This window comes from Paenibacillus sp. FSL R7-269 (assembly GCF_000517865.1).
Classification (GTDB): domain Bacteria; phylum Bacillota; class Bacilli; order Paenibacillales; family Paenibacillaceae; genus Paenibacillus_AQ.
Map to the genome: position 1 here is coordinate 1 of NZ_ASPS01000047.1, position 115,343 is coordinate 115,343.

The following is a 115,343-nucleotide window of genomic DNA, read 5'->3' on the forward strand; positions in this document are numbered from 1 at the left end:
TTTCCGCTTGATACTTGATGTTCGTTTCAGCAAGCATGCGGTGGAGCTTATCCCATGCCTGTTGTGACATTCCTGGGTTATGCGGTCCTTTTGAATGCTCCATCGTTTCCTTTCCAGTTATTTTTGGAAGCCGTTTCTCCTTCATTTAGATCACCTCCTCTTCTGCATCCCCATTAATACACTGAACTTGTACTTTCAATTCAAAAAAAAGAAAATTGATATCTTCTTCAAGAATTTCAGATACCTTGAACGCATCCGAAAGTGATGGATTAGAATAGCCATTCTCCCAGTTACTCACACTTGCCTTTGAGTACCCGAGCAATTCTGCAAGGCTTTCCTGAGTGAAACCCTTCTTCTTTCGAGCTTGTGTCAAGGATTCATTTTTCATATCGTCCACCTCTTTTGTACACCAATCTTGTACTTGATGATCCGATTATAAGGTACAAGTTTGGTGTATGTCAACGTTTTTATACAAGAATCATGTACTTTATTTATTTTAGTAGATACAGATTGTACAATATACTTGTACTTTCAATTGTAGGAGGGCTTATATTGTTCCGAGGAGATCGTCTTACCAAATGGAGGAAGATAAGAAAACTAACTCAAGAGGAACTTGCCTTAAAAATTAAAATGACAAAATCCGCAATAAGTAACTATGAAAATGGACATAGCTCGCCATCGGATGAAACACTTGTTGCATTAGCCGATTGTCTTGATGTTGACACTGATTATTTATTAGGAAGAAGAGATACACCGAAAGTGGAGACAAACATGTCTTTTTTCGGTGGTCCTGATAATTATACTGCAGACGAGATTGATGAAATGGAAGCTGCCCTATTACGATACAGAGAAATGAAGAAGAGAGCTGCTGAACAAACAAACAAACAGAATTAATAAGCAAATCCTCCATCCGATGGGGAAAGACATTGGAGTATAAAAAATGGGTTACATTTTATTACTGATTGGAGCTTTCGGTGTTCCGTATGCACTCCTTTCTTTCCGAAATAAGAAAAATGAAACAAAAAAGAATATCGCTCTTGCTTTATTATGCACAGTAGTATTACTCATAGGGGTCTATGAAGTGTTCTACTCTAAGCAAGATAATGATAATGCGGTCGAAGAATCAACTTTGGAGGTTAGTAATAATGGTCAGGTATCAACAGAGTTTAGTGAAGCTGATATAAAGACAGCATTAGAAATTGATTCTACAATAACAGAACATATCAAACATTTGGAAAAATTAGAGTTAGAAACTAATGATATTATCAGTAGCTATGCAGATGGAAAAATTAATGGTTATACTGCCTACGAGAGTGTTAGAGAAGCTAAAAACCAATACTCGGCAGCCTCAATATCTGTAAATAGGATTTTAATTCCCGAAAACATATCATATGAATTAAGAAGCGATCTTGAAAAGATAAAATCCGGTGTAGCCACCAACTATTACACAAGATCAAAAGCAATGGAGCATTTCATGAATTATATTGATAATCAGAAAATCAGTGATCTTGATAAGATGAAACAAGAATTAGAAATTTCTAGAGATGTCGTCAGAGAATTGAATTTGAACACTGGCTTGTTTTATTCAAAAGTCGGTATCCCTGAAGATCCTCAACAGTAAGCCAGCAATGGCTTTTCTTTTCACACAAAAATAGAACATATGTACGTGAATCGGAGGTAATCACATGAATTTTCCCAACTACTTCAAAACTCCTCTGGAACAATGGATTGAGGAACAGTACCTGTTAGGTGGCATCTTGACTCCACACGATCTTGATATAGACAAAATCGCGATGATCTTTGGAGTAGACATCATTTATCACGATAATAGCCCTTTCAGCGAAAATGAGGATAAGGTTATCTTTCTCGACAGGCGGGATGATTACATTGAGCAGCGAAAGATATTTTTTCACGAGCTTTGTCATGTAATTCGTCACTCCGGCGATCAGCGGTGGATGCCGGAACTGTTCCGTGAAGCCCAGGAATATGATGCGAATCAGTTCGCTCTATATGCAATGATCCCATTCTATATGCTTGAACAGATGCAGTTGCCCGTGAACCGAAGTCAAGTGATTAGCTTGCTGGTCAGCGAATTCCACGTATATCTGGATTTTGTTAAATTACGCCTCAATCAAATTGAAGATCGAATAACCGAGTCAAAATTAATGTCGACCTTTACATACGCCGGGAAGTCTTCGGACAATCATGCTACAACCATTAACGAATCCTCTATGACTGGCCTCGATTACCTCCAGCAGCCTCGTATTCGTTCCTTGTATGGATTAGAAGATCTCTCCCGCCCAGAGGCCTTGGTCATCGAGCAACGTCACGGGTTCAACTGGGATGAGCCTTTGCTTCTCAATGTGGAGCGATCCTACAAGCTTCATGATTCGTCATTCTATCGTTCCAGACAAGATGCTACCGTTCTCCCTGGCGATCTATCCCTCCCCCCAAACCAAAGAGGATACGTAACGATCAACTTGTCACGTGTAGCCTGGCGACATGGCCAGAACGTAACACGCCTCATTCTACCGATAGAAGCCGTCGATGACGCCCTCAATTTTTAACACAAGGAGTGTTGGTTTTGAAAACAGCCATTTATATACGTGTCTCTACAGATATGCAAGTCGAAGATGGCTTCTCCATTGAAGGCCAGCGTACTCGTTTGAATAGCTTTGCTGAGTCGCAGGACTGGGAGATCTATGACTTTTACATTGATGACGGGTATTCTGCTAAGGATCTCAAGCGGCCTGAAATGCAACGAATGCTGCAGGACATGGAGGATAAAAAGTTCGAAGTGGTTCTTGTCTATAAACTTGACCGACTTACCCGATCCGTTGCTGACCTTCACGCTCTTCTAAAGACATTTGACTTATACAGCGTCAAATTTAAGAGTGCTACAGAGATTTTTGAGACCACTACAGCCATGGGGCGGTTCTTCATTACACTCGTCGGTGCAATGGCTGAGTGGGAGCGTGGAACGATCTCAGAGCGCGTGCGCTTTGGTATAGAGCAGATGGTGCGCGAAGGACGTAGACCAGGAGGTGTATTGCCCTACGGGTATACTCAAGAAGGCAAATTAATCCCCGAGGAAAGTGTGCTCATTCGTGAAGCCAGAGATTTATATATGACGGGGCTGGGATATAAATCCGTCGCTATGCGGCTAAATCGTGCGGGTAAACTACGAAGAGGCCAAGAGTGGACTTCTGCAACAGTTGCTTATACGATTGAGAATCCATTTTATGCTGGAATCATCCGATTAGGCTCTAAAACTGCAGAAGGTAAATATGTGAATTCTAAGCGGGACGAGAGAGTAAAGAATCTGTACGGTGATTCTCCATACCCGGCGATATTTACTCGGGCTGAATATGAGGAGACTAAAAAATTCATGGATCGTAAAACGCACGGTGGGTACAGTCAGATCAAAACGTATTGGTTCAGCGGAGTACTACGTTGTGGTCGCTGCGGAGGAGCCATGTTTGGGCGGCTCACGACAAAGCGTTCAACGACAAAAGGAATAGTCCGGACACAATACTACATTTGCTCGAACAAGCACCATGGCAACACCTGTGATATGCCTATTTTTCGTCAGGTGCATGTGGAGCACCTGGTCATGGAATACATCAATAAAGTTCAAGAAGATATGGACAAGCTTAAGATGGAATCCTTGGAGATGGCCGCTGAAGAAAGTAAGAAGACGACTGAGATCGATAAAGCCAAACGGGAGCTGGCAAAGATTGCAGAGCGGCGAGAGAAGTGGCAGTACATGTTTGTGGAGGGCTTGATAACTAAAGAAGCTGTCCGGCAAAAGATGACTGAAGAGGATGCAGCAGAAAAAGAAGTGCGGCAGAGAATTGCCAGTAATCAAAAATCATTATCTGGTATTCCTAAACTTGTAGAACTCGCAGGTTTGGCAGAGGCTTGGCACTATTTGGATGATGATGAGAAAAAGGATTATGTCTACACAATTTTCAATCGCATTGAAGTGAATACGGATCTAACGCGCCCGAAAGGTGTTAAAAACAAGTTCTTTGATGCTTATATTCAAGAGGTGTTGTTTAATTAATGCCATTTTATAATCGACGGGGAACCGTCATGGCCGGTGTTCATCGCCTGCAGCATATCCAGACATTCAGCTCCACGCACCTCGCCGACGACAATCCGGTTCGGCCGCATCCGCAGCGAGGTGCGGATCAGGTCACGAATGGTGATCTCCCCCCGCCCCTCCGTGTTAGCATTCCGGGTCTCCAGGGAGACCAGATTCGGAACCGTAACGATCTGCAGCTCTGCCGAATCCTCCACCGTAATGACACGCTCCTGCGGCGGGATGTATTGCGATAGAGCATTCAGAAAGGTTGTTTTCCCTGAGCCAGTCCCCCCGCTGATGAAAATATTGTATTTGGCAGTAACCAGAATCTGCAGTAGCTCAGCCGCTTCCTCCGAGAGCGCTTCACGTCTCACCAGCTCTGCCATCGACATCGGTGTCTCCGGGAATTTGCGGATGGTCATGGCTGGACCCTTCAGCGCTGCAGGCGGCAGTACGATATTGACACGCGAGCCATCCTGCAGCCGCGCATCTACAATCGGCGAGGATTCATTGACCACACGGTTGACGCCGGAGACGATAATCTGAATGATATCCTCCAGTCTGCTCCCCGATTCAAAAGCCAGCGGCAGCCTGCGGATCATGCCCTCTTCCTCAATAAAGATCTCCTCATGGCTGTTGATCATAATCTCGGTGATCGCCGGATTATCCACCAGCGGCTGAAGAATATCCAGCCCCCGGAAGGAATCGAACAGCTTCTTCACCAGCCCGTGCTTCTCCTGGGCAGTCAGGAGGCGTAATTGCTCCCGCTCCAGAATGATCCGTTCGATATAAGCTGCCAGCTCATCATTCCCGATGACCGAGGTAACATCCAGCCCTGCCCGGATATCGCTGCGCAAGGCACGGAACATCTCTTCATTCATACAGGAATCCCGGTGAACACCACAGGCAATTCTGGCTCTACGATAGCTCTGGAGAGCTGCTGAATACCGTCGATGAATTGGGGAGAGCTTAGGCAGAGTTCTCCATAATGCTGTAAACCCCAGGATGGAATATACGGAAGTACAGCATCCAACCGGAGGGCAGCGGATAGCGGACTTTCACTATCTGCTCCGGTACAGCCGTTCATAACGAATCGGCTCCTGTTCACCAGCTCCGGCTGCATGCCGGAGTGCGGACTGGCAATATAATCGAGCCAGCGTTCCGTCTTACGGATACTGGCCTGGTCATTCTTCAGCACCCACAGCAGAATGCCGCATCTGTTCAGAACAGCCTGGGCCCGCTCCTCCTCAATAGCGCCGGTGTCTACAATAACCACATCATAGCTTCCAGCTCCGGCCAACCCCTCCAGGAGATCCATTGTATCCTGCCGCGACATCTGGAGCATCTCCTTGAAATTCTCCACCGGCCGGAAAGCATCACACCGCAGACTGTCATGTCTGAACGCATAATCGGTCCATTTCGGCTGCCCTCTTCCTCCCTTATTCTCTGGCCCTCCGGCCTTAAGCTCATATAAAAGCCGCTCCAGACCGGGAATATGGCTCCCCGGCATACGCAGGATGAATCCACTGCTGTCCACACTCTCCAGATTAAGATAGAACACGGACAGGCCAACTGCTCCAAGCTGCTTCGCCATGTTCAGTGCTACCGTGGTTTTGCCGCTGCCGCCGCTGGCCGAGACGATCCCGAGCAGCAGCGTTGCTTCCTTAGGCAGAGCAGCCGTCCGGACACGCTTCTGATCGCTCAACTGGAGAATCGCTTCCATTAGCGCCGGCAGAGCCTGATACTTGGCAATATGCCTTCCCCCCGCCAGATCCCGGCCATTCGGCAATTCTCCGCCTTCACTTAAGACAGCCCAGGGAACGGTACTTCTCCCTTCCACCAGCCAGGCTTCAATGAAAGACGGGTCAGCGGCAACCGCATCCGGCAGCTCGTCACCTGTCATAAATTCCATAAAAGCGTCCAGTCTGCTGAAAGCCGTAATCCGCAGCATCTCTCCATATTCGCTGTGGTGAAGATAATGAAGCAGCGGTTCAATATACTGGCTCTCCCGGACTGCAAGCACGATTCTTGCCGTCATGAAATCCTCCTCCTCTCTTGGATACATAAGAAAAAGAACAGCAAAAAAGCACCGCCAATAACCGTGAATACGGTCATTGAACGGTGCTTCCGTTACTGTTCCTGTAATTTACTGCTATAGTAGCATATATATAAGAAGTCAGCAATAGCTTTTTCACCACTATTTGAGAGAATCCCTCAGAATCCCCCTTACCAGCTACAGAAATCTGCGCTTCATATCCGGTGTCGGCAGCAGACACTGCTCATCCCGTCCGAACCAGCGGTAGCGGTTTCTGGCCACAATCTTGTACATAGCGTTACGCAGCGGCCCCGGAATCAGGATGAACACATAGGCGGCGGGCCACGGGAACCGGAGTCTGCGGGCAATCCGCAGCACAGCAGCCGATTTCGTATAATACTTGCCGTTCTCTATCAGTACCACAGTGTCTAATTGCTGCTCGGGCAGACCGCCTGCCTTAAGCAGTTCCCGGGCCGCATCACTCTGCAAGGAGGTGAATTTGAAGTGCGCATTGGGATCACGCGGAATAATGAACCGGACGATTCCCTGACACAGATGACAGACCCCATCAATCAGCACAATAGATTCACCCTGTATTCCCTTCCGCTCCTCAGCCACATCACCGCCCCCTTCCTCTTAAGCATAGTCTAACATTCATATCCCCTTTTGAAAAAAACAAAAACGCGGGATAGCTCCCGCGCCTACAACGTCCGTTCGTCTAATTATTCAGCAATTGCTTTGTTAATCCATTCGTCCCCGGTCATTTGCCCTTCGAAATCAGCAGTGAAGGAATCCATGCATTTGCAAATGAAATCTTTGCGGCATACCGGACAAGGAGTCTTGAGCAGGCGGCTGATGTTCGTCATTTTCCATTCCGGAAACCGGTTGTAGAACGCGCGGCACTCCGTTCCGTCAGCAAGCTTGATAATGAACTCGTACAATCCTTCCTTATCATTGCTGCTGGCTTTGGTCACATTCGTAATACTCGGTTTGTAAGACATCTTCATCACCCATTATTTAAATTTTTGGTAGTTAATAGCACGCGCGACATTAACAGATACTTAGACATATTAAAGAATTTCCGGGGTGATGTCAACCAAAGTACAAGCTCCTGCACGCTATTTACCACACTTCCGGCCTTCTCAGACTCTATTTAGCCATTATTCCCAGCTTTGTCCATTCTTACCCGTGGTTCTGCGCTCAACATAATGAAAGACCAGACATTGAATGTCTGGTCTTTCAGATAACCATGCTATTCAATTTCACATTGCTATCTATCGCTACAAAACGTTCAACTCAACCTCAATGTTTCCGCGGGTCGCCTTGGAGTACGGGCAGAAATCATGGGCTTTCTTAGCCAGATCCTCTGCCACAGAGCGCTCAATACCTGGCAGCTTCACATCCAGCTTCACGGCCAGCTTGAAGCCTCCATCGCTCTCGTCCTTGCCGATCAGCACATTCGAGGTAATCTCGACATCCTGCAGCTTTACGCCTTCTTTACGGGCAATATTAGCAAGGGCACTCTCATAACACGCACCATAGCCCGCCGCGAACAGCTGCTCCGGATTTGTGCCGGCACCACCAGGACCGCCAAGCTCCTTCGGGATTTTGAGATCATGCTTCAGCGCTCCGTCGGACGATTCCACCGAACCTTCACGGCCTCCGCGAACCTTGGCTGAAGCTGTATATAGGGGTTTTAGTTTCAATGTACTCATCTTTAACTCTCTCCTTTTAACACAAATTTTGTAAGAACACTTATCCTTAACTTAAACAACCTCACATTTTTGAAACGATTGGGGCAGATTGTTACCTTTTAAAACTTGCTTCCGGCGGTGAATAGTGTACAATTAAATTGTGATAAATCAATGTTCGGGAGGAATCATTCATGAATGTCCATGATTTTGAAGCCAACACCCTGCGGGGCCAGGAAGAATCACTCTCCAAGTACAAAGGCAAGGTTCTGCTCGTCGTGAATACAGCCAGCAAGTGCGGACTTACCCCGCAATATAAGGGTCTCCAGGAAGTGTACGATAAATTCAAAGACCGTGGTTTTGAGATTCTGGGCTTCCCAAGTAACCAGTTTGCCGGACAGGAGCCGGGTGAGAGCGAGGATATTGCCGAGTTCTGCGAGATCAATTACGGTGTATCCTTCCCGATGTACGAGAAAATCAATGTCAAAGGCGCCGACGCCCATCCCCTGTTCAAGTATCTGACTAAAGAGGCACCTGGTGTACTCGGCTCGAAGAGTATCAAATGGAACTTCACCAAATTCCTGGTGGACCAGGAAGGCCGTGTGCTGAAGCGGTTCGCCCCGCAGACAACACCTGATCAGATCGAAGAGGATATAGAGAAGCTGCTGCGCTAGAGCGGGTTCAACAAAAAAAGCTGATATCCTTGAATCATCAAGGATATCAGCTTTTTTGAAATATATGCGGTAGAGAGGACTCGAACCTCCACGGGTATACACCCACTACCCCCTCAAGATAGCATGTCTGCCATTCCACCACTACCGCGCGGTGTGTCTAACGTTGATGCATTGTTTGAGGCCAACATTCAATATTATAAATCGGTAAAATAATCCTCGCCGCTTTCCTGAATCGTTTGGGGCTGCTTACCCAGGATTAGCCAATCCAAGCTCACATGAAAAAATGCAGCAATCTCAATCAGCTTATGTGTACCGGGCGTAGATTTGCCGCGTTTCCAGTCTCCCATATTGCCGGTGCTGATTCCGAGCTGTGCACAGAAGGATTTCTTCGTAATTCCTTGCCGTTTAATCAATAATACAATACGTTCATAGATGGATTGCATCAGCCAACTGCCTCCCCCAACAGCAAACGCCCTATTACTGCCTACGGCTGGGCCATCAAGCAACGTCTGGCAGAACTGCACTTGGATCAGAAGAAATTCTGTGAATTACACGATATCCCACCCTATCGGCTGTCCAACCTGATTCACGGCACCCGCAAGGCAGACAGATACCGCCGTCAAGTCGCAGAGTTGTTGAACCTGCCGCCATCTTAGTACCAACTGGAACAGCAGCTCCCCAGGTATGAACCGACCGGCATTATTCTTCTTGTAGCTACTCTTATTCCATCTAATCCTGGAAAAATCCTTCTTTTCGCGCTTACACCACTCCATCTACAAAAAAACTCACCGGCTGGCATTATCCAAGACTGCCGTCCGGTGAGTCGTTAACATCGTAATTTTTATGAAAATACGTTTTAGAGCACCACCGGATCAGGTCATCCCGCTCTTTCTCATGAATCTTGATTAGCTGGTTCAGGACAAAAACCCGCTGCACAATATCCCCCGCAAAACGCAGCTGATTCGTGTAGTAATCGATTTCCCTTTGATAGGCCGAGTACTCTCCGTTGTTATGGGCAGAGTAAGCTTTTAACAATTGAAGGTGAAGGTCATAGATCTCAGAGTAATTCATTACCGTAGACTACCTCCCAGGTAAGGCGTTTACTAGTATTGTCTCCAAGATTGATAGGATTATACGATAGAGCTCCACTCTTCCTTTAGAATCGCATACTGATACGCATCATGCCATACAGGCTGCCCGTCATCTGTTCTTCTGAAAAAGGCTTTTTTCTTGAAATGACCCTCACGGCGCATATTCAATCGCTCCAGCAGTCTCCAGGAAGGTGCATTCTCAGGATTACACATAGCCGCCACCCGGTGAACACCCAATGCTTCAAATCCATATTGTAAAATTCTTTGACAAGCCTCAGTGGCATAACCATGTCCATAAAATGCAGGGTTAAAGATGTAGCCTAGCATCCATGTTTTAAATTCAGCAGGTTCTTTTTGCTCAAAATAAATATGACCGATCATTTTATTGGTATCCTTCAAGCTAACGGCCCAGAAACTATCTCCACCCGCACGTTCCCTGGCTATATTCTTGCATTCCTCTTCACTGCTTACACCGCCCGGCTCGTATTCCAGCACCTGCTCTAATGACAAATACTCGTGTAAATCGCTCCAATCGTTTTCTGCAAATTCACGAACAATTAGCCTTTCCGTTTCCAGTAACATAGGATCGCCCTTTCATCCATCTTCGTTTCTTCCATTCTAAAGGTTTCAGGTAATTATCACCAGCTATAGCTTGATCAAGTTAGAATTCTTTGTAAATCACGTATTTCTTTCCATGAGACTAAATTAATATTCTCTTTTCTAAGCACTTTATTAATATCAGGATCTATTAGTAATAGATACTCAATCCCACGCTCAAAATAACAATTCGTTACAGACTTCAATTCTTCAGTTATTTTCGATGGATGTATAGTTAATTGTGTTATACCGGGCTTAATATTTTTGAGTAGCGTGAGCAACTGTCTCTTCATTTCTTCATATTCCACGGGCTTACAGCAGTAGGGCAAAGAAATTACATCATCAATAAACAAGATCCCACGTTTTCTTCCTGAATTAATTCTAATGCGAAAAGTTTCTTTTTGCTTGTTATTAAAAAATGGTTGTTCAATTATTCTTGTTGGTAAGTTAAAGGGGAGACGATATTTCTCGCATAGATCAAAGGTTATTTCTAAAAAATCATTGCCCGCATATAAACCCATAAGACTACCGCTATGACTATCAAGATGAGTTGGGTCAATTCCTAACATAGTGGCACTTTGTATCTGAGCCTCTAATTCAATTCTAACTTCTTCATCATCGGCATTTTCCTCTATGTATGAAATGTCAGTATGGAAGTTACCATCCTTATTGATTAAACTTTTCAATGATCTTTCTTGAAATACTGGACGATATGAATGATACTCACCGCTTGTTAAGGTAAGATGAATCCCGATATTATCTAGAATGTTTTGATTACTTAATTCAAGGGCTTCCCGCGCTGCTGGACAGGGAAACATTATAGATGTTGAGGTTATAGCTTGTTGTTCAAATAAACTAACAATTGCTTCATTAGTTCCCTTAGTTATTCCGAAATCATCAGCATTAATTATTAACAAACGGTCATCTGAAGAAAAACCTAATTTGCTTATCATAAAGATCTCCACCTTAATAAGTTTTTTGCAATCAAAAAAGAAAAACAGCAGGAATACAAAACACATTGTCGTGTGCGTATCCCTACTGTTTCAGAAAAATAAAATTAAAATAGTTAAACAATATTTATCGAAAAAAAAGCAAAAACCCTTGAACTACCAAGGATTTTTGCTCATTTGAAATATATGCGGTAGAGAGGACTCGAACCTCCACGGGTATACACCCACTACCCCCTCAAGATAGCGTGTCTGCCATTCCACCACTACCGCGCGGTGTGTCTAACGTTAATGCATTGTTTGAGGCCAACATTCAATATTATAAATCGGTTGCGCTCAAAAGTAAAGGTACCTGCTTAAGATTTTTCGCCGTCCGTATCCTGATCCTTGCGGTATTTGGTAAAGGCCAGATATTCCTTAATAAAGTTCTTCTCCTCCGGCAGCAGCTCTTCGGTTTGGCAATTCAATTGCCGCATTTGGCCAAAAAAATAATCCTCGCCGCTTTCCTGAATCGTTTGGGGCTGTTTGCCCAGGATCAGCCAATCTAAGCTCACATGAAAAAATGCAGCAATCTCAATCAGCTTATGCGTGCCAGGTGTAGATTTGCCGCGTTTCCAGTCTCCCATATTGCCGGTGCTGATTCCGAGCTGTGCACAGAAGGATTTCTTCGTAATCCCTTGCCGTTTAATCAATAATTCAATACGTTCATAGATGGATTGCATCAGCCAACTGCCTCCCCCAAAATATAATACGTAAAAACGTTATTTTTTATTGAAAAATGACGTAAAAAAGTATATAATTAACTATTATTATATCTTTACCTATTTTATATCATAGCGGCTGGATAGTCGATACGAGGTGAGCAATCTGAACAGCAAACGCCCTATTACTGCCTACGGCTGGGCCATCAAGCAACGTCTGGCAGAACTGCACTTGGATCAGAAGAAATTCTGTGAATTACACGATATCCCACCCTATCGGCTGTCCAACCTGATTCACGGCACCCGCAAGGCAGACAGATACCGCCGTCAAGTCGCAGAGTTGTTGAACCTGCCGCCATCTTAGTTCCAGTTGGAAGTAGCAGTTCTCCATATGTGGGCCAACCGACATTCTTCTTGTAGCTAATGTTATTCCATCTGATCCTGGCAAAATCCTGCTTTTCCCGCCCACTCTATTCATACACAAAGAAACCTCTCCTGTGAAATGGCTGAGCCGACTCCATTTCACTATAAGAGAGGTTTCTTTCCTGTTCTTTGCGGTCACTTACCCAATTTTAGTGAGTTAGCCTTTGACCGCTCCGCCGGTAAGTCCTCTGACCAGGGTCTTCGAGCCGAACAGGAAGAGAATAATCAGCGGCAGTGTACCCAGCGTAAGCCCCAGAATACTGGCTGAATAATCCGTGCGGAAGACCGTTGACAGATTAGCAATTCCCAGCGGCAGCGTGTACAGCTCAGGCTTGTTGATCGTCACCAGCGGCAGCAGATAACCATTCCAGGACCCAAGGAAGGAGATTAGCCCCAGGGTACTGATCGCAGGCATTAGAAAAGGAATAACAATTCGGGTGAGAATACCCGGTTCCGAAGAGCCGTCGATTCTTGCGCTCTCAATGACCTCTGTCGGGACAGAGGAGCGGATGAACTGGGTCATGAAGAATACGCCGAAGGCATTATTCAGACCGGCCAGAATCAGCGGCGCATGAGTGTTGTTAAGGTGGAACCACTTCATCTCCATCACATATGCAATCAGACCCAGATGACCGGGGATCATCATCGTCAGAAGAATGAAGCCATACAGTGCATTTTTACCCTTAAATTCATATTTGGCAAAAGCAAATCCGGTAATCGAGGCCACCCCGACCGTCACCAGAGTGAACAGTACAGCAACATAGAAGCTGTTCCAGTAATTCCGCAGGAAGCTGGCAGACATGATCGTCTTCAGGTTCTCCACCAAATAACCGCTGGGCAGGATCGGAAGCTGCTTGAACAGGTCTTCGGAATAATAGGTGCCCATCACAATCATCATATAGAACGGGAAGAGGAACGCGATAGCGATCAGAATAAGCAACAATACGGTAAAGAACTTCTTCGCTCTCATTTGTCGTCACCGTCCCTGTTGATCCATTTCATGCCAACCACCGAGAACAGGGCGATGAACAGGAAGGTGCCGTAAGCTATAGCCGCCCCTTTGCCGTACTTGAACGCACTGCCGTTGAAGGAAGCATCGAACATGTACCAGATCGGTGTGAAGGTGGAGCCGTCAGGCCCTCCTACCATACTGGAGCCGGAAGCCCAGCCGCTGAACAGCAGCATTGGTTCTTCCACCAGTTGCAGGCCGCTGATAATGGAAGTAATAATCAGGAACAGATTGATCGGCTTCAGCAGCGGAATCGTAATACGCGTGAACACATCTTTGGAGGAGGCTCCGTCGATTACAGCGGCTTCATAGATGGAGGTGTCAATACTGGCCATCCCCGCCGTGTAGAACATCACGAAATATCCAAGATTTTTCCAAAATACCATCAGGATAACTACCCAGCGGGAGGAGCTGGCGGAGCCCAGCCAATTGATCTTCTCCTGAATGATGCCCAGCTCCATCAGCATATTATTGAAGAAACCGCCCTGCCAGTCGAACAACAGAGAGAAGATAATCCCGACCGCGACCGGCGTTGTCATATAGGCACTGAATACACTTAGCCGGAAAAAGGTTTTGCGGCGGATCAGCTTGCTCTCGATAAGGCTGGCTACCAGCATGCCCATTAGGACAAGAGCCGGAAGATATACCGCCATGAAAATAATGACATTCAGCAGCGATTTCCAGAAGAAGGCGTCATGAAAAAATAGCTGTATATAATTACCAAGTCCGATGAAATTCCGGTTACCGTACAAATCCCAGTCTGTAAGACTGATGTACAACGTAAACAGGATTGGGAACAAGCTCAGTACGGCATAGGACAAGAAATAAGGGGTAATGAACAGGTACGGCCATTTGTTTTTACTGCTGATTCCATTTGATTTCTGCATCATTATTCAAATGTCAGCTCAGGGTGATTTTTCTTCAACTGTTCTTCCCACTTATCCAGGGCCTGCGCGGCATCGAAGCTGTTATCCTGTGCCATGACCTGCAACACCAGCTCCGACGAGCTGTAAATATCCTGATCGTATTTAGTCACCGCTTTGGACTTCATGTTCGGGAATACCTTCTCCACCCAGAACTTTCCTAGATCCTGTCCGCCGAAATATTCATCCGCCCCGGATGACAGCTTGGAGGTATCCTTGAAGAACGATTTCAACGGTAAAATGTAATCGGAGGTAGCGAAGTTGGCTTCAGCGCCTTCGTCTGTACCTAACAGCCAGTTGAGATACGCCCAGGCAGCATCTTTATTCTTGCTGTCCTTCCAAATACCGATAGTAGTACCGCCGTATGGATATCCGCCTTCCGGAGGCACCATCAGACCCCATCGGCCGTTGCTGGCCTTGTCGTTAGGCTTAATTACGAATTCTGGAGACCAGTTCGCTGCAGGATAAAAAATCACGTTGTCTTGCGAGTACGAAGCATTCCAAGTCGGAGACCACATCGCCAGCTTGCCCTCAGTGTTATTGTCGCGGATGGACTGCAGCTGAGTGAAGATCCTAAGCAGCTCTTGGGTATTCACCTTGGTTCCGTCAACAACTGCCGTTGTACCCTGGTTGGAGAGGATGGTATACGCATCCATGAGGCTTCCAAGCATGAATGTCTTGCCGCCGCTTTTCTCATAGACTTCCTTGCCCTTGGCAATAAAGACATCCCAGTCAGTGAACATTGCCGTTAATACATCAGGATCATCTGTCCCGAAGTATTCTTTAGCCAAATCACGCTTGTAAGCCAGCGCTCCAGGCGAGCCGGATTGCTCTAGACCCACAAGCTCTCCCTTACTGTTCGTCAGCAGCGGAAGCTCGAAGTCGAGCAGATTGGAGGTGTCGAATTTGTAGGGCTCTTCGGACAAGCTTTGCAGTACGTTAAGCTCATACAGAGCGCCGCGGAAGGCCGCTTCTCCCCAGATAATATCCGGCAGCCCGGAGCCGGCAGCGATGGAGGTCTGGATTTTTTTCAAATAATCCCCCGCCGAGACTTCGACGAACTCCAACTTGACGTTCGGGAACTTCTCGTTGAACTTCCCTCCGGTGCCTTCGAACCAGGCCTTGTCCCAGCCCCATACGGTCAATTTACCGGAAGCATTCGCAGGATCACTTGAGTGATCCGCACTGTTTGTACTGCCGGAGTCTCCCGAAGTGTTGTTGCTTCCGTTGCCGCAGCCGGCCAGCACCAAGGTGAAGCATAACGTTAGAACAAGCGCTATAACCGATGCTTTTTTACTGAATAGATTGTGCAATTTAAGATCCCCCTTGCATCTGTTGTGACAGCGGGCGGTTCCTGTTAATGTCTTCCGTCCGTCTGTATAGTAGAACTATAAGCTTGAAGGGATCACCTAACAATTAGACGATCTGATGGTTTTGTATAAATAATGATAGTGCTTTTCACTCGGACGGTTGCTGCAGGACGGGCAGGAGAACAGACACTTTGGTGCCTCCCTGCTCACTTGACCGGATGACCAGGCGGCCTTCCCGTCCGTACAAATACTCGATTCGCTCCCGGATATTCCATAATCCAATCTGCTTCATAGCCCCTGAAGGGAGACGCGCAGGCGGCAGGGTTCCATTCATAATAGACCGGGCCTTCTCCTGGCTCATGCCGCAGCCGTCATCTCTGACCGAAACCAGCAGCCTTCCGCTGCGCTTACGGATAATGATCTCTATACGGCCTACAGTCTCTTTCTCTGAAAATCCATGAAAAATAGCATTTTCCACCAGCGGCTGAATCAGGCTTTTCGGAATATAGTCACCCTTCGCTTCGTCTTCTACGCTCCAGACTACCTCGAACCGGTCTGCATACCGGTACTTCTGAATCGTTACGAAGTGATTAATAATGTTCATCTCCTGCTCCACCGTGATATACAGACTGGTATCACCAATATTGACAGCATCATGCAGAATGCCAATGAAGGATTCAACCATTTCCTCAATAGCCGGGTAATTCTTTTTGCGGGCCAGATACACAACCGTATTTAGAGTGTTGTAGATGAAATGGGGATTGATCTGGGCGAATAACAGCTCTGCCGTCATTTTACGTTTCCAGCGCTCCTGCTCCACCCTTTCGCTCATCTGCCGCTCAATATCACCAAGCATCGTCTCAAAACCATTCTTCAGCACAGACAGCTCATCATTGCTGCGGAACGAGAGCTGAACATTATAGTTGCCCATAGATACCTGCTTCATCGCTTTGGTCATCTGCAGGATCGGACGGATAATATTCGAGATGATGGGGAGGAACAACAGGAAGCAGAGCGCCAGACACAAGGTGAGGAAGATGGCCCAGTAGCGGACAATATAACCCACCCATTCATAGAACCGTTCATTGGAGGTGAACGTGGAGACGGACCAGTCCGATTTCTCAAAAGCGCTGGCCAGATAATAACCCTTGTCATGCTTAACGACTTGAATGTCCGGGCTGTCTGCGCTCAGCGTAGGGGCAGGCAGCTCTGTAGCGGTGCCTTGCTGGTAGAGCAATGATTGACCCGGGCCGATCCAGGCTACCTGGTCGAAGGACTGGCCCAAGTACTGGAATAGACTCTCAAAAGCAGTGTAATCAATATTTAATAGCAGCACTCCACCATACTGGGGATCGAAACGGATAAAGAAGCTGACGATTTTTTTGCTGTCAGGGTCGAGAATAATATGGGGAGCTGTGAACCCGCTTTTGGCATTGCTCTTCAGCGCTTCCTGATACCAATCCTCTTGCAGCAGCCGTTCAAAATAAGGGTCGATATACAGCGAGGACCAGAAAATCTTGCCGTCCGAGCGGACGATGGCCGAGCTCTCAAGGTAGTCACGCAGTACATTGAATTTAGTCAACTGGACGACGACATCTCTGTATGCGCTTAGCTCATCATACGTAGAGGAGTAGTTCAATCTTGCAGCGAACCGCTGAAGCAACTCATCGTTGACCATATTTGCGGCATATTTCTGTACATCATCAATCAGGTGATTCATCTGATTCGTGGTCTGCTCCAGATGGATCGTATCTTCACGCAGGGCTTGCGCTTCGAGAATCGAAGAGAACTGCTCATACGCCAGTGCACTGATGGCCGTTACCGACAGCGTAACGATCAGAATAACGCTGCCGAGAATTTTATTCTTAATTTTTCGCATAGCTATTCGCTGCCCCTCTGCTGCAGGAAATCCTTGGGCTGTATACCCGTGGTTTTTTTGAAGACCTGACTGAAGTATTGGCTGGTTTTGTACCCTACTTTCTCCGATACCTCGTAGATTTTGTATTCACCGGTCTGCAGAAGCTTCTTCGCCAGCCCGATCCGATACTCCGTTGTGTAGTCGAGCAGAGACTTGCCCGTCTCCCGCTTGAAGGTTGTCCGAAGATGGATGCTGCTGATCTGCAGATGACCTGCGACCGTCTCCAGGGACAGATCGGGATCGGCGTAATTCCCGGCAACATACTCCATCGCCTTGTTGACCCAGCGGGAATACTGCTTCTGGCTCTGCCGCTGCTGCAAACATTCTTCAAGCATCCGGTACAAGCTGTTAACTACTTGCCGCGTGTCTGTACCCAGCACTTGATCAGGGCTGTTGCTTCCGTCCTTGCTTCTTGCTCCCCTGATCTCACCCATGACGGCGCGCAAATCTCCCAAATACGCCTGAGCGGCGATCTGGTCCAGACCCGTCTTCAGCCGTTCCAGCAGACTCCGTTCGGGGGATAACAGATATTGTCTGACCTCTTGGGCCATACGGGTAGCTTCCCGGGTTGAAGCTGCTTGCTCCAGCAGAAACACAGCACCGGGCGGCAAAAACACAGAATAATCATAAGCCTGCCTCATCGCCGCATATCTGAGGTCCGGCGGTTCTGCGCCATTACCTGCGGATATTATCACTCTGGGAAGGTTCCCCCGATAGAAAGACTCCAGGCAGAGCAGAACTTGGGCCGCGAGCTGCCGCAAGTTATAATGCTGGAGCAGCAGACTGCTGGAAGAGGATAACTTAAGCAGCAGGATGTATCCGCCTTCATCCATCTCCAGAAGTTGAAGCTCCTCCAAGTCCGTTGTCTGACGGCGGATCTCTTCTTCGACATTCTTCCATACGAGGGCCGTGCCACTACGTGCATTACTCCGGCTGCCGTCCAGCTTCAATGCAGCCTCCAGCTCGAAATACAGCAGCCCGGGCTGACCCTGCTGATAATCTGCCACGAGGCGGTGCAGCCGGGATTCCTTATTCTCTGCAGGAGCCTGATACTTGCCGGCCAGCATATCCTTAAGCAGGATATGGAGCGCATGTCCGTGCCCTTCTTCCTCGGCAGCTTCCGCTGCCAGACCTTCCTTCAGCAGCTTCAGCTGTTCCAGCAGGCGGCCCCGGCTAATCTCATGCTTAAGCAGATAATGGGCCGCGCGCAGCTCCAGGGCCTGACGGGCATAGTCGAAATCCCGGTAAGCAGTCAGAAAGATCAGCCGCGTTCTTGGGGCAAGCTGGACCACATGCCGTCCCAGCTCCAAGCCATCCATAGGTGACATGGAGATGTCGGTGATGATAATCTGCGGCCGTAATTCCTCGAACATCCGTAGCGCCATACGCCCGCTGGTCGCCTGAGCGACCACCCGGAAGCCATTCTCCTCCCACGGAACCGATTGGTAGACATGATCAAGTGCAAGCGGCTCATCATCCACAAGCATGACCGAAATCAATGAATTCACTGTAGAAATCCCCCGTTCCTGTCGAATCCTGATATATATGCAGGTATAACGGAACATGGAAGGGCTGTCAATGGAAATAGATTCCCTTTTCCGATAAGTTGGTCTACTTCGGATACGGCACTTTAAAGGGTGAAGTTGCCGGGTAGATTTGAACCACCTAGAAGATGCAACTGTGAGGCGCACGCAAAAAAGGCGCTTCTATCAGCGCCTGAAATGGATTCTTATTCAGCTCCTTACTAAGCGTCGCGATGAATTATCACTTCACTTTTTCAACATGGAATTCACTTCTGCTTCGCTATGTAACAAATCAGAAACAGTAGGTTGACCTCCTATTGCCCCATGTTTATGTGCTTTGAAGAAAGAATGTATAAGCGAACCTATATCAATGATTGCAACTTGTTCACTGAAACAGTTTATATCTGAACATATGGTTAATGAATACCCAACTTCTAGAAGATATGACTTAAAGTACCACTTTTTCCCGAATATCCATTTTTCACTTGCCATTTCGTCTCCTTCGACGGTAGAGAAACTTTCAAGTGGGATGGTCATCCCCTTGCCAATGGCTTTAATATAACTTTCTTTCGCTGTCCAAATCCGAAAGAACTGTAATAATCTATGCTCACCCATTTCAACTTTCAATATAGACCGGTATTCATCTTCCCTGAAAAATCGTAGCGCCAAATCGAGATGAACCTCATCTATTCGCTCTACATCTACTCCAATTTGGCTGGAAGGACCTGTAGCCAGAACGACCCAATCCCCAGAATGGGAAATGTTGAATCCAAGTCCCTGCTTGTTACCAAGCAGAACTGGCTTGCCAAAGCAATTAACAGCGATACTTATATCCTCTATAGGTCTATCCATCATTGAGGATAACACCATTCTCATTAACATATCTCCGGTTACACCCCGTAATTTATCTTGTAAAAATCGGAATTCCAGGTGCTTTTGACGTCTACCCTCCGGAAGATATGACAATATAGAATCCAGATATTTATAAGGGAATTGGGTTATCTGAACAGCGAATACTCTAACCAAAATTATCTCTCCCTGATTGATGAGTCGATATGTCTTCCCATCCTTACAAATTGAAACAGTAATTCTGATAAACTCTTGTTATACATCATCATTATAGATAGCTCTATGGTTAAAAATGCTTATAGTTCACCACAAACATTTTAGTCCCCTGGTAATCGTCATAGACTGTTCAGACCCGACTACCTGTGCCCACCAGCAGGACGGCTGGCTGAAGAACGCCATGATCCAGATGTGTAAATCCGATATGGATACGCGGGATGTAGCCTATCTTAATAAAAGTACGTTTAACAGCCACTACTACTGTAGTTGAGGAGGACATACATCATTAGCATCAGTGGCTGTTAAATAAGTGTTACTCTCTTATAACGTCTATTTCCTTGGATACACAAGCATAGGTCCTCTGCTTTACATTGGATGTATATTTCCAGTACTCATTCAGACACCAAATTACGCGGATTGATTTTGAGAACGCCTCCCGAAGCGACCCATGTACTAAGCATGGTAACCGCCATACACAGTGGTGCTATCATAATAATTTGGAACCAGTCCATTACGATATCAATTCTTACAGCTCCTCCTTGGGATAAGGCTGGACCAATGAAGGATGGAGTTAAGAGCACGGCTGTAACGATTCCTAATCCACATCCAATAATCGTTACAAATTGAATTCTATAGATCAAAGCTTTTCTTATTTCAAAGGAAGACATTCCAAAGGATTTGTAAATCCCGTAATTCTTCTTCATATTAAGGATATTGATTAAGATTGCATTGAACACTGTAATAAAACAAACACTAACTACAACTATACTGATAATATAGGTTACCAGCTTAATTACAGACTTAATAGAGGAAAGGAAGGTATCTCTGAATCTCGAATTGTTTACAATTTCTAATGAATCTTCGTATTTCCCCTTTAATTCTTGCTCAAATTTCGCTACATCCACATTCTCCTTTAACTTCACTTGATGAACCCTCTGCATGCCAATTTTCGAGGTCTTAATGTCAGCATTTAGGATTCTAAACATATATCCGCCACTGCTCATCGTTGAAAAAACACCCGAAATCTTTAATTCTTTATTTTCCCCTTCAATATTGGCTAAAAGGGTATCTCCTATCCCCATGTTAAGCCTCTGGGATAATTTATAACTAATTGAAACTTCATTCTGATCAGAAGGATTTCGGCCTTCCGAATTCGTAATGCCCAAAAGCTCCATATCTCCGGCATATGCTGTTCCTACAATGTTCTTAGAGGCACTATCATCACTGATAAAGATGGAGGAGTTGATCAAATAATTCATAGGAACTACAAACTCCACGTTCTCTTCCTTGGATAATAGCTGATATATATCATCATTAGTCATTTCCGTCCTGTTCGAATTCCCAACGGTCAGATCACTGTAATCCATCCCCATGTAATTCGGATCCTCCAAGGCATTTTCCATACTGGAGATACTTACGAAAGAAAACACCAATATAACACTTGTTACAAAAAGAACGATTACGAAAAAGATCATTTGTCTCACTTGAGAGAATGTATCCTTTATTCCAATCATCATGGATACCGGCAATCGTCTAAGTGCCGATAAAGAAATGCCTGTTCTCTTTAAGTTTTTACTTGCCGGAGCCCCATAACGGATCGCTTGGGATGGTTTAACTTTCGATGTTTTTGAAGCCGCAACAAAAGAAACACCAACCGTAAACAACATTAAAACAATGAACGTCACTATGCCTGTATCCAAGGAGGTCCCCGAGCTCTGCGTCATTCCTAACGCCTTCATCAAGCTGTCCGACAGCACCCCAACAATAGGTATGCTTAACATTGAACCTAGAGGAATAGCAATACACCCAATAATTAAGTATTGCAGCACATATGTAAAAATAATATTGACCGAAGAGAAGCCCTGGGCTTTAAATATCCCAATGGTTGTATAATCAGACATTATTGAATTTGATATTGCAAAGAAAATTAGAATAAAACATACTGCAATAACTATTAAAGCAAGCACTAACATAATAGCACCAATGCTTTCTTGCGTACTAGTATACTTGAAAACAATATCATTATAATCCAGTTTATATCCGGTAAAACTTTGTCCAAGATACGTTTCAAAGTCATTCCAGATTCTAACTTCATCCTTCTCGGAGTATTCCAGATAACGAATTCCAATGACATAGGATGTAGATTCACCGGTGAATATTCGGTTTAGTTCTCCTGATTTAACCCATACTCTGACTGGATTATGCTGAGGAGAGCTGTACTGGGGATCAATTATAATTGCAGACACTTTATATTTTTTTGAGCCTTCAAAGGTTGGCAAATCAATGCTGTCCCCTACGTTAATCTTATTCTCGTATGCAAATGTAGTCGGTAGCCAAATCTCATTAACTCCTGGTTTTGACCCCTCGGTGCCTTCAACAATTTTTAATATATCCTGTGTAACAGTCCCGTCAGGAACTTCAGCTATAAATAAACTAATATCAATTTTTTTATTAAAATAAGCATTCCCCTGCATGAATTGTGCAGGCACGAGGTAAGTGCTTTCTACTTCCTTTTGTGATTTCCAAAAAGCCTCAACGTCCTTATTCCTGTTAAGAACACTATCGTAAAAAAGTAAAGTATGAGAAGCATTTAGGTCTTTATACATTTTGTCAAAGGGTTTATCAATTATAGAAAGAATAGAGATCCCTAACGAAAAGACTAAAGAGGCCAATAAAACTGTAATGGCAATCAAAACCTTTTGCGTTTTATTCCTCTTGAAGTTTGCAAGACATACCTTAAATATTGATCGCATAATTACCACCCCTTATCCATTAAGAAAGAATATATTTGTTCTTCCCTCTCTATACCATTATCCTTTGAATATTTTTCGAGATTTAACTCACTATTAATCTCACCATCACGTAAAAACAGAATTCGATTCGCCCGGCAGGCTGCCTTGACATCATGCGTAACCATTACAATAGATTGCCCTTTGCTGTTGATATCTGTGAATACATCCAAGATTCTTTGACCTTGTGTTGAGTTCAGTGCTCCTGTGGGCTCATCTGCAAAAAGCACCTTAGGTGAATTGATAAGCCCTCTTGCAATGGCTATTCTTTGTTGCTGTCCGCCTGATAACTGCGAAGGCATTCTTGATGCCTCCTGTTTGATATCCATATTGTCCAAAAGCTCCCTGGCTCTCTTCTCAACATCTTTTCTATTTTTTTGTGCAAGGTATCCAGGCACCGTCACATTTTCAAAGATGGATAGATTGGGTACAAGATTAATGGACTGGAAGACAAACCCGATTTTTTCACGTCTCAACTGAACCATCTTTTTTTCTTTTAACACATCAATTCTCATATCTTCAAACCAGACCTCACCCTTGGTTACATTATCAAGTCCGCTTAGAAGATATAACAGGGTAGATTTCCCGGAGCCTGAACTCCCCATGATTACAGTAAAATCCTTTTCATAGATATCAATGGTCAGATTATTAATAGCACTTACTTCTACATCAGCACTCAAATAGGATTTATATAGATTTCTGCATTTCAGAATAGCCTTGCTCATAGCAATTCCTCCTTTTGATAATTACCTTATAAACATTGAATATAATGGAATCCAAGGATCTGTTGCCTAATCAGGACTAGAAATCCTTGGATCTAATTACTACATACTCTTGCTGCAGGTATAATGGGATCTTCCCAGTACATTTATATTTAAGTTTTCTTTGACTTTCACAATTTTAATATTATTAAAACCAACTTTATTCAATAATGCAGAGAGCTCCTCCTCCAGATAACTTCTTTGGATAATGCAAAAATCATCTCGCTCCCAAACCTCACTTTCCTTAAAGTAAACACCCTTCATAATCCCCAATCGATCGTTAGCGTTGTAGATCGTCTTATAGGTGACTACCAGTTCTGGTTCTATTATGGAGTAACTCTGCTTATCCCAGATGTACTTATAGCCCTCCTCATTCCTCACATCAAAATACAATACTCCCCCGGGCTTCAAAGCTTGTGCAATATGGATAAAGACTTTCTCCAGATCTGCTATGTTAGTAATATGATTAAGACTATCCAACGTACATATAGCAGCATCAAAGGAAATGTCATAACTGAAATCCCTCGCATCTCCCACTTTAAAAGAGGCCTTAGGCGCATTAATCTTTGCATTTTCAATCATTTTTTCCGATATATCAAATCCTTCAACAACATAATTCTGCTCACTGAGTTTCGCTGCGATCAAACCTGCACCACAACAAACATCCAGTATGACACTATTGTCAGGTATAAATGGAAGAAGCGTTTTCTCAAGGATAGGATAATTAGACAACACTATATCATTCCAATATTTGATATATAAATCGGAAATGACATCATAAGGTGCACCCATAATAATAAAACCTCTCTCTCATATTCAATATTGTTAACGATTAGCCGTCAGCTCTTCATTGATAATCAAACATAAGTCACGCCACACTTCATTCAAGAAAAAGTGCCCTCCTTCAAAGTCAAAGACTTTGAAGGAGTGTTTCGTATAACGCTCCCATTCCAAAATTCCGGGCTTATCTACATGAAAGTCCTGAATGCTATAGAATAATACGATATCCGAATCAAAACATACTGCCGGTTCTTGGAATTGGTACTCTTCAATGAGGCGATAATCATTTCTCAGAATCGGAATGAAAATCTTGAGCAACTCTTTCGACTCAAAGAATGATGCTGGTGTGCCTTTAATCCCCTTCAAATACTCAATTAACAGCTCATCAGACTTTAGGTGAACCTTCTCAGCTTTGTAAAAATGATGAGGGGGCATACGTCCAGAAACAAACAGGATCGCCGGTTGCGGTAGACCTTCGGCACGTATAGCCGCTGCCAACTCGTATACAAGCACTGTGCCCATACTGTGTCCATACAAGGCATATGGCTTATCTGAAGTAATCAGCGGGCGAATCATCTCCAGCATATCTTCAACAGCTTCCTGTATACTGCTATGAAAAGGCTCGTTCATCCGTTGCCCGTGTCCAGCCAGTTCCAAATAATAAACGTTTGTTTTAGGATCGAGTATTCCTGTCCATTTACCATAAATAGTCCTGGCAGAGCCACCTGCATAAGGAATGCAGAATAAATTATAGCTGCCCATTAGACACTTCCTTCAATTTCCTTTTCTCATTATATTTCTCAACTAGCTGGGCAACTTCTTCATCAAACGCTTGACGAACACTTTCCATATCGGAATCAAACTTATACAACACTAAGAAATTTAGTTTATCCTTCACAACTCCGACCAGACCATAAAAACCAGCGTAATTTAATTTCTTTTGATCTTTGTCGTCTAACTGCTGCATGGTATAATCCCAAATCTGACTATACTCTTCCTCAGCATTTCCTCCATAGTTCAGCAAAATTGGAGAATAGAATGTAGCAGGAGCCTCTTTAAAGATTGTTTTATTTTTGGATAGACTAATAAAATTGACATTATGTTTGTTAATATTCTTCACTGTATTTCTGATTACATCGGCTACATGGGATGGATTCTCTCTATCCGCCGTTACGATGAATGGTACTGCATCTAATACTAAGCCCACTACATCGGAGAAGTTTTTACCTTCGTATCTACGGTTTTGGAAGAGCAAATCAAATGGCACAGCTTCCAGATCCAATATTCTCGCCACCACAAGAGCATATACCTGCAAAGCTAACTCAAACGGAGCATTAGCATCATCTTCATCGAAATTGAAGAGACTCAAATCTATGCTGTAGCGCATTTGCTGGATTCTATTTTCTTGAATATTATTGAATTTTTCTATTAGAATATCGGTATATTCAAGGTATCTGTCTAAGTCAAACATGCTGTGCAACTGCTCTATCTCCATACCAACCGGGCCTTTATTGATTTGCTGCAAATATTGCTCATACGTAGTCGCTGCTTCCATTGCATGTTTTACACCTTTTTGTAATTCCTTATAACGCTGAAGAATTTGACGCCGGATGGCCTGTCCAGAAGAAATATCAAATATAGAGTGATCAAATTGGAAGAACAGATTGTAATTTTTTTCATTCATTTTAATCAGCGTTACATGATACATTGGCTTATCCAATTGCTTAAAGTTCGCAGCCCACTCAAACTTTGCTATTTCCTCCATGACCCTGGATTGAGCGCCAGGTGTTAGTCCGGATAGATCCAACTTGGGAAGGGATAGTTTCAGAGGAGGAGAATACTCTTTCCACCGATACCCCTCGTTGTATTCATATAGACAACTACGCAGCAATTGGTGATTGCCCACAACATCACATAAGGCTTGCTCTAATAAATCTTGATCCACCATTTCATTAAATTGCATCATGTACAACTGTAAGCGTACTTCTCCGCGGAAATGAATTTCCTGGATATTACTTAGATCAAAGCGATTAATAATTGGCTGGCTGGTAACGGCTAGGTTAAAGAGATCTTGTCCTGCCTGTATATGTTCTTCAACGTTCTCGATAACCATCTTCTCTGAATTAAATAGAACACCATGCTTTATCAATTGACCTAGATCAATAGGTTCAGACAACTGTTCGTACAACGACAATTCATAAATATAATGCGGCAGAAGTTCCTCAGACATATGAAGCTTCTGAAGATACTGACGGGCAAAATCTACTCCGCCGGTTGCCGCTTCATCTACAAACAGAATATTAACGGGCTGCTCTCCGCCTAAGACGCGGAAGATCCACTTTGCTCCAAATGCTCCGGTAAGATGTGCCTCCAACTGTTCAACAGTTGTAATATCATTGCTTTTACCTTCAGATTGTCGATTCATATATGCGGCTAACAAATGAATGGTTGGATATTTATATACTTCATTCATCAATAATTTGTAGCCCTCACGTTCCAGATCCGTTGTCATTTCGATCAACTTGAAGGAATCTCCACCCATTGCAAAAAAGTCTTCTTCGCGTCCAATGTCTTCTCTGCCTAAAATCCCCTTCCATGACTTCTCCAAGAATTGCTCCAGAACCTCAAGCTCTGTAACCTTTACGATTTCTGTCTTTGTCTTACTGGAAGCCCCAACCGATCCCGGTTTATCTGAGAATAAAGGGAATTCGCAAGGATTCAGGATAACTTGGCGTATACCCGACTCTAGCATTGCTCCCAGCACAGCAGGTAGTTCCTCAATAATCCCTTCATTCTCTAAAGGTAAATAGAGGCGGTATACATCTGCAGCAATATCCAACTCATCATTTGCTACAACCCATTTCGTTAGCTCAGAAGACCAATGATTGGCTTGAGAAAGAGAAGATATCATGATTCGCGGCTTCTGATTATCCATTCTGGTTATAAGTTGGTTTACAGCAATGGATAAGTCTACTTCCTCCTGATGCGCGACTCTTACTGCATGCTGGCTGCATTTCTTATTCGCCAATGCATCCCATAACATTATTCCATCCACATTTGATAGCGTATTGAGCGTTGCTTCCAGCGCCCTCTGCAAGGAGTCCATATCGCTTCCGGCAATGACCGGCAGGCAGGTTACCCCCTCTTCCGTCAGAATCACATTCTCCAATCCTTCAGTCTCTTCCATGATCACCCGGCGGCCAACAAGCATACCTACATCAAGCAGCGCTCCATACTTGCTCTGATCGGGATATGCCGTTACCATCTCAAGACCTAACTGAACGAATTGTCTATGCCATTCCTCTACAGATATTAAAGGTGACAGTTCGCGTTCACTTTCATCAAAATGCCACCATCCATCGGCCAATCCCCAGATAAGATCAACAAAGCGTCTGGTGTGGACTCGTTCTATAACACATAGCAGTCCCCCCAGCTTCAACAATCTATGAAGATGATCTAGACTTTCCGAAATGCGATGTGTTGCATGAACAACGTTATACGCAACTACTATGTCGAAATGATTCGCTTCAAATCCTTGCTGCTGTGGATCTTTCGTAATATCAAAAAGTCCGGTTGTGAGGAATTCCAAGTTCTCCTCATGCGCGTATGCTCGAATATCCTCCAAGAATGAACTTGATACATCTGTAAATAAGTACTCGACTTCTACTCCCTTGAGAACCTCTGTTACTTGGCGCAGGATAGTACCAAATCCGCCTCCAACCTCCAGAATACGGATTCTGCGTTTTTCGCCTACCAGCTTAGACAGCATTTGTGCGAACATCTCAATCATAAGCTCTTCTTCTTTGGCCTGAAGAGTCCCTTCATAGGTGCGTTGAAGCAATTCATTGTTTCCTTCAGGATACAATACGCCAAGAGATGGGATCTCACCTCGAAGCGCAGGCTTAAATTTACTTACACAGTGAGCTAGTAGATCCAGTTGTCCTGAGAAAAGATCCGTCATACCTTCAATTTCCGCACGAATTTCTGTAGGCTGACGGAGTTGTTCTGTTCTCTCAGTAACCCTGAAGCTTCCTTTATCTTTTTCTGCTTCCAGAAGACCATCCTCACATAAGATATGGAGGAAATAATCTGCAAATCTAGCAAGCGGGTCAATGACTCCCAATCCTTCTTTGAAGGTATTGATGTCAAACCTCCGCCCTGTCTTCATCAGAAACACTTCATTAATATAGTCAAACACCAGACGAGCGGAGTATTCATCAACAAAACGGTGAGTACCGGATAAATCTTCAATTCCAAAGCGTTCCATATACTGCTGTTGCTGAGCTTGCACATCCTCCAATGCCTGAACAATCGTTTCATCATAAAAGGATCTGGAATCCAAGCGATAAGGCAGCAGACTTACCTTCGTATCCTTCTCGCGCTGGAGAGTTTGGGCTAATGCTATTGGCAGCCGGTTCTCAGGACTCAATACAACCAGATGGCTCCCGGAAATAGATGAACTTTGCCTCACCTCACACGTATCCAAATTACGAAGCCGAGGAACCATTCTTGATCCGTTGTTATAGGATACGGCCGGATAGTTACTACCATCTACAGCAAGTTCCTTTTCAATTACAGATGCCCATTGTTGAACATAATCAACATGGTTAGACGGTACACCTGCATCTACCAAACGAATAACTAAGCCAGGCTGCTCCGTCATTAATGCCCTGACCAAAGTAACGAGCCCAGGAGCATGATTGCCTATAGCTGCAGGACTAATGACTACAACTTCTGGTAGCGAATCATGAAGTTCCTCCTTTATTACATCAGCCAGCACGCGAAGCTCCTCTTCAGTGCTGCGGACATCAGACTGAATCACCATAATCGTGTTTGGCAGCATAGCATGATTCTTCAGGTCCTTGAATAGGCGGCGCAGATCGGTTTCGTTAGCAGGCCGTATGGCAGAATCGTAGAACCCATTGAACGAATACTCGCATCCAATGTTGACAAAAATCCCTCTCCACTTAGGCAAGCTCTTAAATAAATGAATGGCATGGCCAACATCTTGGGTCAAAATCAAACTGGTTCTCTGCTGCACAGAAGGATTAATCTGAGGCAAAAAGGATGGCTCCCAAAGAACCTGACTCACTTTCGCTGCCCCGTTGCCAGTATCCTTATGAATAATATCTTGTGAAGCGTTATTATGCTTGGCTCCGCTTGTTATTCCCTTTAGCAGACTATACGTATCTCTGCTTCCAATAGGGAATTTCTTAGCATCAAATGGATAATGAGGAAGCGGCTCGTGATTACGAACTTGTTCCTTATAATAAGCCTTCCAATCTGGAGCCACTCCACAACACCATAGTTCTCCTAAGCGTTCCGCGAGAAACGCATCATCACTCAAAGGCTCGTTGGGATGGCGTAAAATATTGACTACACCCGCAGTCTTCTCCGTTGCCGCCTGACGAACAAAGGTGGATAGAGTCCGTCCCGGCCCCACTTCAATGAATACAACTCCTGGATTCGTTAAGATGGTCTCAATTCCACGGGCAAATTGAACGCAGTTGCGCACGTGCTTCGTATAATAAGAGCTATCGGTAGCATCCTGAGGCGTGATCCAGTCCCCCGTCAGATTGGATACATAAGGAATTGCCGGCTCCTTAAAGGCAACCTTGGCGCACACCTCACCAAATTCAGCCAGCATACCATCCATCATTGACGAGTGGAAGGCATGGCTGGTCTTTAGCCTGCGGTACGTCAAGCCCATCGAAGCCAATTGAGATTGCACCAGCTCAATATCTTCATCCGAGCCAGCCACCGTACATTGGTTCGGACTATTGACAGCAGCCAAAGACACGCTGGCAGGCAGCAGATGCTCCAGAATGGCCGCCGAGGCACTGACACTAAGCATGGAGCCTCTAGCCATGGATTTCATAAGACGCCCTCTGGCCATAACAAGCTGGATTCCTTCTTCAATAGAGAACACTCCAGCCAGACAAGCGGCAGTGTACTCACCCAAACTGTGGCCAATCATTCCATAAGGCTTAATTCCCCAAGACATCAATAGACGCGCCAATGCATACTCAATAACGAACAAGGATAATTGGGCAAGATCCGTCTCTTTCATGATCTCTTCATCATTTGCCGCCGGATCTAGAATCAGTCGCCTAAGCGTGTACTCTCCACTTACTTCTGCAATTTTTAAGCATGCCTCTAATTCATTACAAAACACTTGCTCCGTCTGATACAGATCACGGGCCATACCCACATATTGAGATCCTTGTCCCGGGAAAAGGAAAATGACTTCCGCCTTACTATTAGACACTGTATTCTTGCTTCCCCGCTGAGAAGCTTCGCCTTTTATAGCTGCCTCCAATCCTTCTGACAGCTCTTGATAATTGCGATAAGGCAGCGAGAAACGTTCCTTTAGACTTCTGCTCCCTGTATGTAAGCTGTACGCCAAATCCGTAGGGTTAATCCCAGCGCCAGCATGATTAATAAATGTAAGGTAGTCCTCTTTCATCTGGTTCAGAGATGTTTCAGTGGCAGCCGATAGACTTAGCACATTCCATTCTCTGCCCGGTCCCGAAACCTCTCGTTCCGGGGCTTCTTCTAATATAATATGAACGTTCGTGCCACCGATACCAAAAGAGCTGACACCCGCCCGCAGAGGATAATACTCAGCATTCTCTGTGGACTCAAGCTGTCTGTTCCACTCTTGGGATTCAGTTATCATCCGAAAAGGCGTATTTGTGAAATCAATATTAGAGTTTAATTTCTCGAAGTGTATACTTGCTGGAATAATCTTATTTTTAAGAGCTAACGAGGTTTTGATAAAGGATGCAACACCGGCGCCGACATCAAGATGTCCAATGTTAGACTTTAGGGACCCTAAACCTATGCTGCCGGATTTAGAATCTACAGACTGGAATGCCTTTTGCAGGCCCGCTATCTCAATCGGATCTCCCAATATAGTTCCGGTTCCATGCGTTTCAATATAGGATATGCTCTGCGCAGGTACATCTGCCATATACAAAGCTCTGCGGATCACATCCGCTTGTCCCTCAACGCTAGGAGCCGTGAATCCTACCTTGCGGTTCCCATCATTATTGACAGCAGAACCTCGAATAACCGCATAGATATGATCCCTGTCCTTAACCGCATTCTCAAGCCTCTTGAGCACTACGATTCCGACGCCATTACCCTCCACGGTGCCTTTGGCATCTTGGTCGAACGGGCGGCAATGCCCATCAGGTGAATTAATCATGCCATCCGTATATAAATAACCATTACGGCTAGGTACAGTAAAACTGCTGCCTCCAGCAACAGCAACTGAACATGCTCCGGTAAGGAGCTGACGGCAAGCAAGATCAATAGCATACAAGGAAGTCGAGCATGCACTATGCACAGTAACGCATGGTCCTTGAAGGTTAAGGCTATAGGCAATTCGAGTCGCTGCAAAATCTTTATCATTCAACAAACCAGTGCCAAACATATGCTCATCGTTATCCATACTGAGTTTCATAGTTTCAAGTTCCCAAGCAAAGTTACTTGTAGAACCTAAAAATACACCTATATTATTGCGGGGTTGTTCCGTTACATACCCGGCATCTTCCAAAGCATGATAGACTTCTTGATGCAAAATACGAACTTGCGGATCTAATGTCGCAGCATCACGATGGGTGTAGTTGAAAAAATCAGCATCAAAGTACTCAATGTTAGGAAATACACCTTTAGCCCCAACAAAGTTAGGCATATCCAGCAATTCCGGATTCATCCCACTCGCTACAAGCTCATCTTTATCAAAAAAGGAAATTCCTTCTTTCCCATCAACCAAATTACTCCAGAACTCTTCGAGATCTCCCGCACTAGGAAACCTTCCTGACATCCCGATAACAGCAATTTCCATACCTGTATAATTATTTTTCATATCTTTATTTAGCCCTCCAAGAAACGAATTAGTCTATCAGTTTGTAATAGAGTTCTTCTGGATTCATTCAATTCAGCTTCCTTATCTTGTTCTTCTTGGTTGTCAATTACCTCTTTGGGCTGCAGGTATTTGGCCAGACGGGCTATACTGGTGTATTCAAACAGAACCGTTAAGGGTATATCTCTATTTAGCTTCGCTTTGAGCTTATTGTTAATCGTAATAATGTTTAGCGAATTTACTCCCAGTTCAAAAAAATTATAGTTTATCGGTACAGCTTCTGTTTCCAATACTAAGGCAAAAATATCTGTTATAATGTTCTCCATTTCACTTGCTGGCTGCATTCGCTCGGATCTGCCTGGAACTATTGATGAGGGCAGCGGTAGTGCCCCCTTGTCAATCTTGAAGTTTGGTGTCAAGGGTAACGCTTCCATCTGAATAAAGAAAACAGGAATCATATAGACCGGCAACTTGGAAGCCAATAGCTTCTGCCAATTATCTATATCAGGAACACCTCTGCTAGTATAGTAAGCACATAGTTGCTTTTCCTGTCCTACGTTCTGAATCTGAACGGTCACTTCTTTGAGGTCTAAGAAGTTCGCCATAGTACGTTCAATTTCACCGATCTCAATGCGATATCCCCTAAATTTCACCTGAGAATCAGCTCGGCCTAAGAAATCGACGGTTCCATCAGGAAGCCAGCGGGCTAAATCACCTGTCCGGTACATCCTCCCATCAGGCATAAACGTATCTTGAACAAATTTCTGATCGGTAAGCTCCCCGTTATTGTAATAACCCAGGCTTACCCCATCACCGCCCACGCATACTTCTCCTATAGCACCTACAGGGAGAAGATGAAGTCCCTGATCCATAACATATACCGATGAATTGTCCAGAGGACGTCCTATCGGGACACGATCTGCTTCCAAATCGGAATCGTTAATAATGTGAACGGTGGAAATTGTCGTATTTTCTGTAGGTCCATATCCGTTAATTAGAATCAAATCAGGATTCGACTCTCTTACTTTGCGAACGTACTTAGCTAATAGAACATCACCGCCCACCATCATACTTGTTAAAGAAGAGAACACTGCAGGGTCTTGATCGCATAACCGGTTAAACAATGCAGTAACCAACTGCGTACTGTTAACCTTTCGGCGGATTAATAATTCACCAATCCTTCCAGAATCAATACAATCCTCCTCGTCTGCCACAACCAGAGTGCCTCCTTGCAGCAAAGCCACCCAAATTTCGAAAGTGCAGGGATCAAAGGTAGGCGAGCAAGTCTGAAGCATAACCTGACCATGCTGGAACTTCATAAACCCAGCACTACTTACTAGATGAATAATATTCCTATGAGTAATCATCACGCCTTTGGGTTTCCCTGTTGAACCAGATGTATACATGATATAAGCCGGACTCTCAGCAGTATGACTTTGGCTTATATCTTCGACCGCTACGTCGTTGTCTGTATAATCTAGGAATAGAGTTGCTATACCATCTGGCAGTTGAGATTCTAGTTCTTTCTGGGTACATACCATCTGGATATCTGTATCCTTAATCATTGTTGTCAATCTCTCAGCAGAGCTATTAATATCCAGTGGTACATAGACTGCACCTGTCTTCATTATTCCCAGCATGCCAGCTATCATTTCTGGTGAACGCCCTACTAATAAGCCCACATTACCACCAGGGCTCACCCCTCTAGCCCGCAGTAGAGCGGCTAAGCGGTCAGACCAGGCATCCAGCTCCGCATAAGTGAATTCTTTATTTCTCCATACAAGAGCAGTGTCGTTCGGATAGCTTGAAGCAATACTCTTAAAATAAGCGTCAACGGTAGTATCGGACGGATAGGTGAATCTCTTTCCATTGAAGCCTTGTATAATCTGCGTTTGATCGAGAGCTGAGCATAAACTCAACTCATCTACAGAAACATCCGGACTGGCGCAAGCCTCCTCTAGCAGGTTTATCAGACTTCGCTCCAAGCCTTCTATTGTTTCTCGCGAGTACCGTTTCTCATTATAGATAAATGTAACCGAATACTCATTTCCCGGATTGACGATAATGCTGAAATCATAATTCGCACGTTCATACACCTGAATATCCTCGAACCATAAAGAGTGTTCCGCTTCCGTCTCCCTTTCTCTAAGTTGATCGATTAGGGGATAATTCTCAAACGCCACTACATGGTCCAGCAGCCTATTCTTCAGTTCACAGTGTGTTTGAATTTCATAGAGCGGATAATATTCATAGGCAGTCGATGTAAAACTTGCATCTTGCACTTTGGAACAAATCATGGCAAAACTGTCTCCATCAGCGGTTTGAACACGTTGTGGCCTTGTGTTTATGAATAAACCAACCATGGATTCCACACCGGGTAAATCAGGTGGTCGCCCAGATACAACCGTTCCAAACACAACATCCCGAACATAGTTATACTTTTGGAGCAGCAGACCCCATGCACTTTGAAACAACGTATTCACCGTAAACTGTCGTGCTTTTGCCAAATACTCCATTGCTTCCACCAAATCCGATTTCAATGGAAAGACATGCCTAGCATGACAATAAGAATCCGTATTCCCCAGTGTAGGGATCGATGCTGGTTTATCATATCCATCAAGATACTGTTTCCAGTAGGCACAGGCCTCATCCACACTCTGCTTTTGAAGCCAACTGATATATTCGCTATATTGGTAGCCCGCTTTAACAGCCGGTATCGTCTGATTATTAACCGCAGTTTCATAATATCCGAATAGCTCCTGAAAGAAGGGCGCAAGTGACCATCCATCCATCACGATATGATGAAAAGTCAATATTAACCTCCAGGCTTTGTCCCCGACTCTCAATAACGCTGACCGAAGCAGCACATCTCGACTTAAATCAAACCCTCTAGCTCTATCTTTTTCCTTGAAATTATCTACAGCAGCTTCTATTGAATGCATGTTCCTATAATCCTCAACTGTCATTTGAGGGTGCCAGGATTTCAATACGATCTGCCTGGGCAGATCCGTTTTCTTGTAGGAGAACACCGTACGTAGAATATCATGGCAGTCAGAAATCTGAATCAATGCGTATTCCATACATTGGGGATTCACATCACCCATAATATTAAAATCAAATTGCTCCAGATATGCTGAAGATAAAGGATCGAGAGCATGACTTATTAACATCCCGTTCTGCATTGGAGACAAACCGTAAATATCCTGTATATCATCCTTATGGATCATATTGCAGCTCCTTGTTTATCCTTTACCGCCAAATAAATAGTACCATATTTGGTTAATATAAACAAACATAATCACTATTTAGCGATTTATTTAAAATAAAGGATATTAATTGTAATATTTAGAATTCATATACACTCAATTCAATGTTATATCCTCTAAGATACTATCTAGTTCTTCTTTGCTTAATTTGGTTACCGTGTAATCTGAAGCAGTTTTCTCACTGCTTTCTCTCTTCAAACAGAACTCGGCAATCTGCTCAGCCATCGTATCAAGCAGCGCCAAGAGCTCTTCAATCTCTTCTTCACTGAACATTGCGCGGGGATATCGCATTTCTATGGATATTGCCGATTCCACTCGAACTGCGACGATATCCAGCACCCATTGGCTCTCCCATTCGTCATCAGTGGTGACTTCGCCTGGCAAATGGTTAATATTCATTTCTGAATCATTTGTATTTCCTTGCACACCAAGATAATTAAAGCAAACCGCAGGTACCAGACTTTCCAACAAGGCTCGATCCTGATCTTCCAGTCCTGAATCCAATTGACGAAGAACACCATATCCAAAGCCCCGTCTAGGTACTCCGCGCACTGCTTCCTTAGTGTTCTTAATTGTATCTCCAATTCCGCTGACCGCCTTTAGCAACAACGGATAGGTGCTCGTAAACCAGCCAATCGTCCGGCTGATATCTAAACCTGGAGCGAAGTCCTCTCGTCCATGGCCCTCAAGGTTGACTAATAGAGCCGTTGTCTTAAACCATTCACACAATGCACGAGCCAGAACACTTAGCAAGAGATGGACAGTCTCGGTGTGATATGCAGAGTTGGCATCGCCACATAGCGCTCGGCCAACGTCTCCCTTAATCCAGTATTCTGCTCGCGCAGTATCCTTGCGCAAGACATTTACCGGGGCAAGCGGTGACGGCAATTTCCTAACCTCATTGGCTAATTCCAGCCAATACGGCAGCTCATCTCTAGCGCCTCCGGATCGGGCCCATTCTGTTAGCTCCTTGGTCCATGCGGAGAATGATGAGGTCTTCTTGGGTAGCGAAATCTCTGCATGTTCTAAACAGGCCTGAAAATCCTCCAATAGCACCCCCCACGATACAACATCCATAGCCATATGATGCACTGCAATGAATAGTTGACCTGCCTCTTGGCCTGACCCAATAGCTGCAGCCACCAGCGGACCTCCGTCAAGATGGATATGTTTTTGCACTTCAATCATTGCTTCATGAAGCGCATCTTCATTTAAATGCGGTGGCAAGTCCGTTAAATAGTACATCGGACCTTCATCTGGACTCCGCAATCGCATCCTTCCATCCGATGATACTGTCAGCCTAAGGGCATCATGATGTCTGCATATACTGGTCAACGCCGCTTGAATTTTTGTACGATCCCAGCTTGTATTGCTTCTGATGAACATGGCCTGATTGAACCGTCTGCCGGCATTCAACTCATTACTTAAAAACCAACTCTGAATAGCGCCAGGAGCACAGACGCCTTGAATATCGTGCTGCTCAACCTGCATCTTGAGTTGCATATTTAGATGTGGAGCCAAGGATTCAATACTCTGATTTTTGAACAAATCCTCCATCTTCACGCTATAGCCTTTATCTTGAAGTCTTGCGATTACTTGGATGGCTTTGATCGAATCGCCGCCCACATTGAAGAATTTATCATCCATGCTTGGCGTACGAATGCCCAGAACTTGAGACCATACATCGGCCAGCAACAATTCATGTTCATTGCGGGGCGCGCGAACCGGTTTCTGTGCACCTGAGAAGGGTCCGGGAAGTTGACTCTCGGCAATCTTTCCATTCTTATTGAGCGGTAAGACGGAGATAGGAATCACAAACGATGGCACCATGTAGCTTGGAAGAGTCTCTTCTAGCGAACGGCGTACATTCTGGCACCCAACTTCACTTGAATCCCCATCAAGGACTACCCACAAGCAGAGGCTCCGCACTCCTGCTTGATCCACATGAATTCCAGCATACGCTCCTATTACAGAGTCCAGGCAATTGGCGGTCGTTTCAATTTCCCCCAGCTCAATGCGATATCCTCTAAACTTCACCTGCTGATCGCTGCGACCCAAATATTTTAGAAGTCCGTCAGCCCCGCGAACCACCAGATCGCCACTGCGGTACAACCTTTCATCCGGCTGGAAGGGATTCTTAACAAAGCGCTCTCTCGTAAGCTCCGGCTGGTTCAAATATCCTATTGCCACACCAGGCCCTCCAATGTACAATTCCCCTGGCATTCCAATAGGCTGGGGATGCATCCGGTTATCCAGCACATACAATGAAGTGTTGCCAATAGCATATCCGATGGGAATTCCTTCATCTCCCGGCAAACAGTCTATTGCATACGTCACAGCGAACACCGTTGTCTCCGTAGGTCCATAGCCATTAATTAGACGATTAGGACCTATGCGTTCGTAAGCTTTCCGCACATGATATAGCGATGCTGCTTCACCACCAAAAACGACTTTTCGAGTAGAATCAAAGCATTCTAAATTGACATCAACCATCGCATTGAACAGAGAAGTAGTAACGAAAAGCACAGATACCTTGTTTCTCAAAATGATTTGGCTCAGCACTTGGGGATTGGTGACCTCATGCTTATGAAGCAATACGAGCGCTGCGCCATTTAATAATGCATTGAAGATGTCGAATACTGAGCCGTCAAAGGAGTAATTAGACAACTGCAATAATACGTCATCAGGAAGGATGTCAAGATACCTTGAATTACGCACCAATCTTATAACTGATTTGTTGCTTACCAGAACACCCTTAGGCGTTCCAGTAGAACCTGATGTGTACATGGCATAGGCTGCAGTATTACCATCCACTTGTAAGGCAGGATTGGCGTCAGAAACATCAGGATTTAGCGCATTAAGATCCAGCACAGGATTTTCATAATCAAGGCATTCCCTATATTTATGGAATAATTCTCCATGAGAAAGCAAAAGCTTTGCCCCACCATCCACCAGCATCATTTGCAAACGAGCCGTGGATAGTTCAGAATCCATTGGGATATAATAGCATCCGGCTTTTAGAACACCTATTATTGCAGCAATCATATCGAAGGAACGGTTTAATAAAAGAGCTACACCGGATCCGGGTTCAACACCATGCGCAGCAATCTCTCGCGAAATACGGTTGGCCCAAGCATTCAGTTCCTCATAGCTCAGGCGCTGGCCATCCATGATTAATGCGTCTACCTTGCCTCGGCGATCGACCATCTCTTCGAAAAGGGCGGGAATTCCCCGTTCATCAGGATATGGCATCTCAGCACGGTTCCATTGATTTAGAATCAAATCCATCTCCCCCTCCTCCATCAGATTCAGTTCATCTAAGGGAGAAGACGGATTATCCACTATGGAGGCAAGCTGCCGTTCAAATCGCCTAGCCATTCGTTCTATAGTGGAATGCCTATAAAGAGCTTCTGCATATTCCCATTCCATAAGCAGACCTTCCGGGGTTTCTCTTGCACTTACCGTAATATCAAACTTTGCGGTTCTCGAATCAAACTCTATAAATTTCTCATCCGAGCCCGACAGTCCCATGTCAACGTTTTGTAGAGCAAAATAGACATCAAACAAAGGGTTACGGCCAGGAATACGCTCAGGCTGTAAATCCTCGATCAAAGCTTCGTAAGGATATTCCTGATTATCAAAAGCTGACATTACCGTCGTTTTAAGTTGACCCAGAAAATCATGAAAGCTCTCCATATCGGTGGATCTTGTCCGAATAGGCAGCGTGTTAACGAACATCCCTACAATCTCTTGAAACTCCAGATAAGGTCTTCCGGCTACCGGTGTTCCAATGACAATATCACGGCCGCCTCCCAGACGGGCCAAAAGATTGTGAAAGGCTCCCAGCAGGACTGTAAACAAAGTCGCTCCAGCGTTCTTGGCCAACTGCTTCACCTGGGCTGTCAGCGCACCGGGCACCATATGAATAACCCGTGAGCCGCGGTAATCCCGTAACGCCGGACGGGGCTTGTCCATATAAAGATCCAGCACAGGTATTCCATCAGCGAACTGCTCCATCCACCATTGACGCTGCTTCTGCAAGGCTGTCTCATCAAGACGCTTCCGAATCAGTGCGGAGGCTTCCCGATATCCCATCAACAAAGGTGATAATGTCCTGTTCTCGGCCAAAGCCATGTATTCGGCAAAGAGTATCCCCATTGAAGCTCCATCTGTAATGATATGGTGCAGATCAATAGCTAGATAGGCCTCATGACCATTGATCTCGAAATATCCAGCCCTTACCAGCGGTGCCGTTTCCAGATCAAACGGTCGGACAAATCGTTGAAGCTCTGCCTGTAGCATGTTCATCCGGATATCCGCATGATCTTCACACTCCAGTAACTTGCGCTCTACATTAAAATTCACGTTGGAACGAATGACTTGCACAGGCAATCCATCTTGCAGATGGAACGATGTACGCAAACTTTCATGACGTTCGATCAGACGGCGCATTATTTTTTCAACATCGTCGATATTTTCATGCTTCCGAATTCTCGAAACTCCCGTAACGTTATACGCTACCGAATCGGGCATCATACTCACCGACAGGAACGTTCTGCTCTGGGCAGGAGTAAGCGCCAAGGTATTCTCCTCACCTTGAGAGCGTTGAATAACCTGAGCTTGTACGGTAGACCCCTCCAGCAGAGAATCCAGTACTGCATCTGTGAAACCGAAATCCTTGAACACGGTTTGCACAAAATCGCTAAAGACCGGGAAACCCAAAAGCGACGACGGGGGTAATTCTAGGCTGTACGCTGTATTAAGCACTTGGATGATTCTGAGCGCATTGATAGAATCACCACCAAGCGCATAGAAATCATCCTGAGGATGAATGACTGGATACCCCAATACCTCAGACCATATCCAGGCCAATAAAACCTCTACGTTACCAGAAGCCTCATGCTCTGCAGGTAATCGGGAACCTGATGCTACTGCTTCCTTCCATATTGATACAGCATCGAACTTCATACTGTTCCCTGTTTCAGACGCCTCTGACTCGCTCTCCCCTAAGTTCCGGGGAGTTTCATCCCAGTAACGCTGATTGTTAAATACCTGGGGAGGTAGCGGAGTTCGTCTTACTGACTGATTCGCATAGATCCCCTCGAAGTTAACGTTAACCCCGGTGATATATAGTTCAGCCAGTGACATCCATGCATTTGGCATTTCCCGCATTTCCGGATTTGCCAGAGACGCTACAAGACTCTGCATGGCAGTCTCGCTATCCACAGTCTGCTCTTCCTTCTGAGCAAAGGTAGAGGATTCCGGTGTTAACCACAGGCTAACCCCTTCTCCCGACTGCTGATAGGTATATGTATCCCATCCTCCTTTGGAGATAGCTTTCGCCAAGACCTCAAGTCCAGCTATGAGACCTTGGGCATTCCGGCATAGTATAGCTGCGCGCACATGATGATGCTCGCGCCCTGTACTGGCAGTAAAGCACATATCATGCCAACGCATGTTTGGATGCTTCTTTACATACCTCAGATGGTGCAGAACCGTTTTTTCCAAAAGCTTAATGTTACGTCCCGATAAAGGATACAGGCTCAGCCCCTCATCTATACCAGAACGTTCATCAATCGGAGCTTCTTCTACCACCAGATGACAATTTGTACCCGACAGACTAAAGGAGCTGATTCCCGCACGCCTTGGGGCCATGCCAGCATCCCATGATGTTAAAGTGTCTTGGATGTAAACTGGGCTGTTGCAGAAATCAATATATGGATTTGGCATTTGAAAGTTAATTGTTGGAGGCAACGCGCGTGCGCGCAAGGATAAGAGCACCTTAATCAGAGAAGCCATTCCAGCCGATCCTACCGTGTGGCCTATATTGGACTTAACAGACCCAATGGCACAAAATTGCCGCTTGTTCGTAAACTTGGAAAAAGCGCCGGTCAGTCCTTTTATCTCGATAGGATCGCCTAAATGGGTCCCCGTACCATGTGTTTCAATATAAGAAATCGTTTCAGGAGGTATTCCCGCACGCTCCCAAGCCTTTAGCAAGACTTCCTGTTGTGCACGGGCACTTGGTGCAGTCAAGCCGTTGGATTTCCCATCATTATTAATCGCAATACCGCGAATGATTCCATATACATGATCCTGATCAGCCAGAGCTTTCGACAACGGTTTGATAAATACCGCTCCTACACCTTCACTCCAGACAGTACCACTTGCGCCGCTGTCGAAAGCTCTTACAATATACTCACTGGACTGGGTCTCATTATCAAAATTCACCGGGTCTAAAAAGAGGTTGGCACTCCCTATAAGAGCAGAATCACAATCGCCTTGCCGGATAGCCTTAATGGCATAATCCAATGCCACCAGAGCTGAGGAACAGCCGGTATCGAGTACAATCGCTGGCCCATGAAGGTTCAACAGATAGGATAAGCGGCTGGCCAAAACACCTGTCCATGATCCGGTCACAGTTGTAAAATCCTGATCCGACACAAAGGGCATATAGGACATGCTCAATCGGTGTGTATGGTCATTGCCCACAAAGATCCCTACGGAACGTCCTTGTAACTGGCCGCGATGATAGCCTGCATCTTCTATCGTTTCTATAAAGGTCTCAAGCAACAGACGATGATAGGGGTCTAGGTGTAAGGCCACTTGAGGTGGGATATTGAAGTATTCCGCATCAAAAGCATCAATTGACTCCAGGAATCCCCCTTGACGAAGGGGCCCCTTAATCTTGCGGATACGTTTAAAATCTTCGAGTCTCGCAGCCGGGAACGGCGTAATGGACTGGCGGCCAGCAGAAAGATTATCCCAGAGCTGGTCAGGATTGTCGGCATCAGGGAAATGGCAGGACATGCCCACTATTGCTATAGGTTCAACATCACTCTTAGCTGTACTCCCCAGTTCCTTCAAGTATTGCTTCACCAAATTTGGATCAAGCTCCCGTTCTTTCACTTTAGACAGAAGAAACTGAATCAATTCCTTTTTGACATTCATACTATCCTTCGCCACGCTGTCCCCCCCCAGTAGACTTATCTAAAAAGAACTCCAAAAATTCTGTTCCGCTCAATTCTCTCTCTAAGAGTTCCATGAGTTCATCCACCACATCATCCGATTGGCCTGCAGTTAATGATTCGTCAGGCACAGTATGTTGTCGTTGGCTGTCAATGAAGTCTGACATGTCATTAACCGAGGGATATGAAAAGATGTCCGAAATATCAACAAGTCCCGGGAACTGATCTTCAAGCAGCTTCAATAGCTGCGTAGACATCAGAGAGTTCCCCCCCATATCCTGAAAGCTTGCAAATACATCTATTTCACTTAGTCCCAGTACCGCAGCAAAAATATTACCTAATGTACGCTGCGTATCGGTTATCTCGACAACTCCCTTTAATTTGACCGATGCCTCACTCTGACTTTGGCCTGATCCCTTATCACTGGCAGCCAACGGTATAGAAATTTCTGGAGCCAGCCGGAAAGGCAGATCATCAGCAAGTTGAGCCGCCAGTCTCGTATTAAGAGCTGCCGGAACGATACGCTGCTTAGGATGAACAATCAAGTATTCAAGCCAGTTAAGCCCGTCCTCTACATCTAGATGGCTGAAGAGGTTATCAGCAGCATCTATACTGAAATCTACAGACATGCCTACCTCCTTCCAGCTCGGCCAATTCACTGAGATGACCTTAAGCCCCCGTTGTCTGCTTGCAGACTCAGCGAAAGAGTCAAGGAATGCATTCGCGGCAGAGTAGTCACCTTGCCCTTCTCCTCCGGTCAATGCTGTGATTGAAGAAAAGAGTGCCAAAAATCCCTTGCCCTCTTGCGGTAGAAGAAGATGCATCAAATTCATCGTGCCATCTAGTTTAGGATTCAGTACCTGCGAGAACTGCTCTTTATCCTTAGACATCAAAAAACCGTCTCCCGCTACACCAGCGGCATGAAAGATTCCTGCGATCTCTCCATAACGATCCTGCAGGGAATCTCCTAATACTCGGACACTATCACGATTTGAGACATCAAGGCTTATATATTCCAAACTTCCTAACCGGGATTTTAGATCAATCAGTTTGCAATATAATGCTGTCCTTTCGGAAGGTCCTGATTCCGATAAACTCTTCCATTCATCAGCCGGCGCTATAGGCGTTCGGCCCAGCAGTACGACGTTTGCCTTGCCTTTCTCAGCCAAACGTCCAGCCACAGCAAGACCCACACCGCCTAGACCACCGGATATTAAATAGACACCTGTACGCTCCATTGAAAGACTCGTGTTCAGCGGCACACGATGCGGCCGCAGTTCCTCAATGAAAACTCCCGAAGTACGTAATGCCCGTAGTCCGGCTCCTTTGAACCGGAACAACTCATCCACTACGGCAATTTCAGAGACCGGCCCCGATACGTCCACAATGTCTACATTTAAGTGCTTATACTCCTGACCGATTACTCTTCCAAGCGCTCCTGTAGCCGCCGAAAGGGGAACGATCCACTCCGAATGGTCTACAGCCCAGGCATCCCGTACCAATACTTTTAGACCGCCGGGCCATTTGGACTTTCCGTTCAGAATGCTCTTACATAGCTGGAACAAGGCATCCACGCCGAGACTGCGTCTTTCGGCAAACCCCAGATCAGATTCCCCAGCCTCTAAGGTGTAATCGCATGAAAACAGCAGTCCCTTGACTCCGTTCTTCTCGGCAATTGACAATATCGTATCCATACCTTTTGGATCTGGTGTATAAGCAGGAGCAGCTTCTTCCTTGTTATCCGCTGCCAGCAGAAAGGTCACCACCTCGACTCCAGCTACTTCCAAAGCGTTCCGCAAGCCCTGATAGCGACTTCCTTCGGTTGCAATGAGCGCCCACGGTCCGTCCTTCTCTTCATACAATGACTTCTTCGACTCTTCGCGGGCTACCCATGTCATCTGTAAGCAGGAACCTGCTGTATCATCACTGCCTATTAAATCGAGGTCATGCACCCGCTTAACAGAATAATCGCTGATTTGTGCCGCAATCCGTCCTTCAGCATCTACAATATCTATGTCATAGGTCATAGTCTCGCCTCTTCCATCCTTAGCAGTATGGAGGCGGATATGAGTATATAATTCCTGTGTAAACGAACGATAGAATCTTAGCCGCTTGTACATGAAGGGAAGGAATGTCTCCCCCGTACTTTGGCTGGTCAGATTAACTGCATTGTCCAGTAGCGAAGGATGTAAAGGATAGATATTAAGCTCCTGCTGTAAATTCTCTGCTAGCTGCAAACGAGCCAGTGTTTCAGAACCAATCCGCCAGACTGCACGTACCGTATCCCAGTGGGGACCGAATCTAAAAACTCCAGTGTCGTGGTCATCTATGAAAGGATCTTGCACCTCATCTGCCCGGGACTTGAGATCCGTTAGATCCATCCGATCCTGACCTAATTCAACATCCAAAGCATATACCTTACCCTCTAAGTGGGAAATCCACTCCCCAGCCTGATTACAGCTCGCCACAGAGAACGAGTACCCGGACTCCCTTGGCGTTAGCGTTAATTGGGCCAATACTTCAGCCTCTTCTTCAACGATCAGAGGAAACAGAAAGAATACATCACGAAACTCAATGCTCTCCTGGCCAAAAGCTCGAGCCGCAGCAAATCGCACCATTTCCAGGTAGCTTGTACCTGGCAGCACAGCTTTGTTGCTTATCCGGTGGTCCGACAGTACCCAATGCTTATCAATTCTGAACGTTGTTTGATAGCTGTGTTTTCCTTCATGGGCTGGAAGCTTCTCTTCTACCAGAGGATGCAGATTATCTGCGGGCTTTGTGCGGATTTTGCTGACCTTGGGATCAGCCCACACACGTATTCGCTGTAATGGATATACTGGAATAGGTATCCTTCTGCGAGATTCTTTATGATAGAGAAGCTCCCAGTTAATATCGGCTCCTTCGACATAGTGCCGGCACACTCTCTCAAGTATCGATGCGTCCGATGAATCCCCGTTCAGATAATCCTTCATCTTAAATGAGGCTAATTCACTAAGGTTATTACGTGTGTACACGCTAAGCTCACCAGATTCAAGCAGTTGCTTCTTCTCACTTACAATCATGTGATAGCCCGTGTATACTCCGGTTAACCCTAGGGGACTCCCTCCGTTATTCACTAAGGCCTTTACTTTCTCGCGCAGTTCATTCTCAGTTCCTGCAATAATTACAGTCCTGTATTCATAATGTCCCCGGCCAATGTTCGAGGTGTAACATAAGTCAGCCAGATTCCATGAATCCCCTTCTAAAAATGGCATGTAGCGCTGGAGGTATTGCTGCATCACCTCTTCATTCTTAGCGCTAATGGATAGACAATACCGGGGCTGCAAAGCTGGCTTCGGCTCCATATTAGGTGCTTCTTCGACAACCAGATGACAGTTCGTCCGACTGAAGCCGAAGGAACTGATTGCAGCCCGGCGGGGAATTCCATTAACATCCCAGGATTGCAGCTTGTTATTTACATAGAAAGGACTTTCAACGAAATTAATATACGGGTTAGGCGTATAGAAATTGATTGTAGGCGGCAATTCCTTATGCTCCATGGACTTAATAACCTTAATCAAGGATGCCACACCGGAGGCAGCAACCATATGCCCCATGTTGCTCTTCAGTGATCCGATGCCGCAGAATTGCCGCCGGGATGTATATCGGCGAAAAGCACTCATCAGTCCCTTTACCTCAATGGGGTCGCCCAATACAGTACCTGTCCCATGGGCTTCAACATAAGAGATCGTTTCAGGCGGAATGCCCGCTTTTTCCCAAGCATCGACAATTACATCTTCTTGCGTTTTTGCACTTGGTGCTGTCAAGCTATTCGTTCTGCCATCGTTATTGATGGCGCTGGCTTTTATTATGCCGCGGATATGGTCTCCATCCTCGAGTGCCCGATGCAGTGGCTTAAGCAGGACTACTCCGGCTCCCTCTCCCCATACTGTACCGTTAGCCTTTGCATCGAAAGTCTTGACTAATTCATCGTTTGACTCCACGTTTTCCATGTTCGCCCCTTCTAAGTAACGAGGCTTTATTTCACCTGTTGTCGTCAGATTAAGACCTCCGGCAATCGCTTGATGGCATTCACCAGCAATCAGAGCTTGAGCTGCCATATGGATACTAACCAGCCCTGCAGAACAAGCCGTATCTATGATCATAGAGGGTCCCTTAAAATCGAAAGCATACGAAATCCGGCTGACAATCATACTCTCCCACGAGCCCGTGAGCTGCATAGGATGCTTATCAGAGCTAAGCCGGTAAAAAGAATAATTGGTTTCATCCCTGCCTATATAAACACCCGTCCGGCTCCCGATCAGAGAATCACCGCCGTAGCCTGCATCCTCCATAGCCTCCCATGCAATCTCCAATGCTACACGCTGATTGGGGTCCATGTACGTTGCCTCAGTGCGGGGTATTCCAAAAAAAGCGGCATCGAACTTGTCTATTTCGTCTAAATATCCGGCCCGGACGTTAATGTCAGGAATATCCTCAGGATGTATTGCATTACCGAGCATAAACTCTGAGTAATGCGGGTTACGTAATACATGTTCAATATCACGAAGCCTCTCCGGAGGGAATTCACGGATGCCATTCACACCGTCCCTCAAGATTTTCCAGAACTCTTCAGTATCATTGGCACTTGAGAAACGGCCTGCCATCCCAATAATCGCGACGTCCCGCTGAACGGATTCAGTAGTTTTCATCAGTTCTGTAAGCAAGACCTTCGCTTCGTCTTTACTCAACTGTTGTTTAGCGACCTGGGACAATATATATTTTTTTAGCTCTTCCATCTGTTATCCCTCCTTCATTTTTTTATTGGTTAAGCGTGAAGAAGATTCCTCGACCGTCAGTTCTCCCGTTGCTACCAGCTCAAGTATTTCGTCCAAATTTTTATTGAAATCTGTAATCGGAGCTGTAGCTGCAGAAGCAGCTTTACCAAGCTGTTCTCTTACATATCCCGCTTGTTTATGTATGGTCGTATAAGTGAAGAGATCTGCAATTTCCATTATCCCGGGATAGATTTTTTCATATTCCCTGAGCATTTGTGATGTCAGCAGAGAATTGCCTCCTATACTACTGAACTCATCGTCGGCCTCTACTTTGTCTAATTCAAGTGTACGAGCCCATATGCCCGCCACTTCCAAATCGAATTCGTCCGGTTCAGTGATACCCAACAGTGTAATTTGTGTCCTTTTTTGTGGCACTGTATTGTGAAGCATCTTTGGCTTTTGTTGTATATAACCATTCGTTTTGAATGTCCTTCCAGGCATAATAACAGGTGGAAGCTCCTGGCCTCTCCATACAATCCTATCGAATAGCGCCAAAGCCTCATCGGTGTTCAGAGGGGTAAATAGTTCGTCTTCATCTACAGCATTCATCCGCCAGGCTATACCGGTCTCACGCCACGCCGGCCATTGAAGACTTAAAGCAGGTAAACCCATCTGCCGTCTATATGCAGCCAGCGAATCCATAAACATATTAGCTGCTGTATAATCCGACTGGCCGGGATTAAGCAGCAGCGAGGAGATGCTTGAGAACTGTATAAAGATCTCCGGTTGATCCTCCAACGTTACAAGATGCAGATTCAAAGCGCCATTAGCCTTCGGGGCATATACCTCGCGGAAGGTTTCTTCCGTTTTTTGAAATAAGAACCCTGATCCTGCCCGGCCAGCCAGATGAATAACACCCTGAATCGGTCCGTGGTCACTACGAAGCTCCGACATGAGAGCAGCAACTGCTTCAAAGTCTTCGATTCTAACTGAGCGGACCTCCAATACCTCTAACACCCGTTCCAACTCCAGCCATTGCTTCAGTCGCATAACCAGTTCAGCATCCATTGAGCTCTCAACTAAATGCTCCCAGGAATCCCTTGCTGGAATAGTACGATAACCTAATAAAGCCATTCGCTTTACCCCGCGCCGGGCCAAAAGTCCCGCTACCTCCATTCCAAGACTGCCCGTTCCTCCACTAAGAACAAACATTCCTGAATGCACTGGCACTGGAAGTGCAGCTTGCGTTGGCACAGCACAGTCTTCTACGACTGGCTCATAGGCCTGCCCTTTTCTGTAAGCCAAAAATGTCGGTCTGCCAACATCCGCAAATTCATCCAACATAACATCGCTAGAAGTCTCTTCGTCCTGATCGATACAGCGTAAGTTCATTGTCTCAAACTCAAGAGCGCCTACACGCCACAGGCCCCCCAAAGCCGCCTGCCCCGGATGTAGATCTGTTTCGTCATCGCCCACAGACCAGCCCCTATGGGTAAGGGCAATCACACCTGCTTGAGTCTTGAGTCTGGCGGTTGACCATGCCTTTAAGAAAGCGGCCCCCTGATATACAGCCTCATCAACCTCCCCCCAACTCTCAAGCTGGCTGCTGAGAGCTCCTGGAGTGTCCCATACAAAAATCGCCTGAGACAGCCATTCATTAGATAACAACTTTAACGGCTGCTCCCAATCACCGGAATCCGAGGTAATCTCAATTACGCGGTGTCCTCTCTCTTTCAGAGCCTGCAACAACCGCTCGTAGGTTCTGGAGATTCTTCCTGCCAGTACTACCGTTCCAGAAGGTAATTGCTTCGGCATAGGCAAGGGATAAGGACGGTAAACCTCTCTACGTCCATAGTTATTAGCCCCCTTCGTTCCAGAGAACGCTTCAGAAGCAGACTTTATACAATAATTACGGATCTCAACGACCAGACTGCCTTGGGCATCATACAGGTTAATATCGAAACGGTGAACAGGGTCTCCCTTTACTCCATGGGTCTTACGTAAATGCGTGAAAAAACGGGCCGGAAGACGTCGGTGTACAACTAACTTGCCGTAGGACAATGGTAGATAGAGTTCTCCTTCTCCCATCATATTGTTAGCCGCATTCACTGCGTTATCCATTAAAGCGGGATGCAGAGTATAGGCGGCTTCATCCCCCATATATTCAGCAGGCAAAGAAAGTTCGATTAAAAATTCCTCCGCAGAATCATCAATCATACCGCTCACAAAAGAATGAACCCAACGCCCCCCAAGCTCTAATCCTCTAGCCAAGTCTTCACTTGAGTCCATCGCAACGGACCGGTTCATTCGTGCCCTTATCGCTTCTAAATCAACCTTAGAATGAATGTCCGGCTGTATAATGTCTTCGTTATACCAGAACCCTTCAGCATGCTGTACCCATTCACCATCAGACGAAAGACTGGCAAACCGGAGGTGCGTACGACCACCGTCATCCTCTGCAAGAAGATGCAGCTCTTTAGAGGATTCGTGATCCACCATGAACGGCTGTTCAAAGCGGATATCCTTAAAATACAAAGACATGTCTTGCCCGTTATGTCTCCCCGCATAATCCATCATCATTTCAACAAGAGCCGTTCCGGGTAGTAGATATGTACCTTGGATTTTATGTTCAGCCAGCTCCCAATGAGTCTCAGGCCCGAGAATGCTTTTGATTAATGTGTGTCCAATGGTATGCACCAATGACGTACCTAATAAAGGATGGAGCGGGTTCAAGCTGGTATCAGTTCCATCCTGAGAAGGTTCCGGCCAGCAACGTATATGTTGAAACGGATAGGTTGGCAGCGGGATGCGCCGGGCTTCCAAATCGATAGTAAGCTGGCTCCAAGGAAGCTCTCCCCCTGCGATATAGAGCTGTGCCCATTTGAGCAGAACTTCTTTTGTCGGCCTGTGTTGACTACCCTCAATCATAGTCATCGCCTCATGGCTCATACGCTCCTGTTCCATCTCCGTTATATCTGTAGAACGGCGCCGATTCATTCCATCTGCAATGAGGCGGTGCTCCCCATAGAACAAGCATGTGTCAGACAACATCTCCGGTCCGTTGTTCGCATACCGTTCCAGCAATGAACATAATTGGTCACGGGTCTCGAAAACAACCGCCAACCGCAGATTATGATGCAGACGTCCCCGCGAAGCAGTCATAACTACATCAGCCAAGTCTACAGTAGACTCCGCTATACGGTTACTGTAAGCTGCGGCTAATTGTTTTAACGCCATCTCATTTTTGGCACTCAAAGGTAGCAGGAGCGGGCCTGGTTCCGTAGAACGTGAGCGCTGCTGTAGAACCGGAGCAGACTCCATTATCAAATGGCAATTGGTTCCACTAAGCCCAAAGCTGTTGATTCCTGCGCGTACAGCCTTATCTTGATCCCCTGGCCAGGATACAGTCTGATTATTTACATATACAGGAGACTGCACAAAAGGAATACTACGGTTGGGTATAGCAAAGTTTAAGCTGGCAGGAAGCACTCTTTGCTGCATGGCCAACACTATCTTCGCTACTCCCCCAAGACCTGCAGCATTGTCTAAATGTCCTATGTTTGTTTTCAAAGAACCGATCGCACAGAATTGCTTCTTGTTCGTAAAATGCTTGAAAGCACGCTGAATGCCGCTGACCTCAATGGGATCTCCGAGGCGGGTGGCCGTCCCATGAGCCTCAATGTAGCTGATGCTCTCAGCGGAGACACCCGCATCTCTCAAGGCCCGAACAATTAACATTTCCTGAGCCTCAGAGTTAGGAGCGGTAATTCCATTAGAAGCACCATCTTGATTAGCGGCTCCTCCCAGAATTACAGCTCGGATAGTGTCTCCGTCTCTTACCGCTGCTTCCAGTGACTTCAATACAAAAGCAAAGGAACCCTCAGCTGCCGTAGTACCTGCACAAGCATTATCAAAGGTGCGGGTATGTCCATCCTGAGCAAATGTATCTTGAATATCTTTTATGCCTACTCTGCTCTCCTTACTTTCTAACAAAGGAACAAGGTCACATTTGACAGCACCGGCAATAGCCATGTAGCATTCCCTTGATTGAATGGAGCGGCAAGCTAAGTACATGGCCATTAACCCCGAGGAACAGGCCGTATCGACCAATAAAGCAGGGCCTCTAAGATCTAAATGGTATGCCAACCTGCTTGCTATAATCGATTTAATATTCCCGGCTACCGCAACTTCAGACGCATCCGGGTCTAGTGACGTCAACATATGCCGGTAAGCTTCACCAAAGTCTGATGAGAATCCTACATAGATTCCAGTATCCGATCCCTGTATTTCCTTTCCCCCGTACCCTGAATCCTCTAATGCTTTCCATGCCGTTTCCAGGAAAATTTTCTGGTTAGGATCCATATACTTTGCCTCTTGCTGGGATATACCAAAAAAAAGAGGGTCAAAACCGGTTAAATCTGTTAAAAAAGTTCCCTTAACATATGCGTTTTCAGGAAGAGGGGACTCCAGGCCTCTTGTTTTTGTATAGTTATCCAAGTCTCGGCGTCTTTGTTCCGAGAGAGATTTAAGCCCCTCCCGCTCATTCACTAATAGTTCCCAAAATAACTCCAGATTTTCCGCTTCACCCACTTTACCGTCCATACCGATAATGGCAATTGCCCGGGAAAGGGGGCGCAAATTCTCGGAATGTATCACAAGCTCAGTGTCAGACGAGCTATCCGATATATCATTAAGATCAATATCATCAAGACTGAAAATCGGTGTTACCATCAACAGCCCTCCTTAGCCGTTGTCAAGTACTCTGGAAAATCCCGGTCAGTTTCCGATGCCTTTAATAACAAACTAAATCTTGTAAACTGTTCCTCTGGAGGAATGCCCTTAGTCATAAAAATTTGACGCAATAGAGCTAATGCTTCCTGCATTTCTTCGTGGTTTGGAGTACGCCCTTCTTTTGCAGCCTTGTCGTACAGGTTTTGGATATTTTTGTAAGGCTCCACAACACCTTTATGATAAGCCGCCTCATCCCAATTTGTATTACGTGTGCTTACCGCTGCACCCAGGCAAAGTCCCACCAGGTTTGGCAGTCGCTCTTTATTCTGAAGAATTGCCGCAAGCTGTGTTCTACTAGCTTCATTGTCTGCTTCATCATCGTAGGCATAGAATTTACTATCAGGAAATGTTTGTAATCCAATTTTTTTGAGAACATCCTTTGGTCCCATCTCCAGCCACAGCGCTATGCGCTCTTCGGATAATCGGTCAAGCACCGTGGTCCAGCGTACTGGTCCAGTCAATTGAGCTGCAAGAATAGACTTAATATCATCATCTTTCGTATACAGCCGGCCCTCAAGTCCATTCATAACAGGAATTGACATATCCCCAAACTTCATAGGCTCCATAGCAGCAACCATTCTCTCAACCGCACTTGACATAAAGGTACTATGGAATGCGCCGCTTACATTCAGCGGATGTACCTTCCCTCCTATGGCAACCAGACGTTCTCCTGCGGATTGTAGCCCTTCAGCACTTCCCGACAATACTGTCTGCAACGGGGTATTGTAGTTAGCGATCTGGACACTATATCCTTCAGCTTGTAATTTTGCCACTATCACTTCAACTTGGGACGCTTCAACATTAGTTACTGCTGACATTCCTGTCTTAATGCCTGTAGAGCATGCAGCCATAGCCTCTCCCCGAATTCGCGCCAGCCTGACAGCATCTTCAAAATCCAACACACCAGATGCCGTCAGCGCAGACAACTCACCGAGACTGTGACCAGCCAAAAAAGAAGGCTGAAACCCTTCCTTTTGAGCCACTTCAAACATAGCCACACTAAGAACAAGAATCGCAGGTTGAGTGTTTTCAGTCTGTGTTAATGTAGCGGAAGGTCCGTTGAAACACAACTCAGACAGATCAAAGCCCAATATTTCCGAGGCTTTCGAGAATCGTTGGCGCACCGATTCATGGCGCACGAATAATGTTTTACCCATACCCACATATTGAGATGCTTGCCCAGGAAACATTGCAACTATTTGGCTCATGAAGTATCTCCTTTTGATTTAGTTTTGCTAATCACTATATTCAGCATCTTTATTAATCGGTTCAGGTGGTTCCGTATAATTTCCGCCTTTAGGCGTCCATTATAATAAATAGCGAGCTTGATTTCTTCGTCCGCTCCTTCAAGTGCAAGCACGAAATCCAGGTCATTCAGCACACGATGCCAATCAAGTCCATGGTCTGTGATGAATCCCACTCGCACCCCGTTCTCTGCAGTGATTAATGGGCTTATCGTCTGTAAGAGTCGATAATCACTAAATGACTGAACAGCAGAAGACCATTCACTGAGCATCTGTCCAATATCCGAGCGTCTTCCAAAATCAAAATCAATGAAACCTGCTCTTTCCGAATCTGCTATTAACCAGATAGGTATTGTTTCTTGCCCTAATTCCTTGTGCAGGTATACAGCAAATAGAGACATTATGATTTCTGAGATGCTGATCTTATTATTCTCTGTCCCCATTTCTCTTAAAGTCCGAACCATTCCCGGGGTCAGAGTCGCTGCAAAACGCCCTTCATTCCCGGAAGAATGGTTGAACCAAGAATCTGCAAGGGTTAGTACACCTTCTTGTCCTGTAGACGCACTAGAAATGGAACTATGAATATAATGTCTCAACCGTGCAATCGTAGGATTCGCAAACAAGTCCGCTACCGAGACAACACCCGGGAAGATCTTTTCTAACTCAGCCTGCACCAGCACAAGGCTAAATGAGTTTCCACCCACATCAAAGAAGTTATCGTGGATCCCAATATCGCGCTCACCCACGAATGTTCTCCATATATTCAGCAGAGTAGTGTCCAATTGATATAGAGGTTCTTCGATGTTTTCATTACGAACAGTAACAATAACGGGTGCTGCAGGCAGAGCCTTCCGGTCTATCTTTCCATTCGGAGTCTGCGGAATGACAGACAGCTCTGATAACCTTGCAGGCACCATATATTCAGGGAGACGGTCTGCAATCCATTCCATAAGCCCATCCTTGACTATCTCCATTCCGGGTTTCGTTTGAAAGTACGCGGCTAATACACTGTTACCTGGGCCCAGCTCCTGTACCGCCACAACAGCATTGGCGATAGCAGGATGTTGTTTAATAACCTCCTCTACTTCACCAAGTTCGATACGATAACCGCGAATCTTGACTTGATCGTCATTGCGACCGACAAATTCTAGTTCTGACCCCTTCCATATTGCTCGATCTCCCGTGTGATACATTCTTCCTTCATAAAAGGGATTCTCGGTGAAACGTTCTGCAGTTAGCTTAGGATTATTGATATATCCTCTAGCCACTCCTGTTCCTGCAATCCAGAGGTCACCCTCTACTCCTTCAGGAACCAATTGTCTATAGGCATCCAGCAAATAGATTTGTGTATTTTGTATAGGAACACCTATGTTAATCTCTTGAGCAGAGGTCAGCTCTTTGCATGTGGACCATATGCATGTCTCTGTTGGTCCGTAAACATTGAATATCCTCAACGATTCGAACTGCTGGAGCATTGGCAGCACCTTCTTCGGAAAGGCTTCACCTCCAACGATGAGGGTCTGAATGGAACCCATAACCTCTTTCATCACTTGCGGGTCCGTCAGAATTAACTGCAACCGTGTAGGCGTCATTTGTAAAATGTCCACCTGTCCCTCACGTACAAGTCGTGCTATAGACTGGGGATCAGCTGTCTCACGTTCATCCGCCAGAACCACGCATCCCCCTTGAGACAGACAGAGGAATGTTTCTAGCAGAAATATGTCAAAACTAATGGTAGTCAAACAAGCTGTCCGGCTTCCCCGCGTCCAATTCAATGCCTTAGCCATACCACAGAGGAAGTTAGCCAAAGAACCATGTTCGATCTGCACGCCCTTTGGTCTGCCTGTTGAACCGGATGTGAATATTAAGTAAGCCAAATCTTCAGTGCTGCTCTGATTCTCAAAGGTACATTCCGTCTTATATTCCATTACATCAGCCGGATCTAAGGTAGGTATAGAGAAATGGGAGCGGCCTTCATAGGAAGCTTCGCATATTACCAGGCTCGTTCTGCTGTTATCTAACATGTAATGCAAGCTTTCATCTGGATATGACAAGTCCAATGGCAGCCATGCCGCCCCCACCTTAAGAATTGCAAGCATCGCTGCCAGCATTTCTGGTGTTCGAGGCAACAATATGCCCACTATATCTTCTTTGCCTATACCAATATCCGCCATTCTTGCAGCCAAAGCTCCTGCGCGGACATCAAGCTCCGAATATGTCCATTCTCTCTGCCGAAACCAGACTGCAGGCTTATCACTCTGTTCCTTAACTACTTCAGCCATGATCCTGTCAGTCATTGCTCCTGTCTGCTTGACCTCGGGCCCCATTCCTTTGCTTGTTAGTTCTTCCTCTTCATCTTCTCCTAGAAGTCGTATTTCATCTAATGACTGGGAAGGATTAAGAATCATTTCGTGTAAATAGCTCTTAAATTGTATGATCCATTCGTCAATTCTCGATTGACTAAATAAAGGAACAGCATAATTAATACTGGAGAAGAGTTGACCGTCCCGCTCGATCATCTCTAGCGTCAGATCAAAAGTAGCATGTTCCGTTGGAACTTCTTCCGGCACGCCTTGAATTCCACCAAGTTCCACAATTCTCTGCTGGCCATTCTCATAAATAAACATGACATCAAATAGTGGATTTCGCCCCAAATCCCGCGGTACATTTAAATCTTCCAATAACCTATCTAATGGATATTCCGGATTTCCATAAGCCTCCAGGCATCTTTCCTTAACGGACGCCAGAAACTCTTCAAATGATAGCGTTGGCTCCGGCTGTAGCCGTAATACCAGCGTCTGCGCAAACATACCGACTATGCCATCAAGATCATTGTTGTTTCTCCGGTTCCATGGAATGCCGATACAGAAGTCCGACTGAACTGCAATCCGTCCTAAAAATGCTGCCCAAGCTGCCAAAAATAACATGAAAGGAGTGGTTTGATACTTCCGAGCCAGTACCTTCACATTAGATAGCATTTCAGACTCTATAGTGAAAAATCTGCTTGCTCCCTTGAATGTATTAATTGCCGGTCTTAATTCATCATTCGGCAAGTTAAGCCCAGCAGGCAGGGGACTCAGTTGTTTTAGCCACCAGTCCCTTTGCCGGGAAGCCTCAGGACTTGCTAGAAATACTTTCTCTGCTTGTACATAATCCTGATAAGTGAAAAAAGATTGTTGTGGAATAGCACCTCTGGAAACTTGCTCCAAATCTTGCAGAATGATATCTATAGAAGCGCCATCCACAATTAGATGATGAAAGCAAAATACGAGCTTATAACAGCCATCATGATCTACCAATAGTCCCCACCGCCATAGAGGAGCTTGAGTAAGATCAAATGGGCGCTTCCATAGTACTTCAAACCGCTCCAAGCTGTCGCCATTCCGTAAATCGGCATGTATACATTCAGGTTCTATGGTTTCGGCAATAACATGGATTACCTCTGAATTCTTGACATGGAATGAACTTCGCAACATCAAATGATTGTCGGATAGGGATTTAAAAGCTTTCTTTAATTCAGGAATATTAGGAATTCCATCCATGGCGAGCAAGCCGCGTACTTGATAGGCTTCGTTGCCGCCTTTGAACCTAGACATGATGTAAACCCTGCGCTCCTCAGAAGACAATCCAAACTGAATCGGGCTGGATTTAGACATCTCATTCGGATCAATGGGGTCTTTGGGATCTTCTACCGCTCTGAAACAAAAGCCTCCGGCTCTCAGTGTCTCCACACTGTACCGCAATGCCTCCAGAATCTTACTTGAATCCTCATTGGTATGAGCTGCTGAGAAAAAGCAGGTATGCCTCTCCCACACATACACACCTGCTTCCATCATCAGACGGAAGAACAGATTAATTTCTAATGACAATACACTCATATCTGTAGAGACCCCTGTAACAAACCGGTACATCGAACCAAACTGTAAGGTTGTAAGGGGCACACCCGCTTCAGCAAAATAAGCATTAGAACGCTCAACAAAGCAGCGGGTGCGTTCATTAATCTCGTCAATCAGAGCTGTTCCATTGTCTCTCAAGCGCTCCAACACTACTTTGGAAGCAGCCATTGTCAGAGGATGCTTACAGAAGGTGCCTGCGAAGAAGGTTGTCTCAGCTGACGGTCCTGACTCATCGCCATACGACCAGTTACCGCCATCCACTGCATCCAGATACAGTGCTTTGCCTGCCACTATACCAATCGGCATGCCGCCGCCAATCAGCTTGCCATAAGTAACGATATCCGCCTGAATCCCGAAATACGCCTGTGCTCCGCCCGTATGAATACGGAAGCCTGTCACCATCTCATCAAAAATCAAAGCGATGCCATACTCTGAACAAATAGCCCTTAGATGATGTAAATATTCCCTTGGTTGAAGCCCTGGATTCCGGCTTTGGACAGGCTCTACCAATACGGCTGCCAACTCCGACCCATGTTTGCGGATAGCCGCAAGGGATTCCTCGCTACCATATCGCAGTACTACCGTATCCTCCACCATAGACTGCGGTATGCCTGAGGTCATAGGCTGGCTATAACCGCCATCAGCTTCTGCCAAAACACCATCAAAGCTTCCATGGAAAGAGTTGGTAAATTTAGCTATCATGCTTCTTCCACTGACCGATCGCGCCAATCGCAAAGCGACCATAACGGCTTCAGTACCTGTATTACAGTAAGCCACACGTTCCACATCAGTAAGCTCACGGATCAGCATGGTTACCTCCCCAACCAATTGCGATTGAGGTCCAAGCTCGAAGCCCTTATCCAGCTGATTACGAATTGCCTCAATAATAAACTCAGGCTTATGTCCAAAAAATGATACTCCATAGCCCATTGCAGTATCCAGATATTCATTTCCATCTACATCCCAGAACTTGGAGCCTTGGGACTCTGCCGAAACCAATGGATAGACTAATTCTTTAATGCTGCGGCTAAAGTTAAGACTTACGATCCAATCAGCCAGCGTTTCTCTATACTCAGAGGCATATGCTTTAGATTTCCGGGTGCGCGAGTTCCATCGAATGATGAATTTGTTCAAGAATTCTTGCTGACGCGGTGTTAGTGAATCCTCCGTGAGCTTGATGCCCCTGGAGCTAGTGATACTAACAGGCGGCGAGCTTGAAGCATTTTTTTTCTTATCTGGTACAACAACACCATTCAACAGGCGCAACTGTTCTTCCATAATGGTTAGCTGACGGTTAATAATCTGTTGCACATCATCAGAATTACTATTACTTTCTACTTTCACCGGAACCTGATAAGCAGGTACTGCTACCGTGTGATTTTTTAAGATATAGTTCGCCAGTAGTTCAACAGTATGTAATTCTGCAAAGAAGGTTTTTATAGGAATATCCACTCCGAAACTTTTTCTGATATTCTTCCCTAGCTGCACTAACATCAGAGAGTCCAACCCTAGAGTAAACAGGTTGAGGGAACCAGAGATCTCAGCGGCAGCAGCACCAGTCACCTGTGAAATCATTTCTTTAAGCTGCTTCTGAATTCCACTGGTGTCTACATCCCAAGCAGGCGTTGCCTCAAGAGTCGCTGCAACCTCACTTCTGATCGATTCAGATTGCAATATATTTCCGGGCAAAGCAGCAATTCTGTTATCGGAATACCACACTCTCTGACGCTCGTAGGGGGTATGCGGTAAATTGCCAATGCGAGCAGCATGTCCACCATAGAGAGCCTTCCAATTAATAGGGTACCCTAGCTGCCACAATTGCCCCATACACTCATGCATCTGTTTCCATGCTAATCGATTTTTACGCAAACTTGGCAGTACTAGAATATCCGGATTACTAATATTCTGAGCAACCAACCCACTTAGGGTAGCGGTTGATCCGATTTCTAAGAACAAACTCCCCCCTGCCGCTACCGCAGTGGTTATCGCTTCTGAGAAGAGCACAGGCTCTACTAGATGGTCTCCCCAGTAAGCCGCATTCATAATTGTATCTTCTGAAACGAAGGTACCGGTACAGGCGGATATCAAGCGCCGGGATGGAGCATGAAACTTCAGATTTGCCAGCATCATCTCCATCTTCCTTGCGTCGTCACGCATAAGTACGGAATGAAATGGATGTGATACCTCTAGCTCTTCAATGAAAATCCGTTTCTTTTTAGCACGCTGTATCAGATTATCCATACTGGCTGTTCCACCAGATACGGTGATATTCTCAGGGGCATTTACAGCGGCTATTGATACATCATCATAACCGGCTATAAGCTCCCTTACCTTGACTTCATCGGCAAGTACACCGATCATCCGGCCTTGGACCGGAGTTCCATCCATAATCTTAGCGCGGGTAGCCACCATATACACAGCATCCTCTAGACTCATCACGCCTGCTATGCAAGCCGCAGCATATTCCCCAATGCTGTGCCCAATTAGTAGATCTGGAATAATGGAAAGAGATTCCCAATAATGCACCAACGCTATTTCTATCGAGAAAATTAGGGGTTGGGCATACAAAGGGCGCTGCAATGCATCATTTGAGTGACCATACACTAAATCGACAAGGGACACATTGATCTGAGACTGGAATGCTGCATCCAATTCATCAAGCTTGTCCTTGAATACGGGAGCCTGCTGGTACAATTCACAAGCCATGTCATGATATTGTGAACCTTGGCCTGTAAATAGGAACACTATCATTCCCGGTTGTTCAGTTGCTTTCACTCCCACAGGCATCTGTAGTTCCGCCAAGGCTTCCAGGCGTGCGGCAAGCGTATCCATGTTATCGACACTGAGGGCAAGCCGGTGGGTTAGAGTTGCTCTGCCTATACTCAACGTACGACAAAGCTCTGTAATCCCCACACTAGGTTTGCGGCACCACTCAGCCAGAGCTCTCACATACTCACGCAGGGCCGGCTCAGTCCTGGCCGAAACCGTAAATAGATTTGATGGCTCCGAGAGCCCTACATCTGAACTTGTTAACTCACTTGGTACGTTCTCCACCACAATATGTGCATTAGTACCATTGATCCCCAATGAACTGATGCCCGCCCGTCTCAATCCGTCCCGGGCTTCCCACTCCTGTACCTCATTCACAATGGTAAAAGGTATCTCGTTCCATTTAATCAACGGGTTCCCTTTATTAAAGTGCAAGTTAGCCGGAATCTGCTTATAATGCATGGATAATAAAATTTTGCAAAGCCCGGCTAATCCTGAGGCCGTCTCCAAGTGACCTATATTAGATTTAACGCTTCCTATATAAAGAGGACGCTCCCTCCCACCGAATACATCTACCAGCGCATTCATCTCTTGGGGATCTCCTAGCTTGGTGGCCGAACCGTGTGCTTCCAAATAATCAATATCATCCGGCTTGAGTTCAGCATCAGCTAAGGCCTGACGAATAACCTGTTGTTGTGCCAGCCCGCTGGGTACCGTAAAGCCTCCACTCTGACCGTTATGGTTGACTGCAGCGCCTTTAATAACTCCCCAAATATGATCTCCATCTTTACAGGCATCCTCCAGACGTTTGAGAACAAGCACGACTCCGCCCTCACTCCGGATATAGCCATCCGCCGATTCATCAAAACTACGGCATCTGCCCGAAGGCGATAAGGCTTCCATTCTAGAGAAGCTGGCATGCCCTTCAGCTCGCAAAATCAGGTTGACGCCTGCGACCAATGCGGCATCACAAGTATTAGCCCTAAGCTGTAACATGGCCTGTTGCACTGCTACAAGTGAAGAAGAACAAGCAGTGTCAATGGCCATACAAGGCCCTTGAAGACCAAAGACGTAAGAGAGACGGCCGGCTGCACTACTGAGCATTGCTCCCGTAAAAGTGTATGGTCCAGGTGCATGCCCCAGATCCCGGCCAACCTGTAAATAATCGCTACCGGCAATACCAACGAAAACGCCGGTATTGCTGCCCTTAAGAGACTTGGGATTCCACCCGGCCTCCTCCAGCGCCTCCCAAGTCAGTTCCAGAAGAAGCCGGTGCTGAGGGTCAAGTGCCTCAGCTTCTAACGGAGAAATCCCGAAGAAGAGCGGATCGAATGCATCAATATTATCAAGAAAGCCACCCATGCGCGTAGTTAGATCCGCTTGGGCCTGTGGATCTTTCTCCCAACGCCATTCCGGGATTTCTTGTACAGGGTCTATTCCTTCGCTTAGCAGACTCCAAAAACGCTCCGGTGAATCCACTCCTCCAGGAAAACGACATCCTATACCTACTACTGCAATGTTCCCGCCTTCAGCGGATGCAGGACGTTCAGTTTCGCCGGATTCCTTAAGATCCTCCTGTTGCGATAATAGCTTTGTCAAAGCGCTAATGCTTGGATAGTCCAGAACTGCTGTACTCGATATAGCAACACCCAAACGCTTCTCCAAGTTTTCTTGAAGTATCATTAGCTTGACCGAACTCAGTCCAAGATCTACCAAACCAGCATGCATATCTATACCGCTGCGTCCCAATAGATTCTCTACTTCTTCTCTTACCACCGTTAACATTTCTTCTTTATGTAAGGGCGAGGGGGCTTGTGAAATATCAGCTGAAGCTCTTTTTGGATGTACCCAATTTGAATTATCCATGTTCCCAGCGAATTTCCCATCAAGAAAGTCTCGAATTAACTTATGACGCTGTACTTTTCCGCTCGTTGTTTTCGGGATTTTTTTGACGGGCAATACGTAGTCTACTTTCAGCCCTAACCCATCCAATACTTGCTTGCGAACAAATTCTATAATAGGCAGAAACTCTTCGCTGCTCTTTTTAAAATATACAAATATCACTAAATCCTCTGTGCCTGATTCAGGATTAGGTACACCGCAAACAATATATTGATTTAGCTTATCTTCTCCCATACCGCGCAGTATGGCCTGTTCGATATCATGAGGGAAGTAATTTATTCCGCCGATAATAAGCATTTCCTTCAATCGGCCCACCATAATCAAACGTCCATTGTGCAGGAATCCTAAATCCTGTGTGTCAAGCCACCCCTCTTCGCTGAGAACTGCACGGGTAGCTTCAGCGTTCTTGTAGTATCCTGAAGTAACGCACAATCCTCTAACTTCGATATGTCCTACAGTGTCTTCCCCCAATGTCCTTCGCATATCATCAGTAATTCGGATCTCGCTGTGCTCACAAGGCAAGCCGCAATCTACAAATTGCAATGCTTCTTGTGCCGTATGCTCAACAAATCGGACAGGCTGGCCCGATGCCAATTGCGTCCGGTCAACCGTATACGTTAATATCCCTTCTTCCGGCGGAACAACCGTTACAATGAGCGTAGATTCAGCTAATCCGTAGCCGGGCTTAATCGACACAGGGGGCAAGCCCCAGTCCCCTAGCTCTTTTGTGAATTCTTCACATAACGAAGTCGATATAAGTTCAGCCGCATTAAAGATAATTTTCACGCAGCTCAAGTCCCATTGCTCCGCTTGTGCAGTATCTCGCTTGAACCGTTTAAGGAAATGTCTGAAGCCAAAGTTGGGAGATCCCAGGATTGTAGCTCTATATTTGTTGACTGCAGAGAACCAGCACATCGGATTCCAAACAAAGGTATTCGTGGGTATACGGTATTGCTGCAAGCCAGCAACGATCGGAGTCAGATGGAAACAGATCATTCCGAAATCATGTGAAATGGGCTTCCAGCTCAAAAAGGAATCCGTATCCTGCACGTTGTTACTTGAAATAATGTCATAAATGTTGTGCATGAGGTTCTCATGCGTAAGTAACACACCCTTGGGATCTCCGGTAGATCCTGAAGAAAACTGAATAAAGGCGATGTCTTTGCAATGAATTACGGGGAAATAAGGTTCCCGTCCAGCGCACTCAATCTGCTCCGGGTAAAAAAGATGAGAGGACATCCCTTCATAAACTGACAACAGATTTTCCTCATCAGAGAAGGATTTCAGCTTATTAAACAGAGTATCATTGTCGGTGGTAATCCATGGCTGCTCCAAGATGCCCCACACTGTAAATAGCTTAAGCATCTCATCCTTATTCTCAGGAAAAGCAAGAGGTACCGGCACAATCCCCCCTAAAAGACAGGCCCAAAATGCTGCCACAAAAGCGCGTGGTGATTTGTACAATAACAACATCTCATCGCCAATGTTCACTCCAACTGACTGATAAGCTGACAGGAAATTACCTGCCTCATTTAAAAGCTCTGAATAGGAGAAAAAATCGTCATCTAATGCGTTGTTAAGAAAGTGTATCCCAACATCATCTCGAGCATGATCTCGAAGTGCCTCGACCAAGTTATTATATGTACACATTTTGACCTCCTTATGAGAGAAAGCTAGCGTCTGCGATATTTCCTCATCCCATAGTTAGCAATCATCAATTGCTGAATCTGTGATGTTCCTTCAATAATTTCAAGAATCTTAGATTCACGGAATAATCGTTCTACCGGATATTCGTTCCAGCATCCATTGCCGCCGAATACCTGCACTGCGTCAGACGTTACTTGGCGGGCCATAATCGATGTGAAATACTTGGCGATATTGGTTTCCATAACAGCACTATGATCTCCGGCAATAGATAGCTCTCCAGCTCTAATGCATAGCGCTCTTGCAGCATGGACCTGTGTAACCGCATCACCAATAAGACCTTGGACCAATTGGAACTTGCCAATTTTCTGTCCAAACTGTTCCCGGGTCCTTGCGTAACTCACCATTTCCTCCAACGCTGCCTGACCGATGGCCACACCGGCCCAAGCTATGCTGTAACGGCCATAGAACAGGGCTGTATTAACAACAAAGCTAAGCCCTTCGCCTACATTGCACAAAACATTCTCTGCCGGCACCTCTACGTCTGTAAATGAGATTTCGGCAACATGGGCTGCTCTGCTCCCTAACAAGCCACTCATCGGTTTGACTTCGACACCCGGCATTGTGCGCTCCACTATAAAGGCGGTGATTATTCGTGTATCAGCTTCAGCAGCAACGACCAAGATAATATCCGCTATGCCGCCAAACGTAATCCATTTTTTTTTGCCGTTGAGAATAAACATATTTTCTTTCTTTGTATACTGGGTTTTGACAGAAGAAGCGTCTGAGCCCGCACCAGATTCGGATAATGCAAAACAGCCTAATTTTGTCCCTTTAGCAATCTCTGGCAAGTAACGCTCACGCTGTGCGGAACTTCCCAGTTTAACCAGCGTCTCACCAACAAGTGAAGTATGTACTGTCAATAACGCACGTGTAGAACAACAGGCTTTGCCTATAATTTCAGTTAAAGATCCATAGAATAGAGGGTCTAGGCCTAATCCGCCATATTTTTCAGGAATAGCAGCCCCTAATAGCCCTCGAGAAGCCAGTCCATCAATAATCTCCCGAGGCAGATATTCTTGGCGGTCGAACTCTCCTGCTCTAGGTCTGATTACTTTCTCAGCATACTCTGTAGCTTTTGAAAGAATCGATTGTTGAAATTCCTTATGCATACGAGCCTCCTTTAACTTTTTCTATTAAGCACAACATTTGATCTACCGAACTAAAGTTTGAGAGCAGGATATCTTCATCCTTAACTTCTATAGCAAAATCCTGTTCGATAAAATTCAACAACTGCATAGCAAACAAAGAGCTGACGAAGCCTTTTTCAAAGATGTTGTCAGAGTCGTGAACCTCATTATCATCAAACATTTCGTTCATATTGTTTTCAATAAAAGTTCGAATGCGCAAACGTGCTTTTTCCGCAGTTTCCATCATGCTATTCCTCCTTTACTAAGAGAATCCACTTGAATATATGGCGGGTATTCTTGAATCTTCGTAAGATCGTTCTCAAAGATTATGATATCTTCAACACATTCACGTTCCACGAAGTTAGCAAACTGATAGGTCAATAACATCTGGCGGTTACGTTCTGTCCGCCGAAAAACAGCTCTTAATCCTTTAGCTTGCGCTTTGGCTTCTTTCATCAAGAAAGACAGCAGGACGGTTCCTACTCCCCTGGAAATTACCCGGCAGGACATCAGCAACAGATGAATAACCCAAGCCTCTTCTTGTACCTCTACCAGCACCAACCCAATCTTACCGTAAGAGCCGTATTTATCCGTCAGCTCACAAATCCACAAATGATGATGCGGGGAATTTAACAATTCCTTAAGTTCATCAGAACTGTACTGAACTCCCGTTGAGTTAAGCTGATTCGTGCGAACCGTCAATTCCTCTGCACGCTGCAGATCCGATTCGTTAGCTTTAGATATGGTGAATACCATGTTCAGGCTTTTCAAGAAATCAATGGGCGTACCTTGGTATACTAGCTCGTCCCCTTTGCGCTGTTGCTCCTCTATATACATTAGCCTGCGCCTGCAGCTATCCTCAGTGATTACTTTTGGCATTAGAGTTGCCATTCCCAGCAGCTTATTATAGTTAGAAGCATCCACAATACTAACTTCCGGATGTGCCGCGCTTACCTCATCCCGCTCAAAGATCTGGTCATCTATAAAAAGAATGGTGTCCATACCGATATTCAGGCTTTTTTGGATATTAGCTACAGAAATAGATTTGGGCCCCCATCCAATCTGCGGATAGAGAAAGTAATGGGCAAGTCCAACTTGTTCTAAGTACTCCATCGTTTCCTTATAGTTGTTTTTACTGGCGATAGATAAAAGAATACCCCTTGAGTCTAAAATTTGTAAAATCTCCGAAATACCCGGTTTCAAGTAAAGCTGATCTCCCTCAAGCAGTACCCCCTCCCATAGAGTATTGTCGAGGTCCCAGATTACACATTTTATGTCCTTCAAATTCATATTCCTCTCTCATTATATGTATAAAAGCCCCGACCACTTTTACGGCCCTTCAGCCCGGCGTCAACCATCTTTTTCAGAAGCGGACAACACCGAAACTTAGGGTCCTGATAATTTTGGTAGAGTACATCAAGAGAACGCACAACGGTATCCAGCCCGATTAGATCCGCAGTTTCCAGCGGGCCCATCTTATGGCCGTATCCCTGTTTGAATAATGTGTCAATCTGTTCCGGCTCAGCCACCTGCTCTTGAACCAAGAAGGCTGCCTCGTTCATGAACAAGTGTGATAGTCGGTTTGATACGAAGCCCGGAGAATCCTGAACTAGAACCGATGTCTTACCAAGGCTTCTAAGAAAAGCTTCGGAAGCTTCAATCGTCTCATCAGAAGTATGAAACCCCCGGATCGTCTCAACAATGCCTTTCAACGGCACGGGATTCATAAAATGCATTCCAATAACTCGCTCAGGCTGGGGAACAAGACCTGCCAGCTGGGTAATTGTAATACAACTGGTATTTACAGCAAACCTTACATTTGATGAGCATACTTCACACAGCTCTCTGAAGACTGCGCTTTTCACCTCTACATCCTCAGTGGTGTTCTCAATAATCCAGGATGCCTGCTCAAAGCCTTCATAGCTGTCACTAAACGTAATTCTGGAGAGAATGTCCGATATATTCCAATTCTGAAGATCCTGAGAAATCATCTTATACTTTCTGATATTCTGGCGAATGATATGAGGCGCCTTTGCCAGAGCCTCAGGATCAACATCTTTTACAATGACTTTATATCCATGGAATGCTGCCGTCGCCGCGACATCTCCCCCCATTACTCCTGCTCCTACCACCGCGACCACTCCGATAATAGAAATCATCCCTTTCCGTTGGCATAGTTGGATAAGAATATTATTTCTTGTTCAGAATATAAATTGCGCCTCCATAACCGAGAACACACCAAATGGACAAATTAACATAGTGCCACCAGTCCACTGCGAAAGTAGAAGCAGCCATAGCAGAACGCATCACTTCCGCCATTGAATATATAGGCAAGACATGATGGGTGAGCTGAAGCCATTCCGGCAGTCTATCAATCGGAAAGTTAATTGGTGAGAACATGAGCGTTGCAAATGCCAATACTTGAGAAAGCGCCATAGCAGCATTACCTGGCAACGCATAAGAAAAACCGGAACCAATTCCAATACAGGTTAGTGCAGTAAGCAGAAATGCCGGAACAATGGTCCACGAAAAATCAAATCCAGGTTGAAAGGTGAGCTGTGAAATAATGGTTGCAATCGATATTCCGGGTACCGTTATCATCAGCCATACCAATGTATCCGAAACAATAACAGATGCGCGATTTACTGGCCATGTGCGAATAAATTCAATATATCCTTCGACCTTTGAAGTAGCCAACTGTTGCGGTAAAATAACCAACCCCGTCATTGTCAGAATGATCGTTGGAGCACCTGTTGCCAGAAACAGCATCGAATTTGAATCAGGATTTTCAAACAGATAAGTAAAACCAATAACAATCCCTACTGAAACCATGATTTGAATAATGGCAAAGAACACGAGGAATCCCTTGGTTCTATTAAATTGCATAGCAAATACATAATTAACTTGCTTTATAAAGTTCATAGCGCCGAACCCTCCTTTCCTCCTGTCAATTTAACATACACATCTTCAAGTGAGGTTGGGGACAATGAATAATCCAGGAACTTCCCTTCGTCTATTTGAGACTTCGCCCATTCAATTACCTCGACTACAGTATTTGGATTTATGTATATTGCAATACGCCCATTATCCTGATTGGATGAAAGAGCCCAGCCCGGGAGATCCACTTTGTCTATTCCTGCGGATAAACTCGCTTCAATACGTAAATGACTGCTTATTGAACCCTTCACCTCTGACGGAGTACCTTGCGTAATGATCTTTCCTTTATGTAAAATGGCTACTCGATCTACTGCCTTCTCTGCTTCAAGAACGTTATGTGTTACTAGAATTACCGACACGCCTTCTTTGGTTAGGTTACGGATTTCATTCCAGAGGTATCGCCTACGGACAGGGTCCACATCATTGGTAGGTTCATCCAGTATGATAATTTTCCCGGCCTGCACCACAGACATGCAAAAAGCGGTTAATCGGCGCACGCCTCCGGATAGCTTGGTCCCTTCCGTCTTAGACCATTGGCTGATATCCAGTGCTTCAAATAGCCTCTCTGCCTGTTTTATGACTTCAGATTGTTTCCCTCCTCGCATTTCCCCCATAATAGTAACCGCTTTCAAAGGAGTCAGCTCTCCTAGCGGCACCTGAGACTGCGGCTGGATTGAACATAATTTCCGAGCACGGGCAGGGTCGTTAATTACCGATTCCCCTAAAACATAAATCTCGCCTCGAGTCGGCTTAGTTAAACCTATAATCTGGCTTACCAGAGTCGTTTTCCCTGCTCCATTGTGACCTAAAAGGCCTAAAATCTCACCCTCTTTGACACTTAGATTCAGGTCATCGTTAGCAAAGATCTCAGATCCACCTGAACCTTTGTAAATCTTAGTAACACCTTGAACATTAATAACCATAATTACCTCCACACCATTATTATTAATTTGTCAAAGATACAAATATGTAATCATTAATATATAAACCCATAATTAAACAAAGAAAAAACATATATACACTTACATAATTACACTTTTGGTTATATTGTGCAATACCTAACATGAAAATGTTGTAATTTTTTTAATATAAATGTCTAAAAAGGTACTTTTCATTCAAACAAAGTTAAAATCTCCATTTCCCTCGACCACTCTTAAAAACGAGTAAAATGCTATATTCGTCAACACAGTTATAACAGAATCATGAGCAACAGTTTTTTTGAACTAGAGTAAAGGGCTGGCTTTAAACCAACCCCTCCTCATCAAACCGTACGTCATCCATCTCCTCCGTTGGCTCTTCTTCGCTTGCGAATATCTACCTGAACTACTTTGACCGGTAGTTTAGTTGCCATCTGCAGCACTCGGTCCCGTAAGGTCGGGATGCCTAGCGGTCTGGGCTTCCCATCTTTCTTGGGAATGTAGTGCCGCCGTACGGGCTGCGGATGGTACTTGCCTTCCTTTAGTTCTCGCTCGCATTCCTTGAGGAATCTTGTTTCTCCTTGTTCTTTAACATCTGCGCGCGTTACGGTATCCACTCCCGCAGCTCCCTTATTCGCTTTCACCCGTGTTCAGGCTTCGCATAGTACATCCCACCGGTAGACTTTGTCGTACAAGGCTTGGAATTTACGCTTATTATTCTCCTTGACCGCATGACCTAACTTTCCTTGGAGTTCTTGAACTTTTTCCTTAGGTTTCGTTAGCCGCTTGGCATTCACTCATTCGTACCTCCTTGAGAAACGTAAACAAAGCAGGGCTCCTCCCCTCCCTAAGATTATGTTACCCTTAGGTTCTTGGAGTAAACGAAAGTTAATAATAACAAGAAAAAGACGACATCCATTCGGAAGAAACGAATGGATGTCGTCTTTTTGAGATATGATTGTGACTTTACCAGGAAAGGTTAGTTTTTCAGTGGCCTCGCTGTTACCGTATTGTTTAAAACGGAACATGCCGTAGAACCCTACAATCTCAACGGCATCCAGCGTCACATCGGTACTTAAAATGGCTAGCCATTCCCATTTTTCATTCCGGTTGCGGACAAAAACAAGCTTTATGGGTAGTCCACAAGCTGTTTGTACGATGACGGAGCCTTTAATGTCTTTTGCCCTCGAGGCAGGAAGGCTTTGAAATACCTCACGCAGTGTCAGTCGCTTGCCTTGCCCGAGATAACGCCGCTTCATCTCTTTCACCATACCAATAACAGGAAGCCCCTGGGCCGCAAGCTCACGAAGAAGTGGAGCTTGTGTAAACCAGCTATCCATAAGGACGTAGTCGGCGGTAAATCCTGTATGCAGTGCCTGTTTTAGCATAGCCACGACCGCATCTGGTTTCCGAAAAAAGCCTCCAGCCGGCGTTTGTACCCATGACTGCGCTTGGAGAGAGCCCTAGACATTTCGCATACCCGGTTGGTGATTTTAGCGGAAGACAGCATGACAAAATTAAGTGGAGCAAAGCTAAATTTCTCCGACCAATTCAGGGTTAGTATGGTGTAGCCCTTAGTGAATTTGCCCATAGAATGGTCAAAGACGCGTACTAAAAACTCTGCTTTTTTGCTACGGTTTCGGCTCAAAACGGAATCGCCGATAATGAACACACTTACGAGCTGAGAAGAGGTAAGCGATTCGAAATGACATACAATACGAAGACTTAAAGCCTGCAAAAAGCGTCGCCAAGCAAACGAAGCTTGATTTAAAAAACGGTAAACAACATCTTTACCAGGAAGATCTGCTGCACGGTCGCTTTCCAGAAGCTGAAACCAGTTCTTTCCTTCGAAAACTAACGAGAATACGATTTGAAAAATGGCTAAACTGGAAAGATCTAAAGATTTGAAATACCACTTGCCTTAAGGTTTTTCCAAGGTGAAGAGTGGCAAAAAGTTTGGAAAAGCGAGGTGTGTTTTGTAAATACAAGTAAACCTACAGAATTCTCCTTACGCGCTCAAGGGTTTAAGCCATTTTTCTAGGTGCGAAAGTTGAGTTAATAATAATAAAAAAACAGAAACCCTTGATCATTCAAGAGTTCCTGCTCATTTCCTAGTATGCGGTAGAGAGGACTCGAACCTCCACGGGTATACACCCACTACCCCCTCAAGATAGCGTGTCTGCCATTCCACCACTACCGCATATTGGTGACTCGTATGGGATTCGAACCCATGTTACCTCCGTGAAAGGGAGGTGTCTTAACCCCTTGACCAACGAGCCAAATTTATGTTTTTTCTTTGTGACAACAAAAATGAGTATATCAAACCTTAGTCCATTTGACAAGCCTTTTTTTGAAGGTCAACTTTCCTGGAAAATACGGGGAGAACTACAGTGTGCAGTCTCTGCTTCTCCCCTCTTAAGATCACTTCTCCCCGCCCGCAGCCAGCACCTGGATTCCATCCGCGTATTCATACCCCAGACTCCCGGCCACTGCAGCATTGGTTACCTGTCCAGCTACCACATTCAGGCCGCTCACAAGCGCAGCGTTCTTCACCGCAGCCGCATGAATGCCCAGATTGGCAATCTGTAGCGCGTAGGGGATCGTCACATTGGTCAGCGCCAGTGTCGAAGTCCGGGCGACCGCTCCAGGCATGTTGGCTACGGCGTAGTGGACTACGCCATGCTTCACATACGTCGGGTTCTCATGTGTGGTGATCCGGTCAATGGTCTCAATCGACCCGCCCTGATCAATTGCAACATCCACGATGACAGAGCCCTCTTCCATCTGCTTCACCATATACTCCTTAACCAGCTTTGGCGCACGGGCACCGGGAATCAGCACTGCCCCGATCAGCAGATCCGCACGGCGCACAGCCTGCTCCAGATGATAGGAATCCGACATCACGGTCACCAGCCGTCCGCCAAAAATATCATCCAGCGCGCGCAGACGGCCCGCATTCAGATCCAGAACGGTGACACGTGCCCCCATGCCCAGTGCTATCTTCGCCGCATTTGTGCCGACAATTCCGCCGCCGACAATGACCACCTCTCCCGGTTGTACGCCAGGTACCCCGCCCAGCAGAACGCCTTTGCCGCCATGCGGCTTCTCCAGCAGCCCGGCACCAATCTGCACCGCCATGCGTCCGGCGACCTCACTCATCGGAATCAGCAGCGGCAGCGAGCCGTCCTCAAGTTGAATCGTCTCATAGCCCACGGCGGTCACACTGCTCTCCACCAGCGCTTTGGTCAGCTCCGCTTCAGGTGCCAGATGCAGATAGGTGAATAGAATCAAGCCTTTGCGGAAATAACCGTACTCCTCCGGCAGCGGCTCCTTCACCTTGATAATCATCTCTGCCTTGCTCCAGACCTCAGCAGCCGTATCCAGAATCACTGCACCTTTATCTGAGTACTCCTTGTCACCCATGCCGCTGCCTGCTCCGGCTGAAGCTTGGATGTAGACTTCATGACCTGCCTTCCGGAGTGCTTCCACCCCGGCCGGGGTGATGGCGACGCGGTTCTCGTTATTCTTGATTTCTGCGGGTACGCCAATAATCATGCCGATTCCCCCTAAAAGTTGTGTAAGCATAGCCTTCCTTGATATCTCACCGGCACAACTCGCTCCGGAAGCATCTGCTTAGTTGTGTAAGTATAGTCAACATTCTATCCTTGTGAGATGCGAAAAGAAAGGCTCCCATTCGGGGCCTTCCTCTTCACGGTTAAAGTGAGGCAAGAGGCTCCCTGGCCTCCTGCAGACCGGCTCCCCGTTCCCTTCACCTTAGTATATGCAATTTCACTGCTTAAGGATTAACCTTGGTTTCAAAGGTTTGCTTCCCGTCAACGAATTTCAGCACAACTGCGGCTTTGACCGGGTCATGCTTGTCGTTCAGAGTGATTTTGCCTGTAGCGAGCTGCAGATCCTTAGTCGCTGCCAGTGCTTCTGTAATCTTGGCCGGATCGGCTTCACCGGCGCGGGTGATCGCATCAGCCACCAGCTTCAGGGCATCATAGCCCAGGGCCGCCATACCATCTGGTACTGCTCCGCCGTTAGCCGCTTTGTAGGCATCCACGAAGCTGGTTACTTCAGGAGCTGTATCTTCTGGCGAGTAGTGATTGGACATGAACGTGTTCTCCAGCGCTTTGGCACCGGCGATTTCCGCCAACTGCGGGGAATCCCAGCCATCGCCGCCCAGGAACGGAACGGTGATGCCCATTTCACGGGCCTGCTTCACAATTTTACCTACTTCTTCATAGTAACCAGGCAGGTAGATGACATCCGGGTTCGCTGCTTTGATGCGGGTCAGAACTGCTTTGAAGTCCGAATCCTTCTGCTGGTAGGACTCCTGGCTGAGCACCTCGCCGCCTTTGGCCTTGAAGGTCTCTTCAAAGAACTTCTGCAGACCCTTGGAATAGTCGGACGAAGTATCGGTATAGATGACAGCCGTCTTAGCCTTCAGGGAATCGAGCGCAAAGTTAGCCATTACCTCACCCTGGAACGGATCGATGAACGCTGCGCGGAACACGAATTCATTCACATTGCCGCTGCGCTCATCCACGGTAACCTTCGGATTGGTAGCCCCTACTGAGACAAGCGGAATCTTTTTCTCCATAGCTACCGGAACGATCCCCAGCGTATTGGTCGAAGTGGATGCGCCGATATTGGTCACGACCTTGTCATTGGTGATCAGCTTCTGTGCCGCCTGGGTAGCTTCTTCAGACTTCGATGCATTGTCTGCAACTACCAGTTCCAGCTGCTTGCCGAGTACACCGCCTGCGGCGTTGATCTGCTGAACCGCCAGCTTCGCGCCCTTGGATGCGGAGTCGCCGAAAGAAGCCTGACCGCCTGTGAGCTCAAGGTCAGCCCCGATCTTGATGGTGCCTCCGGCCGTGTTGCCGCCGCTTGCAGAGTTACCGCTGTTCTCTGTGTTGTTGCCGCAGCCGGATGCTAATACCGCAGTCAATACTGCCGACAAGATAATGGCCCCAATTTTCTTCATAGTTTCTCCCAGCCTCCTGATTATTTAGTTTATATATGTTGTTTCTGTGATGCTGCTGTACGATGGATACCCTGCTTAGTGCCCGAGATAAGCCATTTTGATCTCATCGGAGTCGGCCAATTCCTTGGCATCCCCTTCAAGCACTACCCGGCCTGTCTCCAGGACATAAGCGCGGTCAGCGATTTTAAGTGCCTGGTGCGCATTCTGCTCGACCAGCAATACAGTGGTTCCGGCATCATTGACTTCTTTTATAATTTTGAAAATATCCTGGACCAGCAGCGGCGCCAGCCCCATCGACGGTTCATCCAGCAGCAGCAGCTTCGGGTGGCCCATAATTGCCCGGCCCATCGCCAGCATCTGCTGCTCCCCGCCGGACAAGGTTCCCGCCTGCTGCTTCTTGCGCTCAAGCAATCGCGGGAAGGTGTTGTATACCTTCGCGAAGTCCGCAGCCAGACTGCTTCCATCCTGCAGGTAGGCGCCCAATTCGAGATTCTCCTCGACCGACATATTAGCGAATACGCGCCGTCCTTCGGGACAATGGATCAGCCCTTCTTTGACAATCGCCTGTACACTTTGATTCGTTATCGATTTACCCAGGAATTCAATACTTCCTGTCTTGGGCTTCAGCAGCCCCGAGAGCGTCTTAAGCAGCGTTGACTTGCCGGCGCCGTTGGCACCGATTAGCGTCACAATTTCCCCCTGCTTGACGGTGATGCTGAGGTCCTTCAAGGCATGAATCGCTCCGTAATATACATTAATCCCTTGTACTGTAAGCATAGCCCTACGCCTCCTGTCCCAAATACGCTTCGATGACCTTCGGATTGTTGCGGATCTCCGCCGGCGTTCCGTCAGCGATCAGTATTCCGCGGTCCAGCACGTAGATGCGGCTGCAGACCCCCATTACCAGTGACATATCATGCTCAATCAGCAGAATCGTCAGGTCGAACTCCTCCCGGATCCAGGCGATCAGATTCATCAGGTCACGCGTCTCATTCGGGTTCATCCCGGCAGCCGGCTCATCGAGCAAGAGCAGCTTGGGTCCGGCCGCAAGCGCCCGGGCAATCTCCAGACGCCGCTGATTCCCATAGCTCAGGTTGCTCGCTACCTCTTCACTCTGATCAGCCAGATTGAAGATGGAGAGAATATCCATCGCCTTCCGGGTAATCTCCTCTTCGCCCTGGAAATGCTTCGGCAGACGTAGCATCGAAGAGAACAACGAGTGCTTCGCATGCTGATGGAAGGCAATCTTGACGTTCTCCAGCACCGTCATAGCCGTAAACAGGCGGATGTTCTGGAACGTACGCGCAGCGCCTTTATGATTGATCTTGTAGGGCTTCATCCCGCCGATAGACTCATTATTCAAAAGAATCCTGCCCGACGATGGCGGGTACACTCCGGTCAACAGGTTGAATAGTGTGGTTTTACCTGCACCGTTGGGCCCGATCAGGCCGATCAGCTCGCCTTTATCAATATGAAGAGATACCTCGCTGACCGCCTTCAGTCCGCCGAAGGCCCGGCTGGCCGCTTTCACATCAAGGAGTACCGCTGCTCTTGATTGCGTCATTTGCCTTCGCCTCCTTTTTGCCGAACTTGCCAAATGAGAATTTGCTTACGCCAAGCAGGCCGCTTGGACGGAAGATCATCATCAGAATGAGCACAATGGAGTAGATAATCATGCGCCATTCCGGGAATTCACGTAAGTAGGTATACAGCAGGGTAACGAACACCGCACCCACGATAGAGCCCGCGGTACTGCCCAGCCCCCCGAGAACAACCATGACGATGATTTCAAAAGACTTCAGGAAGTTGAAGCTGCCTGGCGTAATAACATAGAACGTATGGGCTGACAGGCCGCCCGCCATTCCGGCAAACAGCGCACCGATAGTGAAGGCAATGATTTTGTAGCGTGTCGTATTAATCCCCATCGCCTCAGCGGCAATCTCATTCTCGCGGATCGCAATACAGGCCCGGCCGTGAGTAGATCTAATGAAGTTATTAATCAGTACAACTGAAATCAGAGTGAAGAAGAAGAGCATGGTCCAGGTGGTTTTGGCCGGAATACCGCTTAGCCCTGAAGCTCCGCCGACAAATTCCGTATTCAGCATAATGATGCGGATGATCTCACCGAACCCCAGCGTGGCAATAGCAAGATAGTCCCCGTTAAGCCGGAGCGTAGGCATCCCGATCAATACACCGAATACCGCTGCCAGCAGCCCACCCGCAAGAATCGCAGGAATGAACGGCACATTGTAGTCAAGAGTCAGGATCGCCGAGGTATACGCACCCACTGACATGAACCCGGCATGACCAATGGAGAACTGCCCGGTAATCCCGGTAATCAGGTTCAGCGACACGGCCAGCATGATGTTAACCCCGATGAGCAGCAGCATAGACTGATTCACATCACTAAGAATTCCCGTTGTTAGAAGAACTTTTACGATTCCATAGAACGCAAGGGCGGTCAGTATGCCCAGCCAGAACTTATTATTTATCTTTTTCACGGCAGCTTCCCCCTACACTTTCTCCCGGACATTCTTGCCGAACAGTCCGGATGGTCTGAAGATAAGGATTAGAATCAGTACCGCAAAGGCTACACCATCACGCCAGGAGGAGAACCCGAGTGAAGAAATCTCTGTCTCAACCGTTCCCAGCAGCAATCCGCCGACAAGCGCACCCGGTATACTGCCAATCCCTCCAAGTACTGCCGCGACAAAAGCCTTAAGCCCGGGCATTACGCCCATGAGCGGATCAACCGAATTGTACGTCATTCCGAAAATCACGCCCGCTGCAGCGGCAAGCGCCGAACCAATTGCGAAGGTGGCTGAAATGGTGCGGTCTACGTTGATGCCCATCAGCCGCGCCGCTTCTACATCGAAGGATACGGCCCGCATAGCTTTTCCCGTCTTGGTGTAACGAACGATATATTGCAGTACAAGCATAAGAATAATCGTTGTTAGCAGAATCATGATCTGGTTGGATTCGACCTGGATGGAGGACCCGAAGAGATGATACTGCTTCTTATCCATAATATCCGGGAAGCCCTTGGCCTGCGGCCCGAGGATCAAGACTCCGGTATATTCGAGCAGGAAGGATACGCCGATCGCTGTAATCAGCGCTGCAATTCGAGTGGACTTACGAAGCGGCTTATACGCCAGACGTTCAATGCTGATACCGAGCAATGCACTGATGGTCATCGAGATGATCAGCGACAAGAGCAGTACAACGATCGGCGGCAATCCGGCATTCGCCAGGTATTTGGCACTGTACAGACCGATGAACGACCCAACCATGAATACATCGCCATGCGCAAAATTAATCAGCTTGATGATACCGTACACCATTGTGTAACCAAGGGCGATCAGAGCGTAAATACTGCCTACGGAAATCCCGTTTATTAGTTGCTGAATGAAATACTCCATCGCCATCCCCTTCTCCCCATATTCATCTTGTATACCCCTTTCTCTGTGCTGCTTCTCTATTCTTGGATTATGATGTCATTTATATTAACACAAGGTCGGAGAATCGTCACTAATAATTGTGGGAATTAATACAAAATTCAATAGTTGGTGTTATATTACATAACATGATATATGTAGGATTCGGTAGGTTTTTGTAGGTTTACGAAAAATGCGTAGAAAACAGTAGAAAAACAGAGGATTTTTAAGCAGGAACGTTTTAGAAGTTGTTTCCTTTTCTTATACAATACTTTTTTTCTGCGCAATTAATATAACATTTGTCTCTTTACAGCATCATTCCTTCAACAAGTGGAAACGGATTTGCCGTCCCTGTAAAGGACGGTACCGTTTCAGCGAGAAATAGAAGGATAAGTTATCATGTGAAACCTATAAATTCTTATATTTTTAATTAAAGAGGTAACGGATTGAACCAGCAGTGTGCGGTAGCAGAGGTCCAGATTATGCGTATAAAAGTTTCCCTACATCTACAGTCTCATAGATGACTGGGCCAAGGTCCCAATGGCCTGCTGGGCTCCAGGTTGTTCCTCACTTCCCCGTTCGTTGCTATACTCTACCAAGCATTACACACATTCAAAGGAGTGAAATTGAAATGAGCACCATCGAAAAAGAGGAGAGCGTCCAATCTGCCAGGAGAGGGTTGCTAGTATTCTTCCTGATACTTATACCCCTTACGGCTATAAGTTACATATTGGCCCTTACTGTAACACCTGTGTACGGCTTGCTGCTGATGTGGGCGCCCGGGATCTCCTCCATACTCACCCGTATCCTGCTTCGTGAGGGCTTCGCGGATATCTCCCTGAGGTTCGGGGGACGGCGCACATTGAAGACGATTCCGTTCATCTTGTTGTTGCCGGTGGCGGTTGGCTTGGTGGCCTACGGGGCAGCCTGGATCACAGGACTGACGGAGTATACCGGCCACAATGGCAATGTTGTCGGTGCGCTAGTCGGGGCGATCCTGATTCAAATGTCTGTTGGGACCGCGATGGGAATCATCAGCAGTGCCGGAGAAGAGTTAGGTTGGAGAGGCTACATGCTGACCCGGCTCATCCAAGCCCGCGTCTCGAAGCCTATTCTCATGAGCGGACTGATCTGGGGCATGTGGCATATCCCGGCGATTCTAATCGGCAGCTACTATTCCGGCCCTTCCCTGGCCTTATCGATCGTATTGTTCATGGTAACCATCAGCTCATTTAACATCATTATTAGTCTATTGCGCTTAAGCACGGGGAGCATATGGCCGGCGGTTCTGCTCCACGCCTCATGGAATGCTATCATTCAGGACGCTTTCGACCGGTACACCAGCGGGAAGAATGCCTATCTCTGGACAGGCGAGTCCGGGATACTGGTGGCTGCTACGCTCGTGATTGCAGCGTGGTTCTTCTACAGAAGATCTGCGTTCGTAAAGGATGCCCGGTTGTAGGTGGAAATGCGGCAAAAAAACAGACAAAGAGTAAGGGGCTGTCTCAAAAAGCCATGAAATGGCTGCCTAGGACAGATCTTTATGCGGAGTGGGATCAACGTAAGCACTTGGATGGACGCTGCGCAAACGGAACGTTGTTACAATCGCTGTTGTGTCCAGATTTCATTATTTTTTACCTTAGCGGTGAAAATCCGGACACAAAGGCGACCGCTACCGCTTTTTCACAATCTTTCCGTCCGCTCCGCTGTTTAAGCGGGATGCGAAAACACATTTTTTTAGCACAAAAAAGAAACCGTCCTTTGGTAAAATGGAGTTACTATTAAAACATGCATCAATGGACCAAAAAGAGAAAGCAGCGATTCTCCAATAACGAGAGAATCGCTGCTCTTTTAACATTTGAAGCTTTTACGAAATCTGAGATCTGACCCGACAATGACCGCCTAGTCCAAATAAACCGCTTTCCCCGTCTGGGCCGATTCATAGATTGCCTCCAGAATCCGGGAGACCACATAAGCCTGTTCAGGAGTCACGACCGGATCTTTATCCTGCTCAATCGCTTCGATCCACTTTCTTAATTCGATATCCGTAGCTTTCTCTTCTTTGCCTTCATAGAAGGCCACTCCTCCGGCACCAAGCTCAATTTCATTCGTGTAGAGCTTGCTATGCTTCTCCCCGTTAATCCGGAGACCGTTCTTCATGTCCGCACCCGCTTCGGTTCCGCTTAAGCTGCACTTGGCTTCATCCACATCCAGCGAATTCAGCGCCCAGCTCGCCTCCAGCGTAATCGTTGCTCCATTCTCCATTACAATCATCCCGAACGCAGAGTCTTCCACGGTGAATTTCTTCGGGTCCCAGGGTCCCCAGGCGTTGGCCGCATCTTCTTTTTGGGAGAGCTCGTGGTATTTGGTCCCCAGCACAACCTTCGGTTTGTAGTTGTCCATCATCCAGAGCGTCAGATCCAGCGCATGGGTTCCAATATCAATGAGCGGGCCGCCCCCCTGCTTCTCCTCATCCAGGAATACCCCCCAGGTAGGGACCGCTCTCCGCCGGATCGCATGTGCTTTCGCATAATAGATATGGCCGAGCTCGCCTGCTTCACAGACTTTTTTCAGATACAGGCTGTCTTGCCGGAACCGGTTGTCATACCCTATGGTCAGCTTCATCCCAGTACGTTTCGCTGCTTCAGCCATACGTTTGGCGTCCGCCGCTGTTTTGGCCATGGGCTTCTCACACATCACGTGCTTGCCCGCTTCCAAGGCTGCAATGGATATTTCCGCATGCGCGTCATTAGGAGTAAGCACATGAACAATATCAATGGAAGCATCCTTCAATAATTCCTGATAGTCCGTATAGACAGCAGCATCTGCACCGCCATATTGTTCAGCAGCCGCTTCAGCCCGTTCCTTGATAATATCGCAAAAAGCTACCACTTGAACCTTATCCTGTCTGCTTAAGGCAGGCAAATGCTTCCCGTTCGCAATCCCTCCACAGCCGATCACTCCAACACGATACACTTTGCTCATCGCCGCACATCCTCACTGTTCATGTATTTTTCGGGCCTTGCGGTATGCAGCCGGAGTCATGCCCAGCCGCTTGCGGAATACCGAATGCAAATAGGTCGCAGTGGTGAACCCCTCGGACTCCGCGATATGTTCGATCGACAGGTTACTGGCTTCAAGCTTGCTGCACACTGCCTTCAACCGGATCTCTTCAAGAATCCGGCTGAAGGTCTGATCCGGATCGATCTGCTTAAATATCCGCTGCAGCTGTCTTGCGCTGATATTCAGCTTCTCTGCAACATTCTCCAGCGTCACGGCGGCTGAATAATTCGCTTCCATGTACTGAACAGCATATTGATAGCGGTAGGTTAACATGTCCCTTACGGGTGCCTCAGCTCCCATCCCGCCTGTATCATAAGCTCTGGTTACCTTCAGCAAGATACTGATCACGAGATGCTTGATGGATGTGTAATATCCCGCAAGCTTGCCGTCACAGGCTTCATAGGCTTCCAGAAAACACTTCATCGCCCTGTGATAATCCTGCGCAGGGACAAGCGGCAGCCTCCTCAGCTTCTCCACACATTCCTCCGCTTCGGCAACCTCCCATGGGTCTGCATCGTTCCGGGGCTTCTCCGCAATATGGATATGCAGACATAACTCCTCCATCGACTCTTCCGCATCTGCTTCCTGACGATGCATCACTCCCGGTCCGGTCAAATAGAGCATTCCCTCCGATAAAGGATACTGCTGATCGCCAAGAATGACGGTTCCCTTGCCCCGCGGTATGAAATGAAATTCAAATTCAGCATGGTTATGGAAATCAATGACCCTCCCCGGCGGAAAAGAGGTCAAATGAAACCGTAGAACGGAAATTTCATAATGTCCCCACAGGATAGAAATATCCAATCTTTCCAACAGATCCATCTTCTCAAACATAATCTCGAAGGGAAAAGGGCTCATGTTAACCTCCTGCTTAGGTTACGTTCTGTCTCGGATTTTGAATCAAGACTTCAGTTCGGCTAACCGGACCACCCGTCCTGCCTTCGCCGAGAGATTGGCCGCCTCCATTAACCGGGTAAGCTCCGTTGCCGCTTGAATATTGTCAGAAGCAAGCGTGTCATCCTGGATGTGGGCCACCCATTGCTCAAAAGCGCTATCACGGTTGGCCAGCACAGGCGTATCGTTCCAGGCAGCCCCTTGATCTGCTGCTTGATTACTTCTAACAAGCAGCTTCGCTTCAGGCGTTCCATAGAGTAGAGTTCCTTCCGTTCCATGCACTTCTATGGTAAAAGGGGAGTAGCTGTTCACGAAGCCGGCTTCCACCACACCGATCGCTCCCGAACCGGTATAGAGCGTCGCTACCGCGTTGTCTTCCACTTCCTTGCCCGTCACATATCCGAAGCTCGCGCTTACCCCGGTCACCTCTTGACCCAGAAACAGTCTGGTCAGGTACATGGGATGACATCCCAGATCAATCAATGCCCCGCCCTGGCATTGCTCGAGACTATAAAAATGCTCGGGAAGCCAGTTGGCCGTTGCGCCGTTATGAGATAAGCGGACTCTGACATAAGTGATCTCCCCCAGCAGTCCCTGGCTTAAAATGTCTTGAACCGTTAACGTATAACCGTCATTTAGCCGCGGCAAGGACACGGTTAGCTTCACTCCATGCTCCGCTACCTCAGAGAGGATTTCGTTCACCTCATTCAGCGTTGCAGCTACAACCTTTTCGGTGAAGATGTGCTTGCCTGCTCTGGCCGCCGCAATCATAACCTCCCGGTGCATATGGGTTGGCGCGTCGACAATCACGGCATCGATATCCTTCCTGGCAAGCATGTCCTCCAAAGAATCATAAAATGGGACATTCAAACTCTCTGCCGCCTTCCTGCCCCTCTCCGCATCCTCGTCCCATACCGCAGCAATCTCCGTATCTTCATGCTCCTGAGCCTGCTTCGTATAATCCCAGGCATGCACATGCCAAAAGCTGATCTTGCCAATCTTAATGCTCACCCGCCTGCACCTCCATATACATTATTCTGACATCACCTATAAAGTATCATATAATAAGCAGTATTTTTAGTAGATAAATGCGACATCGACTATATGGAATTACGACATCAGACAGGAAAATCGTATCTTCCAGGGATTCAGCGTTTCCCGCTAAAGGGACCCGCTTATATGAATCACATTGTTGCACATTATGCAGGATTCTTCTAAAAATATTACGGACTTTGGTACATTGTTGCATCATTTGCAGGATTTCCGGTGTTTAGTGCAACCTAGCGCTAGCTTTGTTGCCTTTCATGCAGAATTTCAGTACTGCTCGCTTCTATTGGGCCGTATTGCTGCACTTCTTGCAGGATTTCTCTACAAGGTTACGGGCTGCGGAGCAAGGCCCCCTCCTTTATCACAGCAGTACCGATTGTATTCGTTTCCCGTATACGTTTAGCCACTTCCCGTTATGGCAGTGCATTGTGTTCGGTTTTCCGCATATATTTGGCCCGAGATCCTTCGCGGCAACACATTGTATTCGGTTTTTCATATACAATCGGGCCAGATACCTTCGCCCAGCAAATTGTATTCGGTTTTTCATATGCACGTCAGAAGAAAATTGTAATTTTCTAAAAACAAAAAAAAGGAGCTCAATATGAGCTCCTTATGTGTTAATTCAAGAACGGAGAGAGAGGGATTCGAACCCTCGCACCGCTTACGCAGTCTAACCCCTTAGCAGAGGGTCCCCTTATAGCCACTTGGGTATCTCTCCAAGTAATGGCTCCCCGAACAGGACTCGAACCTGTGACAACTCGATTAACAGTCGAGTGCTCTACCAACTGAGCTATCAGGGAACATTAACATGAACAAGGATTAATTTATCATGATTCTACAGGTTAGTCAAGCGGGTAGCGAGAGATTCTGAGATCGTTTACAATTCAGACCCACTCCCCATCCAGCGGAATGGCAACGCGGGCGGACAGACCTTCCTGTTCAAGCCGCTCCTTCAATAGCTCCCTCGTCACACGGCAGTGGTTAATCGTATCCATATGCACAGCAATTACCGAAGCAGCCGGAGCGGAATGGCATACCTGCACCACGTCCTGCTCATCCATGGTAATCGGCCCTCCTATCAGGAACCGTGCCCCTCCGGCATTGACAATGATCACCTCAGGCGATTCCTCTTCTATCACCTGCTGAACCTCTTCGCACCAGATCGTATCGCCTGCCAGATACAGCACAGGTTCGCCTTCCGCCCGAAAAACGAAACCCGAAACCTTGCCCATTAATTCTCCGATCTCCCCTGTCCCGTGATGCCCGCCTGTACGCGTCAGAGTCACACCGCCGAAGGACGCAGACCCGCTATCCTTAATCTCAGTAACTCGCCCATAACCTTGGGCCGCAATGGTCTCTCCGTCACCTTCCTGGCAATACACCGGCAACTCCTTGGACAACTGCTCTGCTGCCGCAGCATCCCAATGATCCGGATGCAGATGCGTGACCAGCACTGCATCCGGTTCCAGCCACTGCTGAACAGGGCCCGGCAGAGGCACCAGCGGATTCCGGCGGTCATCGCCTGAATTCATAATCGGCGGATTCACGCCCTGCACACTCAGCATGGGATCGATCAGAAACGTTGCACCGCCGTATTCCAGCCATAGGGTGGCGTGGCGGATCAGCTTTATTTTCATCATATGCACCTCTTCCCGGATGTCTACCTTATGTTCACTTTCTGATACAATAAGTATAAATCAGGGCAAGAAGAGAAGACATTGTGCCGCGAAAGAGATTGTTATGTTCTGCTTTCAGCCGGAAAGGAATTCAAGGAAATGACCTCTTACCTCATCGACAATACCGATTACCGCATCCTCCAGCTCCTTATCGAAGACTCCACCTTAAGCCATAAGGATATCGGGGCGATGGTCCACCTGACCGGCCAGGCTGTAGGCGCACGTGTCCGCAGAATGCGGGAGCTTGGCATCATTGAGGGCTACACCATCCGTTATAACCCGCTGCGGATCGGCCAGAGCATTCACGCCTTTATCACGGTTTTTCTCAGCAGCAATAAGGATCATCCGCCTTTTCAGGCTTTTGCGAAGGCCCATGAGAGTGTCACCGAGCTCTACCGCATCAGCGGGGAGGGCTGTTACTGGATGCGGGTGCGTACTGTGGATCAGGAGGCGCTGACCGCTTTTTTGGATGAACTGCTGAAGTATGGCAATTACCGGGTCAACCTGGACATGGGCCAGATCAAATAAGGACAAATAAGGCTAGGAACTGCCAAGGAGGCCGACATGAGTAACAAGATAGAACCACCCAGAATCACAGATCCCGGGCTACTTACGCCGCAGGACATTCACGCCCTTGCTTCCAAGGACGAATTCAGCAACTGCCTCATTGAAGGAGCGCTCATTGAATATCAGGAGGCTACGCGGGTAGCTTTCGACAAGACTATTTTCAAAAACGTCACCATCACGGAATCCTCGCTGCAGCGCATTGAGCTTACCGATGTGATCTTCGATCATTGCGACCTGTCCAATGTGGATTTCAGCGACGCCTTCATACACCGGACCGAGTTCAGGGATTGCCGCATGATCGGTACAGACTTCACCAGAGCACGATTTCAAAATGTATCCATCACCGGATGTATCGGGGAATTCGCGGTCTTCCGTTTCGCTAACTTCAAAGGGACTTCCTTCGAACGCAGCTCGCTGGTCAGCGCAGATTATTACCAGTCCACCCTGAACGGCCTGTATCTCGCGGAATGTAATCTGGAGCAGGCCACGCTGGCTGGCTGCAAGCTGAAGGGTGTTGACCTGAGCGACTGCGAGTTCACCGGCCTGCTAGTGGATCTTCAGGATCTGGAGGGCTGCATCATCTCTGCGGAGCAGGCGGCTTCTTTTGCCGGACTACTAGGTCTGGTTATCAAAAATTAAGTAGCCGGACCCGCGCCCGCTTCTAGCGCAATCAGCTTCAGCTTACCGGAGCATTTACCGCAGCGGTACCGCCCGGGATCGGCCCGGCGCTTACGCAGATACTCGGTGGCACAGGCAATACATACCAGCTTATACCGGTAAGGCTGCGGCTTGCGGGCCTTGGCTCCCGGCAGGGTCTGACAATACCGGCTGCCGCCGACGCGGGCCAGCAGTGTTTTGAAATCGGCATCCCGGTGCATGTACCCCCGCTTCGCCAGATGCAGATGGTAGTGGCAGAGCTCGTGCTTGATGATCTTCTCCGTCTCCTCCCGTCCGTACATCGCGAGCTGCTGGGGGTTAATCTCTATATTATGGCTCTTGGTAAAATATCGTCCGCCGGTTGTCGTAAGTCTGCTGTTAAAGCTCGCCGTATGCCGGAAAGGCACGCCAAAGCTGTTCAGCGACACCTGCTCGATCCACAGCTGCAGCTCTTCGTTGCTCATACTGGTCATAGCGTTCCTTCACGGTCCTCTCCTCAAGGAAATCAGATCTCTACTTGAATTGTAACTTGCCCATAGGCTACACTGTCAAGAAGGAAGACAAGTCCGGAGGGAGAATGAAAGATGCCTAGAATGCGTTACGTAATTATGCAGCAGGATCAGGAACTGCTATTCGTGGAGATGCCGGAGGAATATGCTTACCAGCTAAGCGCCCTCAATCTTCGCCTGAACAAAGAAATCGACAAGCTGACAGCCGAGAATGTACCCGGACTGCCGCGGGCGGTGGCCGAATGCGAGGCGCTGGAGCTGCTGCGCGAAGAGCATCATCTGGAGTCGGGGCTGGCGTATATTAACCGGCTGGAGCAGGCTTTTGCCTCTATTAAAGAGGAGCATTACCCCCTGATCTCACTACTGACCGAAATCCGGGCGCTCCAGGCCCAGCTTGAACAATGGTATGAAGAGGAAGAAGAACGGGTGCAGTAACGCCGGTTCCGGGCGGCCTTGTGAAATTCGGCTTGGCTACCTGAAACTAACCGTGCACCTTTGGGCGTATTCCCCCATATGCTATCTATACACAGGAAGCATGCAGAGGAGGGGTACCCTTGCCACAATGGCTTCGCCAACAGCTCATGAAGGCCTATCTCAAGAAGGACTGCCGTCAGATTAGACTGCTGAATGAATGCTGGTTCTTTTACCGGAATACCGCCGATTCCCACGAGATGATCCAGAAGAACGTATAGCCGTTATGCAAGTGGAAACGGCTTTGCCGTCCTTTTACAGGACGGTACCGTTTCGGCGGGAAATAGAAGGATAATGTATAGCGTGAAACATATTCATTCTTATATTTGAACAAAAAGCCACGATCCCTTGAGGGGGTTCGTGGCTTTTTGGCGTGAATCCGTCCAAGTCTGCACTTAGCTGGGCAACTGGCTTATTTGAACATCGGGAATACGTATTTCACCAGGAAAAACAGAACTCCGAAGGTGATAATAATGTAAGCTGCATATTTAATGAACGTGGATGCGACAAGACTGGAATCCGATTTGCGGTGCACCTCTGTCCGTTCAACCTCAACACTTCTGTCCTTGTAATTCGGCTCCATCCTCAATCTCTCCTCTCCGTTGATAGCTGCATGTCTTCCATTAACCCGGGGATTTGGAGCTGAAACAGAGCCGCCTACGAACAGATCACTTGTAAAATATGGCTGCTGCGCTTAATCGAAACGGCGGGTGCCAGGCCAAGAGCCTTGCAGCTTGCGGACCAGTACAATCTGTCCCGTATGATAGGCATCGTGCAGAATCAGGCTCATGACCTCTTCGCCTGGCGCATGCCCGGAGCCGCCCCATTCATAAGCGCCTTCCTCCAGAGCTACAATAATCTCGCGCAGCGAGGCATGAATGGACTTCAGCTTGTCTACCGCCTGCTTCCAGTCCTCTTCCCCGCTTCCTGTTACAGTGAATGTAGCGTCATTGCTCTCCAGATCAGGCAATTTCTCCATTCCCTTGAGCTTGCGCAACAGACGCTCCTTATAATACGTCAGATGGTTAACATTCTCCCAAATAGAATTGCCCGCAGCTCCCTCCGGCTTCCAGACGGCCTGTTCACTGTCCACACCTTCAAGCGCCGCACTCAGCGGCGGCTGCCAATCCTCCACATCCATCACATAATCCCAGTTCTCGATCAGCACATCGCTAATTTTGTTTTCCATCTATATCCCTCCTGTAAACAACCCCAATAAAAGTTACACGAGCACTGTAACATATTTGCCAGAGCGTATCAAGTAACTAGTGTAACTCAGTTTTAACTGTTACAATCAAGGGAAAGAACATGTGAAGGGACAGATGAAGCTTGCTGTGGGTAGATTTCATGAACAGCTATTGGCGGAATTGGCGGACTAGTGACCGGAGCACGGACCAGGACCGGCTGGAGGACCCCAAATGGCTGGCGGAATGGCTGGTGGAGCACAAGCTGCCGGCAGCAGCCCCTCCCCGGCCGGAGGAGCTGAAGCAGCTCAAAGGACTGCGCGGCTTGTTATGGGACGAGCTGCAGCGGCTGGTCACGGGAGAGTCTCCGTCCACAGCGCTGCTTGCGCAGTTGAATACGTACATGAGCGACGGGCCCGTGATACGGCAGGTGGTCTGGACGGCAGCAGGTGAAGCCGAGATCTCCCTCCAGCCGCAGCGTGCGGACTGGGGGCAGATTATGGCGGAGGTTGCCGCCTCTTTTGCGGCTGCGCTGCTGGAGAAGGAGCCCTCTCGCTTCCGCATTTGCGGGAATCCCGACTGTCTCTGGGCCTATTACGACGATACCCGCAACCGCTCGAAGCGGTACTGCGACGACAAGCTGTGCGGGAATCTGATGAAGGTCCGGCGGTTCCGGGCACGCAAAAAAGCAGCGGAGGGTGAGCCTTCGAAGGAGTAAGCGTGTTACCGGAGGCGGCGGATGAATCATCGGCAGCGTAAGCAGGTTACCAGGTGAGACAAATTTGACTACACAGCATTCCGCTGCGTCAGCGGGGTCAGCGTAGTATTTTTGCCGGAGTGCTTGGCCGTATAGAGGAGATTATCGACTTCTTCGAACAGCGCTTCTTTGGTGGCGCCTTCGGCATAGCTCTTGAGGCCAATGCTGACGGTCACCGCCCCGTGCTCCATCTCTTCATGAAGCGTCTCCGAGAGCCGGTGGCGAATCCAATCCATGAGGGTGTAAGCCTCCTCGAAGCTCTTCTCGAACAGCAACACCGCAAATTCCTCGCCGCCGTAGCGGGCAGCAATGTCTGCGGGAGAGAGATGGTCCTTGATGATCTGCGCGACCCGGGCCAGCACCAGATCCCCCATACGGTGTCCATATTTATCGTTAATTCGCTTGAAATTATCGATATCTACCAGCGCAAGATGGAATGGGGCACCCTGACTGCCGTATTCCATCGCTTTTTCATAGAATTCGTGAAAAGAAATATGGTTATACAGTCCTGTCAGTGCATCGGTGGTAGACAGCTTGCGGATCACCGCATTCTCAATCATCAGATCCTGCTTGGCTGTCAGAGTGGCTTCCAGATCGCTTGCCAACTCGCGCCCGTTAATGATGATAATCCCCGCCACCAGCGTGCCAACTAGCAGGAAGAGCGGGATCGCAATCAGGTCGAAATCCGTCAGATAATACTTGAACCAGTAATCCCAGCGGTAGAGAATGAAGAAGGCCGCCGCCTGCAGGCCAGAGGTGAACAAGGTGAGATCCAGCCGAAAAAAGATCGCCGACGCAATAATCGGCAGCAGCATCAACGCCCCGATAATCCGTATATCCATATTCAGATGAATAATCATCATCGCGATAATTGTCCCCGCCACAAACAGCAGCACGAAGGAATACTTCGGTGCCGCAACATCCACCAGTTGCGTCAACCCAACCACCGCACTCATTAGTAGCGTCGGATAGAGCAACACATCATAGTAGAACTCGTGCGCTCCCATGGGATACGGCAAACATACAAAAGACCCCAGCTGGGCCAGGAAATGCAGAGCAATCACCAGCCAGTACGTATACAGAAACCGCTTGACCCACTTCGCCTGCCGGTGCGCCGAAGTCTCCGAAGGGCCCATGTAATCTCTCAATCTCAACGCTCTCACCTGTTGCCCCCCCCCGATTAAATTCACACATAGGATGTACACATTGGTCCTATTCTAACATGCCAGGGTCCGGGTCGGATACTCACTTGCGGGATATGTACTTGTGGGGGGTGGGGGAGGGTTAGTGGGATTGGTGAAGTATAGGGGCGAAAGGACGGGGGGTGGGAGCTTGGGGGCAGGTGTTGGTATGAGGGCGATTATTCTTTGTGCGATTTCAATACATGCTCGTACATAAGGAGGGGCCAGACCATGCCTGTGATAGTGCCGATCGCCCCACTTTTAATACACACCCCTACATGAGGAGCTACGCCGACGCGCCGATCGCGAAGCCAGGCTTCATCCGATTTCAATCCACGCACTCATGTAGAGTGCGACAGCGGAAATGGGCATAATCGATGCCTTTCCCCTATCGTTTTACTTCTTTTCCCTTAATATTATATCAGTAAAGTATGAATCACACCTTGACATTCAACTAGCACTCTCGATCTTTCAAGGATTCGACAAATTTCGAGGTGCGAAGATCCTTGAGATTTCATGGGAGCTTGGCATTCGCACCGATTCTCTTTTTCCATTTTAATTCATCGCAAGTATTCTGCATAACTATAAATCTCTCAATATTGTAGTTTTTTTGTTGTGTTCAAGGTATTACATGTCCATCAATCCATTCGATATACTAAGGACAGGTCATTACTAAGCTGAAACGTATGAAGAAGAAGGGAATCTGACTCGATGAAAAAACTAATAGTAAAGTCCGTAGGTATTGTTGCCCTTATAAGCTACATAGTAGGGTGTACTGATCCTTCTCAAATTCAAACTGCGGAGGCGAAAGCAGCGCCAACCCAGACCCCAAAGCCAGCGGCCAAAGCAGATAATATCAATGCACTAATTCCGGCAGGTTGGCACATTCTAGAGCCTGTTCTCGGAGAGAAGGCCATCGCCAAAGGTGACCTAAATAAAGACGGTGTCTCCGATCTTGCAATGGTCATAGAGAAGAATTCAGTCAAGGACGAGGCGTCTCCACGGTCACTCTTAATTGCTTTTGGTGGCAAAAATAATAAGTACACCCTATCCATCATCGCCAAAAATGTCATTTTGCGGGCGGATGAGGGCGGAGTTTGGGGCGATCCTTTTGATAGCCTGACCATTGACCGGGGTTCTGTCCTGGTTAGCGATTATGGGGGGAGCAACTGGAGATGGTATAACAAATATAGATTCCGGTATCAAGATAAGGATTGGTTTTTGATCGGTTACACGAGCGGTAGCTACTTTACAGGAGCAACCACCATAGATCAAGCGGACGAGGATGATATCAATTTTTTGACCGGACAATTTATTGAGAGAAGAACGGACGAACAAGGACATACCACAACGAAAAAAGGAACTCAGAGGAAAAAACCTTTGATCCGCCTAAAGGAGTTCAACTCCGAAAATTTATAGCAAGTGTTTAGAAGTAACCCATACTTATCGGCCAGCATTTTTACCATCGTTGATTTTCCAGCATAGGCTGTCCCATTTATGAACAGAACGATTTTCAGGTAATGCTTGATAATACGATTATTTATTTCCACGGTAAGTCCGTAAGTCCTCCCTATCATGATACAGCGTATTACGTTGGCGCAAACTTCGATATAGATTATCTCACAAGCCTAACTTATAGCAACCTTCTCCTCTCTCGTGCGTCTACAATTGCAGGAAGAATAAAACATAAATTGGAACAAGGAGGATTTGCATTAGTGAACACAATGTTGAAAAAAGGCGTTGCCGGGTGGCTTATCGCGTCAATGCTATTCACTGGAAGTGCCTTAATGGGAACGGCTTCAGCCGCATCAGCTGCCATTCAGATCTCGATGAACAACTCGTTTGTGGATACAGATGTGGCCCCATATATCACGAATGGCACGACGATGGTCCCCCTGCAGGTGGCCCAAAAAATCCCCGGCAGCTCCATCCAATGGAACAACGCCTCGAAAACAGTCACGCTTACCCGGGACGGACAGACCGTGACCTTAGTGGCAGGCCAACAAACAGCAAAGATCGGTAATAAAGAAGTGAAACTCGAAGCAGCTTCGGTCATCCGAAAAGGGCGGGTGATGGTTCCCTTACGCTTCATCGCTGAATCGACCGGAGCCTATGTCTTGTGGAATCCCAAGCAGCGGATCGTCTTCGTCGCTTCGAGGCCCAGTGAAGAGCTTAAGCAGCAATTAGCGTCCTCTAATCTGGCTGAAGCCCGGACCGCCGCCCTGAAACTGCCCAGAGTTAGCGCACTTAAACAATTTGAAGTGAGTGGCGTAGAAGGAGGCAATTTCGATTACTATTTCCCGGAGGGCAGGGCCGACCAATTTTTCCTATCCGGGGGTAACAGTATCTCTTACTATGAGGTTGTGGGGGACCATAGCGAAGTCAAGTGGACCGCCACCTTCGACTGGAAGGTTAAAGCAGCAAGCGGACTGTTCTTTAAACCTTACCAAATTACCAACCAGGACGGCACACTCCCCAAACTAACGGGCCGGGTCGTATTCTACCATTTCATGGGACATATTGGAGCAGCGGGTTATGGATTCATTGATCCTGACGGGAACGTGACTACTTTGGGAATGAAGGATATGAATTCTGAGGTGTTTTTTGAGATTCCGGGAGAGGTGAAGCCTTAACCCATTGTCATTGAAAAAGCGGACAACGTAGCTCTATCCAGGCGTTGTCCGCTTTAGTGTGCCTACCAACCATTTTGCCGCATCCAGGAGGTCCTTCGCAATATAATCTGGTGCTGCCTGCTCATACCACAGGTGACGGTATTTATCCAAAGACTGCAAGCATATCGGTCAAAACCACATCGCCAATCACCGCACACCGGGTATCACCCACAAATTACAGCTTGAAGAGTCAAGCGGACTCACCTCTTTTTCCTGAATACTCCAAAAATTATAATAAAAATAAGAACAACGATTATGAACCCGCTCAACGCAATCCCCCCCTTTTTTGGGATTATATCATGAGCATTATGGTATGAATATCAGACTCTTAGTGTGAGTGTAGAGATTGATCCTTTACCAATTCCCAGTTTATCATTCCGTTCTCTACTCCGGTTCGTGTAAAACTCAATTTCTCCAGAACTCTGATAGACGGAATATTATCGATAAGGCACTCGGCCACAATTTTTTGGACTTTTTTTGATGATAAGGCCCATTCTATAATAGCTCCTACCGACTCAGTGGCTATACCCATATTATGCATCTCAGGAATAAGGCCAAATCCAACTTCTACAATTCCTTGATGATCAGGCTTTCCCTTGAAGCCAATATCACCGATAATTTGTTGATTATCCGTCAAGGTTACAAACCACGCACCCCAGCCTAATAATTCAGGGTCCTCTTTAAGCTTATCTAAATAGTTAATGATATGATTTCTAACAGAATATGTTTCTGATACTTTTATGTAATTTTCTTGGGTAAAAGGGGTAATGCTGAGCCGTTCTGTCTGAATGTGCATAATTAATTCCTCCTCTTGACTGGCTGCGCATGGAATAATTATACAAACAGACTTCTTTAAAAACCAGGTGAAAGTTGAATAAAACCAAACTACACTGCCCTAACTTTAGGGGCGTACTCGCCACACAGAACTAACATCCCCGTTAGCGAGCTAACTTGAAAGGTAGACATGAATTTATTTTACACAGATGACTCGTCCGTTTGTCATTTGAATTAATTCTTCGGGTGTTAATTGAAACACAGCTCTTGGATGTCCGGCAGCAGCCCATATCTCTCTATATTGTAACAAATCTTGATCAACAAAAGTGAGGATCGACTCTTTATGTCCTAAAGGCGGTACGCCTCCAATAACAAATCCTGTGTGTTCACGTACAAAATCAGCGTCAGCTTTTCCCAATTTGTCATTCAGATAGCTAATAATTTGTTTTTCGTTAATCCGGTTGACTCCGCTTGCTATAACCAATAAGGGTTTATCTTCATTTTTGAGCCGAAAGATAATGGACTTCGCTATGTGTGCAACCTCGCAGCCTATCGCATCGGCAGCTTCCTGTGCAGTTCGTGTACTGTCAGGCAGTTCTACAACTTGATTTGCATACCCCAGTTCCAATAGTTTGTTTTGAACCTGCTGGGCACTATCTTTAAGTTGACTTGTCAACGTGTATTCCTCCTTAATCATTACATGCAATTAAGAATCCATATAATGCATAATCACATGTATCGTCACATCTTCGTCCGATTTATTGATATAACGGTGTTCAATATTGCCTGTAAATTTTATAGCCTGGCCTTCTTGTAATTCGTATATTTCGTCCTTAATCTGTAGACTGAACACTCCGGAGGTAACCGTGATATACTCTTGAACCCCATCATTGTGCGGGAATGAAACATAGTTACAAGTAGGGCTGAGAATAATCGTAAACGTTTCAATACGTGTCTGCGGATCAAATGGAAACAGTAAGTACACTCTACATTTTCCATTGTCTTCTGTTAAATCTGGAATTTCTTTTCGAGTTGCAATGGATACTAATGCGTCATCCTCTTTAAGTAGAGATGAGAACGAAATATTGAGTCCCGTAGCAATTTTCCACACGGTTGTCACTGTGGGCTGCGTTTCTCCCCGCTCAATTTGATGAAGCATACCTTTGCTAACCTTCGTTAAATCAGCGAGCTTATCTAAGCTTAACTGCCTATTCTTTCTAATACGCTGCAGGTTGTTTCCTATCCTGATGTGTATAGCATTCAAGAAATAGCACCTCCTTCTTGTTCATTATAATATACAAATATAGCACTATACAATACGTTCCATGAAGTAACCCAAACCCCGTCCACTCTCATTCTCATCAATGAACAATGGTGCAATCCATGACGATAAATCTTTTCGACTTGTCGTTCTCCAATAGTAGGAATGTGTATGGCAACCCAGCTTCAGCCGATAAACTTTTGTCGATTTTTGGGAGGATCACCTTCTTTACATTTGGCCACTTTTCTTTAACCTATTCAGCAAGCTCAATATACCGCTCTGGACACTCTGTTATAGATTTAATACCTTGCATTAAGTCCACTCCTTGAAAAAGCTGCTTCCAGTTTACACTTTAAGTTAACTATGGGATGGGAAATTTCATTTATGTACTCTGCACGAGATGAGGCCAGTGAACAGTAGACGTATACTGCGCACTAAAGGAGGGATAGTACGGGGAGAAAACTCAGCTTGTCGCGGCAGCTCTGAACTAAAAACCAAAGTCAAAGACTGCCGCTGTTATTGTTTAACTAACGTTTCTTCGTTAGTTAAACGCAAAATAGTTATTCATTAGTCAAGTTTAATAAACTTATCAAAGCAGTATGAATCTTTGTCATAGCCATTTTGTTCATAGAAAGCATGAGCCTCGGTTCGCCTCATCCCTGAGCATAGAATTATGCTGGATATTCCGCAATCTTTCGCATAATTTTCAGTGTATCTTAACAGTTTAGTGCCTACCTTTTGTCGCTGAAAATCATTATGTATAGCAAGTCCGGTTATATGCAGATAATCATTCGCAGACCCTACAGCTAATGCATGAACGCTAGATATAAAACCAACAACATGGTTCTCAAGTAACGCAACAAACGTTTTGTAATTGCCCGCCATTCTCATCTGTTCCATCTTAACGCGAAAGTTCTCATCCGTAACAGTATGAACGCCAAGTACATTGTTCCATAAGAAAACAACTTCATTATAATCGTTTGCTATAATTTCTCGTATCTTAATTTCCATACCCTGCCCCCGTTATTAAGATATTCACAATAAAGTATTCGTCGATTAAATGAAGCAATCCTGCCCGTTAGCTTAATGAAGCATTTTCATCGAGAGTCATAGTGCTTGTTGGACAGTCCGAGAATAAGGCGTAACAGAAAGGGGATTTTAATTTGTACACTGTTTACAAGAGTGGACTAGTGAACTTTTGACGTATACTGTTCAGTAAGAGCGGGATAGTACGGTGAAAATTCAACCTATCATGGCAGTTCCGAACGAAAAACAGAGTCATAAACTGCCGCTATGTTGATGAAACAACGTTTCTCGTTAGTTGAACAGACTAATCTACTAAAGTTGAAACTCTAATTGATAATCGTTTGGATCGTTTTCGTATAGTTTCTTATTTATCTCTACCGTCTCTTTACAGCCAATTGCAAAATAAAATGCAACCGTCTCCTCGGCAGAACCAGCACAAATATATATTTTATCTGCTTTCCACGCTTTAGCTCTTTCTGCGATTATTAAGAATAGCTTTCTACCAATTCCTTTATTCCTATGCTCTAATGAAATAAATAACTGGTCTAATAAAACGTATTTATATTTTTCACCAAAGAACTCACGATTTAATGTTGCGAACCCTATTAATTTGTTGTTTTCATCAAAAGCACCAACCGCTTCACCGTTACTTAATATAGTTGCTTTTAAACTGTTGAAATGATGTTCATAACCATTAGCCCAATCAGAATCTTGATAATTAATTTTGACTAACTGGCGTTTTCCATCAACTTCTCTCCATGCATTATTTATGTATTGTGAAGGATTTATATCATTTATCAGTACACACTCTTCAATCGCTAATTTTCTATACTGCATACTCAATATAAATTACCTCCTCTAGCTTCATCACTCATATTACTTTCGATCCCTTTATACACCTTAATAAATTCTTCACCTTCATTCAGAGAATCCAACAGCTTTAATAGACCAGGAGTACCCACAATTCCATACCACCTCGAAACCTCATAACACGCCAGTTCATAGTTCATACGACTTTGAGCATTAGGCTGGAATGCAGAGTGGGAGTCCAATAGGTCGAAATTTATTGATTCTTTGCCGTCTTTCGTTTGGATTTTCCAAGTTTTTTCATTATCTGTAAATCGGCCATCGACCATAGCGGCTAGCCCCTCATCAAACCATACTGGCACTTTGCTGCTGTTTTTGAGCCTCTTTCTTAATTCTGCATGGGTGAATTCATGAGCAATAACATTCTCGTTATAACCCCTTGAGCCGATAACAATGTAGTTATTCCATGGATAATAATAAGTTTGTCCAATATCAGAATCCGCATAATTATCCAAAGCCTTTTTTGATTTTGCATAGATTACAACAGGGGCCGATTCTTTTGGACCAAAAAGTACATTAATTTTCGCAGAAGATATTTGAACAAAATGGATTAGTTCTGCTTTTTCACTCTCATTGATTTCAGGTTCAACGAATACATTAGGAGCAATTTGGTTCATTCTAGAGTATTTGACTAATACAGCATTTGTTTGCTTCGCATAACTCAAATACAAGATTAGTACGACAAGAGCGAATATCAGAATGGTAGAAAAGGTGATGATTTTGATCCTTTTGGATCTGAGTAGTATCAATGTAGTATTCTCCTTACGCATATAGCACACCATGTTTAATAGGAACAAATCATGTTGCGATAAATTACTTTATAGTGTCGTACTAGCTTCAGTCGATAAACTTTCATCAATTTTTGGGAGGACCACCTTCTTTACATTTGGCCACTTTTCTTTAACCTATTCAGCAAGCTCAATATGACGTTCTGGGCACTCTGTTATAGATTTAATAACTTGCATTAAGTCCATTCCTTCAAAAAATCTGCTTCCAGTTTACACCTTATGTTAACTTATGGGATGGAAAGTTTTATTTAAAGTTACTGAGAGGGAAAAATCATGTTAGATTGCTTTCTTAAAAGATTAACTCACAATCATTATGCTCCCATACATCAAATAAGTTTCCATCTAGGTCTTCAAAAACAAAAAACTTGCCGTAAATGCCTTCATTGCTAATAGGTCTGGTCGTAACTCCCCCAGATGTTAGCCTCATGTGTAATGAGTCAATATCATCTGTAAAAAATGTTACAATCCACCTTTGCCGTCCATTTACTTCAAACACTGCTCTTGTGTCATTATCAGATTCAATTAAATCAATTATTGGACGGCTGTCCCTGAATAAGCTTAAATAGTTTCCCCTATCATTTCTGATGTTAAAACCAAAATGACTGACAAACCATTCTGCAGATTTTTTTACATCTTTAACCGGAATTACATTATATGCGATTCCTAAGATTTTTCCATTTTCCATCTACTCAGCCCCTTTCTTAATTTATCTCGATAATTATTTCAAGGTGGTTACCATACTATCCTGCCCGCTGGCTTAAATGGTTTTTTCATAGAGCGTCATAGTGACTATTGCGCAGTACGAAGAAATAGTAAATGTATGCGTTATCAAATTACGCTCCCACAGGGGGAGCGACCAAACGAAGATGAGTTATATACGCAAACTGTGTCGTAAGAAAGCGATTGGACGTTACCCCCAAATATTAAACGACGGCGGCCTTGAAGGAGTAAACAAAGCCAAAGACTGCCGCAGCGTTTTGAACTAGCGTGTTCTGCTAGCAGAACGATAGTTCGAATAATACATCAATTAAAAAAAGGACTTTGGATACTTCAACTCGCCCTTAATTGTTGTTTTTATCTTTCCTTCTGTTAATTCAAAGACCATAAAAACGTCATCTGGTACGTCAAATTGCTTTAGTTCAAATCCACAGTTTCTCGCTGGCTTAAATCCAAATTTCGGATAATAAGTCGGATGTCCTATTATTACGAATACAAATTCATAACCTAATGCTTCACATCTTTTTAAGCCTTCTTGAATTAGTGTACCACCAATCCCTGTTTTTTGGTTGCTTGGCAATACTGCAATAGGGCCAAGAACTATGACCTCATGAGAGTGTTCATCGTCAACAATTTCAGCTTTGCTAAATAACGCATGACCTACTATTTTGTCATTTTATTCCACAATAAGGGATAGTTCAGGGATGAAATCATCAGATATTCTAATGCTTTCAATTAATTTTGATTCATCTTCCCTATTTCCAAAAGCCAAATAATTCAATTTAAATACTTCACCAAAATCATTTAATTGTTCTGATCTAACTTTAATGTAAATCGCATCCTTTTCTTTTTAATGCAAATAATATTACACCAATTTCTTCTTCGAGATTGGGAAAGTACTCCTATAGTCAAAATTTACTGCCTGGGAGCTTAATTAATCTCCTTTATCATCGAGAGCCATAGTGATTGTTGCACAGTCCGAAGATAGGGCGTAACAGAAAGGGGATTTCAGTTTATGTACTCTGCCAAGGGTGGACCAGTGGACTATTGACGCAAACTGTACAGTAAAGGGGGGGTATGTACGGTGAGAAACCGCAGCCTATTGCGGCAGCTCTGAACGAATAACAAAGTCATAAGCAGCCAATGTGTTGTTTAACTAGCGTTTTTCGTTAGGTTGGTTAATTTCCCACCACCATGTCTAAATATTTCTTTAAGTTATCTTTGGCGTAAGAATTATTAGACCAAGCTCCTAAATTCCAACTCATATATCTAAGTCCCAGGTAGCGGGAAGCAATTCCATACATTTGACTGAAATGATCATAAGAAAATTCTATGCTTTTATCAGCCAGTAGCCCCCTGTAATCCTTAATTTGTTCCAAGGTAACACAACGGAGTGGGATATCTAAAAATAAAGAGCCATACCTAGCTGCTTCCCAATCAATAAAGAGTACATCAGAATTGTTATGTACCAATACATTTCCTGGATTAAGGTCGTTATGAATTAACGTTTGGCTGCTTTCATCATTTATTACATGTTTAATATCCTCAATAATCGTATCAGCAACAGCTTCCACTAAGGGGATGTAATGCCCGAAGATATCTATAAACTGTTCATTTTTCTTAGCAGCTTGCCATTGGGGTCTCCACCACTCGAATATCGTCTTTTCTATATATAAGCTGTCTACTTCAGGTAACCATGAAAGTTCGTTTCTTTGGCCAAAGTTAGAGGCGTGAATGTAGGCTAGTGCCTTCGTTTCACTCTTCTGAAGTAAACTAACATTTATGTTACTATAGTTTGTTTGATAATCAACATCCTGTATGCAAATAAGAAACCTTTCATCTAATTCAGAACCATAGGAAAAAGAAAAAGGTACACTTGCTCCTTGGGAGTAAAGCCTCGTCAATACCTGTCGTTCTATCATGGTTGCATATTTTGAAACAAGGGACCACTTCGATGTTTCGTCAAGTATCTTCAATTGTACACTATGGCGCATTAACTCAACTGCTTGTAAGCCCATACTAATAGGCGTGCTTTCAATACTTACAACTTCTGCATTAGGATCTATATATTTCTTTACAGTCTCTTGTACCAATCTTAGGAGGTAGTTATTTATTAACGTCAATTTGTTCACCCATTCATATGACATTTTGCCTAAATATACCATATTGCTCATTTTCAATGTGAGAAAAGTTTAAGACCTTTTGCTTCACTAATCTGTCTGTTAGCTTAATGCCTGGCATACGGCGTAACAGAAAGGAGTGAAACCATGGACTATAAGCAGAAGACCTTCATAGAATGTGGATTGCGGCAGCGTAAGGCTTGAGCCGGCGAAAAGAATGACGACCCATGCGGCGCGCTTACTGGTTGTATCATCTGCCCGGTTGTGACCATCGACAAAAGCTCTCAGGAGTTCGCGAAGCACAACCCGTGGTTACAGCCGTATGTTGGACTGCGCAATCTGATGATTCAAATGTACAAGACACGCGGAATTAAGCCGGTCGAAGACGCAGCGGAGGTTGAGCGGTTAATGAGACGAAGATCAAGGGATTGCAGGTTAGCTATCAAATCGTTTGGAATCATCTGTATGACACTCAGGACCGCGAGAACAGGTAAATAAAAAAGCCTGATATAAGCCAGGTTTAAGCATTCTTGTGTCTAAAGAAACCAACGGCACAGCTAAAAGTCGTTAAACCAAACATAATAGCACGATATTCGATATACATAAAATCGAGAGTCAAAAAAATAGTTAAAGCAGATAGCCATATCGTGAAATATGTACTTTGGCTTCGAGTCATGTTAAATCATCCTTCCAACAAGGTATATAAATACAATATATACCATTACAATAAAGGGTTGCAATACATTTATTGCAACGCTCGAATTAGGGTAGAGAACGAAGAATCCGAGGACAAGGATTGTGGGAGGGTTAACCTCCCTCTCCCTCGAAGGAGAGGACACATAACCATTATATATTGAAAGAACAATGATACAAACAAGTTACTGAGCGCCAGGGGCTTAATAAAAACAGCTACAAAAATTGGTATACGTATGCGCAGTGCATATAATCCATGCTACCATGCACTGGGGGGGCTTGGATCTCCCCTCTAAAAACCAATTTACTTTTTCTTACGCTTACTTAGGAACACAGTCCAACAACTAATAGCCGCGAGGAACGCAAGAATAACTGGTACTAATTGATTATTAGTCAAGTGCCACACCTCCAAGTTACAAATAATTCCACCTTTCTTTTGTGAGTTGAAACATGAAGCTGTAATGTTATGTTCAAAATTTATCCGGATTTTTAACTCTAATGGAGACTACTTCTCCGCACTTTTTACAAAATGTATATATAACCGGGGAGCCAAAAGAAAATGTTTTACCAATCGGCATTAATCTAGCATCCACAGCGTTCACTTCACCTTTAGCAAAGGTAGTACCTCCACAAGCTTTACAAGTTGTGTTTTCTTGAATCATAATAACCATCCTCAACAGAATATTTTTCCATTAATACGAATTATCCCAATGGTAGGTTTCATTAATAAAATGTGTTAATGCACACGTAACAGATACTGCCAGTGAAAACTAGACGCGTATTAATCAGCGAAGAGGCCCCTTCGCTCCCTATGAGAGAAGAGGCCTATCCGTGCGTGGGATATCAGAACTGATTCGCAGCTAAGTTTTGCAGCAGGAGATTGTTATATTTAGCCGCATGTTTTTGCTCATCCAGAATAATGCCATACAGAGTATCCTTGTAAATGCCGTACGGAAGACCGAACCATATCTTTCGATATTTCTCAACAGCAGATAATTCACCTTGGAAGGCTTGTTGCAACCCGGCAATATATGAATTAACATTATCCGGAGCTTCGTTGCTAACTCCTGTAACTTCATGTCCTGTTAATTCCCTATACATTTGCCGAAACATTTGATTATGTCCTCTTTCATCATTCCGGATAGAGGTAATCACGTTAACTTGTTCTTGGTTCGGAGCCAGTTTGATGAGTTGATCATAAAAAAGTTCATCATTCCGTTCACCTTGTACCGCATTCCTTATTAGTTCAAGTGCTTCTTGTGTTGTAGTGGCCCAAACGGGGACAAATTGTGATCTATACCAATACGGATAAATCCTATTCATGAGCTTAACCTCCAGAAATGTAAATAATCACATCATCAATTATATGCATAGAAGCCCAGAGTGTGATTATTCGAGAAAGGTTTATCAGCACCGTGATGTTGATTCATCCTATATTAAAGCTCCCACCAAACGTAGTACGTGCCTAGCAGCTCTGTAAGCTGGTTGATCGTAGCGAGGCAGTCTTGCGAACATTCGGTGATCAACATACCTTGGATGAGCGGCATTGCGAGATAGAGCTTACTCAGTACTGCCGTTTCCACTGGAAAAGCAGGCTTTTCCCGCGACACACGAATTCGCCATGATTCCATGAGCAACTTCTCATACTCTTCCCGTGTGTCTGGATCACTATAAAGCAACTGCTCGATATGCGTATCCATCATGATTGGCAACTTCGCTGCTTCGAATGCGTCCTTATGTACTAAGCGGCTCACCAGCCTCCTCATGATCGCGTTTACGCCAATGTTAGCCGGGGAAGCTTGCATACGAGCTTCTTCCCATATGAGCTCGGTGACCTGCTTGCCAGCTTCGAGTGTGAACTGGAGATTTTCATTTGTATAGCTCATCGCTTCAAAAAGTTCACTAGTCGAAATAGTCAGATAACCGCCGACAAATGCACTTCTGACCCAGGAGTCCAGGTGATCTGCATGAAGAATTCCGTCCTTGTTCCTCAATAGGCTTCGCTTTGATCCATCTATATAGCCCATAACATCAGTTGTACGAATATTTGCACGGACTAGGATGTCGACAATCTCCTGTGAAAACACGGCCTCCCGCGTCCATTCATGATGATCCACGCCTGGAAGGGATTCTAGTGTATGACTGAAAGGCGCATGCCCGATATCATGCAGTAATGCTGCTGCCCGCAACGTATGATTATCCGGCTCAAAATGCGCTATAAGCGCAAATACACCTAACGTGTGCTGTAAGCGGCTGTAGGTATGGTGGGTATTGATGAAAGAAGCTCCTCCATGCCGAATGTAATGAAGCCGCCGCACCTTCTTGCTTCGGAGCAGCGCTTTTTCTTCATCGGTGAGCTGAATCCGTAACTGCCATAGCGGTTCATATATTTCGTCTAATGCACCATCAAGTCTTAACCGAAAGTCCATTCCAATGGTTCCTCCTGGGTTCTCCTTTATTCTTCAACCTCAAATATTGAATCAATAATGATTGGAAGATTATCTCTAACCGAAACAGCTCCAAACACTGATCGTGCATGGACACCCTTTTCTCCGAAAACATCCAACATAAGATCAGAACAACCATTTAACACTTTATGATGTTCTTCAAAATTAGCGACCGCATTAACAAAGCCCTGAATTTTAACCACTCGTTTCACTTTATCCAGTGTACCTAAAGCAGCTTTTAGTACAGCCATAATTTCAATCCCAGCCTGCCGTGCAAACTGATAACCTTCTGCGGTTGTATACTCTTGACCTAACTTTCCTTTAGGCGTTCCAGCAGGTCCCTTACCTGAAACATACAATAACCCGTTTACTTTAACGAAGTTTGCGTACTTAGCTGCTGGTTCGCTTGCATTGGGGAGGACGATTCCTAATGTTGCTATTCTACTATCTACTGTTTGTTCAGTCATTTTTCAATCTCCTCACGCATCATATTTGGAAGAATTATACTACCCAATGAGGTAAGGAGCAACAATTAGTCTAGCAATGCTTCAATCGGATACTAATCCGTGGTCATACGCTTATTCTCTGAATCTTCGAGCGGGATATATAATATACCGGACCCATTATTTCGATTTTGCCGTCTTTTACACGAATCGCACTCTCCTGCTCTGCCGCATATACATCGATCTCCTCCGATAAGGGGAACAGGTAGCCTTGGATAAACGAGGCATAGTCGCGTTGCGAGTGTGATTCATAGGCAAACGGATCAAAGCCCAACCCATCATGAATTGTATCTATTTCCACTGAATGGGCGGCGTTATGCGAGGTTACCCATTTGGCAGACATGTTCAACGAATCGGCGCTAGCTCCCAGGATAACTGCATTGCTATTTCTAATCACATTCGTCAAATCGTATTCCGCCAAAAAATTATGCTGCTGAACTGGATATCCCCCACATAATAAAATGACCGACGCGTTCTGAATCCATTGCCGGGCCTCTTCCTTCTGCATGCGGTAATCGATGAAATGATACTCATCAAACCTAAGATTAGCCTGATGGAGCCATGTCCATTCCGTTATATCCTCAAGGTTAATCTGTTCATCATCAAAATCAGAGGGTTGAGCGCTAATCATAACAAGCGATTGTCTGTCTTGAATATCCTCCTGCAACCATTGCATCAGCCCCTCTGGCAAAATGCCATTAAACCAACTGAAATAATAGTGAGTACTCATGCTTCGTTACCTCCATATGTATGATTTGCCTCGTTAAAGCAGTTTAATTTAGCTTCAGCCGTCAGCATGGCGCTGGTGAGTGTAAGATAATTCCCGTCATTCCGGGCAATCGTTCTGAAATACAGGCTGCGCACGATATTTTTCCCATTCACTCTGGCGACTCTCTGTGCGCGTGTATCCGGCCATTCCATGCACTGCGACAAGCTATGAATCCAGCCGGCAATCTCCTGTTGCGGAAGCAGCTTTTCGCGGATCATCGTTTCCACAACACTAGCCATGCGTTCGTCTTCCTCCTCGTCAAAAATCCGAACACCGTTATGCAGCATTCCTGTAATCGCCTCTAACACCTCATGCTGCACCGCAATGTCACTTTCCTCATAGCGGATCAGCTCCTCCAGAGCATCTGCCCCGTGAGCTGCGGCATGAGCCCAGCCTTCGGCTGCCAGATAACCGCGCAGGTCCTTCTCCTCCTGATAGTAGCGAAGCAAGGACAGCTTTAGATACTGGAAGTCTTTTGGCGGCAAGAACGGATGAATCCTGTCCCGCTGCATAATAAGAGCGATAGGCAGAACCGCGAATGCCCTGGTTAGTACACTGTGACCGCCCTCACTTCCAATCCGGTAGAACAAATGCTGGTCGTCCAGCAAGACAGTTAATAGATGCCGCATTTCCTCAGCTGTGAGCTTATTATCGCGCTTCAGCCATATGTAAAAGGTAGAGTAAATATGCTCACGAAGCTCAGGCTCCGGGTCACCCATATGCCTCAGCATCAGATCGGTGAAGTCTTGGAAGCTTTCTCCCTCTCGCAGGATATACTGTTCTTCCTCCAATCTGTGCAGCTTGTGTATCAGTTCTGTCCGTGTGTCCTTCGTACCCCATTCATTGACTTCTTCGTCCAAAATGCAGGCTTTCATCTAGTCGGTTCACTCCTAACCTAGTTATAGCGGCGGTATGTATTTCTCCCGGCAATATCCCTACTATAAAATACAATGACTGACACCAGGGGGTCAGTCATTGTAGGATAAAAGCATATTGTGCATATATTGCTGCAGCTCGGCCCGTAATCCCCGAGGCTCCAACAGCTCGCACTCCCTGCCGAAGCTTAGAATGAATTTCAGCAGACCCTCCTCATGAGGAAAAGTATCCGTAACGAGATAGAAGCCATCTTCACGCAGGCTAATCTTCTCTTTCTCAAAATACTCGGTAAGCTGCGCGCCAATTCGCGAAGTGAATCTCAACACAACCTGTATGCCCGCCTGCGAATAATTGTGTTCAATGACCTCGGCAATCTGCGCATCCGGCACATCTCTTTTGGCAAAAGACGGCCCCAGCTCCAATTGTCTGATCCGCACAAGCTTGAATCTGCGATAGTCGTTTCTGACCCGGCAGAAGCCGATCACATACCAATGGCCGTGACGAAAGTCAATCCAGCCCGGCTCGACCGTCCGCTCCAGGTATTCCATATCCCGGTTAATGTAGTCGAACACCAGCAGCCTATTCTCCGTGATGGCTTCGCTTATAATCCCGAGGTACTCTTTAATCTCCTTTTCCATACTGAAATGGGACAAATCCAGAGTCAGTTTATCCTGATTGGATTCCCGCTTATAGGTATGTTCAACCTTCAGCAGAATGTCATTAAAAGCTTCGTTCCGGCCAAACAAGCCGTGTAAATTCTTCATTACAGCTACAAACGTATGAGCTTCGTCCCCATTAAGAAAGAGATTGCTTACATTATAGCTGTCCATAATATAGTATCCTCCACCCTTGCCGCTGGTCGATGCAACCGGTATGCCGGCTTCGCTTATTTTCTCAATATCCCGGTAGATCGTCCGCAAGGATACCTCGAAATGCTCAGCAAGCTCCTTGCCCGTTACCGTACCTTGACCGGAGATGATTAGCAGCATGGAGAGTAATCGATTGACTCGCATGATGGGTGTGTGACGCTAAGGAACGTCTCCTCCTTTGGGTGGGATTTTTTACTATCCATTATTTAAGGCTACTTGGTAAAGGATGTTTACGGTATTCATTAGTTGTACTTCTCCCCGATTTTCCTAACATAGGCTTCTTCGAGATATTCTTTTAATCCATCACATTGATCTTTAATCAGTGTCATCCATAAGATCTTTCCTTTTGCAGCAAGCTCTTCTTCACTGTATTGTCCTTTGATAAAAACTCCCCAGTTACCATCCTCTGTAAGTTTGTCCCAGCCAATATAATCGGAATATCTATTGTTTTCTTCCGGTATTTCAGAGCCCATGGCTTCTAACTTTACTAGCTCAGGACATAACCACATTGCCGTACAAACACCAGTTAACCCACCATGTATTTCATTGCGTCCATCTAATCCAGCGGCCTTCACTGCATTATCCCACGAACCGTTATAACCGGGGTAAATAACAATGATGTCTTGATATTTATAATTCATATGTTTAATAAATGCGTTATACCAATATGCTCCACCATGCCCTGAACATAGGAGATATTTCTTGAAACCTTGTCTTCTCAAGCCCAATATTATATCTTCAAGCATAGCAGTCAAAATATTAGGACTAACAGTCACTGTTCCTTTGAACGCTGCATGTTCTTCCGAGGTATTGAAGGGTAAAACGGGCAAAACGTATGCATTTAGTGCTTTACCATATTCATTGGCGTAAAGCTCAGCAATCAAACTGTCTATATGCATTGGCAAATAAGGCCCAAATTGCTCTGTAGCCCCAACGGATATGACTACAGTGTCAATGCCGCTTAAAGATAATTCTGTTGTGGTATTTGTATAATCTAGCATGGTTAGCTCCTTCATTGTTGATCTAGGTTACTTGATAAGCACGACTAACCTTCGATCCCCTCCTCGATCAGCTTGCCTCGAACTCTCCTAGCCATGCGCTCCACACGGAGTACGACAGCGGAAAACAGCAAAACTCATGCTTTCTCCGTATCAATTCACTATCTATTTCCCATTTCAATTCTTGAAAAGGACCCGGGGATTTCATGGGAGCTTGGCATTCGCGCCGATTCTTGTTTTTATTGTACCTCTCCTACCAAATTCTGCACAATCCTAAACCTCTCAACACTGTATCGACCAATGACAAGGGTGTGATTTGCCCCATCGAAAAGTTAATTCCTTGCCCACCCTTTCGACTGCTCCCGGACCAGTGAGAGAAATGCTGCTGCCGCTGGCGACAATGCCTCCTGTTTCCGGGTACAGACGGCAATCGGATTTAGCAGCGAAGTGCCGTTAACCATCACACGCTCCACTTCCCCGCGCTCCACATTGTCCCTTACCGCCAGGGAGGAGATGAAGATAGCTCCATAGCCCGCGATGACGGCCCGAACCATCTCGTTCACCCCATTAAATTGTAGACCGACCTTGGGAGGACTGACGTTCAAAGCCCGACATAAAGAGAAGAGACGCTCCCGGGTTGAACTTCCTTCTTCACGCAGAATGAAGGGAACCTTCATCATTTCCGCTAAAGTAATTTCCTTTCCTCCGTATGGATGGTTTTTCGGGACGATGAACCAGAGCTCATCCTCCAGAAGCTCCTCCCATTCAATACCCGGTTGCTCCTCCCAGCCGCCTCCGTATACGGCTACCTCGGCATCGTAATGTAGTAGCCCCTCCACCGCTTCCCGGGAATTCGCAGTATTCAAGACCACCTCCACGGAAGGATGCTCCTGCTTGTAGCGTGCCAGCCATTCCGGCAGCAGGAGATTAGCAGGCAGATAGGTGGCGACAATCCGCAGGATACCGCTGAACCCGGCCTTGTATTCACGGACTGCCTCATCCAGCTCACGCTCCAATGCAAACAATCGTTTGGCATGACTGGCCAGCATCTGACCCGCATCGGTCACTAAGATACCACGCCCCTTGGGGGCTAACAGTTGTATGCCTAATTCCTTCTCCAGATTGCGTACCTGGGCCGTAACCGCAGGCTGACTAATCCGCAATTCCTCCGCAGCGCGGGTGACTCCGCCTTTTTCAGAGATGGTGTGAAATATTTTAAGGGCATGAAGATTCATAAGATGACCTGCCTCCTACATCAAAATTAATGAAGAACGAAATTATATATATTTTTCTGATGAATCATTATGCTTTATTGTAAGGATAAGGGAAAATTTTCACAAGGTAAAATAATTTATCGATGAAGGAGAGAATTTCATGAGCAAAACTAAAATCGTCTGTACCATCGGCCCCTCCAGCGAAAGCCCCGAAATGCTCCGTAAGCTGATCCAAGCAGGTATGAATGTCGCCCGCCTGAACTTAGCTCACGGTGAGCTGGAGGAGCACGCAGAGCGCATCCGCCACATCCGGGAAGCAGCCAAGGAGCTAAACCAATATGTGGCCGTCCTGCTTGACATCAAAGGTCCGGAAATTCGTATCGGCAAAATGGCCTCGGACTACGTGGAATTGGTACCAGGGGGAACAGTGGTTCTGACCACAGAGGAAGTGCTCGGCACGAAGAACCGCATCCAAGTCACCTATAAGCAGTTACCCCAAGATGTGAAGCCCGGCAGCAGTATCCTGATTGATGACGGTCTATTGCGTTTGGAAGTCGTAAAGTCCGAAGGCACCGAGATCACCTGCCTCGTCAAGAACGGCGGCAAGCTGAAGCCGCGCAAGGGTGTCAACGTTCCCGGCATCAAAACCAGTCTTCCCGGTGTAACTGAGAAGGACATCCTGCACATCAAGTTCGGCGTTGAGCAGAATATCGACATCATCGCTCAATCGTTTGTCCGCAAAGCTGCAGATATTCTTGAGATTAAACATATTCTGAGTAAACACAAGGCCGACCATATCCAAATCATCGCCAAAATTGAAAATGACGAGGGCCTTGAGAACCTGGATGCCATCCTGAGCGTAGCCGACGGACTAATGGTTGCCCGCGGAGATCTGGGCGTGGACTTGCCGGTGGAGGAGGTGCCGCTGGTTCAAAAAGACATGATCAAGAAGTGTAATCTGGCCGGAAAACCGGTTATCACCGCCACTCACATGCTGGAGTCCATGCAGATGAACCCGCGTCCGACCCGTGCAGAAGCAAGTGACGTCGCCAACGCTATTTTTGATGGCACCGATTCTGTCATGCTGTCAGGTGAATCTGCCGCAGGTAAGTACCCGCTGGAGTCCGTCGAGACCATGGCCTGCATCGCCGCCCGCGCTGAGTCCGTCCTGGGGAGCTATGGCCGCTGTAACTGCATGGGTAATGAAACTGCCATCAACATAACAGGTGCCATCGGCGAATCTGTTGTCCGCACTGCCCTCACGCTCTCCGCCAGGGCTATTCTCGCCCTAACCGAAAGCGGATTTACTGCCCGGATGATCGCCAAGCACAAGCCCGCTGCACCAGTCATCGCCGTATCCACTAAGGAGAGCGTGCTACATGCCCTTTCTTTGACCTGGGGTGTAATTCCTCTGCTCCGCGACGAGTCTGCTTCCAGCACTGATGCAGCCGTAGAAGCCGCCGTTGAACTGGCAAGGTCTGCCGGATACGTACAAAATGGCGACTTGGTGCTCATTACCGCCGGTGTCCCTGTAGACTGCGCGGGAACCACAAACCTGCTGCGGGTTCACCGAGTTGGGGAAGGGATTTAAATAAAAACGGGGTTCGTATTTTACTCCAGCCTGTTAGAAACGCGGATTGCCCCCGATCAAATCTTTGGTCATTGGATCAAAAAACATTGTAATCGGTCCCAGTGGGCCGTTCATTTCCGTATCAAATTGAACGGATACAACAACATCTGACTTTCTGTCCTCAATCCAATAGCCAACGTTTTTTGCAGACTCTAGGATCACTTTGGCTTTCTCCTTCGGCGTGGTTAAGGTGCTTCTTTCCTTTTCAGAGATTTGGGCCCAAGCTAGATTCCGAAATTCATCTTCATTTTTAAGTTTGTCATAATGGAAGACATAATAGTACCATCCACCGCCCAGATTCTTATAGTCATTCACATAGCTGAATTTCGAAGGATCGCCTTTGGCCATCTCTGGTAGGCTGATATAGGTTATGCCTTGCTGATACAAGTTGTCTTCGGCATTACACAAAAAGTCAATACTTTTACTAGGGTCATCATTTAAGGAGGATATCCTTTTTACAACACCTTCTTGAAACAATGTTTGAGCGATTTGTTGAATTTCAGGGTCTTGGATGTTCTCGATGGAATAATCTTGTTGAAGTATGACAGGCCGAGTCTGGAACACTTTTTCATTCTCTAACAGATAACCGCCTAGAATATCAAAATCTTCACGACGGTTTTGAAAATATTCAATAACCCCAGTCTCTGGACGCTTCAACACTTCGCTAACGTTCAAGGGAATAATGAAATCACTTGCCGTAACATGCTCCGTGCCCTTGCTTTTCATGCCAGCACATCCGCATACCGTCAATGCAAAACAAGTTAGAACTGAAATGAATTTCATCGGCCAAAGCTTCATATTGCTGACCCCCATTAAGACATACGTTGTGAATTCATGTCACGAAATAGCTTCTCGGTATTATTCTATAAAAACAGTAATAACATTGATACTCACCTTAGGTATGACGGTTGCAGGGGGCGGGCTTTCTGTTTATGCAGGCAACGGGACTTCCGGGCAGGCTTCTGCCAGCGGCCTCACTGGCTCCAGTTCTGTGTTGGCGAATAGAGTTGCAAGCAGCGCGGCTGGCTCAGCTGTGACGTCAGAGACACAAGATGAAGTGACCCTCAGTATATCCAATGTTGTTTTTGACGGGGACAATCTTGTCATGAAGACTGTGAGAAGCTTGTGCCTGGAGGTCACGCCAGTGCTTAATTCATACGACTTGTAGCATTAGGTATGTTGTAGCGGCAGCTTATACATTGATCCTGAAGTTTTTCTTAAAATTATTTCAATGATTTCTTCAGTTTCTCTATGGTCAGTTTCTATATGTTCTTGAAATCTACTCTCATTAAATGTAGCTACACCTGCTTTTGTATGCTGTTGGTACCAAGCATCATAAGTGTTCCCGCGTTTTTCAATACGTTTTTTAATTGTGTTTTCGGATGCCAAGAGACAAAAATGAAAAACTTCTCGATCCATACTTTTAAAACCGTTGTAAATGTACTCGAAATGTACAGCTTTATATATTGTCCTAGGAACAATAAGATGTTTCTTGTACTTCTTCAATAATTCTTGAGCTGTCTTTACAGCAAGTATTCTCCATAATTCTATATCCTGAAAATCATCAGTTAGTTCTAATTATTCACTAATTATTTACGTATTCTTCATGTATACTACGCAACCTAACCGAAACAGCTTCCAAAGACTGAACGGGCATGGATACCTTTTTCTCCGAAAACATCCAGCATCAGATCAGAACACCCATTTAGCACTTTATGATGCTCTTCAAAACTGGCTACCGCATTAACAAGGCCCTGAATTTCAACCACCCGTTTCACCTTATCCAGTGTATCTAAAGCTGTTTGTAGTACAGCCAAAATCTCAATTCCCGTTTGCCGTGCAAACTGTTTGTTCAGTCATTTTTAATCTCCTCACTCATCAGATTTGGAAGAAATACAGTAAGGAATCAAGTTTCATTTTGAAGCCGAGTTGATATTAAACAGGACTGCAATTCCTATAATCATTCGTTTTAAATTCATGAGATATCACCTAACACGTTTAGCAATCGGATGATTCTCATTCAACTCCAGCAGGTCCCATAAATTCCCGTATAAATCTTTAAAGACAGCTACTTTTCCGTACGATTGATCTTGGGGCTCTCTAACAAATTCAATGTCCTTAGAGACCATATCCTTATAATCTCTCCAAAAGTCATCCGTGTTCAGGAACAGAAATACCCGCCCACCCGTTTGATTACCGACAAATTGCTCTTGTTCAGGTTTGGACGCCTTGGCAAGCAAGATCGTAGTCCCAACTGAGCCAGGAGGCGAAATCACCACCCACCGTTTATCCTGCTCCGGCTGATATGTATCTTCTACTACTGTGAAATTCAACTTTTTTGTATAAAATTCAATGGCCTCATCATAATCGTTTACGACCAGAGCAATATGTACAATGGACTGAATCATTTGTCATTTCTCCTCACCCATATCATTTAGTGTTTACAGCTCAATTACTTTCAATCGTTTAGATTGCAGCCGCTAACTTGGCAATAACATTAAAATAGACATGATCCGAAAACAATGAACTGCTTTAATGATTTCATGACATCCTATCCTCTACGGTTTTTAACCTATCTTATCACAGAGAGCATCGAGAATCAGGATCTACCACTGCTTAGTCCAAACGGGCTCCATGCTGGAGCAACCCCCTTTTGAAGTGAAAATCCTATATGAAAGCATACAAAAAGAGGGGCTGTTACAGCCCCACGCAGGAGACAATCATTCATCTTTAGCTTTAGGTTTTACCGTCATGGAGAAGACAACCCCAAAGATAATCCCGAAAGTAATGCCTAGTGGAATACTATGGAGAGCTGCACCAAATACCACACCAAAACACAAGCCTAAAGATGCACCGGTTACAAGAGATTTATTGTTCATAATCCACGCCTCCTTTCCCAATACAACGAATTTAAACAGTATCGGCTGGAGTATCCAACACATTGCAAATAAGCCGGACCGCATACTTAAGTATGCAGGCCGGCTATCTCTGTTACCTCTACTTGGCTATGCCCTCAGCATAGTGCTTTCTCCCACTCTCCCCAGCGGACTGCAGGGCCCTTATTTGCAGGTTATTCGCCTGAGAGGGTTCGCAGAGAGGCAATAAGCGCACTCCAGTCCGCAGACCGGCAAAAAGGTACCTTTTCTTGAAAAGAACGGCCCTCCGGTCTGTTAAGGAGCAGATTGGGCACTCGAAGGTCCTCAATCGCCCTCCCATCCCCCATCAAGCATTCATCAACACCTGAATGCGCTCCACATCCTGGCTGAATTTTTTGGCCAGGCGGGCTTTGCCGAGGTTGGACTTCACGATCTTCTGCATGCGCTTGTCATCAGTCACTGCGAACTTGGCGAGCATGCGGAAGCCTTGCTCGGGCGCACGTTCCACGAATACACTAAGTGCGTATTCCAGACCTTTGGAGAGGACGCGGAACTCTTCCGCACCGTAGCGGGTCTGTCTGGCGGCAATCTGGTCAAGAATCTCCTCGGACAGCTCCAGCGCATACAAGACATTGGCCTGCTCCTTCAGCATCGGCGGGTGGGCCAGGGCGGCGACGAAGGCCCGCTGCTCCAGCGCGTTAGCCGTGCTTTTCATTCCGTCGAACAGTGCGCGGAGCGCGCTGAAGTCCTGCTCCCCGATGCGCTGCAGCGCCATCGCTGCCGCCTCGCGCATCCGCCAGCGGGCGTCATTCATCGCCGCCCGGCAACGTTCCAGAATGATCTCCCGGCGGGCAGGCTCCGCATAGCGGTAATAGCTGCCCATCGCCTGGAGCGCGCAGAACGGCAGGAACTCGCGGGCATCGTCGGTCGGCGCTTCCGCCTCCGTCTTGACGCTCCATGCCACCACCAGCTCCCACGCTTCATCCGTCACCCAGTCGGACGCGAAGGCGTCCGCGAAGGCGGAAGCCGCCCCCAGATTGGCCCGCGGCCCCGGCAGGTTCGACTCGCCCATCAGGCGCTGCTCCAGCTCCGCATACTTCCCGGCCTCGCGAAGATCGCCGTAGAAGACGTTTTTGCTCATTTTACTGTTCATTCCAGTACCCCTCCATTATTTTGGAAAAGCCATCTTGATCTGCTCCTCACAGAACTCCTTACATACATTGTTGCCCCAGAACAGCCCGTGGAAACGCGTCAGCGCAATCGTGTCCTCGCGGATCTCCACCAGCCCTTCCTTCACGAACTTATCGAACAGCTCCGGGAAATGCTCCTCCGGGAAAACGCCGAATTTGCGGCGGAACTGCTGGCGGTCAACCGCTGTACGGCGCAGGCCCATCGCCAGGAACTGGTTGGGCAGATCCTCTGCCTTCACTTCGTAGCCTAAAGCAATGGGGAGGTCGCCGGATGTAACTTTTTTCACATATTCAGGGAGTAATTTCACATTCTGGTAGGCATAGCCGCCCACATCGCCGAACGCCCCCAGCCCCACCGAGAGCAGGTCCAGGTAATCGTCGAAATGCTTGCGGCTATACACATGATGGCCTCCCGGCCGTACGAAATCATACGTCGATTCCACCGAATAGCCCTGCGACTCCAGATAACGGCAAGCCTCCACATACATCTGCTGTTCCAGCTCAAGACCGCCGCAGGCCGGAAGCTCGCCGCTGGCAATGCGCTTAGCCAGACCGAAGCCGGGGATGATCTTCAGCGGAAATAGTGTGACATGGCCAATGTCCAGCTCTACTACCTTCGCCAGATCCTCCAGCCATTCCTCCATCGTCTGGCCCGGCAGATTGTACATCAGGTCCAGGCTGACATTGGTTATCCCGGCTGCTCTGGAATCCTGAATACTGCGCAGGGAATCCTCACCGGTCTGAAGCAGCCCAAGGCGTCTGCCCAGCTCATCGTTGAAGGTCTGCACCCCGAGACTGATCCGGTTCACCCCAAGCGCCTGAAGCAGCTTCAGCTTGGCAGCGGTGAACGAGGCGGGATTGCCTTCGAACGTGATTTCCTCAACGCTGTGCAGGGGAAGCGTGGCCTGGAGCTGCTCGAATAGAGCGGTGATCTCTTCCTCGTCCAGTACACTGGGCGTCCCGCCGCCGATGTAGAGCGCCTCCACCGAGCAATTGCGGATCTGCGGCGTCTCCCCGTACATCTCCAGCTCGCGGAACAGCGCAGTCAGATATTCCTGGCGGGCTCCCTGCTCGTTGAACGCCTTGGGGTACGGGCAGAATGGGCAGATGGAATCGCAGAACGGAATATGTACATAGGCCAGCTTGGAGCTTGCCGCAGCTTGATTCAGGTTCATCAAGGACGGCAGGCGCTTGCTGTCCTCCGGTGACACCGGAGTGTTCCCCATAGGATAATGTCCGATCCCGATCTCCCGGAACGGATACACAGGCTTGTTCATTCTATCAAGTCCTTCCTCCAATTGAATTCATAAGCATATCCTTATAAATATGGCGTGAAGCTGACAGAGCACCGGTTAGCAGGTCAGCACTATAATTCTTGGACTGATAGTAGGCTGGAAAAAGCAAGTTATCCTCAGCCCGGATCACCTGCTCCTGTAGAGCAATATGGTATAGTGCGGTGTGAGGGTAGACACGGATGCCTTGGCTGGCCAGAATATACACAGGGTTCATCTGATTGACCATCTGTACTGTCTCCTGTACCGTATCCGCATTCTCTCCCGGCCCGCCGAACAGCAGCGATACCGAATAGGGAAGCTGATAGTGCTCCAGCAGGCGTCCCAGCTCAATCAGCTGCTCCGGGGTGAACTGCTTGCCCATCTGCCGGAGCATCTGCCGCGAACCCGAGTCGGCCCCGATGTCTACGAAGCGGCAGCCGGTCTCCTTCAGCGAGCGGATCAGCTCCTCAGTAATATGGGCCGGAGTCAGAGCGCAGCTCCATTCCAGCGAGGGGCTTGTGCGGCCGATCAGCCTGCAGAACTCCACCGTCTCCTCCACCTCATGATTGAACACCCCGTCTACAAAAGTGATGTTATGCACCTGATAGCCGTTCTCCAGAATCTTCATATCTTCGCTGAACTGCTCCGCAGGAATCCGGCAGGCGCCGGCATTCATGTAGCCCTCCGAGCAATAGATGCAGTGCCGGCTGCAGCCTCTGGAGGCCTGATAGCCCATCGAGGCTTTTTTGATGCGGGGGTTCGGGATAAAATACTGCGGAGCGAACAGCAGCTTCGGCGGAATACGGCTGTACACCGGATGATAGGCGGGATCTGCATTACGAACCGTACCTGTCTCCGGGGCCAGCCCCCG

At 46.3% G+C, this 115,343-nt stretch carries 89 protein-coding genes, 6 tRNA genes and 3 pseudogenes (1 of these 98 running past the window's edge); 16 read left to right on the forward strand and 82 right to left on the reverse strand.

The window, feature by feature from the left end:
* Positions 1 to 145 precede the first annotated feature (145 nt).
* The gene (locus C162_RS20450; protein WP_036697137.1) at positions 146 to 388 is read right to left on the reverse strand and encodes a helix-turn-helix transcriptional regulator; all 243 of its coding nucleotides are present in this window, start codon (positions 386 to 388) and stop codon (positions 146 to 148) included.
* 164 nt (positions 389 to 552) lie between these two features.
* On the opposite strand from C162_RS20450, the gene C162_RS20455 reads away from it, so the two are divergent.
* From C162_RS20455 to C162_RS20470, 4 genes are all read left to right on the forward strand, one after another.
* Positions 553 to 894, forward strand: coding sequence for a helix-turn-helix domain-containing protein (locus C162_RS20455; protein WP_036697139.1), 342 nt, complete (start codon positions 553 to 555; stop codon positions 892 to 894).
* Positions 895 to 940: 46 nt separating this feature from the next.
* Positions 941 to 1,621: a hypothetical protein gene (locus C162_RS20460; protein WP_036697141.1), complete on the forward strand. Its 681-nt coding sequence runs from the start codon at positions 941 to 943 to the stop codon at positions 1,619 to 1,621.
* A gap of 64 nt (positions 1,622 to 1,685) precedes the next feature.
* Positions 1,686 to 2,567: an ImmA/IrrE family metallo-endopeptidase gene (locus C162_RS34500; RefSeq protein ID WP_051493777.1), complete on the forward strand. Its 882-nt coding sequence runs from the start codon at positions 1,686 to 1,688 to the stop codon at positions 2,565 to 2,567.
* A 17-nt stretch (positions 2,568 to 2,584) separates the two neighbouring features.
* The gene (locus tag C162_RS20470) at positions 2,585 to 4,066 is read left to right on the forward strand and encodes a recombinase family protein (protein ID WP_051493778.1); all 1,482 of its coding nucleotides are present in this window, start codon (positions 2,585 to 2,587) and stop codon (positions 4,064 to 4,066) included.
* A gap of 14 nt (positions 4,067 to 4,080) precedes the next feature.
* On the opposite strand, the pseudogene C162_RS20475 reads toward C162_RS20470, so the two are convergent.
* The 5 genes and pseudogenes from C162_RS20475 to C162_RS20495 all read right to left on the reverse strand — a co-directional run.
* A pseudogene (locus tag C162_RS20475) lies at positions 4,081 to 4,968 on the reverse strand (CpaF family protein); the annotation flags it as partial.
* Entirely contained in the window at positions 4,965 to 6,125 is a 1,161-nt protein-coding gene (locus tag C162_RS20480; protein WP_051493779.1) for a hypothetical protein, read from the reverse strand. The pseudogene C162_RS20475 and the gene C162_RS20480, both read right to left, overlap by 4 nt.
* Before the next feature lie 195 nt (positions 6,126 to 6,320).
* Entirely contained in the window at positions 6,321 to 6,740 is a 420-nt protein-coding gene (locus C162_RS20485) for a thiol-disulfide oxidoreductase DCC family protein (protein ID WP_036697143.1), read from the reverse strand.
* A 104-nt stretch (positions 6,741 to 6,844) separates the two neighbouring features.
* Positions 6,845 to 7,123, reverse strand: coding sequence for a hypothetical protein (locus tag C162_RS20490; protein WP_036697149.1), 279 nt, complete (start codon positions 7,121 to 7,123; stop codon positions 6,845 to 6,847).
* A 279-nt stretch (positions 7,124 to 7,402) separates the two neighbouring features.
* Positions 7,403 to 7,837: an organic hydroperoxide resistance protein gene (locus C162_RS20495; RefSeq protein ID WP_036697152.1), complete on the reverse strand. Its 435-nt coding sequence runs from the start codon at positions 7,835 to 7,837 to the stop codon at positions 7,403 to 7,405.
* 170 nt (positions 7,838 to 8,007) lie between these two features.
* On the opposite strand from C162_RS20495, the gene C162_RS20500 reads away from it, so the two are divergent.
* Positions 8,008 to 8,487, forward strand: a complete 480-nt coding sequence (locus tag C162_RS20500) for a glutathione peroxidase (protein ID WP_036697153.1) — start codon at positions 8,008 to 8,010, stop codon at positions 8,485 to 8,487.
* A gap of 65 nt (positions 8,488 to 8,552) precedes the next feature.
* Here the strand turns inward: C162_RS20500 and C162_RS20505 are convergent.
* Together C162_RS20505 and C162_RS20510 are read right to left on the reverse strand one after the other, a co-directional pair.
* Positions 8,553 to 8,635, reverse strand: a tRNA-Leu gene (locus C162_RS20505).
* 58 nt (positions 8,636 to 8,693) lie between these two features.
* Positions 8,694 to 8,930, reverse strand: a pseudogene (locus tag C162_RS20510) (helix-turn-helix domain-containing protein); the annotation flags it as partial.
* Between C162_RS20510 and C162_RS36985 the strand changes: the two are divergent.
* Positions 8,925 to 9,143: a Rha family transcriptional regulator gene (locus C162_RS36985; protein WP_084648992.1), complete on the forward strand. Its 219-nt coding sequence runs from the start codon at positions 8,925 to 8,927 to the stop codon at positions 9,141 to 9,143. The pseudogene C162_RS20510 and the gene C162_RS36985 sit on opposite strands and share 6 nt — an antisense overlap.
* A 142-nt stretch (positions 9,144 to 9,285) precedes the next feature.
* Here C162_RS36985 and C162_RS20520 read toward each other — a convergent pair whose 3' ends face one another.
* The 5 genes from C162_RS20520 to C162_RS20540 form a co-directional block, all read right to left on the reverse strand.
* Complete coding sequence (locus tag C162_RS20520) at positions 9,286 to 9,558, reverse strand: hypothetical protein (RefSeq protein WP_036697158.1); 273 nt, start codon at positions 9,556 to 9,558, stop codon at positions 9,286 to 9,288.
* Positions 9,559 to 9,617: 59 nt separating this feature from the next.
* On the reverse strand, positions 9,618 to 10,160 hold the full coding sequence (locus C162_RS20525; protein WP_051493780.1) for a GNAT family N-acetyltransferase: 543 nt from the start codon (positions 10,158 to 10,160) through the stop codon (positions 9,618 to 9,620).
* Between the two features lie 74 nt (positions 10,161 to 10,234).
* Positions 10,235 to 11,128: a polysaccharide deacetylase family protein gene (locus tag C162_RS20530; RefSeq protein WP_162174485.1), complete on the reverse strand. Its 894-nt coding sequence runs from the start codon at positions 11,126 to 11,128 to the stop codon at positions 10,235 to 10,237.
* Positions 11,129 to 11,312: 184 nt separating this feature from the next.
* Positions 11,313 to 11,395: transfer RNA gene (locus tag C162_RS20535), tRNA-Leu, on the reverse strand.
* Positions 11,396 to 11,478: 83 nt separating this feature from the next.
* On the reverse strand, positions 11,479 to 11,844 hold the full coding sequence (locus C162_RS20540) for a helix-turn-helix domain-containing protein (protein ID WP_036697161.1): 366 nt from the start codon (positions 11,842 to 11,844) through the stop codon (positions 11,479 to 11,481).
* 145 nt (positions 11,845 to 11,989) lie between these two features.
* Between C162_RS20540 and C162_RS20545 the strand changes: the two genes are divergently transcribed.
* Complete coding sequence (locus C162_RS20545) at positions 11,990 to 12,187, forward strand: hypothetical protein (protein WP_036697411.1); 198 nt, start codon at positions 11,990 to 11,992, stop codon at positions 12,185 to 12,187.
* 216 nt (positions 12,188 to 12,403) lie between these two features.
* Here C162_RS20545 and C162_RS20550 read toward each other — a convergent pair whose 3' ends face one another.
* From C162_RS20550 to C162_RS20710, 33 genes and pseudogenes are all read right to left on the reverse strand, one after another.
* The gene (locus tag C162_RS20550) at positions 12,404 to 13,216 is read right to left on the reverse strand and encodes a carbohydrate ABC transporter permease (RefSeq protein WP_036697164.1); all 813 of its coding nucleotides are present in this window, start codon (positions 13,214 to 13,216) and stop codon (positions 12,404 to 12,406) included.
* Positions 13,213 to 14,145 (reverse strand): carbohydrate ABC transporter permease, encoded by a 933-nt coding sequence (locus tag C162_RS20555; RefSeq protein ID WP_063829044.1) that lies wholly within the window; start codon positions 14,143 to 14,145, stop codon positions 13,213 to 13,215. Before C162_RS20555 ends, C162_RS20550 begins: the two co-directional genes overlap by 4 nt.
* Positions 14,145 to 15,491: an ABC transporter substrate-binding protein gene (locus C162_RS20560; RefSeq protein ID WP_036697167.1), complete on the reverse strand. Its 1,347-nt coding sequence runs from the start codon at positions 15,489 to 15,491 to the stop codon at positions 14,145 to 14,147. Before C162_RS20560 ends, C162_RS20555 begins: the two co-directional genes overlap by 1 nt.
* 145 nt (positions 15,492 to 15,636) lie before the next feature.
* Positions 15,637 to 17,367 carry a sensor histidine kinase gene (locus C162_RS20565; RefSeq protein ID WP_036697169.1) on the reverse strand — a complete coding sequence of 577 codons (1,731 nt, stop codon included), beginning with the start codon at positions 17,365 to 17,367 and terminating at the stop codon, positions 15,637 to 15,639.
* Positions 17,368 to 17,369: 2 nt separating this feature from the next.
* Positions 17,370 to 18,914 carry a response regulator gene (locus C162_RS20570; protein ID WP_036697172.1) on the reverse strand — a complete coding sequence of 515 codons (1,545 nt, stop codon included), beginning with the start codon at positions 18,912 to 18,914 and terminating at the stop codon, positions 17,370 to 17,372.
* 261 nt (positions 18,915 to 19,175) lie between these two features.
* Entirely contained in the window at positions 19,176 to 19,955 is a 780-nt protein-coding gene (locus tag C162_RS20575) for a 4'-phosphopantetheinyl transferase family protein (RefSeq protein WP_036697175.1), read from the reverse strand.
* A 431-nt stretch (positions 19,956 to 20,386) separates the two neighbouring features.
* Entirely contained in the window at positions 20,387 to 22,747 is a 2,361-nt protein-coding gene (locus tag C162_RS20580) for an ABC transporter permease (protein ID WP_036697178.1), read from the reverse strand.
* 2 nt (positions 22,748 to 22,749) lie between these two features.
* Positions 22,750 to 23,508 carry an ABC transporter ATP-binding protein gene (locus tag C162_RS20585; RefSeq protein ID WP_036697181.1) on the reverse strand — a complete coding sequence of 253 codons (759 nt, stop codon included), beginning with the start codon at positions 23,506 to 23,508 and terminating at the stop codon, positions 22,750 to 22,752.
* A gap of 99 nt (positions 23,509 to 23,607) precedes the next feature.
* Complete coding sequence (locus C162_RS20590) at positions 23,608 to 24,336, reverse strand: class I SAM-dependent methyltransferase (RefSeq protein WP_036697183.1); 729 nt, start codon at positions 24,334 to 24,336, stop codon at positions 23,608 to 23,610.
* Positions 24,337 to 24,369: 33 nt separating this feature from the next.
* Positions 24,370 to 25,086 carry a thioesterase II family protein gene (locus C162_RS20595; RefSeq protein WP_036697186.1) on the reverse strand — a complete coding sequence of 239 codons (717 nt, stop codon included), beginning with the start codon at positions 25,084 to 25,086 and terminating at the stop codon, positions 24,370 to 24,372.
* Positions 25,073 to 32,197: a type I polyketide synthase gene (locus tag C162_RS34505; RefSeq protein WP_051493782.1), complete on the reverse strand. Its 7,125-nt coding sequence runs from the start codon at positions 32,195 to 32,197 to the stop codon at positions 25,073 to 25,075. The genes C162_RS20595 and C162_RS34505 overlap by 14 nt, the downstream gene beginning before the upstream one ends.
* An 8-nt stretch (positions 32,198 to 32,205) precedes the next feature.
* Entirely contained in the window at positions 32,206 to 35,421 is a 3,216-nt protein-coding gene (locus C162_RS20605; protein WP_036697189.1) for a non-ribosomal peptide synthetase, read from the reverse strand.
* A 135-nt stretch (positions 35,422 to 35,556) separates the two neighbouring features.
* Positions 35,557 to 42,426 (reverse strand): non-ribosomal peptide synthetase, encoded by a 6,870-nt coding sequence (locus C162_RS20610; protein ID WP_051493783.1) that lies wholly within the window; start codon positions 42,424 to 42,426, stop codon positions 35,557 to 35,559.
* Positions 42,413 to 47,206, reverse strand: coding sequence for a type I polyketide synthase (locus tag C162_RS20615; RefSeq protein WP_051493784.1), 4,794 nt, complete (start codon positions 47,204 to 47,206; stop codon positions 42,413 to 42,415). Before C162_RS20615 ends, C162_RS20610 begins: the two co-directional genes overlap by 14 nt.
* Before the next feature lie 3 nt (positions 47,207 to 47,209).
* Positions 47,210 to 51,916 carry a beta-ketoacyl synthase N-terminal-like domain-containing protein gene (locus tag C162_RS20620; RefSeq protein ID WP_051493785.1) on the reverse strand — a complete coding sequence of 1,569 codons (4,707 nt, stop codon included), beginning with the start codon at positions 51,914 to 51,916 and terminating at the stop codon, positions 47,210 to 47,212.
* Positions 51,916 to 53,184 carry an ACP S-malonyltransferase gene (gene fabD / locus C162_RS20625; RefSeq protein ID WP_036697191.1) on the reverse strand — a complete coding sequence of 423 codons (1,269 nt, stop codon included), beginning with the start codon at positions 53,182 to 53,184 and terminating at the stop codon, positions 51,916 to 51,918. Before fabD ends, C162_RS20620 begins: the two co-directional genes overlap by 1 nt.
* On the reverse strand, positions 53,181 to 63,437 hold the full coding sequence (locus tag C162_RS20630; RefSeq protein ID WP_051493786.1) for a hybrid non-ribosomal peptide synthetase/type I polyketide synthase: 10,257 nt from the start codon (positions 63,435 to 63,437) through the stop codon (positions 53,181 to 53,183). Before C162_RS20630 ends, fabD begins: the two co-directional genes overlap by 4 nt.
* A gap of 23 nt (positions 63,438 to 63,460) precedes the next feature.
* On the reverse strand, positions 63,461 to 64,603 hold the full coding sequence (locus C162_RS20635) for an acyl-CoA dehydrogenase family protein (RefSeq protein ID WP_036697193.1): 1,143 nt from the start codon (positions 64,601 to 64,603) through the stop codon (positions 63,461 to 63,463).
* The gene (locus C162_RS20640; RefSeq protein WP_051493787.1) at positions 64,596 to 64,868 is read right to left on the reverse strand and encodes a phosphopantetheine-binding protein; all 273 of its coding nucleotides are present in this window, start codon (positions 64,866 to 64,868) and stop codon (positions 64,596 to 64,598) included. The genes C162_RS20635 and C162_RS20640 overlap by 8 nt, the downstream gene beginning before the upstream one ends.
* Complete coding sequence (locus C162_RS20645; RefSeq protein WP_036697195.1) at positions 64,865 to 65,911, reverse strand: HAD-IIIC family phosphatase; 1,047 nt, start codon at positions 65,909 to 65,911, stop codon at positions 64,865 to 64,867. Before C162_RS20645 ends, C162_RS20640 begins: the two co-directional genes overlap by 4 nt.
* Positions 65,908 to 66,771, reverse strand: a complete 864-nt coding sequence (locus C162_RS20650) for a 3-hydroxyacyl-CoA dehydrogenase family protein (RefSeq protein ID WP_200869226.1) — start codon at positions 66,769 to 66,771, stop codon at positions 65,908 to 65,910. Before C162_RS20650 ends, C162_RS20645 begins: the two co-directional genes overlap by 4 nt.
* A 40-nt stretch (positions 66,772 to 66,811) precedes the next feature.
* Positions 66,812 to 67,543 carry an ABC transporter permease gene (locus tag C162_RS20655; protein ID WP_036697200.1) on the reverse strand — a complete coding sequence of 244 codons (732 nt, stop codon included), beginning with the start codon at positions 67,541 to 67,543 and terminating at the stop codon, positions 66,812 to 66,814.
* A complete protein-coding gene (locus tag C162_RS20660; protein WP_051493788.1) occupies positions 67,540 to 68,481 on the reverse strand; it encodes an ABC transporter ATP-binding protein in 942 nt (313 codons plus the stop codon). Before C162_RS20660 ends, C162_RS20655 begins: the two co-directional genes overlap by 4 nt.
* A gap of 644 nt (positions 68,482 to 69,125) precedes the next feature.
* Positions 69,126 to 69,272: a hypothetical protein gene (locus C162_RS36990; protein ID WP_235218485.1), complete on the reverse strand. Its 147-nt coding sequence runs from the start codon at positions 69,270 to 69,272 to the stop codon at positions 69,126 to 69,128.
* A gap of 228 nt (positions 69,273 to 69,500) precedes the next feature.
* Positions 69,501 to 70,463 (reverse strand): annotated as a pseudogene (locus C162_RS37655) (IS4 family transposase); the annotation flags it as partial.
* A gap of 129 nt (positions 70,464 to 70,592) precedes the next feature.
* Positions 70,593 to 70,675 (reverse strand) — tRNA-Leu (locus C162_RS20675).
* Between the two features lie 4 nt (positions 70,676 to 70,679).
* Positions 70,680 to 70,754: transfer RNA gene (locus C162_RS20680), tRNA-Glu, on the reverse strand.
* A 142-nt stretch (positions 70,755 to 70,896) separates the two neighbouring features.
* Positions 70,897 to 72,030 carry an alanine dehydrogenase gene (ald, locus tag C162_RS20685; protein WP_036697206.1) on the reverse strand — a complete coding sequence of 378 codons (1,134 nt, stop codon included), beginning with the start codon at positions 72,028 to 72,030 and terminating at the stop codon, positions 70,897 to 70,899.
* Positions 72,031 to 72,271: 241 nt separating this feature from the next.
* On the reverse strand, positions 72,272 to 73,468 hold the full coding sequence (locus C162_RS20690; protein WP_036697209.1) for an ABC transporter substrate-binding protein: 1,197 nt from the start codon (positions 73,466 to 73,468) through the stop codon (positions 72,272 to 72,274).
* Positions 73,469 to 73,543: 75 nt separating this feature from the next.
* A complete protein-coding gene (locus tag C162_RS20695; protein ID WP_036697211.1) occupies positions 73,544 to 74,245 on the reverse strand; it encodes an ABC transporter ATP-binding protein in 702 nt (233 codons plus the stop codon).
* A gap of 4 nt (positions 74,246 to 74,249) precedes the next feature.
* On the reverse strand, positions 74,250 to 75,032 hold the full coding sequence (locus C162_RS20700) for an ABC transporter ATP-binding protein (protein ID WP_036697214.1): 783 nt from the start codon (positions 75,030 to 75,032) through the stop codon (positions 74,250 to 74,252).
* A complete protein-coding gene (locus tag C162_RS20705; RefSeq protein ID WP_051493791.1) occupies positions 75,001 to 75,969 on the reverse strand; it encodes a branched-chain amino acid ABC transporter permease in 969 nt (322 codons plus the stop codon). The genes C162_RS20700 and C162_RS20705 overlap by 32 nt, the downstream gene beginning before the upstream one ends.
* Positions 75,970 to 75,981: 12 nt before the next feature.
* Positions 75,982 to 76,887, reverse strand: coding sequence for a branched-chain amino acid ABC transporter permease (locus C162_RS20710; RefSeq protein WP_036697217.1), 906 nt, complete (start codon positions 76,885 to 76,887; stop codon positions 75,982 to 75,984).
* Positions 76,888 to 77,533: 646 nt separating this feature from the next.
* Between C162_RS20710 and C162_RS20715 the strand changes: the two genes are divergently transcribed.
* Complete coding sequence (locus C162_RS20715; RefSeq protein WP_051493792.1) at positions 77,534 to 78,364, forward strand: type II CAAX endopeptidase family protein; 831 nt, start codon at positions 77,534 to 77,536, stop codon at positions 78,362 to 78,364.
* A 440-nt stretch (positions 78,365 to 78,804) separates the two neighbouring features.
* Here the strand turns inward: C162_RS20715 and C162_RS20720 are convergent, their stop codons facing one another.
* The 6 genes from C162_RS20720 to C162_RS20745 form a co-directional block, all read right to left on the reverse strand.
* Positions 78,805 to 79,887, reverse strand: a complete 1,083-nt coding sequence (locus C162_RS20720) for a Gfo/Idh/MocA family protein (RefSeq protein ID WP_036697220.1) — start codon at positions 79,885 to 79,887, stop codon at positions 78,805 to 78,807.
* A gap of 12 nt (positions 79,888 to 79,899) precedes the next feature.
* Complete coding sequence (locus C162_RS20725) at positions 79,900 to 80,823, reverse strand: helix-turn-helix domain-containing protein (protein WP_036697223.1); 924 nt, start codon at positions 80,821 to 80,823, stop codon at positions 79,900 to 79,902.
* 42 nt (positions 80,824 to 80,865) lie between these two features.
* Positions 80,866 to 81,870, reverse strand: a complete 1,005-nt coding sequence (locus C162_RS20730; RefSeq protein WP_036697226.1) for a Gfo/Idh/MocA family protein — start codon at positions 81,868 to 81,870, stop codon at positions 80,866 to 80,868.
* A 665-nt stretch (positions 81,871 to 82,535) separates the two neighbouring features.
* A tRNA-Ser gene (locus C162_RS20735) sits at positions 82,536 to 82,624 on the reverse strand.
* A 6-nt stretch (positions 82,625 to 82,630) separates the two neighbouring features.
* A tRNA-Asn gene (locus tag C162_RS20740) sits at positions 82,631 to 82,706 on the reverse strand.
* 84 nt (positions 82,707 to 82,790) lie between these two features.
* Positions 82,791 to 83,543: an MBL fold metallo-hydrolase gene (locus tag C162_RS20745; protein ID WP_036697228.1), complete on the reverse strand. Its 753-nt coding sequence runs from the start codon at positions 83,541 to 83,543 to the stop codon at positions 82,791 to 82,793.
* Between the two features lie 138 nt (positions 83,544 to 83,681).
* On the opposite strand from C162_RS20745, the gene C162_RS20750 reads away from it, so the two are divergent.
* Together C162_RS20750 and C162_RS20755 are read left to right on the forward strand one after the other, a co-directional pair.
* Positions 83,682 to 84,110 carry an Lrp/AsnC family transcriptional regulator gene (locus C162_RS20750; protein WP_036697430.1) on the forward strand — a complete coding sequence of 143 codons (429 nt, stop codon included), beginning with the start codon at positions 83,682 to 83,684 and terminating at the stop codon, positions 84,108 to 84,110.
* Positions 84,111 to 84,146: 36 nt separating this feature from the next.
* Positions 84,147 to 84,788 carry a pentapeptide repeat-containing protein gene (locus C162_RS20755; RefSeq protein WP_036697231.1) on the forward strand — a complete coding sequence of 214 codons (642 nt, stop codon included), beginning with the start codon at positions 84,147 to 84,149 and terminating at the stop codon, positions 84,786 to 84,788.
* On the opposite strand, the gene C162_RS20760 is transcribed toward C162_RS20755, so the two are convergent.
* Entirely contained in the window at positions 84,785 to 85,270 is a 486-nt protein-coding gene (locus tag C162_RS20760) for a SprT family protein (protein WP_051493793.1), read from the reverse strand. The two genes, C162_RS20755 and C162_RS20760, sit on opposite strands and share 4 nt — an antisense overlap.
* Positions 85,271 to 85,390: 120 nt before the next feature.
* Here C162_RS20760 and C162_RS20765 point away from each other — a divergent pair, with 120 nt between their 5' ends.
* The gene (locus tag C162_RS20765; RefSeq protein WP_036697237.1) at positions 85,391 to 85,750 is read left to right on the forward strand and encodes a hypothetical protein; all 360 of its coding nucleotides are present in this window, start codon (positions 85,391 to 85,393) and stop codon (positions 85,748 to 85,750) included.
* A 119-nt stretch (positions 85,751 to 85,869) separates the two neighbouring features.
* The gene (cmpA, locus tag C162_RS36060; RefSeq protein WP_143804182.1) at positions 85,870 to 86,007 is read left to right on the forward strand and encodes a cortex morphogenetic protein CmpA; all 138 of its coding nucleotides are present in this window, start codon (positions 85,870 to 85,872) and stop codon (positions 86,005 to 86,007) included.
* A gap of 191 nt (positions 86,008 to 86,198) precedes the next feature.
* Here the strand turns inward: cmpA and C162_RS36650 are convergent, their stop codons facing one another.
* Together C162_RS36650 and C162_RS20770 are read right to left on the reverse strand one after the other, a co-directional pair.
* A complete protein-coding gene (locus tag C162_RS36650; RefSeq protein ID WP_200869223.1) occupies positions 86,199 to 86,369 on the reverse strand; it encodes a hypothetical protein in 171 nt (56 codons plus the stop codon).
* A 111-nt stretch (positions 86,370 to 86,480) separates the two neighbouring features.
* Entirely contained in the window at positions 86,481 to 86,975 is a 495-nt protein-coding gene (locus C162_RS20770; RefSeq protein ID WP_036697238.1) for a DinB family protein, read from the reverse strand.
* Between the two features lie 140 nt (positions 86,976 to 87,115).
* On the opposite strand from C162_RS20770, the gene C162_RS20775 reads away from it, so the two are divergent.
* Entirely contained in the window at positions 87,116 to 87,688 is a 573-nt protein-coding gene (locus tag C162_RS20775; protein ID WP_036697240.1) for a CGNR zinc finger domain-containing protein, read from the forward strand.
* A 68-nt stretch (positions 87,689 to 87,756) separates the two neighbouring features.
* Here the strand turns inward: C162_RS20775 and C162_RS20780 are convergent, their stop codons facing one another.
* Positions 87,757 to 88,890, reverse strand: a complete 1,134-nt coding sequence (locus tag C162_RS20780) for a GGDEF domain-containing protein (protein ID WP_327196388.1) — start codon at positions 88,888 to 88,890, stop codon at positions 87,757 to 87,759.
* A gap of 729 nt (positions 88,891 to 89,619) precedes the next feature.
* On the opposite strand from C162_RS20780, the gene C162_RS20790 reads away from it, so the two are divergent.
* Positions 89,620 to 90,327, forward strand: a complete 708-nt coding sequence (locus C162_RS20790) for a hypothetical protein (protein WP_036697244.1) — start codon at positions 89,620 to 89,622, stop codon at positions 90,325 to 90,327.
* 305 nt (positions 90,328 to 90,632) lie between these two features.
* Positions 90,633 to 91,541, forward strand: a complete 909-nt coding sequence (locus C162_RS20795) for a copper amine oxidase N-terminal domain-containing protein (RefSeq protein WP_235218492.1) — start codon at positions 90,633 to 90,635, stop codon at positions 91,539 to 91,541.
* A gap of 367 nt (positions 91,542 to 91,908) precedes the next feature.
* Here the strand turns inward: C162_RS20795 and C162_RS20800 are convergent, their stop codons facing one another.
* The 18 genes from C162_RS20800 to C162_RS20875 form a co-directional block, all read right to left on the reverse strand.
* Positions 91,909 to 92,376, reverse strand: coding sequence for a GNAT family N-acetyltransferase (locus C162_RS20800; RefSeq protein ID WP_036697246.1), 468 nt, complete (start codon positions 92,374 to 92,376; stop codon positions 91,909 to 91,911).
* A gap of 174 nt (positions 92,377 to 92,550) precedes the next feature.
* Entirely contained in the window at positions 92,551 to 93,030 is a 480-nt protein-coding gene (locus tag C162_RS20805) for a YbaK/EbsC family protein (protein ID WP_036697247.1), read from the reverse strand.
* Positions 93,031 to 93,060: 30 nt separating this feature from the next.
* On the reverse strand, positions 93,061 to 93,618 hold the full coding sequence (locus C162_RS20810) for a helix-turn-helix domain-containing protein (RefSeq protein ID WP_036697249.1): 558 nt from the start codon (positions 93,616 to 93,618) through the stop codon (positions 93,061 to 93,063).
* A 564-nt stretch (positions 93,619 to 94,182) separates the two neighbouring features.
* Entirely contained in the window at positions 94,183 to 94,626 is a 444-nt protein-coding gene (locus C162_RS20815; RefSeq protein ID WP_036697251.1) for a GNAT family N-acetyltransferase, read from the reverse strand.
* Positions 94,627 to 94,953: 327 nt separating this feature from the next.
* Entirely contained in the window at positions 94,954 to 95,478 is a 525-nt protein-coding gene (locus C162_RS20820; protein WP_235218493.1) for a GNAT family N-acetyltransferase, read from the reverse strand.
* Positions 95,479 to 95,480: 2 nt separating this feature from the next.
* On the reverse strand, positions 95,481 to 96,257 hold the full coding sequence (locus C162_RS34520) for a hypothetical protein (protein WP_051493795.1): 777 nt from the start codon (positions 96,255 to 96,257) through the stop codon (positions 95,481 to 95,483).
* Between the two features lie 328 nt (positions 96,258 to 96,585).
* On the reverse strand, positions 96,586 to 96,981 hold the full coding sequence (locus tag C162_RS20830; RefSeq protein WP_036697255.1) for a VOC family protein: 396 nt from the start codon (positions 96,979 to 96,981) through the stop codon (positions 96,586 to 96,588).
* Positions 96,982 to 97,323: 342 nt separating this feature from the next.
* A complete protein-coding gene (locus C162_RS37005) occupies positions 97,324 to 97,680 on the reverse strand; it encodes a GNAT family N-acetyltransferase (RefSeq protein WP_268748815.1) in 357 nt (118 codons plus the stop codon).
* A 511-nt stretch (positions 97,681 to 98,191) separates the two neighbouring features.
* Positions 98,192 to 99,136: a phosphotransferase gene (locus tag C162_RS20835; protein WP_162174487.1), complete on the reverse strand. Its 945-nt coding sequence runs from the start codon at positions 99,134 to 99,136 to the stop codon at positions 98,192 to 98,194.
* A 1,160-nt stretch (positions 99,137 to 100,296) separates the two neighbouring features.
* Positions 100,297 to 100,488, reverse strand: a complete 192-nt coding sequence (locus C162_RS35525) for a hypothetical protein (RefSeq protein ID WP_076161985.1) — start codon at positions 100,486 to 100,488, stop codon at positions 100,297 to 100,299.
* A gap of 181 nt (positions 100,489 to 100,669) precedes the next feature.
* Entirely contained in the window at positions 100,670 to 101,149 is a 480-nt protein-coding gene (locus C162_RS20840; protein WP_036697259.1) for a ferritin-like domain-containing protein, read from the reverse strand.
* A 113-nt stretch (positions 101,150 to 101,262) separates the two neighbouring features.
* On the reverse strand, positions 101,263 to 102,255 hold the full coding sequence (locus tag C162_RS20845; protein ID WP_036697261.1) for an HD domain-containing protein: 993 nt from the start codon (positions 102,253 to 102,255) through the stop codon (positions 101,263 to 101,265).
* 26 nt (positions 102,256 to 102,281) lie between these two features.
* On the reverse strand, positions 102,282 to 102,740 hold the full coding sequence (locus C162_RS20850) for a RidA family protein (protein WP_036697263.1): 459 nt from the start codon (positions 102,738 to 102,740) through the stop codon (positions 102,282 to 102,284).
* A gap of 103 nt (positions 102,741 to 102,843) precedes the next feature.
* On the reverse strand, positions 102,844 to 103,506 hold the full coding sequence (locus tag C162_RS20855; RefSeq protein WP_036697264.1) for a cyanophycinase: 663 nt from the start codon (positions 103,504 to 103,506) through the stop codon (positions 102,844 to 102,846).
* A complete protein-coding gene (locus tag C162_RS20860) occupies positions 103,503 to 104,420 on the reverse strand; it encodes a DUF2785 domain-containing protein (protein WP_051493796.1) in 918 nt (305 codons plus the stop codon). The genes C162_RS20855 and C162_RS20860 overlap by 4 nt, the downstream gene beginning before the upstream one ends.
* Before the next feature lie 93 nt (positions 104,421 to 104,513).
* Positions 104,514 to 105,434, reverse strand: a complete 921-nt coding sequence (locus tag C162_RS20865) for a helix-turn-helix transcriptional regulator (RefSeq protein WP_036697268.1) — start codon at positions 105,432 to 105,434, stop codon at positions 104,514 to 104,516.
* Between the two features lie 98 nt (positions 105,435 to 105,532).
* Positions 105,533 to 106,291, reverse strand: a complete 759-nt coding sequence (locus C162_RS20870) for a creatininase family protein (RefSeq protein WP_036697269.1) — start codon at positions 106,289 to 106,291, stop codon at positions 105,533 to 105,535.
* Between the two features lie 329 nt (positions 106,292 to 106,620).
* Complete coding sequence (locus C162_RS20875) at positions 106,621 to 107,523, reverse strand: LysR family transcriptional regulator (protein ID WP_036697271.1); 903 nt, start codon at positions 107,521 to 107,523, stop codon at positions 106,621 to 106,623.
* A 139-nt stretch (positions 107,524 to 107,662) separates the two neighbouring features.
* On the opposite strand from C162_RS20875, the gene pyk reads away from it, so the two are divergent.
* A complete protein-coding gene (pyk, locus tag C162_RS20880) occupies positions 107,663 to 109,093 on the forward strand; it encodes a pyruvate kinase (RefSeq protein WP_036697274.1) in 1,431 nt (476 codons plus the stop codon).
* 33 nt (positions 109,094 to 109,126) lie between these two features.
* On the opposite strand, the gene C162_RS20885 is transcribed toward pyk, so the two are convergent.
* From C162_RS20885 to C162_RS20910, 8 genes are all read right to left on the reverse strand, one after another.
* Positions 109,127 to 109,930: a hypothetical protein gene (locus C162_RS20885; protein ID WP_036697276.1), complete on the reverse strand. Its 804-nt coding sequence runs from the start codon at positions 109,928 to 109,930 to the stop codon at positions 109,127 to 109,129.
* Positions 109,931 to 110,302: 372 nt separating this feature from the next.
* A complete protein-coding gene (locus tag C162_RS20890) occupies positions 110,303 to 110,551 on the reverse strand; it encodes a hypothetical protein (RefSeq protein WP_156949674.1) in 249 nt (82 codons plus the stop codon).
* Positions 110,552 to 110,754: 203 nt separating this feature from the next.
* Positions 110,755 to 110,988, reverse strand: a complete 234-nt coding sequence (locus tag C162_RS35530; protein WP_084648997.1) for a RidA family protein — start codon at positions 110,986 to 110,988, stop codon at positions 110,755 to 110,757.
* Positions 110,989 to 111,117: 129 nt separating this feature from the next.
* On the reverse strand, positions 111,118 to 111,540 hold the full coding sequence (locus C162_RS20895) for a VOC family protein (protein ID WP_036697278.1): 423 nt from the start codon (positions 111,538 to 111,540) through the stop codon (positions 111,118 to 111,120).
* A 312-nt stretch (positions 111,541 to 111,852) separates the two neighbouring features.
* Positions 111,853 to 112,011 (reverse strand): hypothetical protein, encoded by a 159-nt coding sequence (locus C162_RS36655; protein ID WP_179090535.1) that lies wholly within the window; start codon positions 112,009 to 112,011, stop codon positions 111,853 to 111,855.
* Positions 112,012 to 112,354: 343 nt separating this feature from the next.
* A complete protein-coding gene (locus C162_RS34525) occupies positions 112,355 to 113,161 on the reverse strand; it encodes a hypothetical protein (protein WP_051493798.1) in 807 nt (268 codons plus the stop codon).
* Positions 113,162 to 113,176: 15 nt separating this feature from the next.
* Positions 113,177 to 114,475, reverse strand: a complete 1,299-nt coding sequence (gene hemW, locus C162_RS20905; protein ID WP_036697281.1) for a radical SAM family heme chaperone HemW — start codon at positions 114,473 to 114,475, stop codon at positions 113,177 to 113,179.
* A gap of 4 nt (positions 114,476 to 114,479) precedes the next feature.
* Positions 114,480 to 115,343, reverse strand: the 3' portion of a protein-coding gene (locus tag C162_RS20910; RefSeq protein ID WP_036697286.1) for a B12-binding domain-containing radical SAM protein. It continues 423 nt past the right edge of the window; the window shows 864 of its 1,287 coding nt (coding positions 424–1,287); the start codon falls outside the window, past its right edge; the stop codon is at positions 114,480 to 114,482.

Bases quoted from the DNA above. Each gene is read 5' to 3' on its own strand.
- C162_RS20450 (WP_036697137.1), bottom strand. From the start codon at position 388: ATGAAAAATGAATCCTTGACACAAGCTCGAAAGAAGAAGGGTTTCACT.
- C162_RS20460 (WP_036697141.1), top strand. From the start codon at position 941: ATGGGTTACATTTTATTACTGATTGGAGCTTTCGGTGTTCCGTATGCA.
- C162_RS34500 (WP_051493777.1), top strand. From the start codon at position 1,686: ATGAATTTTCCCAACTACTTCAAAACTCCTCTGGAACAATGGATTGAG.
- C162_RS20480 (WP_051493779.1), bottom strand. From the start codon at position 6,125: ATGACGGCAAGAATCGTGCTTGCAGTCCGGGAGAGCCAGTATATTGAA.
- C162_RS20490 (WP_036697149.1), bottom strand. From the start codon at position 7,123: ATGTCTTACAAACCGAGTATTACGAATGTGACCAAAGCCAGCAGCAAT.
- C162_RS20495 (WP_036697152.1), bottom strand. From the start codon at position 7,837: ATGAGTACATTGAAACTAAAACCCCTATATACAGCTTCAGCCAAGGTT.
- C162_RS20500 (WP_036697153.1), top strand. From the start codon at position 8,008: ATGAATGTCCATGATTTTGAAGCCAACACCCTGCGGGGCCAGGAAGAA.
- C162_RS20520 (WP_036697158.1), bottom strand. From the start codon at position 9,558: ATGAATTACTCTGAGATCTATGACCTTCACCTTCAATTGTTAAAAGCT.
- C162_RS20525 (WP_051493780.1), bottom strand. From the start codon at position 10,160: ATGTTACTGGAAACGGAAAGGCTAATTGTTCGTGAATTTGCAGAAAAC.
- C162_RS20530 (WP_162174485.1), bottom strand. From the start codon at position 11,128: ATGATAAGCAAATTAGGTTTTTCTTCAGATGACCGTTTGTTAATAATT.
- C162_RS20540 (WP_036697161.1), bottom strand. From the start codon at position 11,844: ATGCAATCCATCTATGAACGTATTGAATTATTGATTAAACGGCAAGGG.
- C162_RS20550 (WP_036697164.1), bottom strand. From the start codon at position 13,216: ATGAGAGCGAAGAAGTTCTTTACCGTATTGTTGCTTATTCTGATCGCT.
- C162_RS20555 (WP_063829044.1), bottom strand. From the start codon at position 14,145: ATGATGCAGAAATCAAATGGAATCAGCAGTAAAAACAAATGGCCGTAC.
- C162_RS20565 (WP_036697169.1), bottom strand. From the start codon at position 17,367: ATGCGAAAAATTAAGAATAAAATTCTCGGCAGCGTTATTCTGATCGTT.
- C162_RS20580 (WP_036697178.1), bottom strand. From the start codon at position 22,747: ATGCGATCAATATTTAAGGTATGTCTTGCAAACTTCAAGAGGAATAAA.
- C162_RS20585 (WP_036697181.1), bottom strand. From the start codon at position 23,508: ATGAGCAAGGCTATTCTGAAATGCAGAAATCTATATAAATCCTATTTG.
- C162_RS20590 (WP_036697183.1), bottom strand. From the start codon at position 24,336: ATGGGTGCACCTTATGATGTCATTTCCGATTTATATATCAAATATTGG.
- C162_RS20595 (WP_036697186.1), bottom strand. From the start codon at position 25,086: ATGGGCAGCTATAATTTATTCTGCATTCCTTATGCAGGTGGCTCTGCC.
- C162_RS34505 (WP_051493782.1), bottom strand. From the start codon at position 32,197: ATGAAAAATAATTATACAGGTATGGAAATTGCTGTTATCGGGATGTCA.
- C162_RS20605 (WP_036697189.1), bottom strand. From the start codon at position 35,421: ATGATCCATAAGGATGATATACAGGATATTTACGGTTTGTCTCCAATG.
- C162_RS20615 (WP_051493784.1), bottom strand. From the start codon at position 47,206: ATGGAAGAGCTAAAAAAATATATATTGTCCCAGGTCGCTAAACAACAG.
- C162_RS20620 (WP_051493785.1), bottom strand. From the start codon at position 51,916: ATGGTAACACCGATTTTCAGTCTTGATGATATTGATCTTAATGATATA.
- fabD (WP_036697191.1), bottom strand. From the start codon at position 53,184: ATGAGCCAAATAGTTGCAATGTTTCCTGGGCAAGCATCTCAATATGTG.
- C162_RS20630 (WP_051493786.1), bottom strand. From the start codon at position 63,437: ATGTGTACATATAATAACTTGGTCGAGGCACTTCGAGATCATGCTCGA.
- C162_RS20635 (WP_036697193.1), bottom strand. From the start codon at position 64,603: ATGCATAAGGAATTTCAACAATCGATTCTTTCAAAAGCTACAGAGTAT.
- C162_RS20640 (WP_051493787.1), bottom strand. From the start codon at position 64,868: ATGATGGAAACTGCGGAAAAAGCACGTTTGCGCATTCGAACTTTTATT.
- C162_RS20645 (WP_036697195.1), bottom strand. From the start codon at position 65,911: ATGAATTTGAAGGACATAAAATGTGTAATCTGGGACCTCGACAATACT.
- C162_RS20655 (WP_036697200.1), bottom strand. From the start codon at position 67,543: ATGAACTTTATAAAGCAAGTTAATTATGTATTTGCTATGCAATTTAAT.
- C162_RS20660 (WP_051493788.1), bottom strand. From the start codon at position 68,481: ATGGTTATTAATGTTCAAGGTGTTACTAAGATTTACAAAGGTTCAGGT.
- ald (WP_036697206.1), bottom strand. From the start codon at position 72,030: ATGATTATTGGCGTACCCGCAGAAATCAAGAATAACGAGAACCGCGTC.
- C162_RS20690 (WP_036697209.1), bottom strand. From the start codon at position 73,468: ATGAAGAAAATTGGGGCCATTATCTTGTCGGCAGTATTGACTGCGGTA.
- C162_RS20695 (WP_036697211.1), bottom strand. From the start codon at position 74,245: ATGCTTACAGTACAAGGGATTAATGTATATTACGGAGCGATTCATGCC.
- C162_RS20700 (WP_036697214.1), bottom strand. From the start codon at position 75,032: ATGACGCAATCAAGAGCAGCGGTACTCCTTGATGTGAAAGCGGCCAGC.
- C162_RS20710 (WP_036697217.1), bottom strand. From the start codon at position 76,887: ATGGAGTATTTCATTCAGCAACTAATAAACGGGATTTCCGTAGGCAGT.
- C162_RS20715 (WP_051493792.1), top strand. From the start codon at position 77,534: ATGAGCACCATCGAAAAAGAGGAGAGCGTCCAATCTGCCAGGAGAGGG.
- C162_RS20720 (WP_036697220.1), bottom strand. From the start codon at position 79,887: ATGAGCAAAGTGTATCGTGTTGGAGTGATCGGCTGTGGAGGGATTGCG.
- C162_RS20725 (WP_036697223.1), bottom strand. From the start codon at position 80,823: ATGAGCCCTTTTCCCTTCGAGATTATGTTTGAGAAGATGGATCTGTTG.
- C162_RS20745 (WP_036697228.1), bottom strand. From the start codon at position 83,543: ATGAAAATAAAGCTGATCCGCCACGCCACCCTATGGCTGGAATACGGC.
- C162_RS20750 (WP_036697430.1), top strand. From the start codon at position 83,682: ATGACCTCTTACCTCATCGACAATACCGATTACCGCATCCTCCAGCTC.
- C162_RS20755 (WP_036697231.1), top strand. From the start codon at position 84,147: ATGAGTAACAAGATAGAACCACCCAGAATCACAGATCCCGGGCTACTT.
- C162_RS20760 (WP_051493793.1), bottom strand. From the start codon at position 85,270: ATGAGCAACGAAGAGCTGCAGCTGTGGATCGAGCAGGTGTCGCTGAAC.
- C162_RS20765 (WP_036697237.1), top strand. From the start codon at position 85,391: ATGCCTAGAATGCGTTACGTAATTATGCAGCAGGATCAGGAACTGCTA.
- C162_RS36650 (WP_200869223.1), bottom strand. From the start codon at position 86,369: ATGGAGCCGAATTACAAGGACAGAAGTGTTGAGGTTGAACGGACAGAG.
- C162_RS20770 (WP_036697238.1), bottom strand. From the start codon at position 86,975: ATGGAAAACAAAATTAGCGATGTGCTGATCGAGAACTGGGATTATGTG.
- C162_RS20790 (WP_036697244.1), top strand. From the start codon at position 89,620: ATGAAAAAACTAATAGTAAAGTCCGTAGGTATTGTTGCCCTTATAAGC.
- C162_RS20795 (WP_235218492.1), top strand. From the start codon at position 90,633: ATGTTGAAAAAAGGCGTTGCCGGGTGGCTTATCGCGTCAATGCTATTC.
- C162_RS20800 (WP_036697246.1), bottom strand. From the start codon at position 92,376: ATGCACATTCAGACAGAACGGCTCAGCATTACCCCTTTTACCCAAGAA.
- C162_RS20815 (WP_036697251.1), bottom strand. From the start codon at position 94,626: ATGGAAATTAAGATACGAGAAATTATAGCAAACGATTATAATGAAGTT.
- C162_RS20820 (WP_235218493.1), bottom strand. From the start codon at position 95,478: ATGCAGTATAGAAAATTAGCGATTGAAGAGTGTGTACTGATAAATGAT.
- C162_RS20830 (WP_036697255.1), bottom strand. From the start codon at position 96,981: ATGGAAAATGGAAAAATCTTAGGAATCGCATATAATGTAATTCCGGTT.
- C162_RS35525 (WP_076161985.1), bottom strand. From the start codon at position 100,488: ATGATTCAAGAAAACACAACTTGTAAAGCTTGTGGAGGTACTACCTTT.
- C162_RS20840 (WP_036697259.1), bottom strand. From the start codon at position 101,149: ATGAATAGGATTTATCCGTATTGGTATAGATCACAATTTGTCCCCGTT.
- C162_RS20845 (WP_036697261.1), bottom strand. From the start codon at position 102,255: ATGGACTTTCGGTTAAGACTTGATGGTGCATTAGACGAAATATATGAA.
- C162_RS20850 (WP_036697263.1), bottom strand. From the start codon at position 102,740: ATGACTGAACAAACAGTAGATAGTAGAATAGCAACATTAGGAATCGTC.
- C162_RS20855 (WP_036697264.1), bottom strand. From the start codon at position 103,506: ATGAGTACTCACTATTATTTCAGTTGGTTTAATGGCATTTTGCCAGAG.
- C162_RS20860 (WP_051493796.1), bottom strand. From the start codon at position 104,420: ATGAAAGCCTGCATTTTGGACGAAGAAGTCAATGAATGGGGTACGAAG.
- C162_RS20865 (WP_036697268.1), bottom strand. From the start codon at position 105,434: ATGCGAGTCAATCGATTACTCTCCATGCTGCTAATCATCTCCGGTCAA.
- C162_RS20870 (WP_036697269.1), bottom strand. From the start codon at position 106,291: ATGCTAGATTATACAAATACCACAACAGAATTATCTTTAAGCGGCATT.
- C162_RS20875 (WP_036697271.1), bottom strand. From the start codon at position 107,523: ATGAATCTTCATGCCCTTAAAATATTTCACACCATCTCTGAAAAAGGC.
- pyk (WP_036697274.1), top strand. From the start codon at position 107,663: ATGAGCAAAACTAAAATCGTCTGTACCATCGGCCCCTCCAGCGAAAGC.
- C162_RS20885 (WP_036697276.1), bottom strand. From the start codon at position 109,930: ATGAAGCTTTGGCCGATGAAATTCATTTCAGTTCTAACTTGTTTTGCA.
- C162_RS20890 (WP_156949674.1), bottom strand. From the start codon at position 110,551: ATGGATCGAGAAGTTTTTCATTTTTGTCTCTTGGCATCCGAAAACACA.
- C162_RS20895 (WP_036697278.1), bottom strand. From the start codon at position 111,540: ATGATTCAGTCCATTGTACATATTGCTCTGGTCGTAAACGATTATGAT.
- C162_RS36655 (WP_179090535.1), bottom strand. From the start codon at position 112,011: ATGAACAATAAATCTCTTGTAACCGGTGCATCTTTAGGCTTGTGTTTT.
- C162_RS34525 (WP_051493798.1), bottom strand. From the start codon at position 113,161: ATGAACAGTAAAATGAGCAAAAACGTCTTCTACGGCGATCTTCGCGAG.
- hemW (WP_036697281.1), bottom strand. From the start codon at position 114,475: ATGAACAAGCCTGTGTATCCGTTCCGGGAGATCGGGATCGGACATTAT.